Annotated in this window: 106 protein-coding genes, 2 pseudogenes and 1 riboswitch (2 of these 109 running past the window's edge); of the genes and pseudogenes, 66 read left to right on the top strand and 42 right to left on the bottom strand. The window is 71.6% G+C overall.

The window, feature by feature from the left end; genetic code table 11:
* The 5 genes and pseudogenes from AQJ54_RS25070 to AQJ54_RS25085 form a co-directional block, all read left to right on the top strand.
* On the top strand, positions 1–2,531 hold the 3' portion of the coding sequence (locus AQJ54_RS25070) for an FG-GAP-like repeat-containing protein (protein WP_062241100.1). 679 nt of this gene lie to the left of the window's left edge; the window shows 2,531 of its 3,210 coding nt (coding positions 680–3,210); the start codon falls outside the window, past its left edge; it ends in the stop codon at positions 2,529–2,531.
* 174 nt (positions 2,532–2,705) lie between these two features.
* Positions 2,706–3,252: pseudogene (locus AQJ54_RS43795) on the top strand (IS5 family transposase); the annotation flags it as partial.
* 1,299 nt (positions 3,253–4,551) lie between these two features.
* On the top strand, positions 4,552–5,187 hold the full coding sequence (locus tag AQJ54_RS25075) for an ATP-dependent Clp protease proteolytic subunit (protein ID WP_062241102.1): 636 nt from the start codon (positions 4,552–4,554) through the stop codon (positions 5,185–5,187).
* Positions 5,188–5,194: 7 nt separating this feature from the next.
* Entirely contained in the window at positions 5,195–5,500 is a 306-nt protein-coding gene (locus AQJ54_RS25080) for a hypothetical protein (protein ID WP_030316406.1), read from the top strand.
* Between the two features lie 332 nt (positions 5,501–5,832).
* Positions 5,833–6,012, top strand: a riboswitch (cyclic di-AMP (ydaO/yuaA leader).
* 3 nt (positions 6,013–6,015) lie between these two features.
* Positions 6,016–6,489 carry a C40 family peptidase gene (locus AQJ54_RS25085; protein WP_030316404.1) on the top strand — a complete coding sequence of 158 codons (474 nt, stop codon included), beginning with the start codon at positions 6,016–6,018 and terminating at the stop codon, positions 6,487–6,489.
* Between the two features lie 220 nt (positions 6,490–6,709).
* Here AQJ54_RS25085 and AQJ54_RS25090 read toward each other — a convergent pair whose 3' ends face one another.
* A complete protein-coding gene (locus AQJ54_RS25090) occupies positions 6,710–8,647 on the bottom strand; it encodes an alpha-L-fucosidase (RefSeq protein WP_062241104.1) in 1,938 nt (645 codons plus the stop codon).
* 540 nt (positions 8,648–9,187) lie between these two features.
* On the opposite strand from AQJ54_RS25090, the gene AQJ54_RS25095 reads away from it, so the two are divergent.
* The 12 genes from AQJ54_RS25095 to AQJ54_RS25150 all read left to right on the top strand — a co-directional run bounded on the left by AQJ54_RS25095 (position 9,188) and on the right by AQJ54_RS25150 (position 20,923).
* Complete coding sequence (locus AQJ54_RS25095) at positions 9,188–10,252, top strand: sugar ABC transporter substrate-binding protein (RefSeq protein ID WP_062026228.1); 1,065 nt, start codon at positions 9,188–9,190, stop codon at positions 10,250–10,252.
* A 47-nt stretch (positions 10,253–10,299) separates the two neighbouring features.
* Positions 10,300–11,862: a sugar ABC transporter ATP-binding protein gene (locus tag AQJ54_RS25100; protein WP_062241106.1), complete on the top strand. Its 1,563-nt coding sequence runs from the start codon at positions 10,300–10,302 to the stop codon at positions 11,860–11,862.
* Positions 11,855–12,895: an ABC transporter permease gene (locus AQJ54_RS25105; RefSeq protein ID WP_062026226.1), complete on the top strand. Its 1,041-nt coding sequence runs from the start codon at positions 11,855–11,857 to the stop codon at positions 12,893–12,895. The genes AQJ54_RS25100 and AQJ54_RS25105 overlap by 8 nt, the downstream gene beginning before the upstream one ends.
* A gap of 93 nt (positions 12,896–12,988) precedes the next feature.
* Positions 12,989–14,314 carry an L-fuconate dehydratase gene (locus AQJ54_RS25110; protein ID WP_062241107.1) on the top strand — a complete coding sequence of 442 codons (1,326 nt, stop codon included), beginning with the start codon at positions 12,989–12,991 and terminating at the stop codon, positions 14,312–14,314.
* A complete protein-coding gene (locus tag AQJ54_RS25115; RefSeq protein WP_062241110.1) occupies positions 14,307–15,200 on the top strand; it encodes an amidohydrolase family protein in 894 nt (297 codons plus the stop codon). The genes AQJ54_RS25110 and AQJ54_RS25115 overlap by 8 nt, the downstream gene beginning before the upstream one ends.
* The gene (locus AQJ54_RS25120; protein ID WP_062241112.1) at positions 15,200–15,637 is read left to right on the top strand and encodes an RbsD/FucU domain-containing protein; all 438 of its coding nucleotides are present in this window, start codon (positions 15,200–15,202) and stop codon (positions 15,635–15,637) included. The genes AQJ54_RS25115 and AQJ54_RS25120 overlap by 1 nt, the downstream gene beginning before the upstream one ends.
* Entirely contained in the window at positions 15,634–16,677 is a 1,044-nt protein-coding gene (locus AQJ54_RS25125; RefSeq protein WP_062241114.1) for a zinc-dependent alcohol dehydrogenase, read from the top strand. The genes AQJ54_RS25120 and AQJ54_RS25125 overlap by 4 nt, the downstream gene beginning before the upstream one ends.
* Complete coding sequence (locus AQJ54_RS25130) at positions 16,674–17,435, top strand: SDR family oxidoreductase (RefSeq protein WP_062241115.1); 762 nt, start codon at positions 16,674–16,676, stop codon at positions 17,433–17,435. Before AQJ54_RS25125 ends, AQJ54_RS25130 begins: the two co-directional genes overlap by 4 nt.
* A complete protein-coding gene (locus tag AQJ54_RS25135; RefSeq protein ID WP_062241117.1) occupies positions 17,432–18,064 on the top strand; it encodes a bifunctional 4-hydroxy-2-oxoglutarate aldolase/2-dehydro-3-deoxy-phosphogluconate aldolase in 633 nt (210 codons plus the stop codon). The genes AQJ54_RS25130 and AQJ54_RS25135 overlap by 4 nt, the downstream gene beginning before the upstream one ends.
* The gene (locus AQJ54_RS25140) at positions 18,061–19,155 is read left to right on the top strand and encodes a sugar kinase (protein ID WP_062241120.1); all 1,095 of its coding nucleotides are present in this window, start codon (positions 18,061–18,063) and stop codon (positions 19,153–19,155) included. Before AQJ54_RS25135 ends, AQJ54_RS25140 begins: the two co-directional genes overlap by 4 nt.
* Positions 19,156–19,211: 56 nt before the next feature.
* Positions 19,212–20,225, top strand: a complete 1,014-nt coding sequence (locus tag AQJ54_RS25145; RefSeq protein WP_107121139.1) for an aldo/keto reductase — start codon at positions 19,212–19,214, stop codon at positions 20,223–20,225.
* Positions 20,216–20,923: a FadR/GntR family transcriptional regulator gene (locus AQJ54_RS25150; RefSeq protein WP_062026217.1), complete on the top strand. Its 708-nt coding sequence runs from the start codon at positions 20,216–20,218 to the stop codon at positions 20,921–20,923. Before AQJ54_RS25145 ends, AQJ54_RS25150 begins: the two co-directional genes overlap by 10 nt.
* A 223-nt stretch (positions 20,924–21,146) precedes the next feature.
* Here AQJ54_RS25150 and AQJ54_RS25155 read toward each other — a convergent pair whose 3' ends face one another.
* The gene (locus AQJ54_RS25155) at positions 21,147–23,495 is read right to left on the bottom strand and encodes an alpha-L-fucosidase (protein WP_062241125.1); all 2,349 of its coding nucleotides are present in this window, start codon (positions 23,493–23,495) and stop codon (positions 21,147–21,149) included.
* Positions 23,496–23,951: 456 nt separating this feature from the next.
* On the opposite strand from AQJ54_RS25155, the gene AQJ54_RS25160 reads away from it, so the two are divergent.
* Positions 23,952–25,388: an RICIN domain-containing protein gene (locus AQJ54_RS25160; RefSeq protein WP_062241127.1), complete on the top strand. Its 1,437-nt coding sequence runs from the start codon at positions 23,952–23,954 to the stop codon at positions 25,386–25,388.
* Between the two features lie 138 nt (positions 25,389–25,526).
* On the opposite strand, the gene AQJ54_RS25165 is transcribed toward AQJ54_RS25160, so the two are convergent.
* A complete protein-coding gene (locus AQJ54_RS25165) occupies positions 25,527–25,985 on the bottom strand; it encodes an ATP-binding protein (protein ID WP_020140464.1) in 459 nt (152 codons plus the stop codon).
* Positions 25,986–26,198: 213 nt separating this feature from the next.
* Here AQJ54_RS25165 and AQJ54_RS25170 point away from each other — a divergent pair, with 213 nt between their 5' ends.
* Positions 26,199–27,062, top strand: coding sequence for a helix-turn-helix domain-containing protein (locus AQJ54_RS25170; protein WP_062026214.1), 864 nt, complete (start codon positions 26,199–26,201; stop codon positions 27,060–27,062).
* 9 nt (positions 27,063–27,071) lie between these two features.
* The gene (locus AQJ54_RS25175) at positions 27,072–27,293 is read left to right on the top strand and encodes a DUF397 domain-containing protein (RefSeq protein ID WP_062241129.1); all 222 of its coding nucleotides are present in this window, start codon (positions 27,072–27,074) and stop codon (positions 27,291–27,293) included.
* A gap of 38 nt (positions 27,294–27,331) precedes the next feature.
* Here AQJ54_RS25175 and AQJ54_RS25180 read toward each other — a convergent pair whose 3' ends face one another.
* The gene (locus tag AQJ54_RS25180) at positions 27,332–28,459 is read right to left on the bottom strand and encodes an 8-amino-7-oxononanoate synthase (protein WP_062241130.1); all 1,128 of its coding nucleotides are present in this window, start codon (positions 28,457–28,459) and stop codon (positions 27,332–27,334) included.
* Between the two features lie 147 nt (positions 28,460–28,606).
* On the opposite strand from AQJ54_RS25180, the gene bioB reads away from it, so the two are divergent.
* From bioB to bioD, 3 genes are read left to right on the top strand one after another with little or no spacing between them, the layout of a single operon-like run.
* Positions 28,607–29,845: a biotin synthase BioB gene (gene bioB / locus AQJ54_RS25185; RefSeq protein WP_062241132.1), complete on the top strand. Its 1,239-nt coding sequence runs from the start codon at positions 28,607–28,609 to the stop codon at positions 29,843–29,845.
* The gene (locus AQJ54_RS25190; RefSeq protein WP_062241134.1) at positions 29,838–31,121 is read left to right on the top strand and encodes an adenosylmethionine--8-amino-7-oxononanoate transaminase; all 1,284 of its coding nucleotides are present in this window, start codon (positions 29,838–29,840) and stop codon (positions 31,119–31,121) included. Before bioB ends, AQJ54_RS25190 begins: the two co-directional genes overlap by 8 nt.
* Position 31,122: 1 nt before the next feature.
* Positions 31,123–31,839 (top strand): dethiobiotin synthase, encoded by a 717-nt coding sequence (gene bioD, locus AQJ54_RS25195; protein ID WP_062241136.1) that lies wholly within the window; start codon positions 31,123–31,125, stop codon positions 31,837–31,839.
* A gap of 251 nt (positions 31,840–32,090) precedes the next feature.
* Here bioD and AQJ54_RS46800 read toward each other — a convergent pair whose 3' ends face one another.
* Entirely contained in the window at positions 32,091–34,556 is a 2,466-nt protein-coding gene (locus AQJ54_RS46800; protein WP_062241138.1) for a helix-turn-helix domain-containing protein, read from the bottom strand.
* A 169-nt stretch (positions 34,557–34,725) separates the two neighbouring features.
* On the opposite strand from AQJ54_RS46800, the gene AQJ54_RS25205 reads away from it, so the two are divergent.
* Together AQJ54_RS25205 and AQJ54_RS25210 are read left to right on the top strand one after the other, a co-directional pair.
* Complete coding sequence (locus AQJ54_RS25205; RefSeq protein ID WP_062026209.1) at positions 34,726–35,412, top strand: esterase/lipase family protein; 687 nt, start codon at positions 34,726–34,728, stop codon at positions 35,410–35,412.
* 74 nt (positions 35,413–35,486) lie between these two features.
* Positions 35,487–36,176 (top strand): class I SAM-dependent methyltransferase, encoded by a 690-nt coding sequence (locus AQJ54_RS25210; RefSeq protein WP_062241140.1) that lies wholly within the window; start codon positions 35,487–35,489, stop codon positions 36,174–36,176.
* A gap of 113 nt (positions 36,177–36,289) precedes the next feature.
* Here the strand turns inward: AQJ54_RS25210 and AQJ54_RS25215 are convergent, their stop codons facing one another.
* Positions 36,290–36,664, bottom strand: coding sequence for a hypothetical protein (locus AQJ54_RS25215; RefSeq protein ID WP_020140474.1), 375 nt, complete (start codon positions 36,662–36,664; stop codon positions 36,290–36,292).
* A complete protein-coding gene (locus AQJ54_RS25220) occupies positions 36,661–36,894 on the bottom strand; it encodes a hypothetical protein (protein ID WP_030316380.1) in 234 nt (77 codons plus the stop codon). The genes AQJ54_RS25215 and AQJ54_RS25220 overlap by 4 nt, the downstream gene beginning before the upstream one ends.
* 177 nt (positions 36,895–37,071) lie before the next feature.
* Here AQJ54_RS25220 and AQJ54_RS25225 point away from each other — a divergent pair, with 177 nt between their 5' ends.
* Complete coding sequence (locus tag AQJ54_RS25225; protein ID WP_062241142.1) at positions 37,072–37,938, top strand: ABC transporter ATP-binding protein; 867 nt, start codon at positions 37,072–37,074, stop codon at positions 37,936–37,938.
* A gap of 21 nt (positions 37,939–37,959) precedes the next feature.
* Positions 37,960–40,527, top strand: coding sequence for an ABC transporter permease (locus AQJ54_RS25230; protein ID WP_062241144.1), 2,568 nt, complete (start codon positions 37,960–37,962; stop codon positions 40,525–40,527).
* 89 nt (positions 40,528–40,616) lie between these two features.
* On the opposite strand, the gene AQJ54_RS45745 is transcribed toward AQJ54_RS25230, so the two are convergent.
* Positions 40,617–40,781, bottom strand: a complete 165-nt coding sequence (locus tag AQJ54_RS45745) for a hypothetical protein (RefSeq protein WP_159055555.1) — start codon at positions 40,779–40,781, stop codon at positions 40,617–40,619.
* Between the two features lie 108 nt (positions 40,782–40,889).
* Here AQJ54_RS45745 and AQJ54_RS25235 point away from each other — a divergent pair, with 108 nt between their 5' ends.
* The 7 genes from AQJ54_RS25235 to mug all read left to right on the top strand — a co-directional run bounded on the left by AQJ54_RS25235 (position 40,890) and on the right by mug (position 47,124).
* The gene (locus AQJ54_RS25235) at positions 40,890–41,330 is read left to right on the top strand and encodes a GNAT family N-acetyltransferase (protein WP_062241145.1); all 441 of its coding nucleotides are present in this window, start codon (positions 40,890–40,892) and stop codon (positions 41,328–41,330) included.
* A 163-nt stretch (positions 41,331–41,493) separates the two neighbouring features.
* Complete coding sequence (locus AQJ54_RS25240) at positions 41,494–42,879, top strand: hemolysin family protein (protein ID WP_062241148.1); 1,386 nt, start codon at positions 41,494–41,496, stop codon at positions 42,877–42,879.
* On the top strand, positions 42,876–43,889 hold the full coding sequence (locus AQJ54_RS25245) for a hemolysin family protein (RefSeq protein ID WP_062241150.1): 1,014 nt from the start codon (positions 42,876–42,878) through the stop codon (positions 43,887–43,889). Before AQJ54_RS25240 ends, AQJ54_RS25245 begins: the two co-directional genes overlap by 4 nt.
* Before the next feature lie 69 nt (positions 43,890–43,958).
* Positions 43,959–44,732 carry an SGNH/GDSL hydrolase family protein gene (locus tag AQJ54_RS25250; protein ID WP_062241153.1) on the top strand — a complete coding sequence of 258 codons (774 nt, stop codon included), beginning with the start codon at positions 43,959–43,961 and terminating at the stop codon, positions 44,730–44,732.
* 6 nt (positions 44,733–44,738) lie between these two features.
* Positions 44,739–45,080, top strand: a complete 342-nt coding sequence (locus AQJ54_RS25255; protein ID WP_062026201.1) for a DUF4326 domain-containing protein — start codon at positions 44,739–44,741, stop codon at positions 45,078–45,080.
* A 59-nt stretch (positions 45,081–45,139) separates the two neighbouring features.
* Positions 45,140–46,579 (top strand): adenylosuccinate lyase, encoded by a 1,440-nt coding sequence (gene purB / locus AQJ54_RS25260; RefSeq protein ID WP_030316361.1) that lies wholly within the window; start codon positions 45,140–45,142, stop codon positions 46,577–46,579.
* A complete protein-coding gene (mug, locus tag AQJ54_RS25265) occupies positions 46,576–47,124 on the top strand; it encodes a G/U mismatch-specific DNA glycosylase (protein WP_079070007.1) in 549 nt (182 codons plus the stop codon). The genes purB and mug overlap by 4 nt, the downstream gene beginning before the upstream one ends.
* Positions 47,125–47,162: 38 nt before the next feature.
* Here the strand turns inward: mug and AQJ54_RS25270 are convergent, their stop codons facing one another.
* Genes AQJ54_RS25270 through AQJ54_RS25280 form a run of 3 tightly spaced genes read right to left on the bottom strand, consistent with a single transcriptional unit; the run spans position 47,163 to position 49,315 of the window.
* Complete coding sequence (locus AQJ54_RS25270; protein ID WP_062241155.1) at positions 47,163–47,609, bottom strand: hypothetical protein; 447 nt, start codon at positions 47,607–47,609, stop codon at positions 47,163–47,165.
* Positions 47,610–47,667: 58 nt separating this feature from the next.
* Positions 47,668–48,393 (bottom strand): ABC transporter permease, encoded by a 726-nt coding sequence (locus AQJ54_RS25275; protein WP_062241157.1) that lies wholly within the window; start codon positions 48,391–48,393, stop codon positions 47,668–47,670.
* 1 nt (position 48,394) lies between these two features.
* On the bottom strand, positions 48,395–49,315 hold the full coding sequence (locus AQJ54_RS25280; RefSeq protein WP_062241159.1) for an ABC transporter ATP-binding protein: 921 nt from the start codon (positions 49,313–49,315) through the stop codon (positions 48,395–48,397).
* Positions 49,316–49,423: 108 nt separating this feature from the next.
* On the opposite strand from AQJ54_RS25280, the gene AQJ54_RS25285 reads away from it, so the two are divergent.
* From AQJ54_RS25285 to AQJ54_RS25295, 3 genes are all read left to right on the top strand, one after another.
* A complete protein-coding gene (locus AQJ54_RS25285) occupies positions 49,424–50,593 on the top strand; it encodes a sensor histidine kinase (RefSeq protein ID WP_062241161.1) in 1,170 nt (389 codons plus the stop codon).
* 14 nt (positions 50,594–50,607) lie between these two features.
* On the top strand, positions 50,608–51,276 hold the full coding sequence (locus AQJ54_RS25290; RefSeq protein WP_062241163.1) for a response regulator transcription factor: 669 nt from the start codon (positions 50,608–50,610) through the stop codon (positions 51,274–51,276).
* A 169-nt stretch (positions 51,277–51,445) separates the two neighbouring features.
* On the top strand, positions 51,446–52,603 hold the full coding sequence (locus tag AQJ54_RS25295; protein ID WP_062026194.1) for an ROK family transcriptional regulator: 1,158 nt from the start codon (positions 51,446–51,448) through the stop codon (positions 52,601–52,603).
* A gap of 82 nt (positions 52,604–52,685) precedes the next feature.
* On the opposite strand, the gene AQJ54_RS25300 is transcribed toward AQJ54_RS25295, so the two are convergent.
* Positions 52,686–53,447 carry a GntR family transcriptional regulator gene (locus AQJ54_RS25300; RefSeq protein WP_062241165.1) on the bottom strand — a complete coding sequence of 254 codons (762 nt, stop codon included), beginning with the start codon at positions 53,445–53,447 and terminating at the stop codon, positions 52,686–52,688.
* Positions 53,448–53,686: 239 nt separating this feature from the next.
* Positions 53,687–54,571 carry an RNA polymerase sigma-70 factor gene (locus tag AQJ54_RS25305; protein ID WP_062026192.1) on the bottom strand — a complete coding sequence of 295 codons (885 nt, stop codon included), beginning with the start codon at positions 54,569–54,571 and terminating at the stop codon, positions 53,687–53,689.
* A 177-nt stretch (positions 54,572–54,748) separates the two neighbouring features.
* Between AQJ54_RS25305 and AQJ54_RS25310 the strand changes: the two genes are divergently transcribed.
* From AQJ54_RS25310 to AQJ54_RS25330, 5 genes are all read left to right on the top strand, one after another.
* A complete protein-coding gene (locus AQJ54_RS25310; RefSeq protein WP_062026191.1) occupies positions 54,749–55,579 on the top strand; it encodes an alpha/beta fold hydrolase in 831 nt (276 codons plus the stop codon).
* 154 nt (positions 55,580–55,733) lie between these two features.
* A complete protein-coding gene (locus AQJ54_RS25315; RefSeq protein WP_062241167.1) occupies positions 55,734–57,320 on the top strand; it encodes an alkaline phosphatase D family protein in 1,587 nt (528 codons plus the stop codon).
* A 129-nt stretch (positions 57,321–57,449) separates the two neighbouring features.
* Positions 57,450–58,916 (top strand): SWIM zinc finger family protein, encoded by a 1,467-nt coding sequence (locus AQJ54_RS25320; RefSeq protein ID WP_079070008.1) that lies wholly within the window; start codon positions 57,450–57,452, stop codon positions 58,914–58,916.
* Positions 58,913–61,594 carry a DUF7824 domain-containing protein gene (locus tag AQJ54_RS25325; protein ID WP_062241171.1) on the top strand — a complete coding sequence of 894 codons (2,682 nt, stop codon included), beginning with the start codon at positions 58,913–58,915 and terminating at the stop codon, positions 61,592–61,594. The genes AQJ54_RS25320 and AQJ54_RS25325 overlap by 4 nt, the downstream gene beginning before the upstream one ends.
* A 209-nt stretch (positions 61,595–61,803) precedes the next feature.
* Complete coding sequence (locus tag AQJ54_RS25330) at positions 61,804–63,192, top strand: GNAT family N-acetyltransferase (RefSeq protein ID WP_062241173.1); 1,389 nt, start codon at positions 61,804–61,806, stop codon at positions 63,190–63,192.
* Here AQJ54_RS25330 and AQJ54_RS25335 read toward each other — a convergent pair.
* Positions 63,170–64,348 carry a trans-sulfuration enzyme family protein gene (locus AQJ54_RS25335; protein WP_062241360.1) on the bottom strand — a complete coding sequence of 393 codons (1,179 nt, stop codon included), beginning with the start codon at positions 64,346–64,348 and terminating at the stop codon, positions 63,170–63,172. The two genes, AQJ54_RS25330 and AQJ54_RS25335, sit on opposite strands and share 23 nt — an antisense overlap.
* 60 nt (positions 64,349–64,408) lie before the next feature.
* On the opposite strand from AQJ54_RS25335, the gene AQJ54_RS25340 reads away from it, so the two are divergent.
* Together AQJ54_RS25340 and AQJ54_RS25345 are read left to right on the top strand one after the other, a co-directional pair.
* Positions 64,409–64,903, top strand: a complete 495-nt coding sequence (locus tag AQJ54_RS25340) for an Lrp/AsnC family transcriptional regulator (RefSeq protein ID WP_028810110.1) — start codon at positions 64,409–64,411, stop codon at positions 64,901–64,903.
* 33 nt (positions 64,904–64,936) lie between these two features.
* A complete protein-coding gene (locus AQJ54_RS25345; protein WP_062026587.1) occupies positions 64,937–66,628 on the top strand; it encodes a DUF885 domain-containing protein in 1,692 nt (563 codons plus the stop codon).
* A gap of 93 nt (positions 66,629–66,721) precedes the next feature.
* Here AQJ54_RS25345 and AQJ54_RS25350 read toward each other — a convergent pair whose 3' ends face one another.
* Entirely contained in the window at positions 66,722–67,237 is a 516-nt protein-coding gene (locus AQJ54_RS25350) for an immunity 21 family protein (RefSeq protein ID WP_062241175.1), read from the bottom strand.
* Positions 67,238–67,371: 134 nt separating this feature from the next.
* Complete coding sequence (locus AQJ54_RS25355; RefSeq protein ID WP_062026187.1) at positions 67,372–67,857, bottom strand: rhodanese-like domain-containing protein; 486 nt, start codon at positions 67,855–67,857, stop codon at positions 67,372–67,374.
* A gap of 94 nt (positions 67,858–67,951) precedes the next feature.
* Between AQJ54_RS25355 and AQJ54_RS25360 the strand changes: the two genes are divergently transcribed.
* On the top strand, positions 67,952–68,398 hold the full coding sequence (locus AQJ54_RS25360; RefSeq protein WP_062241177.1) for an Lrp/AsnC family transcriptional regulator: 447 nt from the start codon (positions 67,952–67,954) through the stop codon (positions 68,396–68,398).
* Between the two features lie 23 nt (positions 68,399–68,421).
* Here AQJ54_RS25360 and AQJ54_RS25365 read toward each other — a convergent pair whose 3' ends face one another.
* The 5 genes from AQJ54_RS25365 to AQJ54_RS25385 all read right to left on the bottom strand — a co-directional run bounded on the left by AQJ54_RS25365 (position 68,422) and on the right by AQJ54_RS25385 (position 74,633).
* Positions 68,422–71,415, bottom strand: coding sequence for an AAA family ATPase (locus tag AQJ54_RS25365; protein WP_062241178.1), 2,994 nt, complete (start codon positions 71,413–71,415; stop codon positions 68,422–68,424).
* Complete coding sequence (locus AQJ54_RS25370) at positions 71,412–72,575, bottom strand: exonuclease SbcCD subunit D (protein WP_062026184.1); 1,164 nt, start codon at positions 72,573–72,575, stop codon at positions 71,412–71,414. The genes AQJ54_RS25365 and AQJ54_RS25370 overlap by 4 nt, the downstream gene beginning before the upstream one ends.
* 103 nt (positions 72,576–72,678) lie before the next feature.
* Positions 72,679–73,305, bottom strand: a complete 627-nt coding sequence (locus AQJ54_RS25375; RefSeq protein ID WP_062026183.1) for a YigZ family protein — start codon at positions 73,303–73,305, stop codon at positions 72,679–72,681.
* A gap of 75 nt (positions 73,306–73,380) precedes the next feature.
* Positions 73,381–73,920, bottom strand: a complete 540-nt coding sequence (locus AQJ54_RS25380; protein WP_062241362.1) for a SixA phosphatase family protein — start codon at positions 73,918–73,920, stop codon at positions 73,381–73,383.
* Complete coding sequence (locus AQJ54_RS25385) at positions 73,917–74,633, bottom strand: hypothetical protein (protein WP_062241179.1); 717 nt, start codon at positions 74,631–74,633, stop codon at positions 73,917–73,919. The genes AQJ54_RS25380 and AQJ54_RS25385 overlap by 4 nt, the downstream gene beginning before the upstream one ends.
* Before the next feature lie 204 nt (positions 74,634–74,837).
* Between AQJ54_RS25385 and AQJ54_RS25390 the strand changes: the two genes are divergently transcribed.
* From AQJ54_RS25390 to AQJ54_RS25400, 3 genes are all read left to right on the top strand, one after another.
* Positions 74,838–75,245 carry a CoA-binding protein gene (locus AQJ54_RS25390; RefSeq protein ID WP_062241180.1) on the top strand — a complete coding sequence of 136 codons (408 nt, stop codon included), beginning with the start codon at positions 74,838–74,840 and terminating at the stop codon, positions 75,243–75,245.
* Positions 75,246–75,412: 167 nt separating this feature from the next.
* Positions 75,413–77,050: an APC family permease gene (locus AQJ54_RS25395; protein ID WP_062241181.1), complete on the top strand. Its 1,638-nt coding sequence runs from the start codon at positions 75,413–75,415 to the stop codon at positions 77,048–77,050.
* 126 nt (positions 77,051–77,176) lie between these two features.
* Entirely contained in the window at positions 77,177–78,388 is a 1,212-nt protein-coding gene (locus AQJ54_RS25400; protein WP_062241182.1) for a 4-hydroxybenzoate 3-monooxygenase, read from the top strand.
* Between the two features lie 22 nt (positions 78,389–78,410).
* Here the strand turns inward: AQJ54_RS25400 and AQJ54_RS25405 are convergent, their stop codons facing one another.
* Entirely contained in the window at positions 78,411–78,794 is a 384-nt protein-coding gene (locus tag AQJ54_RS25405) for an ArsR/SmtB family transcription factor (RefSeq protein WP_062026585.1), read from the bottom strand.
* Positions 78,795–78,803: 9 nt separating this feature from the next.
* On the opposite strand from AQJ54_RS25405, the gene AQJ54_RS25410 reads away from it, so the two are divergent.
* The gene (locus AQJ54_RS25410; RefSeq protein WP_062241183.1) at positions 78,804–79,973 is read left to right on the top strand and encodes a cation diffusion facilitator family transporter; all 1,170 of its coding nucleotides are present in this window, start codon (positions 78,804–78,806) and stop codon (positions 79,971–79,973) included.
* A 285-nt stretch (positions 79,974–80,258) separates the two neighbouring features.
* Here the strand turns inward: AQJ54_RS25410 and AQJ54_RS25415 are convergent, their stop codons facing one another.
* A complete protein-coding gene (locus AQJ54_RS25415; protein ID WP_062026177.1) occupies positions 80,259–80,816 on the bottom strand; it encodes a YbaK/EbsC family protein in 558 nt (185 codons plus the stop codon).
* Positions 80,817–80,836: 20 nt separating this feature from the next.
* Entirely contained in the window at positions 80,837–81,409 is a 573-nt protein-coding gene (locus AQJ54_RS25420; RefSeq protein WP_062026176.1) for a helix-turn-helix domain-containing protein, read from the bottom strand.
* 102 nt (positions 81,410–81,511) lie between these two features.
* On the opposite strand from AQJ54_RS25420, the gene AQJ54_RS25425 reads away from it, so the two are divergent.
* Positions 81,512–82,369, top strand: coding sequence for an EamA family transporter (locus AQJ54_RS25425; RefSeq protein ID WP_062241184.1), 858 nt, complete (start codon positions 81,512–81,514; stop codon positions 82,367–82,369).
* 146 nt (positions 82,370–82,515) lie between these two features.
* Here the strand turns inward: AQJ54_RS25425 and AQJ54_RS25430 are convergent, their stop codons facing one another.
* A complete protein-coding gene (locus AQJ54_RS25430) occupies positions 82,516–83,271 on the bottom strand; it encodes an acyltransferase (RefSeq protein ID WP_062241186.1) in 756 nt (251 codons plus the stop codon).
* A gap of 105 nt (positions 83,272–83,376) precedes the next feature.
* Here AQJ54_RS25430 and AQJ54_RS25435 point away from each other — a divergent pair, with 105 nt between their 5' ends.
* On the top strand, positions 83,377–83,910 hold the full coding sequence (locus tag AQJ54_RS25435) for a gamma carbonic anhydrase family protein (protein ID WP_062026174.1): 534 nt from the start codon (positions 83,377–83,379) through the stop codon (positions 83,908–83,910).
* A 32-nt stretch (positions 83,911–83,942) separates the two neighbouring features.
* On the opposite strand, the gene AQJ54_RS25440 is transcribed toward AQJ54_RS25435, so the two are convergent.
* The gene (locus tag AQJ54_RS25440) at positions 83,943–84,605 is read right to left on the bottom strand and encodes a DedA family protein (protein ID WP_062026173.1); all 663 of its coding nucleotides are present in this window, start codon (positions 84,603–84,605) and stop codon (positions 83,943–83,945) included.
* A gap of 175 nt (positions 84,606–84,780) precedes the next feature.
* The gene (locus AQJ54_RS25445; protein ID WP_248845437.1) at positions 84,781–86,487 is read right to left on the bottom strand and encodes an RICIN domain-containing protein; all 1,707 of its coding nucleotides are present in this window, start codon (positions 86,485–86,487) and stop codon (positions 84,781–84,783) included.
* Between the two features lie 586 nt (positions 86,488–87,073).
* On the opposite strand from AQJ54_RS25445, the gene galU reads away from it, so the two are divergent.
* A complete protein-coding gene (gene galU, locus AQJ54_RS25450) occupies positions 87,074–88,039 on the top strand; it encodes a UTP--glucose-1-phosphate uridylyltransferase GalU (RefSeq protein ID WP_062241189.1) in 966 nt (321 codons plus the stop codon).
* Between the two features lie 105 nt (positions 88,040–88,144).
* On the opposite strand, the gene AQJ54_RS25455 is transcribed toward galU, so the two are convergent.
* The gene (locus tag AQJ54_RS25455) at positions 88,145–88,582 is read right to left on the bottom strand and encodes a DUF4442 domain-containing protein (RefSeq protein WP_062026171.1); all 438 of its coding nucleotides are present in this window, start codon (positions 88,580–88,582) and stop codon (positions 88,145–88,147) included.
* A gap of 157 nt (positions 88,583–88,739) precedes the next feature.
* Here AQJ54_RS25455 and AQJ54_RS25460 point away from each other — a divergent pair, with 157 nt between their 5' ends.
* Positions 88,740–90,038, top strand: a complete 1,299-nt coding sequence (locus AQJ54_RS25460) for an MFS transporter (RefSeq protein ID WP_062241191.1) — start codon at positions 88,740–88,742, stop codon at positions 90,036–90,038.
* On the opposite strand, the gene AQJ54_RS25465 is transcribed toward AQJ54_RS25460, so the two are convergent.
* Positions 90,000–90,845, bottom strand: a complete 846-nt coding sequence (locus tag AQJ54_RS25465) for a spermidine synthase (protein WP_062241192.1) — start codon at positions 90,843–90,845, stop codon at positions 90,000–90,002. The two genes, AQJ54_RS25460 and AQJ54_RS25465, sit on opposite strands and share 39 nt — an antisense overlap.
* 86 nt (positions 90,846–90,931) lie before the next feature.
* Positions 90,932–92,101, bottom strand: a complete 1,170-nt coding sequence (gene tuf / locus AQJ54_RS25470) for an elongation factor Tu (protein WP_062241194.1) — start codon at positions 92,099–92,101, stop codon at positions 90,932–90,934.
* Between the two features lie 328 nt (positions 92,102–92,429).
* Between tuf and AQJ54_RS25475 the strand changes: the two genes are divergently transcribed.
* On the top strand, positions 92,430–93,197 hold the full coding sequence (locus AQJ54_RS25475) for a TVP38/TMEM64 family protein (protein ID WP_062241196.1): 768 nt from the start codon (positions 92,430–92,432) through the stop codon (positions 93,195–93,197).
* Positions 93,198–93,265: 68 nt separating this feature from the next.
* Here the strand turns inward: AQJ54_RS25475 and AQJ54_RS25480 are convergent, their stop codons facing one another.
* Positions 93,266–94,435 carry a thiolase family protein gene (locus tag AQJ54_RS25480; RefSeq protein WP_062241364.1) on the bottom strand — a complete coding sequence of 390 codons (1,170 nt, stop codon included), beginning with the start codon at positions 94,433–94,435 and terminating at the stop codon, positions 93,266–93,268.
* A 94-nt stretch (positions 94,436–94,529) separates the two neighbouring features.
* Here AQJ54_RS25480 and AQJ54_RS25485 point away from each other — a divergent pair, with 94 nt between their 5' ends.
* The 7 genes from AQJ54_RS25485 (at position 94,530) to lnt (ending at position 100,592) form a co-directional block, all read left to right on the top strand.
* Positions 94,530–95,003, top strand: a complete 474-nt coding sequence (locus AQJ54_RS25485; RefSeq protein WP_062241198.1) for a winged helix-turn-helix transcriptional regulator — start codon at positions 94,530–94,532, stop codon at positions 95,001–95,003.
* Between the two features lie 123 nt (positions 95,004–95,126).
* A complete protein-coding gene (locus AQJ54_RS25490) occupies positions 95,127–96,002 on the top strand; it encodes an undecaprenyl-diphosphate phosphatase (protein ID WP_062026165.1) in 876 nt (291 codons plus the stop codon).
* A 7-nt stretch (positions 96,003–96,009) separates the two neighbouring features.
* Positions 96,010–96,507 carry a DUF1877 family protein gene (locus tag AQJ54_RS25495; protein WP_062241201.1) on the top strand — a complete coding sequence of 166 codons (498 nt, stop codon included), beginning with the start codon at positions 96,010–96,012 and terminating at the stop codon, positions 96,505–96,507.
* Positions 96,508–96,616: 109 nt separating this feature from the next.
* Positions 96,617–96,796, top strand: coding sequence for a hypothetical protein (locus AQJ54_RS25500; RefSeq protein WP_030316269.1), 180 nt, complete (start codon positions 96,617–96,619; stop codon positions 96,794–96,796).
* Positions 96,797–96,900: 104 nt separating this feature from the next.
* A complete protein-coding gene (locus tag AQJ54_RS25505; RefSeq protein ID WP_062241203.1) occupies positions 96,901–98,073 on the top strand; it encodes an FAD-dependent monooxygenase in 1,173 nt (390 codons plus the stop codon).
* Between the two features lie 408 nt (positions 98,074–98,481).
* A complete protein-coding gene (locus tag AQJ54_RS25510) occupies positions 98,482–98,961 on the top strand; it encodes a nuclear transport factor 2 family protein (RefSeq protein ID WP_062026161.1) in 480 nt (159 codons plus the stop codon).
* Positions 98,962–99,026: 65 nt separating this feature from the next.
* Positions 99,027–100,592 carry an apolipoprotein N-acyltransferase gene (gene lnt / locus AQJ54_RS25515; RefSeq protein ID WP_062241205.1) on the top strand — a complete coding sequence of 522 codons (1,566 nt, stop codon included), beginning with the start codon at positions 99,027–99,029 and terminating at the stop codon, positions 100,590–100,592.
* On the opposite strand, the gene AQJ54_RS25520 is transcribed toward lnt, so the two are convergent.
* A complete protein-coding gene (locus tag AQJ54_RS25520; protein WP_062241207.1) occupies positions 100,516–101,421 on the bottom strand; it encodes a Gfo/Idh/MocA family protein in 906 nt (301 codons plus the stop codon). The two genes, lnt and AQJ54_RS25520, sit on opposite strands and share 77 nt — an antisense overlap.
* Before the next feature lie 99 nt (positions 101,422–101,520).
* Between AQJ54_RS25520 and AQJ54_RS25525 the strand changes: the two genes are divergently transcribed.
* Entirely contained in the window at positions 101,521–102,033 is a 513-nt protein-coding gene (locus AQJ54_RS25525; protein WP_062026158.1) for a DinB family protein, read from the top strand.
* A gap of 231 nt (positions 102,034–102,264) precedes the next feature.
* Positions 102,265–102,756: a hypothetical protein gene (locus tag AQJ54_RS25530; RefSeq protein WP_062241209.1), complete on the top strand. Its 492-nt coding sequence runs from the start codon at positions 102,265–102,267 to the stop codon at positions 102,754–102,756.
* A 170-nt stretch (positions 102,757–102,926) separates the two neighbouring features.
* Here the strand turns inward: AQJ54_RS25530 and AQJ54_RS25535 are convergent, their stop codons facing one another.
* Positions 102,927–103,445 carry a hypothetical protein gene (locus AQJ54_RS25535; protein ID WP_062026157.1) on the bottom strand — a complete coding sequence of 173 codons (519 nt, stop codon included), beginning with the start codon at positions 103,443–103,445 and terminating at the stop codon, positions 102,927–102,929.
* 114 nt (positions 103,446–103,559) lie between these two features.
* On the opposite strand from AQJ54_RS25535, the pseudogene AQJ54_RS43820 reads away from it, so the two are divergent.
* A pseudogene (locus tag AQJ54_RS43820) lies at positions 103,560–103,682 on the top strand (pseudouridine-5'-phosphate glycosidase); the annotation flags it as partial.
* 169 nt (positions 103,683–103,851) lie between these two features.
* On the opposite strand, the gene AQJ54_RS25540 reads toward AQJ54_RS43820, so the two are convergent.
* The 6 genes from AQJ54_RS25540 to AQJ54_RS25565 form a co-directional block, all read right to left on the bottom strand.
* Positions 103,852–104,535: a uracil-DNA glycosylase gene (locus AQJ54_RS25540; protein ID WP_030316258.1), complete on the bottom strand. Its 684-nt coding sequence runs from the start codon at positions 104,533–104,535 to the stop codon at positions 103,852–103,854.
* 146 nt (positions 104,536–104,681) lie between these two features.
* Positions 104,682–106,262 carry an ABC transporter substrate-binding protein gene (locus AQJ54_RS25545; RefSeq protein WP_062241211.1) on the bottom strand — a complete coding sequence of 527 codons (1,581 nt, stop codon included), beginning with the start codon at positions 106,260–106,262 and terminating at the stop codon, positions 104,682–104,684.
* Between the two features lie 191 nt (positions 106,263–106,453).
* Positions 106,454–107,218 carry an SDR family oxidoreductase gene (locus AQJ54_RS25550; RefSeq protein ID WP_030316255.1) on the bottom strand — a complete coding sequence of 255 codons (765 nt, stop codon included), beginning with the start codon at positions 107,216–107,218 and terminating at the stop codon, positions 106,454–106,456.
* 12 nt (positions 107,219–107,230) lie between these two features.
* Positions 107,231–107,992, bottom strand: a complete 762-nt coding sequence (gene fabG / locus AQJ54_RS25555) for a 3-oxoacyl-ACP reductase FabG (protein WP_020140547.1) — start codon at positions 107,990–107,992, stop codon at positions 107,231–107,233.
* A gap of 132 nt (positions 107,993–108,124) precedes the next feature.
* Positions 108,125–108,574 carry a DUF3037 domain-containing protein gene (locus AQJ54_RS25560; protein ID WP_062241213.1) on the bottom strand — a complete coding sequence of 150 codons (450 nt, stop codon included), beginning with the start codon at positions 108,572–108,574 and terminating at the stop codon, positions 108,125–108,127.
* Positions 108,571–109,335: a HipA family kinase gene (locus tag AQJ54_RS25565; protein WP_062241215.1), complete on the bottom strand. Its 765-nt coding sequence runs from the start codon at positions 109,333–109,335 to the stop codon at positions 108,571–108,573. The genes AQJ54_RS25560 and AQJ54_RS25565 overlap by 4 nt, the downstream gene beginning before the upstream one ends.
* 155 nt (positions 109,336–109,490) lie before the next feature.
* On the opposite strand from AQJ54_RS25565, the gene AQJ54_RS25570 reads away from it, so the two are divergent.
* A complete protein-coding gene (locus AQJ54_RS25570; RefSeq protein WP_062241217.1) occupies positions 109,491–109,979 on the top strand; it encodes a Rieske (2Fe-2S) protein in 489 nt (162 codons plus the stop codon).
* On the opposite strand, the gene AQJ54_RS25575 is transcribed toward AQJ54_RS25570, so the two are convergent.
* The gene (locus AQJ54_RS25575) at positions 109,966–110,622 is read right to left on the bottom strand and encodes a cysteine hydrolase family protein (RefSeq protein WP_062026152.1); all 657 of its coding nucleotides are present in this window, start codon (positions 110,620–110,622) and stop codon (positions 109,966–109,968) included. The genes AQJ54_RS25570 and AQJ54_RS25575 overlap by 14 nt on opposite strands.
* A 137-nt stretch (positions 110,623–110,759) precedes the next feature.
* Here AQJ54_RS25575 and AQJ54_RS25580 point away from each other — a divergent pair, with 137 nt between their 5' ends.
* Positions 110,760–111,227, top strand: a complete 468-nt coding sequence (locus AQJ54_RS25580; protein ID WP_030316245.1) for a pyridoxamine 5'-phosphate oxidase family protein — start codon at positions 110,760–110,762, stop codon at positions 111,225–111,227.
* A 1-nt stretch (position 111,228) separates the two neighbouring features.
* Here AQJ54_RS25580 and AQJ54_RS25585 read toward each other — a convergent pair whose 3' ends face one another.
* Positions 111,229–112,131 (bottom strand): LysR family transcriptional regulator, encoded by a 903-nt coding sequence (locus AQJ54_RS25585; protein WP_062026151.1) that lies wholly within the window; start codon positions 112,129–112,131, stop codon positions 111,229–111,231.
* Between the two features lie 117 nt (positions 112,132–112,248).
* Positions 112,249–112,857, bottom strand: partial view of an aminotransferase class I/II-fold pyridoxal phosphate-dependent enzyme gene (locus AQJ54_RS25590; RefSeq protein ID WP_062241219.1) — the final stretch only. The gene runs 741 nt beyond the window's last position; only the last 609 of its 1,350 coding nucleotides appear in the window; its start codon lies beyond the right edge, outside the window; the stop codon is at positions 112,249–112,251.

A 112,857-nucleotide genomic window follows, 5' to 3' on the forward strand; every position in this document is an offset into this window, starting at 1 on the left:
CGGACACCACGACCGGCGCGGAAGTCTTCCACGCGCCAGCCCCGCTGATGTGGGACTCGTCGCCGGGCACCGGCACGACATCCGCAACCGACTCAGCGACCGCCACCGCGACCAAGACCGTCAAGAGCGCCGCCTTCACAACCGACGCCCAGACATCAGGCATTCGAGCCACCGCCGCCGACGCGAGCCCGAAGACCGACGACCTCAGTAACGGCCCGGCTCCCGGCTCCCGGCAGGCCCAGGTCGCCGTAGCGGTCGACGGGGACGGTCAAGTGCAGCTCACTCCCGACCAGTCCCTGCTCACCAGCGCCAACCCGGCCCACTTCCCCGTCTACATCGACCCGACTTGGGTATCGGTGACCAAGGACTCGGCCGCGTACACCTACGTACAGTCCGCCTATCCGGACACCAGCCGCTACAACGCCGCCGGCACCGACCCCGGCGCCGGTGACCAGGACTGGACCTCGCCCACCGGGAAGGAACGCACGTACTACCAGTTCAGCATCGGCACCACGATGGGCGACAAGCACATCCACCAGGCACTGCTCAACGTCACCCAGACCTACTCAGCCGACTGGAGTTGCACCAAGTACACGGTCACCGAACTCAACGTCGCCCACATCGGCACCTCCACCACCTGGAACAACCAGCCCGGCACATACACCCAGACGGACAGCCGGGCCTTCACCGGTTCCAACAACGACGGCTGCGCCGGAGACACCAAGCAGGCCTTCGACGTGACTGGATCCGTCGCGGCGGACGGCGACGGCACCGTCACATACCGCCTAACTGGCAGCGAGACCAACCGCGACGCCTTCAAGCGCTTCGCAAAGGAGGCCACCCTCACGATCGACTACAACACCGCGCCGAACACGCCGACTGCCACCACCTCCAGCCCCATGCCACTGAACTCCGACGGCACCACGAACTACGGCTGCACCTCCAGCACCTACGGCTGGATCGGCAAGAACAACGGCGTCACCCTGTCCGGGCACGTGTCCGACCCGGACGGCGACAAGCAGAACATCCGCGGGCAGTTCGCCTTCTGGGACAAGGGCGGCGACGGCACCGCCACCGCCAGCAATCTGATCTCCACCGGCGACTCCGACGGCGACTCCGCCTCGGTCTCCGGATCAGGCGGCACCGTCCACATCACCGTCAGCCCCACGACCCATCCCCTCAAGGACGGCCATCTGTACGGCTGGCACGTCCGCGCCGACGACACGATCGACCAGTCCGCCGAGACCGACAACTGCTACTTCTGGTACGACGCGACCGCTCCCACCGGACCGACCATCACCAGCGAAGACTTCCCGGCCGACGGCAGCGGCACCGCCCACGCGGGCGACGCCGGCACCTTCCTGTTCTCGTCCACCGACCCCGTCCCCACAGGCGCCAAGGCGAGCGGCCTGGACCACTACGACTGGTCAACGTCCTCAGCTGCGGACCTCGCAGACGACGGGGGAACCCACGCGACCGGATGGATCGGCATCGTCCACTACACACCCACCGCCTGGGGCACCAACACCCTCTGGGTCGCCGCGGTCGACAAAGCGGGCAACGAGTCCCAGCCCGTCGCCTACCACTTCTACGTGCCGGAGAACCCGACCGGCAGCGTCCACCCCGGCGACGTGGACAACGACGGGCGGCCCGATCTGCTGGCCGGCGACTCCGCTTCCGGCAACCTCGCCCTGATACACACCGACCAGGAAACGCACGCCGCCCCGGCTACTGCCGCCGACGCCGCTGCCGCCCCCACGGCCGCCGACGGCACCAGCACCTGGGCCGACACCCTGATCGCGCACCGGTCCAGCAGCACTCACAGCACCACCGGAGCCTGGGTCGACGACCTGTGGGCGTACAAGAACGGCCATCTGTGGCTGTACAGCAACAACATCAACAACGATGGCGGACTGGCCGGCAACGGGAACCGCTATTACACGAAGAACAACCGCATCGCCATCACCCGGCCGGCCTGCGTGACAGGCGACTGCACCGGCTACACCTCCGACTGGAGTGCCGTCACCCAACTGATCGCGCCCGGCGACGTGGACGGCGACGGAGACCCCGACCTGCTCACCGTCGAGAACTCCAAGCTGTGGCTCTTCCTGGGCTCGAACGCGGGGAAGGTGACCGAGGCCCGCAAGCTGGGGGACTCTGGCTGGAGCGGTTACACGGTCCTCGCGCCCGGCGACATCAACGCCGACGGACACGCTGACCTGTGGACCCGCAAGAACGACACCGGCGAGATCTACCAGTACCCCATCAGTGTCGGCACCACGATCGCTCTGGGTGCGCGTACCCAGATCACCACCGGGGCATTCACACAGACGAGCCGCCCCCTGGCAGCCAGCCCGGGCGACCAGAACGGCGACGGCCTGCCCGACCTGTACACCGTCATCGTGTCCGGATCAGACCGCAGTCTGTGGGCCAACATGGGCCAGTCCCCCGACTCCAACGGGTACACCCTCGGCGCCCACAATGTCGTCAGCACCAACACCTTCTGGAACACCGTCACCGACATCGCCTGAAAAGGAACTGGCCCGCCGCCCGGGGGAGAGCGGCGGGCCAGCATCTTCCTCCCAGTGCCACGTCCACACAGACGCCGCCCTCGGCGTTACCGACGGCGCCACGATCCCGGGTCCGTCGAACCGCATACTGACTAAGCACGTGCCCTCTGTGGTGAGGCGGTCGCTGGCCTCAACATGGGGCAAGGACACTGGAGTTGGATCGCTCCGGACGGGGTGTGGGAGATCGCGAAGCCGTTGGTCGCTCCGTCCAGGGTGCGGTTGCAGGGCGGCGGAACGCACGACACGCCCGAGGAGACGTTGTTTGCGGCGATCGTCTACGTCCTGGTGAGGGGATGCGCCTGGCGCGACTTGCCGCCGTGCTTCGGGATATCGAAGTCGACGGCTCACCGACTGTTCCTGATCTGGTCCACAGCCGGTGTCTGGAGCCGGCTGCACGAGGCTGTCCTGCACCGACTGGACGACGCCGGCCTCGTCGATGTCACCGCCTCGTCCTGGACACCGTGCACGTCCGCGCTAAAAAGGGGGCGAACACACAGGTCCAAGCCCCGCGAACCGGGGCAAGCCGGGTTCCAAGATGCACATCTTGTCGGACGCAAACAGCCTGCCCCTCGTTGTCGGTGTCTCGGCCGGCAACGTCCACGACAGCGAAGGGCTGAAGCCCATGGTCGAGGGCCACCAAACGCAACACGACCCCTGTCGCGGCCGGCACTTCAAGCCGCAGATGCACCAAAACGGTTGCATAGTCGCAAGATGGCGCGCGTCACCATTACGGCCGTGGGCCGAAGCCGGTGGCCCTGCCCCTTCCCTGGCCCGCGAATTGCCCCTCGCACGGCTCGTTCTTTCGCCGCCCACGGACGCGCGCCTGCCATCACCGAGCACCCGCTTCATGACGTCCGCTCGTCCGTGGGCGGAACTACAGCTCGACAAGCACGATGACATCGGCATGTTCAGCCACCTCCGGCGCCACATCGCCGGGCAGGCAGAGCTCGACCTATTCGGGTAGACGGTTACGCAGCCCACGGAGGAGGCGTGGGAAGTAGGGGGTGCCGAAGTGCCCCCTGACCTTCGGGTACGAGGAGGAAGCGGTGGCGGGAGACGGCTCGGCGACGGCGGGGAGCCTCTGCATCTCATAGTGGCCACCAGCGATTGGCTGCAGCCACTGAACGCCTTCCTAGCCACCATGGCAGGGCGGTCACCGGAAGCATCACCTACGCGATCCCGAGCCCCTCGCCGACGAGGACTGGGGACCGCACGACACTCCGATGCACGCGCGTGGCACCCTACTCAACGCCACGGCTTCGGCATGGTCACCGGTACCGTAAACCTGCGGGCCGGAGCCATCTCCTTCCAGGGGGTCCGGCTTCTTTGCCCGCACTCGATTGCGCCGGCTTCACCCGTGCGTCCCCCCACGAGTAATGGTCCCCTACAGCGTCAGGTACTGATCTGCGGAAAGGGCCTGAGCCGGGTGTTCGAGCAGGAAGCCATCCAGGATCCTCAATGAGTTCGGGAAATGCGCCCCCTCCGGTCTGCCCCTTGTCCGTCGGGATCGCGAGGTCGAACCTGTTCCGCCCGGTGATCACGTGGGTCTTCGAACCACACTATGCCCCGGTCGAGGATTCAGTCAGTCAGTCCCCCCTCTCAGAGCCTGCATGCTCACCGAGTCGGTCGCACAGCAGGGCCGCGGCGACATACGTCCGTCGCAGCGAACGGTCGGTCATGTTCCCGCAGTTCCCGGCACGCCGCCTCCTACCAATACGGATGAGGTTTTCGGCAGGGGCACCGTCGTCCAAGGTGCTGACCTCGGCGATACGGCAGCGAGTCGCAACATGATGGTGGACCAGGCTGACCATGGACGCCCCCGTCAAGCGGTGACAGGAATGTAAGAAAAGAGCCTTAACAATGAGGAAAAAGCCCGTCTGGCCTGCGCACTTAGCTTGATCATTAGAATCCGCCCCCATCATAACGTCACGTACGTCCTGTACATTTTTTACAGACAGCCTGCCGTGAGGAGGGGTACGCCATGACCCGACCGACCGCCCGTCACGTCCTGCCCGAGTTCCACGAGCGCACGAGCGCCGGCCGCAAGACGATGGATCCGTACTCGAAGCTCCTGGAGGAGCGGATCGTCTTCCTCGGGACGCCGATCGACGACATCTCGGCGAACGACGTGATGGCGCAGTTCATGTACCTCGAACACCAGGCCCCGGACCGCGACATCGCGCTGTACATCAACTCCCCCGGCGGCTCGTTCAGCGCGATGTCGGCGATCTACGACACGATGCAATACGTCGGTTGCGACGTGGCGACGACCTGCCTCGGCCAGGCCGGCTCCTCCGCGGCGGTGCTGCTGGCGGCCGGCACCCCGGGCAAGCGCTCCGTCCTCCCCGGCGCCCGGGTGGTGATCCACCAGCCCGCCCTGACCGAGCCGGTGCGGGGGCAGGCGAGCGACCTGGCCATCCAGGCGGACGAGTTGCTCCGGGTGCGGGCCCGTCTGGAGGAGCTGCTGGTGCGGCACACCGGGCGCACTGCCGAACAGGTGAGCGCGGACATCGAGCGGGACACGGTCCTGGACGCGCAGGGCGCCCTGGACCACGGCCTGGTGGACGCGATCGTCCCGAACCGCAGGTCCTCGCTCACCACGCCGGGCGCGAGGTGAGCCGCGGATGGTCCCCGACCTGCCACCGCTGCCCGCGCTCACGCGCGCGGAGGGCGAGCTGATCGACCGTTATCTCGACGTGGTCGACCTCCTGGGCCGGATCAACCCGGCGCGGCACGAGGACACCTACGGCGGACTGCGCGCGGCGCAGGCCCTGGTGAGCAGGGCGGCCGAGCTGCGCGACGCGCTGGTCCTGATGCACGCGCGCGGTGAGCGCGAGCTGCACGCCGCGACGCTGGCCCGGGCGCTGCGGGTCCTGGACGGCGAGCGGCGTACGGCTCGGGTCACCGTGCCGCCCGCCGCCGACAGTTGACGAGGCGTCCGGAGCTGAGTCGAAACGGACCAAACGACGTACCCCCTGTTGGAGGAGGCGCGGCTCCTTTTTCACGCCCGTCAGAGGTGCGCAACACGCCTGACACGGGAGTGGAATGAGAGGTTTCTGTGCAGGTCGGGGGCTCCTCTGGCCCTCGACACGCCTGCGTTCGAAGGGGTGTTCACCCAAACGAGTGAGTGGTGAGTAACAACACAAATCCACGGTTGCGTTGGGTTTTTCGCACTTCCGTACGCCAAGATCCCTGTCTGACGACAAGACCCCGCCGCAGCGGCGGGGCGATCCGGGCGGACGCCGAGTCCTGCCGCCGCGCGGATGACAGGTCGACAGAAGTGGATCGGCAGGAGTGGAGGACCCAAGCACGACGGGTCGCCGGGACGGTCACGCCATGACCGGGCCGAGCAGCCCTTGGGGTGAAGCCGCGTCAGCGGCCGGGCAACTTCGCCAGCCCGAATCCGACAGGTCATCCTTCACAGGCGGCTGACGAAGGGTTGCGCATGACTGCGCTCAATCGTGTCCCGTCGCTGATGGTCCGGGCCGGTACGGTCTCGGCCTTCGCCATGGCCGCCGTGGGCGGCTCCGTCGTGGTTCCGGGTGTCGCAGCCGACGCCGCCGCCGCGACGCCGGCGACGAAGGCACTCAAGGTCGCGGCCTCCAAGAAGGGCTCGCCGTACAAGTACGGCGCCACGGGACCCCGCCGCTTCGACTGCTCAGGGCTGACGCAGTACTCGTTCAAGAAGGTGGGCAAGAAGCTCCCGCGCACGGCGGCCCAGCAGTACAACAAGACCCGCCACATCAAGGCCGGCAGCCGCAAGGCCGGTGACCTGGTGTTCTTCCACTCGGGCTCGAACGTCTACCACGTCGGCATCTACGCCGGGAAGGGAAAGATCTGGCACGCCCCCAAGACCGGGGACGTGGTGCGACTGCAGAAGATCTGGACGAAGAGTGTCTGGTACGGCCGGGTCAAGTGACGCCCCGGGGGGCCGGCGGCGCCCTGACCTGCCGCCGGTCCCCCGGGACTCCCGGAACCTCTGTCGCCTGCACGCCCAGGGGCTCCCGGAACCCACCGAGTGCGCGGCATTCCTGCCGTGGCGCCGGGCGGCCGTCGGCCTGTGGCACAACCGGGCCCCGCGGCCGGAAAAGAGCCTGCACCCGGCGCCTGTGCGCACCGGGTGCAGGCTCTTGCTCTGGTCAGGAGGGGACGATCTGCCACTGCTGCTGGGCGAGGCTGGTGTAGCTCCACTGGTTGACGGCGGCTCCGTCGGCGGTGGAGCCGCTGTCGACGTTGAGGGACAGGCCGCTGAACCGGTTGGTGAGCAGGTAGTAACCGTCGCCGGTGGGAGTGATGGCCCAGTGCTGCTGCGGGGCGGTGGCGTCGCTCCAGATGTCGGCTGTGCCGCCGTTCGCACGGGAGAGCCCGCCGATTTCCATGAGCGTGCCGCTGTTGACGTTGCGGATCTTGTAGTAGCCGTTGTCGGCCGCGACGATGGTCCACTTCTGGTTGGAGTGGTTCTGCCAGGGCCACTGGATGACGGGGGTGTTGTTGGCGGTCTTGCCTCCGGAGACGTCGGCGGCCTTGCCGCTGTGCCGGGCGACGAGACGGTACACGGTGCCGTCGCCGGGGAAGAGGGGGGAGACCTGGGCGGGCGTGGCGGTGCGGCCGCCGATGCGCAGGTTGCCGATGTTGGCGTAGCCGCCGGTCGCGGCGGTGACCTGGATGCGGACGAAGGCGGCGTTGCGGGCCGGCCACTCGACGATCTTGGTGGTGCGGTCGCCGGTCCAGGAGGCGGTGGCGGCCTGGGTGAAGGTGACACCGTCGGTGCTGGTGGAGATGGTGCAGGCGGTGATGTCGCCGTCGGTGCTGTTGCTGCGGTTCCACTGCTTGGGCAGGTACTCCAGGCTGGAGATGTTGCTCCACACGCCGCCGAGGTCGATGGTGATGCTCTGCGGCAGTGACAGGCTCCAGGTGGACCAGCAGGTCTCGACGCCCTTGTCACTGAAGCCGTCGATGGCGTTCATGGGGCCTTCACCGGTGTGGAACGCGGTCGCGTAGGCGGCCACGGGGGTGACCGGGTGTTCGACGCGCAGCATCTGGGTGGGCAGGGGCGCCCGGCCGGAGTTGGGGCCGCCCCAGGCGTTGCCGACGTCGGTGAGCCGCTGGACGATGTTGTTGTCCAGCACACCGTTGCGGTTGGGCGGGCAGTTCAGGATGAACGAGGTGTACTTGGGCTCCAGGTCCCCCAGGTGGGACAGGATGCTCTGCTGGCTCAGCAGCGACTCGGTGGGGGTCGACGGGTGCCAGAACCACCCGTTGCTGATCGTCTGGCCCTGCAGCGAGGCATAGGTGTTGCCCGTCGGTGAGGTGATGCCGAGGGGCTCCTCGAAGTAGATGGCGTCCCCGAGGAAGGGGACCGACAGCCCACCGTGGTCGATCATCACGATGTCGGGCTGCAGGGACTTCACGTGTTCCCTGATGCGCTGGTAGGGGACGGCCTGCTGGCCCATCTGCCAGGCGTAGCCGTCCGTGATGAACATGTCGATGGTGCCGTAGTTGCTGAGCAGTTCGGTGATCTGGCCGAGGATGTAGGTGAGGTCACCGGGCTGGATGGCCTGGGTGGTGTCGGTGACGTGGCCGCCGTAGGCCTGTACGGGACGGGTGCGGTCCCAGATGGAGAAGTACAGGCCGACCTTCAGGTTCCGGGCCCGGAAGGCGTCCACGTACTGCTTGACGATGTCCTGCTTGTAGGAGCTGTAGGCGACGTTGTACTTGTTGTAGGCGGTGGGCCACAGGCAGAACCCGTCGTGGTGCTTCGTGGTCAGCACCCCGTACTTCATCTGCGCGGCGACCGCGGCGGCCGCCCACTGGTCGCAGTTGACCGCCGTGGGCGCGAAGCGGGTGGGGTCCTGGTTCGGGCTGGCCCACTCCTCGTTGGTGAACGTGCCCATGTTGAAGTGGTTGAACATGCCGAAGCGCATGTTCACCAGGTTGCTCAGATTGGTCTGCATGTCCGCGGCGGCCGCCTGGGGCAGGAGGCGGGAGGCGCCGGGGAGCACGGGCAGCGCGCTCGCGGCAACGGCGGCGCCCGCGGCGCCCAGCAGGGTACGGCGGGAAATTCTTCCTGACGGCATGGGGGTACTCCCGGCTTCGGGTGGCTCTGAGACGTCGGAGGCGAGGCGGTCGGGGCGGACGTTCGAAAGTGCCGCCCCTTGCGCTCCTGGCGCGGCCTTCGCAGGGGCTGAGGGCGCCGAATGTTACGCACGAAGTTCGGTGACGTGACCGCCGTATGTCAACAGGCGAGCGGATGAATGTACTCAAGGACCGGACAGGATGCGGCTTTTGTCCCGATTGAGAAGGATTAATTTCCGCGCAGACATGCCATGTCTTCACAGATGCAGGGCGCAGCACCGCTCACCAGCACTCAAAAGGTGGGATCGCAAGGGGCTGCGCATCACGGATATGCATCAGCCATGGGATGGATAGATCGCCAAGCGGGGCCCGAAGAGCACCCTCTCCACCGTTACGTCTCCTTTGTTCAGCGAACTTTCCGCTGCCATCTAGACAGCGCCGCCCATCGGTGTCTATAAACATCCCATCTCTCCGGGGGCGACATGCAGAAGTTGCACCGGCGAAACGTCTCCCGCTACGGGACCAGCGCGAGGAATACACCGATGAGACTCAGAACCGCTCTCAGCACCACCGCCTCCGTCGTCTGCGCACTGACGCTGCTCAGCGCCTGCAGCGGCAGCTCGGGCACCACCGCCTCGTCGAGCGGCAAGCCGCTCGTGGGCGTCGACTACCCGCGCTCCGACACCGACTTCTGGAACTCGTACATCAAGTACACGCCCCAGTACGCCAAGGAGCTGGGCCTGGACCTGAAGACGACCAACTCGCAGAACGACGTGGCGAAGCTGACCGCGAACGCCCAGACGTTCATCAGCCAGGGCGTCAAGGGCCTCGCGATGGCCCCGCAGGACACCGCGGCCATCGCGCCCACGCTGGCCCAGCTGGCGGCGAAGAAGATCCCCGTCGTCACCGTGGACACCCGCCCCGACAGCGGCAACGTCTACATGGTGGTGCGGGCCGACAACCGCGCCTACGGCGAGAAGGCCTGCCAGTTCCTCGGCACCAAGCTCGGCGGCAAGGGCAAGGTCGTCATGCTGGAGGGCGGCCTCGACTCCATCAACGGCCGTGACCGCACCGAGGCGTTCAACGACTGCATGAAGAAGAACTACCCCGGCATCAAGGTGTTCGGCGAGGCCACCAACTGGGACGGCGCGGTCGCCGCGCAGAAGCTCCAGACCGACCTGACGGCCAACCCGGACATCAAGGGCGTCTACATGGAGTCCAGCTTCGCCCTCGCCGGCACGCTCCAGGTGCTCAAGCAGAAGGGTCTGCTGGTCGACCCGAAGGACAAGAAGCACGTCTTCATCGTGTCCAACGACGGCATCCCCGAGGAGCTCAAGGACATCGCCGCCGGCAAGATCGACGCCACGGTCTCCCAGCCCGCGGACCTCTACGCCAAGTACGCCCTCTACTACCTGAAGGCCGCGATCGACGGCAAGACGTTCAAGCCGGGCAAGACCGACCACGACAGCACCATCATCCAGGTCCGCGACGGCGTCCTCGAGGACCAGCTGTCCGCCCCGCTGGTCACCGCCGACGGCGGCACCTACGGCGGCGTGCCCAGCGTGAAGAGCGACGACAAGTCGCTGTGGGGCAACAACCTCGGCTGACCCGTCCCCTCAGGCACCCAACGGCTCACAAGAACAAGGCGGTTGAGATGAGCGACGGGGAGCGAGCAGTCACCCCCGCGCCCGCTCCGGCGAACGACGGGCGGGCCCCCGCAGCCCCGCCCGTCGTCGAGGCGGCGGGCATAGTCAAACGATTCGGTCCGACGGTGGCCCTGAACGGCGCCAGGATCACCATCAGGCCCGGCGAGACCCACGCGCTCGTCGGCCGCAACGGGGCCGGCAAGTCGACCCTGGTCTCCGTCCTGACGGGCCTGCACGCCCCGGACGAGGGCACGGTCACCTTCGGCGGCGAACCCGCACCCCGGCTCAGCGAACGTGACGCATGGCGACAGCGCGTGGCCTGCGTCTACCAGAAGTCGACGATCATTCCCACGCTGACCGTCGCCGAGAACCTCTTCCTGAACCGGCACCACCACGGCCGGGGCCGGCTGATCAGCTGGCCTGGGGTGCGCCGCCGGGCGCAGGAGTTGCTCACGACCTGGTCGGTGGACGTCGATCCGCAGGCCCCGGCCGGTGATCTGAGCGTCGAACAGCGGCAGTTCGTGGAAATCGCCCGGGCGCTCTCCTTCGGAGCCCGGTTCATCATCCTCGACGAGCCGACCGCACAGCTCGACGCGGCGGCGATCAACCGGCTCTTCGACCGCATCCGTGACCTGCAACGGCAGGGCGTGACCTTCCTGTTCATCAGTCACCACCTGCAGGAGGTCTACGAGATCTGCGACATGGTGACGGTGTTCCGCGACGCCCGCCACATCGTGACCGCCCCGGTCGCGGAGCTGCCCCGCACCGAACTGGTCGCCGCCATGACCGGTGAGGCGGCGGCGGACCGGCTCGAGGAACGCGCGAGCACCCTCGACGCCAAGGCCACGGCGGCTCTCGCCGTGACGGGCCTGAACAGCGAGGCCTTCGAGGACGTCACCTTCCGGATCGGCGCCGGTGAGATCGTGGGTCTGGCCGGAGCCGCGGGCAGCGGCCGTACCGAGGTCGCCGAGACCGTCGTGGGTCTGCGGGCCGCGGACGGCGGTGGGGTGGAGATCGCCGGGAGGCGGCCGAGGCCGGGCAGTGTGCCCGCCGCGCTGGCCGCCGGCGCCGGGTTCGTGCCGCAGGACCGGCACCATCAGGGGTTCGTCCCCGACATGTCGATCGCCGACAACGCGACCCTGTCCGTGCCGAAGCGACTCGGGAAGAACGGCTTCCTCAACCGCGGGCGGCGCGACCGGCTCGCCGAGGGCATGATCGAGCACCTGGCGATCAAGACGCCGGGCCCCGACCTGCCCGTCTCCGCGCTCTCCGGCGGCAACCAGCAGAAGGTCGTCATGGCCCGCGCCCTGGCCGACGACCCCCGGCTGCTGGTCCTGATCAACCCGACCGCCGGTGTCGACGTGCGGTCCAAGGAGTTCCTCCTCGGCAAGGTCGAGGAGACCGCGCAGACCGGCACCGGAGTGCTCATCGCCTCCGACGAGCTCGACGACCTGCGCATGTGCGACCGGGTCCTGGTGATGTTCCAGGGCCGAGTGACGACAGAGATAGCCCGCGGCTGGCACGACCACGACCTCGTGGCCGCGATGGAAGGAGTGGACCTCAATGCCTGAAACCGTCCTCGCGGACACCGCCGCCCAGGCCGTGGAACCCAAGCTCAAGCGGACCGCGCTGCTCGGCGGCCGGATTCCCCTGGCCCGGCTGCGCGACCTCGCCCTGGTCCCCGCGATCGTCGTCATCGCGGTGGTCGGACAGATCGTCAACCCGGTCTTCCTCCAGGCGGACAACCTCATCAACGTCCTGCAGACGATGTCCGAGATGGCGCTGCTGGTCCTCGCCCAGACGATGATCCTGATCGTCAAGAAGATGGACCTGTCCCTGGAGTCCACCATGGGCCTCGCCCCGGGTGTCGCCGCCTGGCTGGTGGTGCCGACCGGCGCGGGCCACGGACTCGGCCTGCTGCCCGGCGGCTGGGCGATCCCGGTCACCCTGGCCGTGGGCGTGCTGGTCGGCGTGATCAACTCCCTGCTGATCATTCGCTTCGGCCTCAACGGCTTCATCGTCACGCTCGGCATGCTGATCGTGCTGCGCGGCATCCTCACCGGCATCTCCGGAGGCCAGACCTTCTTCCAGCTGCCGCAGTCGATGCTCTACCCCGGCACCGCCGAGTGGTTCGGCATGCCCGCCTCCATCTGGATCTGCCTGATCCTGTTCGCCGCCGCGATCGTGGTGCTCGGCTGGACCAGCTTCGGCCGCTCCCTGTACGCCATCGGCGGCAACGTCGACGCCGCGAAGGCGGCCGGCATCCGCACCGACCGGGTGCTGTGGATCGTCATCGTCACCGGCAGCGTGCTCGCCGCCCTCGCCGGACTGCTGCTCTCCGGGCGCCTGGCCTCGGTCGCCTCCGCCCAGGGCAACGGCTACATCTTCACCGTCTTCGCCGCCGCCGTCATCGGAGGCATCAGCCTCAACGGCGGCAAGGGCACCATGTTCGGCGCGTTCTGCGGCATCCTCCTGCTGTTCATGATCCAGAACGTGCTGACTCTGGCAGGTGTGCCGGCCCAGTGGATCGGCGCCCTCAACGGCCTGATCATCCTGGTCGCCCTGGCCATCTCCCGCATCACCGGCGGCAAGGTCCAGGAATGACCCGGGCGGCCCGCATGCCGCCCGACCTCCGCCGCGTTCACGTCTCGTAGCAAGGGGGCCCGATCCCCCCTTGCCCTCACAGGAGTTGCCGCCATGTCCTCCACTCTGCCCGCCTCCGCCCGCATCACCGCCCTGGACGTCCTGGACGTGCGGTTCCCCACCTCCGAACACCTCGACGGGTCGGACGCGATGAACCCCGAGCCGGACTATTCCGCCGCCTACGTCGTCCTGCGCACCGACGCGGGTGATGGGCTGGAGGGACACGCCCTCGCCTTCACCACCGGCCGCGGGAACGACGCCCAGGCCGCCGCCATCGCCACCCTCGCCCCGCACGTGGTCGGCCTCTCCGTCGACGAGGTCTGCGCCGACCTCGGCGCGTTCTCCCGCTCCCTGGTCCACGACCCCCAACTGCGCTGGCTCGGACCGGAGAAGGGCGCCATCCACATGGCCACCGGAGCGGTCGTCAACGCCGCCTGGGACCTTGCCGCCAAGCGCGCGGGCAAGCCCGTGTGGCGCTTCCTCGGCGAGATGTCGCCCGAGGAGCTGGTCGCCCAGGTCGACTTCCGCTGGCTCTCCGACGCCCTGACCCCCGAGGAGGCCCTTCAGATCCTGCGCCGGGCCGAGCCCGGTCGCGAGGAGCGCGTCAACCACCTGCTGGAGCGCGGCTACCCGGCGTACACCACCACCCCCGGCTGGCTGGGCTACTCCGACGAGAAGCTCGCCCGCCTGTCCCGCGAGGCCGTCGCGGACGGCTTCACCCAGATCAAGCTGAAGGTCGGCGCCGATCTCCAGGACGACATCCGGCGCCTGCGCGTCGCCCGCGAGACCGTCGGTCCGGACATCCGCATCGCGGTGGACGCCAACCAGAGATGGGACGTCCAGCCCGCCATCGACTGGATGCGCGCCCTGGCCCCCTACGACCCGTACTGGATCGAGGAGCCCACCTCCCCCGACGACATCCTCGGCCACGCCGCCGTACGCAGGGGCGTCAGCCCCATCAAGGTCGCCACCGGCGAACACATCGCCAACCGGGTCGTCTTCAAGCAGCTCCTCCAGGCCGGCGCGGTGGACATCGTGCAGATCGACTCCGCCCGTGTCGGCGGTGTCAACGAGAACATCGCCATCCTGCTGCTCGCCGCCAAGTTCGGGGTGCCGGTCTGCCCGCACGCGGGCGGTGTCGGACTGTGCGAGATGGTGCAGCACCTGTCGATGTTCGACTACATCGCCGTCTCCGGCACCACCGAGGACCGGGTCATCGAGTACGTCGACCACCTCCACGAGCACTTCGTCGACCCGGTCCGTATCGCCGAGGGGCACTACCTCGCCCCCACGCTCCCCGGCCTCAGCGCCCAGATGCACCCCGAGTCCCTCAAGGAGTACACCTACCCCGACGGCCCCGTGTGGACGGCCCGTGCCTGACGCCCAGGTCCTCATCGACGCCCACCACCATGTGTGGGACCTCGACACCCGGCCGCAGTCCTGGCTCGACGAACCCGGTCACGAACCGATCCGCCGCAGCCACGGCGTCGACGACCTGCGCACCGCCGCGACCAGGCCGATCGCGGGACGGCGGCTGGAGCGCACCGTGCTCGTCCAGTGCGTGGCCTCGGTCGACGAGACGCGCGAGTTCCTCGCCCTCGCCGACGACACCCCGCTCGTCGGCGCGGTCGTCGGCTGGGTGGACCTCACCTCCCCGGCGGTCGGCGACGTACTGGACGCGCTGCGCGCCGGGCCCGGCGGTGGGTATCTGCGGGCCGTACGTCATCTCGTCCAGGGCGAGTCCGACGCCGCCTGGCTCCAACGGCCCTCGGTGGAGCGGGGACTGCGGGCGGTGGCCGAACGGGGCCTCGGGTACGACCTGTTGATCCGCGACCACCAGTTCCCCCAGGCGATCCGTCTGGCCGAACGTCTCCCCGGCCTTCCCCTGGTCCTCGACCACGCCGGAAAGCCTCCCGTCGCCGGACGTGACCTGGAGGACTGGGAGCGGAGCGTGCGACGGCTGGCCGCGCACCCCCACGTGCGGTGCAAGGTGTCGGGCCTGATCACCGAGGCCGACCCCGCGAAGTGGACCGTCGACGACATCCGGCCGGTGTGGGAGACCCTGCTGGCCGCCTTCGGACCCGAGCGCCTGATGTTCGGCTCGGACTGGCCGGTCTGCGTCCTCGCCGGCGGCTGGAACCGCTGGGCCGCCGCCGTGGAGGAACTCCTCGACGGCTGCTCCGCCGCCGAGACCGGGGCGGTCCTCACCGAAACCGCCACCGCGTTCTACGGCCTCGATCCCGCGCGAAGGAAGGAGCGCACCTGATGCTGCTGACCGAACTCCTGCACCCGGGCATCCTCGAAGCCCTGGCGGGTGCCGGACACGGCGCCCGTGTCCTGCTCGCCGACGGCCACTACCCCGCGAGCACCGCCACCGGTGAACGGGCCAGAACCGTCCACCTCAATCTCGCGCCGGGCACCCTGGACGTCACCACCGTCCTGGACGTGCTGCTGCGGGCCCTTCCCGTGGAGTCGGCGCAGGTGATGGTGCCGCCCGAGGGCGAGCCCGAGCCGGCGGCCATCGCCGAGTACCGCTCGATGCTGGCGCCCGTCCCCCTCGACACCCTCGGCCGCTTCGAGTTCTACGACGCCGCCCGCTCCCCCGACCTGGCCCTCGTCGTCGTCACCGCCGACATCCGCACCTACGCCAACCTGCTGCTGACCATCGGCGTCCGCGCTGAAGGGACCCTGACCCCACGATGACACTCGCCGTCCGCTACACCTCCGCCCGCACCCTGGACACCGCACCCGCCCAGACGGCGCCGCCCGGCCCCGGTGAGGTGGAGATCGCCCCCGCCTTCGTCGGGATCTGCGGTACTGACCTGCACATCTTCCACGGCGACATGGACGCCCGGGTCAGCGCGCCCGCCGTCCTCGGGCACGAGATGTCCGGACGCGTCGTACGCGTCGGCCCGGACGTCGAGGGCTGGGCACCCGGTGACGCAGTCACCGTCATGCCGCTGCGCTGGGACGACACCTGCCCCGCCTGCCGCAACGGCCACCAGCACATCTGCCAACACCTCGACTTCATCGGCATCGACTCCCCCGGCGCCATGCAACAGCGCTGGACCGTCCCCGCCTCCACCCTCATACGACTGCCCGACTCCCTCCCGCTGGACCAGGCAGCGCTCGTCGAGCCCACCGCGGTCGCCGTGCACGACGTCGGCCGCGCCCAGGTGCGCGAGGGCGAGCGGGTCGTCGTGGTCGGCGGCGGCCCCGTCGGCGTCCTGATCGCCCTGGCCGCCAGGGCCGCCGGCGGAGACGTGCGGGTGGTGGAACTCAACGCCCACCGCAGGTCGCTCGCCGAGGAGTTGGGACTGAGCACCTGGGACCCCGCCGCCACCGACGTGAGCGCGCTGGTCTCGGAGTGGACCGCCGACGCGGGGGCTGACGTGGCCTTCGAGGTGTCCGGCGCGCAAGGGGGCGTGGAGACGGCCGTCGACGTGCTCGGCGTGCGCGGCCGGCTGTGCCTGGTCGCCATCCACTCCCGGCCCCGCGAGGTGAACCTGCACCGCTTCTTCTGGCGCGAACTCACCCTCGTCGGTGCCCGGTTGTACGACCGCTCCGACTTCGAACGAGCCGTGTCCCTGGTCGCGGAGGGTGCCGTCCCCGCAGACCGGCTGATCACCAAGATCGTGCCCTTGACCGACGCACCGGCTGCCTTCGAGGCGCTGGAGGGCGGCGGAAACGTGATGAAGATCCTGGTGGACTGCACCGACGAGGCCCAGGGAGCCGTCCAGTGAACGCCTTTGATCTGACAGGCAAGCTCGCCGTCGTCACCGGCGCCCGGCGCGGCATCGGCCGCGCCATGGCCCGGGCTCTCGCGGAGGCCGGCGCGGACGTCATCGGGGTGAGCGCCTCGCTGGAGGAGTCCGGCAGCGCGGTGGAGAAGGACGTCACCGCCGCCGGCCGGACCTTCGAGGCGATCCGCACCGACTTCGCCGACCCCGAGGCGGTGCGGGCCCTGGGCGAGGACCTCGCGGGCCGACAGCGTCCGGTGGACATCCTGGTCAACAACGCCGGCACCATCCGCCGCACCCCGGCCGCCCAGCACAGCGACGCCGACTGGGACCTGGTCCTCCAGGTCAACCTGAGCGCCCAGTTCGCCCTCACCCGCGCCGTCGGCGCCACCATGGTCGCCCGCGGCCAGGGCAAGATCGTCTTCACCGCGTCCCTGCTCAGCTTCCAGGGCGGCATCACCGTCCCCGGCTACACCGCCGCCAAGCACGGCATCGCAGGCCTGACCAAGGCGCTCGCCAACGAGTGGGCCCCGCACGGCGTCAACGTCAACGCCATCGCGCCCGGTTACATCGCCACCGACAACACCCAGGCCCTCCAGGACGACCCCGCCCGCAGCAAGGCCATCCTGGAGCGCATCCCGGCCGCCCGCTGGGGCAACGCCGACGACCTCGCCGGCGCCACCGTCTTCCTCGCCTCCTCCGCCGCCGACTACATCCACGGCACCGTCCTCCCCGTCGACGGCGGATGGCTCGGCCGATGACCGGCAACACCCTGGCCTCCGTACTGGCCGGTGCCCGTCTCATGCCGGTACTGACGGTGCCCTCCGCCGCGAGCGCCGGTCCGCTGGCGGACGCGCTCGCGGCGGGCGGCGCCCGGTGCGCCGAGGTCACCTTCCGCACCCCGGACGCCGAGCAGGCGCTCAAGGCGATGGCGGCCCACGGTGGCCTGGCGGTCGGCGCCGGCACCGTGCTCACCCCCGAGCAGGCCGAGCGGGCCGTGGCTGCCGGGGCCCGGTTCGTCGTCTCTCCCGGTTTCGACGAGGATGTCGTCGCCAAGTGCCGGGAGTTGGCGGTGCCCGTCGTGCCCGGCGTCGCCTCCGCCACCGAGCTGATGCGCGCCCTGCGGGCCGGCCTCGACACCGTCAAGCTGTTCCCCGCCGAACCCCTCGGCGGCCTCCCGATGCTGCGCGCCCTCGCGGCGCCCTTCCCGCAGGCTCGGTTCGTGCCGACAGGCGGCATCGACGCATCGCGCCTGCCCGCCTACCTGGCCCACCCGGCGGTCCTCGCCGTCGGCGGCAGCTGGATGGCCACCGCCGTCCATCTGGAGCGGGGCGAGTACGGGGAGATTCGCCGGCTGACCGCCGAGGCCGTGCACGGGAGCGCGCCGTGACCGACGTGATCGCCCTCGGCGAGGTGATGCTCCGCTTCGATCCCGGTGAGGGCCGCATCCGTACCTCCCGCACCTTCCAGGTGTGGGAGGGCGGTGGCGAGTACAACGTCGTGCGCGGACTGCGCCGCTGCTTCGGCCTGCGCACCGCCGTCGTCACCGCCTTGGCCGACAACGCGGTCGGACGCCTCGTCGAGGACCTGATGCTCCAGGGCGGGGTCGACACGTCACTGATCCGCTGGGTGCCCGCCGACGGCATCGGCCGCACCGCCCGCAACGGCCTGAACTTCGTCGAGCGCGGCTTCGGCATCCGGGGCGCGCTCGGCGTCAGCGACCGCGCGGGCACAGCCGTCTCGCAGCTGCGCAAGGGAGACGTGGACTGGGACGCCGTGTTCTCGGCCGGGGTGCGCTGGTTCCACACCGGCGGCATCTTCGCCGGCCTGTCCGACACCACCGTGGACGTCGCCGACGAGGCCATGACGGCCGCTCGGCGGCACGGTGTGACGGTGTCCTACGACCCCAACTACCGCCCCAGTCTCTGGGACGGGCGGGGCGGCGCGGAGCGGGCACGCGAGGTCGACCTGCGGCTCGCCCGGCACGCCGACGTCGTCGTGGGCGCCCTGGGCCTGGCGGGACCGTGGCCGGGGGCACTGCGGGTCCTGGCGGACGAGGTGCAGGACGCGCTCGTCGCCGTGGCCGAACTCCTGCCGCAGGCGGAGGTGCTCGCGACGACCCTGCGGGACGTGCCCTCGGCCGGGGTCAACGACTGGTCCTCGGCCGCCTGGTCGGCCCGGACCGGGTTCGTCCGCGGCCCGCGGATGCCCGGCCTGCACGTCCTGGACCGCATCGGCTCGGGTGACGCGTTCGCGGCCGGACTGATCTACGGCCTGTTGACGGGCGACGGCGACGAGGGCGGCTCGTCGGCCGGCGTCAGGCCCACGGGCCCTCTGGATGCCGCCCGCCTGCACCGCGCTCTGGGCTACGGCACCGTCCACGGCGCACTGGCCATGACCACGCCCGGTGACGTCTCCATGGCCTCACTCGCGGAGGTCGAGGCGCTCATGGCGGGTGGCTCGGCCGCCGTCAGACGATGACCGGCCCTCGGCCACCGCACCACACCGCAACGGGAGCACAGATGACGCATCGGACCATGAGGCAGCGGAAGATCACGAACACCCCCGTCGGGCTGACGGAACTCGGCTTCGGGGCCTCCGTGATCGGCAATCTCTACCGAGTCACCCCCGCGGACGACGCCCGGTCCGCGGTCGAGGCGGCCTGGGACGCCGGTATCCGCTACTTCGACACTGCGCCGCACTACGGGCTCGGCCTCTCCGAGCGCCGCCTGGGAGCGGCCCTGCGGGGGCGTCCACGCCACGAGTACGTCGTCTCCTCCAAGGTCGGCCGTCTGCTCGTCCCCAACGAGCGGCCCCGCGGCGTCGACAGCGAAGGCTTCATGGTGCCGGACGACGTGCGCAGGCAGTGGGACTTCAGCCGCGACGGCGTGCTTCGCTCCCTTGAGGAGACACTGGAGCGCACCGGCCTGGACCGCATCGACGTCGTCTACCTGCACGACCCCGACGACCACTGGCTGCAGGCCGCCGACGAGGCCATGCCCGCGCTCGCCGAACTCCGCGACCAGGGCGTGATCGGGGCGATCGGCGCCGGCATGAACCAGTCCGCCATGCTCGCCCGCTTCCTGCGCGAGACCGCCGCCGACGTGGTCATGCTGGCCGGCCGCTACACCCTCCTCGACCAGTCCGCCCTCGACGACGTCCTGCCCGCCGCGCAGGAACTCGGCAAGAGCGTCGTCGCCGTCGGCGTGTTCAACTCCGGCCTCCTCTCCCAGGACCGGCCCGCCGAGGGCATGAAGTACGACTACCAGGACGCCCCGCCCGAGTTGGTCGAGCGTGCCCTGGCCATCGCCGACGTCTGTGCCGCGCACGGCACGACCCTGCCGGCCGCGGCGATCGCCTTCCCCCTCACGCACCCGTCCGTCGTCAACGTCACGCTCGGGATGCGGAACCCGGAACAGGTCGCACGGAACGCGGAACTGCACCGCCTGCCCGTCCCCGACGGCCTCTGGGACGATCTCCGGGCCCAGGGACTGGTCCGCTCGGACGCGCCCGCGGTGAGCGTCCCGGAAGGGAGCCCTCGGTGTCGTTGACGGACAAGGCCATAGACCAGCTGCGTGAGTTGATCCGCACCGGTGCGCTGCCGCCGAACTCGAAGCTGCCACCGGAGCAGGACCTGGCCGCGCAGCTGGGACTGTCGCGCAACCTGGCCCGGGAGGCGGTCAAGGCACTGGCCGTCGCCAGGGTCCTGGAGGTCCGGCGCGGCGACGGGACGTATGTCACCAGCCTGCAGCCGAGTCTGCTGCTGGAGGGCCTGGGAGGAGCGGTGGAACTCCTGCAGGGCGACTCGACCGCCCTGCAGGACCTCATGGAGGTGCGGCGACTGCTCGAACCGGCCGCGACCGCCCTCGCCGCCACCCGCATCTCCGACGGACAACTGGCCGAGATCAAGGGGCACCTCGACGCGATGCGCGAGGCACGCGACGACATCGAACGGCTCACCGCCCATGATGCCGCCTTCCACCGGGAGGTGATCTCGGCCACCGGCAACGAAACCCTGCTCACCCTGCTGGAAGGCATCTCCGGCCGCACCCTGCGCGCCCGCATCTGGCGTGGCCTGGTCGACACCCAGGCATCGGGGCGCACCCTCGCCGAACACGAGGCGATCTTCAACGCCCTGTCCATCCGCGACCCCGCCCTGAGCCAGGCCGCCGCGCTGCTGCACGTGAGCACCACCGAACAGTCGCTCAGGGAGCATCTGCGCTCCGGCGAGGCTCCTCCCCTCAGATAGACGCCGATGACGCGCGGGCCGGCACTTCCACCATGTGTTCCTGGTTGCTGCCGGTGGTGGGCGGCCAGTTGAAGAGGACCTTCTCCAGCGTCGGCGCAGGAGCGTGACCTGGGGCGGAGAGGGAGGGGACGGAGCGGGGACGCGGTGGGCGCTGGAAGCGACGCAGGTGGTGTGGGCCGTGGTGCCGGGGCGCCCGCGGGGCCCGGCACCACGGCCCGTGCGTTCAGAGGGCGACGAGCTGCCAGTCCTGGTTGGAGCCGTCGGTGGTGGGCCACTGGATCACGTAGGCGCTGTCGGCGGTCGAGGCGTCCTTGACGTCGGCGCACCAGCCGGTGTGGACGTTGACGAGGCGGTAGTAGCCGCTGGTCTTGGAGGGGACCAGGTTCCACCACTGGTTGTCGCCGCCGTCGTCGGTCGACTGGTCGAGGATCGCGCCCTGGGTGGAGCCGTCGGGGCTTTCGAGTGCCTTGCCGCTCTTGACGCTGACCAGCCGGTAGGAACCGTCTGCGTTCGGCAGCAGCTTCCACTGCTGGTTGGTGCTGCCGGCGCCGCCCCAGGGGTACTGGATGATGTTGGCGCCGTCGAGGGTCGAGGCGTCCTTGACGTCCAGCACCTTGCCGCTCTTGCGGTTGACCAGCTTGAAGGTGCCCAGGTCCGCGCCGAAGGGCCGGTCGTAGACCTCCAGGTTGCGGATGGAGGCCCACACGCCGGTCGGCAGCCCGGTGACGGTGACGCGCACATAGCGCGCCTGCGCCCGGAACTGGGCGACCTGCACCTGGCTGGTGCTCGCCGTCGCGGTGAGGTCGGCGAGCACGGTCCAGGTCGTGTTGTCGGTCGAACCCTCGATCCTGTACTGGTAGTTGGTCTTGTCGAGCTCCCAGGCGATGCGGGTGCCGGTGAGGGAGCGGGTGGAGCCGAGGTCGACCTTCAGCCAGTGGCCGGTGTTGCCGTTGTTCGCGCACCAGCGGGTGGCGGTGGACCCGTCGACGGCCTTGCCCGCGGTGTTGCCCTTGGAGGTCTCCTCGCTGTCGGCGGTGGCGGTCTTGCCGGGGGCGATGTCCGCGGGCTGCACGGACCGGTCCAGGGTGACGCCGACGACGCTGTCCTGCGGATGGGTCGTGCGGTCGATGCCGCTGACGGCGACCCGGCCGTCGCTTCCGACCGTGTAGGACAGGGTGGTGCCGAAGCGCACGTCGAAGACGCGGGTGACCTGGGCGTCCCCGATCGACGGGGTGGTGAAGGAGGTGCCGGTGTAGCCGGGCAGCAGGTGGACGTAGAAGGTGTTGTCCTTGTACGTGAAGCCGTACTGGCCGTCGGCCGGGTTCCACGGCCCGCCACGGGTGCCGTAGACGGACTGACCGCAGGCGGTCATGAAGCTGCCGATCTGGCGCAGCAGGCTCGCCTGGCCCGAGGAGACGGTGCCGTGCCGGTCCGGGCCGACGTTGACCATCGCGGTCATGTTCCGCACCCAGCAGTTGACCAGGATGTTCATCGCGGTGCCGTAACTCATGACCTTGTTGTCGGAGTTGTAGCCCCAGGAACTGCCGACCGTGAAGACCTTCTCGACGAGGTTGCCGGTGCGGATCGCCCCGGTGGGAACCCCCGGGCCCTCGTCGTTGATGTAGTCGCCCGTCCAGCCGGACCGCAGGTTGGCGACGATGTCGGGCTGGTGCTTGCGCACCATGCCCATCAGACCCAGCGGCTTGCCACTGGCGTCGTTCTCGCCGTAGGCGGCGTCCACCGGCCACTGGTTGGTGGTGTCCCGGTACTGGCCGGGCTCCCAGAAGAACGCCGCGTCGGCGTCGCTGCCCTTCTCCGCCAGCCAGCCGCCGTCCCACCACAGGTCGTCGATGACGCCGTACTGGGTGACCAGCTCCTTGACCGACTCGTACACCTCGTTCTTCATGATCCGCGCGTTCTCCTTGTGCGCCGGATCGGTGGTGTAACCCCAGGGATTCGTCGCGCAGTTGGTGCCGGTGACGTCGTAGTAGCCGGGGTAGCGCCAGTTGATCGGCGAGTAGTACAGACCCACCTTCAGTCCGGCCGCTCGTACGGCGGCCACGTAGTCCTTGACGAAGTCCCGGCTGAGCGGGGCCTGTCCGCTGTTCCAGCTGTTGGGGTGGTTCAGCGGCCACAGCGCGAACCCGTCGTGGTGACGCGTCGTCAGCGTCACGTACTTCGCCCCGAAGTCCTTGGCCAACTGCGCCCACGCCGTGGGGTCGTAGGCGTCCGCGGTGAACTGCTCGCTCGTGGCGTCGGTGACGTACTTCTGGTAGTCGGACGGCGTGACGGGGGCGTTGTGCATCCACCACTCGCCCTTGGCCGGGCCCGAGTAGACACCCCAGTGGATGAACATGCCGAGCTTGGCGTCCTGCAGCCACTGGATCTTGGCGTCGGGCTGCTGCTCCAGCCCCAGGTCGGTCTTGGGGATGCGCAGAGGCGGCAGGGGCAGGGGATCGGTGGCCGTTGCGGCGTAGGCGGGTGTGGTCATCGCGAGGGAGCCGACCGAGGCGGCCACCGTCATGGCCGCCATGCCGGCGAGCACCGATCTGCGTGAGATGGATTCCGGCAACGTGGTTCCTCCTGTTTGATCGTCATGGAGACGCCCGGGGTGGCGGCCTTGGGTCAGGCGGCGGCACGGCTCGGCCGGGGCCCCCGCGGGGGCGATGAGAGTCCCCCTCTCCCTCCGACTCCACCCGAAGACATTGGATGGATTAAGGAATACGCACGGCGCTTCTGTCCAGAGTGATGACACAAGTTTCCGTGTGGAGCCTGAGAAGACGCCGATGACGCCTTGCTGATCAAGCAATACATAGGATGTCTACAGGAGCGACTCAGGGGCGAGGGGGTCGACATCGGATTCGTTCGAAGCGTTGACGAGGCCCTTGCCGAGCCCTACGGTGCTCCAGCAGAAACGCACACCTTCCGACATTTATCCAAGTCCCCGGGTGGATGAGCCGCCACCCGGGAGGAGCCGAACCCGGCGCCGGCGCCTGCCTTCTCGCCGGCTTTCGAAGAGGGAACCGCCATGCTCCGTCGTGTCTGCTTGCTGCTGTCCGCCGTACTCGTCTGCGTGTCCGGGCTGCTGGCCATCGGCGCGCCCGCGCAGGCCGCCTCCGTGACCGTGACCAACGCGACCCAGTTCACCGACACCACCGGAGCCGTGGTCCACGCCCACGGCGGCGGCGTCCTCAAGGTCGGCACGTACTACTACTGGTTCGGCGAGAACCGCAATCCCGACAACTCCTTCAAGTACGTGTCGGTCTACCGCTCGACGGACCTGAAGACCTGGGAGTTCCGCAACAACGTCCTCACGCAGAGCAGCGCGGCCGAGCTCGCCACCGCCAACATCGAGCGGCCCAAGGTCATCTACAACAGCACCACCGGCAAGTACGTCATGTGGATGCACAAGGAGCTGGCCACCGACTACACCCAGGCCCGCGTCGCGGTCGCGGTGTCGGACACGGTCGACGGCACCTACACCTACCTGGGCAGCTTCCGGCCGCTCGGCATCACCTCGCGCGACATGACCCTGTACAAGGACACGGACGGTTCGGCCTATCTGGTCTCCTCCGCCAACGAGAACGCCGACCTCGACATCTTCAAGCTCACCGCCGACTACACCGGGGTCGCAAGCCTGGTCGCCAACCCGTGGCCCGGCACCTACCGCGAGGCTCCGGCACTGTTCAAGCGGGGCAGTGTCTACTTCATGCTCACCTCGGGCAACAGTGGCTGGAAGCCCAACCAGCAGCGGTACGCCACGGCCACCAGCCTGGCCGGTCCCTGGACCGCGATGACCGACGTCGGCAACGACACGGCCTACGGCTCCCAGACGGCCTTCGTCCTGCCCGTCCAGGGCACCGCCGGCACCTCGTACCTGTACATGGGTGACCGCTGGGGCAACTCCATCGGCGGCACGGTCGAGGACTCCCAGTACGTCTGGCTGCCGCTGACCTTCCCCACCAACACCACCATGGACCTGCCGTGGTACCCGCAGATCGCCGTCGACACGGCGGCCGGAACCGTCACTGGCGTGGGCGGCGGCCCGTACTACAACCTCGTCACCCGGCACAGCGGCAGGTGCGTCGACGTCTCGGACAACTCCGCCGCCGACAGCGCGGTCGTCCTGCAGTACGACTGCAACAGCGGCCTCAACCAGCAGTGGCGGCTCACCGACGCCGGCAGCGGCTATGTCCAGGTCGTCGCCGAGCACAGCGGCAAGTGCCTGGACGTGGCCAACGCCTCCACCGCGGACGGCGCCTACGTCAACCAGTACAAGTGCACCACCGGCACCAACCAGCAGTGGCTCCTGCAGGACCAGGGCAACGGCTACTACCACCTCGTCGCCCGGCACAGCGGCAAGTGCCTGGACGTGAAGGACGCCTCCACCGCCAACGGCGCCCGCCTCATCCAGTGGACCTGCGGCACCGGCACCAACCAGCAGTTCCAGCAGCGCACCGCCTGACGGCCGCGGCCGCGAACCCCTGCCGGACGGCAGGGGTTCGTCGCGTCCCGAGGAGCACCCTCTCTGGCGGATCACGCTCTGTGGCGGCGCACCCTCTGTGGCGGCTCAGCCGAGTCGACCGCCCGCACCGGTGCCGACCTACGGCTCCTGCTGTCCCGCGGCGCTGACCGGCTGCGCCGGTACCGTCCACGGAAGTTCGATGGAGACGGTCTTGCCGCCCTCCCGCGTGGGCCTGACTCTCAGTTTGCCGCCGCACTCGGCGGCGAGCCAGCGCACGATCACCATCCCGCGCCCGTTGTCCTGCTGCACCGCGGCCGGAAGGCGCTTGGGGAAGCGGGGATGGCTGTCGGTGACCCCGATGCGCAGATGTTCGTCACGGTCCAGCTCGATGTCCACCGTAAAGGTGGGCGACTGCCCGAAGGTGTGCTGTACGGCGTTGGTGGCGAGTTCGGAGACGATGAGGCGGACTGTCTCGGCGGTGTCGGTGGCCGAGGGCAGTCCCCACTCCGCGAGGGTGCTCAGGACGTAGGTGCGGGCCGCGGACACCGAGGCGGGTTCGCTCGGCAGAGTGACGGATGCTTCCAGGTGATCTGCCATGGCGACGTCGTCCCTTTCCCACGGGACCGGAGTCCGACACGGTGCGGATGGTTCGAGTACGGTCCCGGACTGGTGGTTCTTCGTCAGAGTGCCATTACCGGGGCGGTGACGGGTGCCGATCCACCAAGATATGCATATATCTGTCGCTCGAAGCGGTGAACTCTGCGACGCGAGACCGTATTTGGGCGGCTCGTAAGGAGTAAGGAGTAGCGCATGCAGCACGGTCCCGCGGTACGCCGTAGAAAGCTGGGTGCCGAACTGCGTGCGCTGCGCGCGAGTGCGGGGCTCACCAGCGGTGAGGCCGCCCGGCTCGTGGGCTGGCACCAGTCGAAGGTGAGCCGGATCGAGACCGGCGCCAGCGGGGTGAAACCGGCCGATGTGCGGTTACTCCTGGACGCATTCGGTGTGACGGACGCGGATCTGCGGGAGCTGTTGCTGGTATTGGCGGGTTCCGACGGGAGCGGCGGTGGCCGGCACCACTGGTGGCACGCCTACCGGGGCGTACTGCCGCCGACCTACCGGGACTTCATCAGTCTGGAGTCCCAGGCGAGCGAGATGCGCACTCTGGAGACCTCGGTGGTGCCCGGGCTGCTCCAGACCCCCGAGTACGCCCGCGCGGTGACCAGGGCCGCGGTGGACGGGCTCGACGACGAGCGGCTGGACGCGCTGGTCGAGGTGCGGCTGGCCCGTCAGGACGTGCTGCGCGCCGAGCGGCCGCTGGAGCTGAGCGCCGTCCTGGACGAGGCGGTGCTGCGGCGGGAGGTCGGCGGGCCGGAGGTGATGACCCGGCAGCTGCACCGGCTCCTGGAGGCGGCCCGGCTGCCACAAGTGTGCCTACAGGTACTGCCGTTCACGGCCGGGGCGCATGTGGGCATCACCGGGCCTTTCGTAATCTTCTCATTTTCGAGCACTTCTGATCTGGACGTGGTTGTTCTCGACCACTTGACGAGTAGCCTCTACCTCGAACGGAAAGAAGACCTGGAGGCCTACACCGAGGCCTTCAACACCCTTCAGGGCCACGCCCTTTCGCCCGAGGAATCGTTGGATTACATCGCCGGGATAGGTGACGGCGCGTAAGGAGGCACCATGTCTGCACTGCCTCGGCACGTTCCTTCCAGTACCGATCTGCGTGAAGTGCGGTGGCTGCGCAGCAGTCACAGCACCGGAGCGAACAACTGCGTCGAGACGGCGAGGCCGTCGGCCGGGCCCTGGGCCGGGCTGCTCGCCGTCCGCGACTCCAAGAACCCGGACGGACCCGCGCTGCTCTTCTCCCCCGAGAGCTGGGCGGGCTTCACAGCCGCGTTCTGACCGTCAGTCCATCCGGCGCACGGCCGTGTCACGCCGACTCATGGTCGTGTCCCGCCGATCACCTGTACAGCGCGTTCGATCTGCTCCTCGGTCAGGTCTGCGCGGGCGGTCAGCCTGAGCCGTGAGATCCCGTCGGGCACGGACGGGGGCCGGAAACAGCCCACGAACAGCCCGGCCGCACGGCAGTCGGCCGCCCATTGCACGGCCTCCTCCGGGGAGGGTGCCCGCACCGAGACCACCGCGGCGTCCGGACGTACCGCTTCCAGACCCGCGGCGGTCAGGCGTGCGTGCAGTCCGGTCGCCACCTCACGCGCGCGTGCGGCCCGTTCGGGTTCACGGCCGAGCAGCCGCAGGGCCGCGAGGGCGGCTCCCGCCGCCGCGGGGGCCAGACCGGTGTCGAAGATGAACGTCCGTGCCGCGTTGACCAGGTGCTCGACGACCCGTGCGGGGCCGAGCACGACACCGCCCTGGCTGCCGAGCGACTTGGACAGCGTGACCGTGACGACCACGTCGTCGGCGCCCGCGAGTCCCGCCGCGTGCGGGGCCCCGCGGCCGCCGGCGCCGAGCACGCCCAGGCCATGGGCGTCGTCGACGACCAGGCCCGCTCCGTGCTCCCGGCATGCCTCGGCGAGGCCCGCCAGGGGCGCGGCGTCGCCGTCGACGGAGAAGACGGTGTCGGAGACGGCGAGGGCGGGACCGTCGTGCGTACCGAGCGCCTTGCGGACGGCGTCCGGGTCGGCGTGCCCGACAACCTGGGTCGTGCCGCGGGCCAGCCGGCAGCCGTCGATGAGAGAGGCGTGGTTGCCCGCGTCGGAGACGATCAGCGAGCCGTGCGGGGCGAGCGCGGTGACGGCGGCGAGGTTGGCCGCGTAGCCGGAGGAGAAGACGAGCGCGGCCTCGAACCCGCAGAACGCGGCCAGCTCGTGTTCGAGTGCGGTGTGCAGCTCGGTGGTGCCGGTGACGAGCCGGGACCCGGTCGCACCGCCGCCCCAGGTCCGGGCGGCCTCCTGAGCCCCCGCCACGACCTCGGGGTGACGGGCCAGCCCCAGGTAGTCGTTGCTCGCGAGATCGAGCAGCGGCGAGTCGGCCGGGCGGGGCCGCAGGCTCCGTACGAGTCCGGCCCGGCGGCGCGCCGCCGCCTGCTCGTCGATCCAGCCGAACGCCATGGGTCCTCCGGGCTTTTGTAGACAACGAACAGACCCTAGCGGCAGCAAACGCTACCCACGGTGTGGCAATACCCACACGTCAAAGCGGGTGAGTTGTTCAATCCCTACCTTGGCCCGGGGCGGGTCCGTAGGACAGGATCGGCTCTCATGGACCTGCTGAACACGCTGGTGGACAAGGGGCTTCGGCGCGAGCTGCCGACCCGCGAGGAGGCGCTGGCCGTACTGGCCACGTCCGACGACGAGCTGCTCGATGTGGTGACGGCGGCCGGGAAGGTACGCCGGCACTGGTTCGGGCGGCGGGTGAAACTCAACTATCTCGTCAACCTGAAGTCCGGGCTGTGCCCCGAGGACTGCTCCTACTGCTCCCAGCGGCTCGGGTCCTCGACCGGCATCCTGAAGTACACCTGGCTCAAGCCCGAGCAGGCCTCCGAGGCCGCCGCGGCCGGGCTGGCCGGCGGCGCCAAGCGGGTCTGCCTGGTGGCGTCCGGACGCGGCCCGACCGACCGGGACGTGGACCGGGTCGCCGGCACCATCAAGGCGATCAAGGAGCAGAACGAGGGCGTCGAGGTGTGCGCCTGTCTCGGTCTGCTCTCCGACGGCCAGGCCGAGCGGCTGCGCGAGGCGGGCGCGGACGCCTACAACCACAACCTGAACACGTCCGAGTCGACCTACGGCGACATCACGACCACCCACACCTACGCCGACCGGGTCGACACGGTGAACAAGGCGCACGCGGCCGGTCTGTCCGCCTGCTCCGGCCTGATCGCCGGCATGGGCGAGTCCGACGAGGACCTGGTGGACGTCGTCTACTCGCTGCGCGAGCTGGACCCCGACTCGGTCCCGGTCAACTTCCTGATCCCGGTCGAGGGCACCCCCCTGGCCAAGGAGTGGAACCTCACCCCGCAGCGCTGTCTGCGGATCCTCGCGATGGTCCGCTTCGTCTGCCCGGACGTGGAGGTCCGCATCGCCGGCGGCCGCGAGGTCCACCTGCGCACCATGCAGCCCCTCGCCCTGCACCTCGCCAACTCGATCTTCCTCGGCGACTACCTCACCACCGAGGGCCAGGCCGGCAAGGCCGACCTGGAGATGATCGCCGACGCCGGGTTCGAGGTGGAGGGCGCGGACGAGGTGACGCTGCCCCAGCACCGGGCGCACGCGGCGGCCACGGGTGGCTGCGGCTCGCACCAGGACGGCGGCTGCGGGGCGGGGGCGGACGCGGACGCCGGGTGCGGGGCGGGGGCGGATGCGGACGCCGGGTGCGGGTCGCACGCGGGCGGTGGCGTCTGCGGTACGGCCGCCTCGGCGCCGGCGGTGAGCGAGCCCAGGACGGACCTGGTCGCCGTACGCCGCCGTGGTGCCGGTACCGATCTCGCGCCCAATGCCTGATCTGCCCGGCCTGCCGGTGCCGGAACTGCTCGCGCTCGACCGGCGGCACGTGTGGCATCCGTACGGTCCGATGCCCGGCCGGGTCGACCCGCTCGTCGTGGAGTCGGCGAGCGGGGTGCGGCTGCGCACCTCCTCCGGTGACCTCGTGGACGGCATGTCCTCCTGGTGGTCGGCCATCCACGGCTACAACCACCCGGTCCTGAACGAGGCCGCCCGGGAGCAGCTCGGGCGGATGAGCCATGTGATGTTCGGCGGGCTCACCCACGAGCCCGCCGTCCGGCTGGCGAAGCTCCTTGTCGACATGTCCCCAAAGGGTCTTGAGCATGTCTTCCTGGCCGATTCGGGGTCGGTGTCGGTCGAGGTCGCGGTGAAGATGTGCCTCCAGTACTGGCGCTCGCTGGGCCGCGGCGGCAAGCAGCGCCTGCTGACGTGGCGCGGCGGCTACCACGGGGACACCTGGCAGCCGATGTCGGTGTGCGACCCCGAGGGCGGGATGCACGAGCTGTGGTCCGGGGTGCTGCCCCGCCAGGTGTTCGTGGACGCGCCCCCGGCCGGATACGAGGAGGCGTACGCCGAGCAGCTGCGGGCGGCGATCCAGCGGCACGCGGACGAGCTGGCCGCGGTGATCGTGGAGCCGGTGGTGCAGGGCGCGGGCGGGATGCGGTTCCACTCCCCCGCGTATCTGCGGGTGCTGCGCGAGGCGTGCGACGCGCACGACGTGCTGCTGGTGTTCGACGAGATCGCGACCGGGTTCGGGCGCACGGGCGCGCTGTTCGCGGCGGAGCACGCGGCGGTGACGCCGGACGTGATGTGCGTGGGCAAGGCGCTGACCGGCGGCTACCTGACGATGGCGGCGACGCTCTGCACCCCCCGGGTGGCCGAGGGGATCTCGCGGGGCGAGGTTCCGGTGCTGGCCCACGGCCCGACCTTCATGGGCAACCCGCTGGCCGCGTCGGTCGCCTGCGCCTCGATCGGGCTGCTGCTCGGGCAGGACTGGCTCGCGGAGGTCAAGCGGATCGAGGCGGGGCTCCGGGAGGGGCTGGCCCCGGCCCGCGAGCTCCCGGGCGTGCAGGACGTACGGGTTCTGGGCGCCATCGGGGTCGTACAGCTGGACCACGAGGTCGACATGAGGGCCGCCACGGAGGCCGCCGTACGCGAGGGCGTGTGGCTGCGGCCGTTCCGCGACCTCGTCTACACCATGCCGCCGTACGTCACCGGCGACGAGGACGTGGCACGGATCGCGCGCGCGGTGTGCGCCGCGGCGAAGGAGGGATGACATGCCGGTCCTGGTGATCACGGGCACGGGCACGGAGGTCGGCAAGACGGTCACCACGGCCGCCGTCGCCGCGGCGGCGCTCGCGGCCGGGCGGACGGTCGCCGTCCTGAAGGCCGCGCAGACCGGCGTACGGCCGGACGAGGCCGGGGACGTCGAGGAGGTGGCCCGGCTCGCGGGTGCCGTGACGAAGGCCGAACTGGCCCGTTTCCCCGAGCCGTTGGCCCCCGCGACGGCCGCGCGCCGGGCCGCTCTGGAACCGGTCCACCCCGCCGGGATCGCCGAGGCCGCCGCCAAGCTGGCCACCGAGCACGACCTGGTGCTGGTGGAGGGGGCGGGCGGGCTGCTCGTCCGCTTCGACGAGGCGGGCGGGACCCTGGCCGACGCGGCGGAGCTGCTGGGGGCTCCGGTCCTGGTGGTGGCGTCGGCGGGCCTGGGCACGCTCAACACCACGGAACTGACGGCACGTGAACTGCGCCGTCGCCGACTGGAGTTGGCGGGTGTGGTGATCGGCAGCTGGCCGGACTCCCCCGACCTCGCCTCGCGCTGCAATGTCGCGGACCTCCCGGAGGTGTCCGGGGCCCCGCTGCTCGGCGCCCTGCCGGCCGGGGCGGGGCGGCTCGCACCCGTCGACTTCCGTGCGGCGGCCCCGAGTTGGCTGGCACCGCGGCTGGACGGGACGTGGGACGCGGAGGCGTTCGGGGTGCGCGAGGCGGGCTGATCCGCTGAGGGGCTTCGCCCTGGGTGCAGGCCGTCGGGAGGGGACCTGCGGCCTCGCCCTGAGCGCGGGCCGTCGGAGGACCTGCGGCTTCGCCCGGGGCGCGGGCCGTGAAGGGAGCTGCGGCTTCGCCCGGAGCGCGGGCCTTCAGAGGACCTCGGCCTCGCCCCGAGCGCAGGCCGAGAGGACCGCGGCCTCGCACCCCGAGCGCAGGCCGTCAGAGGACCGCGGCCTCGCACCCTGAGCGCAGGCCGTCAGGGGACCTCGCTTCCGGCGATGAGCCGTACCAGGTCGATGCGGGAGCGGATGCCCAACCGGGTGAACACGCCCCGCAGATGGTGGTCGATCGTGCGGGGGCTGAGGGCCAGGCGGGCGGCGATCTCGCGGTTGGTGGCGCCCTCGGCGACCATGCGGGCGACCAGCAACTGCTGGGCGGTGAGACGCGTGGCCGGATCGGCGGAGTGGGTCGGAGCGGCGGGGGCGCCCAGGGCACGGAGTTCGGCTCTCGCCCGGGCGGCGCAGTGCGGTGCGCCGAAGTGGTCGAAGGCTTCGAGCGCACTGTGGAGCCGGTCCCGGGCCTCCGTGCGATGCCGCAGACGGCGCAGGGCGCTGCCGAACAGGAGCTCGGTGCGGGCGCGTTCGAAGTCCCGGGTGCCGCGGGCGTGCAGGGCGAGGGCCGTGCGGTAGTGCTCGACGGCTTCCTCCCCCGGCGCCAGCAGGGCCCGGCAGCGGGCGCTCAGGGCGAGGTCGTCGGGGCTGCGGACGACCGTCGCCCAGCGGTGGTAGTCGGCGTGGGCGGCGCGCGCGATCCGGGTGTCGCCGGTGCGGACGGCGGCCTCGACGTAGTGCGGGGTGGCCAGGTGCCGGATGGCCCGGTGCCCGTGGCCGGGGCCGAACCCGGCGAGGGCCCGCAGCCGGGCCGCCGCACCGGCGAAGCGGCCGTCGGTGAGGTCGAGGAAGGCGAGCGCCCACTGGGCGAGGGCGGCAGGCAGGCCGAGGCCCCGGGCCAGGGCGTACGACCGCGCGGCGGCGGCCCGTTCACGGCAGACGTCGGCGTCGCCGGTGATCGCCGCGAACATGGCGAGGGCGGCCTGGAGGTGACAGGCCCCGTTGTCCTGACCGGTGGCGTACGCCTGGTGCAGGGCCTCCGTCGCGGCGGCCCTGCCGGCTTGCGGGCGGCCCGTCCAGAAGTCGGCGTAGGCACGGAACTCCATGGCCTGCGCCTGGACGCCGGTCGCGCCTCGGGCACGGGCGGAGGCGGCCGCGCGCAGGGTCGCGGTGGCGGCGCGGGTGTGGTCGCCGAGCATCAGCGCGGCGATGCCGGCGTGGACGAGGAGGGTGGGGTCCCCGCCCGGCCCACAGCGCCCGGCGGCCGCCTGGAGAAGGTCGCGGGCGTCCTCGTACCGCCCCTCGAAGGCTGCGACGAGTCCCCCGAGGGTGCCGGGCGACGCGACCCCGAGCCGCTCGGCCACCCGGGCCGCCTCCCGGCAGCGCCGCAGGTCGCCCGTGTAGACGGCGGCCTCGGTGGCGCGGGCGAGGAGGTGGGCGGCGGGGCCGAAGGACGCCCCCCGATCTCCTGACGTCACGCCCCCGTCCGACGAATCGCCTGGCGCCCCGCCCGAGGAATCGCTCGGCGCCCTCTCCTCGTCCGAAGAATCGCTCGGCGCCCTCTCCGCGTCCGAAGAATCGCTCGGCGTCCCCTCCCCGTCCGAAGAATCGCTCCGCCTCCCCTCCCCGTCCCGGGAATCGCTCCGCCTCCCCTCCCCGCCCGACGAATCGCCCGGCGCCCCCTCCGCGTCCCGACAATCGCCAGGCGCCCCCTCCCCGTCCGGAGAATCGCTCGGCGTCCCCTCCCCCTCCGGAGAATCGCCCGGCGCCCCCTCCCCCTCCGGAGAATCGTTCCGTCCCCCGGTTCTCGCGCGGTGCGCCACCGCGCCCAGCAGCGCGTCGAACGCCTCCGTGGCGTTGCCCGAGCGGAGCGCGAGCAGGCCCGAGAGGGCGTCGTCCGCCGTGCCGTCGGCCACCAGGCGGCGGGCCCGGTCGCCGTCGCCGGCCTGCCAGGCGTCGGCGGCGGCACGTGTCACCAGACGCGAGCGCTCCGCAGGATCCGGACAGAGCGTGGCGGCCCGCTCCAACAGTGCCCGGGCAAGGGCGGGTTGACCGGTGCGGCGAGCCTTGTCGGCCGCACCCCGCAGCTCCGCCACCAGCCGTGCGCTCGGGCCCAGCGCGCCCGCGCCGCGGTGCCAGGAACGCCGGGGTGACTCGCCGTGCCCGTGCAGCACCCTGGCCAGCAGGCGGTGGACGTCACGACGGTCGGCCGGGGACCCGGACTCGTACGCGGCGATCCTCGTCCAGGTGTCCCGGAAGACCACACCCCCGGTACCGAAGTGCGCCACGCCCGCGGTCTCCGCTCGTTCCAGCGGGCGGGTGTCGAGGCGGGCGGCGGTGACGGCCCGGGAGAAGGCGTGGGTGGCGACCGGGTACTGGTCGGCCGCCGCGAGGAGCAGCAGCAGGCGGGTGTCGTCGGGCAGGGACCGGATCTCCGCGCGTAGTGCGCGCAGCAACTGCGGTGCCAGCGAGGCGGGTTCGGTGGGGAGCGGGTCGAGTCCGGCCGACTGGCGGTCGCTCAGCAGCGCCACGAGCTCGGCGGCGGCACGCGGATCGCCGTAAACGGAATGCAGCAGCCGTACCCTCACGCCCTCGGGAAGCGCCTGGATCACGCGTCTCGGTGGCGAAGTGCGGCTCGGATGCGGAGGGTTCACCGGAGTCACCACGCAACTCACGTTACTGGCGAGTTAATTGACCCGTAAAGACCGGCGATTTCGCCGATGCCACGCGCGTGGACCCGGCCCGACACTCCTGGCAACCCCACCCGTTTCAGGAGGCATCATGCAGCGCTTCGGGCGTCGCATCGCCGCGGCCGGCACGGCCGTGGTCTCTTCGCTCCTTCTGGCACTCTCCCTCGCCGCGGTCCCCGCGCAGGCGGCGAGCCACAACCCGATCGTGTTCGTGCACGGGCTCAGCAGCGATGCGAGCAGCTGGGACGACTGGATCGCCGACTTCAAGGCGGACGGCTACAGCGCCTCCGAGCTGGACGCCTGGTCGTACAGCTGGTCCCAGTCGAACGTGACCACCGCCCAGCAGCTGGCCACCGAGGTCCAGCGGGTCCTGAAGGCGACCGGCGCCTCCAAGGTCGACCTGGTCACCCACTCCATGGGTGCGCTGAGCGCCCGCTACTACCTGAAGAACCTGGGCGGCACGGCGTACGTGGACGACTTCGTGTCGGCGGCCGGCGTCAACCACGGGACGACCACGGCCTCCTGGTGCGCGTGGCTGTACACCTCGTGCGCGGAGATGAACACCGGCAGCTCCTTCCTCACCGCCCTCAATTCCGGTGACGAGACGCCGGGCAGCGTCTCCTACGCCAGTTACTGGTCCAACTGCGACGACGCCCTCACCCCGGACACCACGGCGATCCTGAACGGCGCGACGAACGTCGAGGTGGGATGCATCTCGCACACCGACATGAACAACGACTACGGCGTCTACCGACAGGTGCGCGCCTTCGTGCAGTAGCCGCCCGAGGGGGTGCGACGGGGTCCCACGGGGGACAATCGCGGTAGGACCCGTCCTCGGTGAGGGAGGCTGTCATGCCGCTACGGTCCGCCGGCACCGGCAGGGTGTCCCGGGATCCCGTCCACCATCCGCTCTTCGCCCGGTATTACGAGCGGGCCAGCGTCACCGCCGAGACAAGGCTGGGCATGGCCGACGTGCGCCGGCGGCTGCTCGCCGGGCTGTCGGGGCGGGTGATCGAGATCGGCGCGGGCAACGGTCTGAACTTCGCGCACTACCCGGGTACGGTCTCCGAGGTCGTGGCGATCGAACCGGAGCGCCGGCTGCGGCAGTCGGCCGTGGAGTCCGCCCTGCGCTCCGAGGTACCGGTCGATGTGGTGCCGGGCACCGCGGAGGCGCTGCCGGTCAAGAGCGAGGCCTTCGACGCCGTGGTCGTCTCGCTGGTCCTGTGCAGTGTGCGCGATGTGCCCCGCGCGCTGAGCGAGGCACGGCGAGTGCTGCGGCCGGGCGGGACCGTGCGGTTCTTCGAGCACGGCAGGGGCGGCGGGCCCGGGATGCGTTTCACCCAGCGCGCCCTCGACCGGACGGTGTGGCCGCTGCTGAGCGGCGGCTGCCATCTGGCCCGCGACCCGGTCGGGGCGTTGCGCGAGGCCGGGTTCGAACTCGGCCCCTACCGGCGGATGTTGCTGCCGGAGAACGGTCCGAAGCTGCCCCCGTCCTTCTGCGTGCTGGGTACCGCGTGGCGGCCCTCACCGACGGACGGCTGATCACAGGGCCGTCCCTGCGGACGGCTGATCACAGGGCCGTCCCTGCGGACGGCTGATCACAGGGCCGTCCCTGCGGACGGCTGATCACGGGGCCCACTCGCGCAGCACGCTGATCACAACGTCCACTTCCGCAGCTCGCGCGCGATGTCGTGCACCGAGGCGTCGCCCTTCTTGGCCACCTTGGCGAGATCACGGACGAGCACCGGCGAGGTGACGACCCTGAGGCCGCTGGCGACGAGGTAGGCGTAGGCGACCGCACAGGCGAAGAGGGCGTTCGTGCGCTCCAACGCCGGGACGTGGATGAGGAGTTGCAGCAGCGCGGCGGCGCGCAGATGCGGGTTGTCGTAGACGGGGATGTCGAAGATCTCTGCCTCGTGCCGCGCCACGGCGGCGACCAGGGCACCCCAGTCGGTGACCTGGGGGTCGCCCGGGGTCTTCTGCTCGGCGAGCATGAGCAGCCAGGCGAGATCGATGTGCAGATCGCTCAACGACCCTCGTCTTCCTTGCCGTCCTTGCCGAACTCCTCCACGAAGACGGACTCGTACTGCTTCATGAAGTCGGCGGCGGCCTCGACGAAGGCCTGCCCCGCCTCTCCGGTGTCCTTCATGACCAGCTCCTCGATGTAGCGGTTGACGCTCACGCCACGGGCGAGGGCACGTTCACGGGCGGCGCGGGCGGTGCCCTCGTCCACCCGCACGTTCAACTGAGTCTTCGCCATACCTAGAAGCTAGCGCCGATCCGCTAGCACCGGCAAGGGGTGCCCGGGACAGGGCGAAAGGATGGCGCTTGCACGGGGTGTCCCTTACACCGGTGTCAGGGGCCCGACCTGGGAGGGAGGGCGCCTCGGCCGCAAGGGGGATATCGGGTGTGGGGCGGATCACATTACCCTCGGCCCATGGCCACTGCTGCGGAGGACGCCCCCGAGACCGCTCCGACCGACGGGATCGCGGCCCGCGCCCGCGGTCTGACCAAGGCGTACGGCGGCGGCGAGACGGCCGTGGTCGCGCTGGACGCCGTGGACGTCGACATCGCGCGCGGCCGTTTCACCGCCGTGATGGGGCCCTCGGGCTCCGGGAAGTCCACGTTGATGCACTGCCTTGCGGGGCTCGACACCGTCTCGGGCGGGCAGGTGTGGCTCGGCGACACCGAGATCACCGGCCTGAAGGAGCGCGAGCTGACCCGGCTGCGCCGGGACCGGATCGGGTTCATGTTCCAGTCGTTCAATCTGATCCCGACACTGAACGCGGCAGAGAACATCACCCTGCCCATGGACATCGCGGGCAAGAAACCCGACGAGAAGTGGCTGGACCAGGTCATCGACACCCTGGGACTGCGGGACCGCCTCAAGCACCGGCCCGCGCAGCTGTCCGGTGGTCAGCAGCAGCGGGTCGCGTGCGCCCGGGCGCTGGCCTCCCGGCCCGAGCTGATCTTCGCGGACGAACCGACCGGCAACCTCGACTCGCGGGCGGGCCTAGAGGTGCTCGGCTTTCTGCGCGAGGCGGTCGACCAGCTGGGCCAGACCGTCGTCATGGTCACCCACGACCCGGGCGCCGCCGCCCACTCCGACCTGGTGCTCTTCCTCGGCGACGGACGGATCGTGGACAGCATGGAGCGGCCCACTGCCGAGGCGGTGCTGGAGCGCATGAAGCGGTTCGACGTGATCCGGGGCCAGTCCTCCCCCGGAGGCGGCGGCTCCTCCCCCGGGGACGAGGGCTCTCCCCCGGGAGGGGCGGCACGGACGACGCCACCCCCGACGACGTGACCCTCGACAAGGACTGACCCCGTGCTGAAGGCGACACTGCGCAGTTTCCTCGCCCACAAGGGGCGGCTGGTTCTCTCCGCTCTGGCCGTCGTCCTGTCCGTGGCCTTCGTCTCGGGCAGCCTGATCTTCTCCGACACACTGAGCCGTACCTTCGACCGGCTCTTCGCCTCGTCCGCGCCCGACCTCACGGTCAGCCCGAAGGAGGACCTCAAGGAGGCCGTCCCCTCCGGGACCACGGCCACCCTGCCGGCCGCGCTCGCCGACCGGGTGGCCCGGGTCGACGGCGTCGGGGCGGCCCGCTTCGACGCAGAGGCCGACGGGATCACCGTCGTCGACTCCCGGAACAAGTCGGTGGGCTCGACCACCGGCGCCCCCACCATCGGCACCGACTGGAACCCGACCTCGCGCAGCCCGGTGAAGCTCACCTCGGGGCACGCCCCGCACGGCGCCGACGAGGCGTTGGTCGACTCGGAGACCGCGGACCGCAAGAACCTGCGGATCGGCGACTCGCTGACCGTGATCGCGGCTCCCGGCTCGTTCACGGTGCGGATCGTCGGCATCGTCACCTTCACCACCACCAACCCAGGTGCCTCGCTGGTCTATCTGGACCCGCCGACCGCGCAGACGAAGCTGCTCGGCTCCGCCTCCGCCGCCACCAGCATCTCCGTCGACGCCGCCGACGGCGTGAGCAACGACCAGCTCAAGCAGCGGGTGGCCGCGGCGCTCGGCACGGGAACCTACGAGTACCGGACCGCTGCGGAACAGGCGAAGTCGGACATCGACCAACTGGGCGGATTCCTCGACGTCATCAAGTACGTGATGCTCGGATTCGCTGGGATCGCCGTCCTGGTCGGAGTCTTCCTCATCGTCAACACCTTCTCGATGCTGATCGCCCAACGCACCCGTGAACTGGGCCTGTTGCGCGCCCTCGGAGCCGACCGGCGGCAGGTCCGGCGCTCGGTGCTCACCGAGGCGACCCTGCTCGGGCTGGTCGCCTCGACGGTCGGGCTGGGCGCGGGCATCGGGCTGGCGGTCGGGCTCATCGCCCTGATGAACGCCTTCGGCATGAACATCGACACCGGGGAGATGGTCGTCGGCTGGGGGACGCCCGTGGCGGCGTACGTCGTCGGCGTGGGCGTCACCTTCGTCGCGGCCTACCTCCCGGCCCGGCGGGCGGCCGGTGTCTCCCCCATGGCGGCCCTCGCGGACGCCGAGATCGCCGGAATCGGACGGCCGTTGAAGGTCCGCGGGATCGTGGGCGGCCTGGTGGGCGCGGCGGGCGCCGCCGCGCTCGTGGGGTGCGTGCTCGCGTCGAGGACGGCGACGGCGGCCTCGCTGCTCGGCCTCGGTGTGGTCCTGACGCTCCTCGCGACCGTGATCGCGGGACCGCTGCTGGTGCGGCCGGTGATCCGGGTGCTGGGCGGCGCCTTCCCGGCCCTCTTCGGCCCGGTCGGGCGGATGAGCCAGCGCAACGCCCTGCGCAACCCCCGCCGCACCGGCGCCACCGCGGCCGCCCTCATGGTCGGACTCGCCCTGGTCGGCGGGATGTCGGTGGCCAGCGCCTCGATGTCCAAGTCGTTCGACGACCAGATCGACAAGACCCTGGGCGCCGACTTCGTCGTGCAGAACGGCAACTTCCTGCCCTTCCCGCAGGAGGTCACGGACGCGGTGCGGAGGACCGAGGGCGCCGGGCTCGTCGTACGGTCGAGGTTCGCGCCCGTCGCCGTGACGCTGCCGGACGGCAAGCGCGTCGAGACGACCGCTGCGGGCTACGACCCTCAGCTCGACGAGGTCGCCCACATCACCTACGCGCGGGGCGACACCGCGGCCGCGCTCGCACCCGGGCACCTGGCCATGGACCTTGACTTCGCGCGCGACCACGACGTGAAGGTCGGCAGCGGGATCCCCGTCGAGTTTCAGGGCGGGCGCCGTACCGAGCTGACCGTCGGCGCCCTCACCGACCAGGACTCCGCGGACGGGTTCGGGACGCAGGGCGGGATCTACTTCGGCCTGGGCACGCTGGAGCGGTTCGCGCCGGGCGGCCAGGAGTCCGCGCTCTACGTCAACGCCGCCTCCGGTACGAGCGCGGACCGGCTGCGCACGGCACTGGAGCGGACGCTGGACCGGTATCCGCAGGTCCAGGTGCGCGACCTGGCCGACTACAAGGACCTGGTGCACGACCAGATCGCGGTCCTGCTCTATCTCGTGTACGCGCTGCTCGGGCTGGCGATCGTCATCGCGGTGCTCGGGGTGGTCAACACCCTCGCCCTGTCGGTCGTGGAGCGCACCCGGGAGATCGGGCTGCTGCGTGCCATCGGGCTGGCCCGGCGTCAGCTGCGCCGGATGATCCGTCTGGAGTCGGTGGTCATCGCCGTGTTCGGCGCGGTGCTGGGGCTGGCACTGGGACTGGTGTGGGGGGTGTGCACCCAGCAGGTGCTGGCGCTCCAGGGCATGAACGCGCTGGCGATCCCCTGGGGCACGCTCGTGGCGGTCGTCGTGGGCTCGGCGGTGGTGGGCGTCGTGGCGGCGCTGCTGCCTGCCCTGCGCGCCTCGCGCATGAACGTACTGGCGGCCATCGCGCACGAATGACGGCGTCGCGGGGCACCTCAAGTCGCTTACCGCCGAGGAGAGTCCATGCCCCGCACCGATCAGCCTCGCCTTGATGAGCCACGCCCCGATCAGCCCCACCCCTCGGGCCGGCGGGCGAGCGGGTGGACCATCTCCGGCACACGGTGGAGGAGATGGACCGGCTGCTGTCCGCCGGGGACCATGACGGCCTTCACCGGGGTGCTGGCACAGCGCGAGCGGTACGGCTTCACGTATCTGACGGGTGCTGGAGGCATCCATGGAGGCGTTCGCACCGCGGGCCGGTACCGGCGGAGCCGCCGGCGGCGGGTGTCCGGATGGTGGAATTCCGGGTGCCGTGCCGTCTCGCGTGATGGGATCGCCGTATGACCGACCTGCGGATACGGGCCGCCGGGCCCGACGACCTGGACACCGTGCTGGCCTTCTGGAAGCAGGCCGCCGAAGGCACGAGCATCAGCGACGACCGGGACGGCGTGGAGCGCCTGGTGTCCCGCGACCCCGAGGCGCTGATCCTCGCGGAGCTCGACGGTGAGCTGGTGGGGACGGTGATCGCGGGCTTCGACGGCTGGCGGTGCCATCTGTACCGGCTCGCGGTGCACCCCGAGCGCAGGCGGCGGGGCATCGGGGCCGCGCTGCTCACGGCCGCCGAGGAGCGTTTCGTACGGCTGGGCGGGCGGCGCGGGGACGCGATGGTGCTGGTGCGCAACGAAACCGCACAGCACGCATGGCGCGCCGCTGGGTATGCGCCCGAGGAGAAGTGGCGGCGCTGGGTGAAGCCATTCACCGGGCAGGACGGGCGATCCTGAAGCCCTTCACCGGGCAGGACAGGCGATCCTGAAGCCCTTCACCGGGCAGGACAGGCGATCCTGAGGCGCCTCGCCGGCCGGAACCGGCGATCCTGACGCTCTTCGCCGGGCTAGGACGGGCGATCCTGGGGACCCTGTCCGATCATGGGACGGAGGTGACCCGATGACCGAAGTGCTCCTCCTGCTGGTCGCGATCCTGCTGTCGCTGGCCTGCGGTGCCTTCGTGGCCGCGGAGTTCTCGCTGACGACGGTCGAGCGCGGACAGCTGGAGCGTGCGGTGGAGCGCGGCGAGCGGGGCGCGTCCGGCGCCCTGAAAGCCGTACGGAATCTGACGTTCCAGCTGTCCGGGGCGCAGCTCGGGATCACCGTCACCAACCTGGTCGTCGGCATGCTCGCCGAACCGTCGATCGCGGCGCTGATCGCCGGGCCCCTGGAGTCGCTCGGGATCCCGGCGTCCACGTCGAGGTCGCTGGCGCTGGTGCTCGGCACCGCGCTGTCCACCGTGTTCCTGATGGTGGTGGGCGAGCTGGTGCCGAAGAACTGGGCGATCTCCTCGCCGCTGGCGGTGGCCAAGCGGGTGGGCACCGCGCAGAGCTGGTTCAGTGCGGCCTTCCGCCCCTTCATCACACATCTCAACAGCACCGCCAACCGGGTCGTACGGCTCTTCGGCGTGGAGCCCGCGGAGGAGCTGGCCTCGGCGCGCGGGCCGCAGGAGCTGGCCGCGCTCGCCCGGCACTCCGCGCGCGAGGGCGCGCTGGAGGCGGACACCGCCGAACTGTTCGTGCGCACCCTCAACCTCGCCGACCTGACGGCGGAGAACGTGATGACCCCGCGCGTCCAGGTGGTCGCCCTCGACGTCCAGGCGACCTGCGAGGACGTGGCGAACGTGACACGCGCGACCGGGCTGTCCCGGTTCCCCGTCTACCGCGGCAGCCTCGACTCGGTGGTGGGCATCGCGCACATCAAGGACGTGCTCGCGGTGCCGGCCGATCGGCGGCCCCGGGCCTCCGTGGCCGAGCTGCTGCGGGAGCCGCTGCTGGTGCCGGAGTCCCTCACCGTGGACCGGCTGCTGGACCGGCTGTCCGGCAAGCGGACGATGGCGGTCGTCATCGACGAGTACGGCGGGACCGCGGGCGTGGCCACGCTGGAGGACATCGTCGAGGAGGTGGTCGGCGAGGTGCGGGACGAGCACGACCCGCACGAGACCCCCGACCTCGCCCCCGCCGGCACCGACGACGAGGGCAGGGAGTTGTTCCACGCCGACGGTTCGGCCCGGATGGACCAGCTCGCCCGGGTGGGTCTGCGGCCGCCCGAGGGGCCGTACGAGACGCTGGCCGGACTGGTGGCGACCGAGCTCGGGCGGATCCCGGCGGTCGGCGACTCGGTGGAGGTCGCCGGCTGGCGGCTGGACGTGGTGGACGCCCAGGGGCGCCGGGCCGCGCGGGTGCTGCTGCACGCGCCGCCGACCGACTGCTCCGGGGAGTCCGAAGGAACTTTCGGGGAGTCCGCGGGGCAGGGAGTCCGGGAGCGCGGGGAGGGGGCCGAATGACCGTCGTCCAGTTGCTGATCGGTCTGGCGACCCTCGTCGTCAACGCGTTCTTCGTGGGCGCCGAGTTCGCGCTGATCTCGGTGCGGCGCAGCCAGGTCGAGACGTACGCCGAGCAGGGCGACCGGCGGGCGAAGAGCGTGCTGTGGGGTCTGGAGCACGTCTCCGCGCTGATGGCGGCGGCGCAGCTCGGGATCACGCTGTGCACGCTGGTCCTGGGTGTGGTCGCGGAGCCGGCCATCGCGCATCTGCTGGAGCCGGTGTTCCACGCGGTGGGCGTGCCGGAGGGCGCGGGGCACGCGGTGTCCTTCGTCATCGCGCTGGCCCTGGCGACCTATCTGCACATGCTGCTCGGCGAGATGGTCCCGAAGAACATCGCGCTCGCGGAACCGGTGCGCAGCGCACTGATGCTGGGACCGCCGCTGGTCACCCTGGCGCGCGGGCTGCGCCCGGTGATCTTCGCGATCAACGCCTTCGCCAACGCCCTGCTGAAACTCCTGCGGGTGGAGACGAAGGACGAGGTAACGGCCACCTTCTCGGACGCCGAGCTGGCCCGGATCGTCCGGGACTCCGGCGAGGCGGGCCTGATCGACGAGCGGGCCCGGGAGCGGCTGCACGACGCGCTGGAACTGGGACGCCGGCCGGTGCGGGACGTGGTGATGCCCCTGGAACGGGTCGTGTACGCGCGCGTGGGCGTCACCCCGGAGCAGTTGGAGGCGCTGTCGGCCGAGTCCGGGTTCTCGCGCTTCCCGGTGGTGGACGAGGGGCGGCGGATCGTCGGCTATCTGCACGTCAAGGACGCGCTGGACGCCTCGCCGCGGGACCTGCCGTTCCCGGTGCGCGACATGCAGCCGATCGCCCGGATCCGGGAGAGCACGCCCCTGGACGACGTCCTGACCGCGATGCGGCGCAGCCGGACCCATCTGGCGGCGGTCCTGGGCGCGGACGGGCGGCTGGCGGGCCTGGTGACGATGGAGGACGTGCTGCGGGAGCTGTTCGGCCGGCAGGTGTGAGCGGCGGCCCTGAGTGACCCCGGGTCGACCGACCGTCGGGTATGTGCACGGGATACCATTTCTTCCGCCATGCAGACGAATCCCACTTACTCCAGCCTGGTCGCGGTCGGCGACTCCTTCACCGAGGGCATGTCGGACCAGCTCCCGGACGGCACCTACCGGGGCTGGGCCGACCTCCTCGCCGGCCGGATGGCCGCCGTCACGCCCGGTTTCCGCTACGCGAACCTCGCGGTGCGCGGCAAGCTGATCCAGCAGATCGTCGACGAGCAGGTCGACGTGGCCGCGGCGATGCAGGCGGACGTGATCACGCTGGTGGGCGGCCTCAACGACACCTTGCGGCCCAAGGTCGACATGGTGCGAGTGCGCGACCTGCTGACGGAGGCCGTGGAGCGACTCGCCCCGTCCTGCAAACAGCTGGTGCTGATGCGCAGCCCCGGCCGCGAGGGGCCGGTCCAGGCGCGTTTCCGGCCGCGTATGGAGGAGCTGTTCACGGTCGTCGACGAGCTCGCCGCCCGGCACGGCGCGGTGGTCGTCGACCTGTACGGCGCGCCCTCGCTCTCCGACCAGCGCATGTGGGACGTGGACCGGCTGCACCTGACGGCGGAAGGCCACCGCCGCGTCGCCGAAGCCGTGTGGCAGACCCTCGGCTACGACCCCGAGGACACGGAGTGGCGTACACCGCTGCCGGCCACCGTACCGCCGAAGTGGCTGGCCCGCCGGATCGCGGACGTCCGCTTCACCCGGCAGCACCTGCTGCCCTGGATAGGCCGACGCCTGACGGGCCGCTCCTCCGGCGACGGCCTGCCGCCCAAGCGCCCCGACCTGCTGCCCTACGACCGGTAGGACACCGTGCACACGCGCGTGGTCAACGTCCGGGGCCGGCTCCACGAGTACGGCCCCCGGCTGGAACACGCGCCCGCCGACCTCGTCTACGTCGGCCGCCGCTGGACGATGGGCGGCTGGGACCTGCCGCGACACCCGCTCTACAACCCCTTCGCCTACGACACCCCCACGCGCCGCCGGGACGGCACGCGGGCCGAGGTGATGGCGAAGTACCGGGCGTATCTGCTGGAGCGGCCGGATCTGCTCGCCCTGGTGCCCGAACTGCGGGGCAGGGCGCTGGCCTGCTGGTGCGCACCCGAGCCGTGCCACGCCGGTGTCCTGGCGGAGCTCGCGGAAACGCTCTCGTAGGTTCCGACGAACGGGGCCCCGGCGCTGGCCTGCACGAATCGCCAGTAGAATCCGTACACGTGACTGCTCCCGCCAAGCCCCGCATCCCCAACGTCCTCGCCGGCCGCTACGCCTCCGCCGAGCTCGCCACGCTCTGGTCGCCCGAGCAGAAGGTGAAGCTGGAGCGTCAGCTCTGGCTCGCCGTGCTGCGGGCGCAGAAGGACCTCGGGATCGAGGTGCCGGAGCAGGCGCTCGCCGACTACGAGCGGGTCCTGGACACCGTCGACCTGGCCTCGATCGCCGAGCGCGAGAAGGTCACGCGGCACGACGTGAAGGCGCGGATCGAGGAGTTCAACGACCTCGCCGGGCACGAGCAGGTCCACAAGGGCATGACCTCCCGCGACCTCACGGAGAACGTCGAGCAGCTCCAGATCCGGCTCTCCCTGGAGCTGATCCGCGACCGCGCGGTGGCCGTCCTGGCCCGTCTGGGCAAGCTCGCGGGCGAGTACGGCGAGCTTGTCATGGCCGGCCGCTCGCACAACGTGGCCGCGCAGGCCACCACCCTCGGCAAGCGTTTCGCGACCGCGGCCGACGAGCTGCTCGTGGCCTACGCGCGCGTGGAGGAGCTGCTCGGCCGCTATCCGCTGCGCGGCATCAAGGGCCCGGTCGGCACCGCGCAGGACATGCTGGACCTGCTGGGCGGGGACGCCGCGAAGCTGGCCGAGCTGGAGGACCGGATCGCCGGTCACCTGGGCTTCTCGCAGGCCTTCACCTCGGTCGGCCAGGTGTACCCGCGCTCGCTGGACTACGAGGTCGTCACCGCGCTGGTGCAGCTGGCGGCGGCCCCCTCCTCGCTCGCCAAGACGATCCGGCTGATGGCCGGGCACGAGCTGGTCACCGAGGGCTTCAAGCCGGGCCAGGTCGGCTCCTCCGCGATGCCGCACAAGATGAACACGCGGTCCTGCGAGCGCGTCAACGGCCTCATGGTCATCCTGCGCGGCTACGCCTCGATGACCGGCGAGCTGGCGGGCGACCAGTGGAACGAGGGCGACGTGTCCTGCTCGGTGGTGCGCCGGGTCGCGCTGCCGGACGCGTTCTTCGCGCTCGACGGCCTGCTGGAGACCTTCCTGACCGTGCTCGACGAGTTCGGCGCCTTCCCGGCCGTCGTGGCCCGTGAGCTGGACCGCTACCTGCCGTTCCTCGCCACCACCAAGGTACTGATGGGCGCGGTGCGCGCGGGCGTCGGGCGTGAGGTCGCGCACGAGGCGATCAAGGAGAACGCCGTCGCCTCCGCGCTCGCGATGCGCGAGCAGGGTGCCGAGCGCAACGAACTCCTCGACAAGCTGGCCGCCGACGAGCGCATCCCGCTCGACCGCGCCCAGCTCGACGAGCTGATGGCCGACAAGCTGTCCTTCACGGGTGCCGCGGCCGACCAGGTCGCCGTCGTGGTCGGCCGGATCGAGGAGATCGTCAAGCAGCACCCGGCCGCCGCGGGCTACACGCCGGGGGCGATCCTCTGACCCGGTTGACCCCCGCGGACCTGGAGGCCGCCCGCGACCGGCTCGTGCCGGATGTCGTCGCGGACGGCCTCCGTGTTCTGTTCTGCGGCATCAATCCCGGGCTGATGACGGCGGCCACGGGCCATCACTTCGCCCGGCCCGGAAACCGGTTCTGGCCGGTACTGCATCTGTCCGGGTTCACCCCGAGGCTCCTGAAGCCTTCGGAGCAGGGCGAGTTGCTGTCGTACGGGCTCGGCATCACCAATGTCGTGGCCCGGGCGTCGGCGCGGGCGGACGAGCTGACCGCCGAGGAGTACCGCGAGGGCGGGCGGCTGCTGGCGGAGAAGGTGGCCCGGTTGAAGCCGCGGTGGCTGGCCGTGGTGGGGGTGACCGCCTATCGCGCCGCTTTCGACGACCGCAAGGCACAGGTCGGGCCGCAGGAACGGACCATCGGCGACACACGCCTGTGGGTGCTGCCCAACCCGAGCGGCCTCAACGCGCACTGGACGGCGGCGACGATGGCGGAGGAGTTCGCCCGGCTGCGGGTGGCGGCGGAGCAGGGCTGAGGGCCTGTTCTTGTAGCGCGATGGGGCCCTCGCGCAGGTCACACCGGGTCGATGTCCGAGGCCACGGCGAGGACATGGACCTCGTCGGCCTCGTCCCGGTAGCCCACGCCGAGGGCGATCCAGCGGTCCGAGCCGGGCGGCTGCCAGAGGTCGAGGTCGTCCGTCACGATGCTCGTCGTGAACCAGGGCTCGGGTATCTCCTCGCCCCGGTCGAGCCGCACCTTGAGCGTGGCCATGCCCCAGGGCAGCTGTTGTCTTCCCCAGCGGTCGTCCAACTCCTGGCCTATGCGGCTCTTGAGGGCGTAGAAGTCCTCCACGATCGCCATGCGTGGCCCCGCGTCGCCGTCCCGCGTCCCGTGGCTCACCTCTAACGACTCGATGCGGTAACCGGGCCCCGACAGGTACACGCCCGACCCGCCGTCCGCCGCGGTCAGGTCGCGGGCGCACAGCGAGTCGATGGCGGCGAGGTACTTCGCGCTGTCCATGTGATCCAGTAAACCGGCCGCCACTGACATTTGGCGGGGCGTCAGGCGATCCGCGGGGTCAGGCGTCCCGGTGCCGCACGCTCCAGGCCCCCGCGGCCAGGGCGGCGGCCGCCCAGGCAGCCGTCACGGCGAGTCCGGTCCACGGTCCCAGAGGTCCGTCGTACGACTCGTACAGAACGATCTGGCCCGCCCGGTCCGGCATGAAGTCGGTGGCGCCGCCGGCCACGTCCCCGATCACGAACGAGACGATCAGGACGAACGGGATCAGGAGCGAGAGCGCCCCCACCCCACTGCGCAGCAGCGCCGCGAGACCGGCCGCCAGGAGCGCCATCAGGGTGAGGTAGATCCCGCAGCCGACGACACCGCGCACCTGTTCAGCGAGGCTGAGCCCACTCGCCGCGTCGCCGAGACCGGCACGTGCCACGACGAGCGCGGCGACGGCGGTGACCAGGCCGACCACGAGCGTGGGTACGGCGATGGCCGTGACCTTCGCCGCGAACCAGCGCCCGCGCCGCGGTACCGCGGCCAGGGACGTCCGGAGCCCACCCCCGTGGAACTCCGAGGACACCGCCATGGCGCCGAAGCACATGGCCGCGATCTGGCCCGGCGCGACCCCGGAGAGTGCCATGAACAGCGGGTCGGACTCGGGGTCGGAGGTCTCTGAGACACCGGCGAGCGCGGAGAACGCGGTGGTCGCGGCGAACAGGGCGAGCAGGGCGCCGAGGAGCGAGCGGAGGGTACGGATCTTCAGCCACTCGGAGTGGAGGACGGGGGCGAAGGGCATGTCAGGCCTCCTGGGGGTGTGCGGTGAACTCGGTCTCGGTGGAGGTCAGGTCGAGATAGGCCTGCTCCAGGGTGGCTTCCTCCGCGGCCAGTTCGAGGAGGGGGACGCCCGCGGCGGAGACGATGGAGCCGATCTCGTCCACGCGTGCGTGCCGCACCGTCCAGTGCCCGTCCTCGTGCTCCACGGCGTCATGACCGTGCGGGGCGAGGGCGCTCTTGAGCGCGGTGGGGTCGGTGGTGCGGATGCGGACGCCGGGCTGCACGCGTGCGTGGATGAACTCCCGCATGGGTGTGTCGGCGAGCAGGCGTCCCCGGCCCAGGACGACGAGATGGTCGGCGAAGGACGCGGTCTCGTTCATGAGGTGGCTGGAGACCAGGACCGTGCGTCCCTCGCCGGCGAGTCGGCGCAGCAGCCCACGGATCCAGATGATGCCTTCGGGGTCGAGTCCGTTCGAGGGCTCGTCGAGCAGGACCACCGGGGGGTCGCCGAGCAGGGCGGCCGCGATGCCGAGCCGCTGCCGCATGCCCAGGGAGTACGTCCGCACCCGGCGCCGGGCCACCGATGCCAGCCCCGTCGCCTCCAGCACCTCGTCGACCCGGCGGCCGGGGATGCGGTTGCTCGCGGCCAGCGTGCGCAGATGGTCGCGGCCGGTGCGGGAGCCGTGCGCGGCCTGCGCGTCGAGCAACGCACCCACATGGCGCAGGGGTTCGGCGAGAGCGGTGTAGGGACGTCCGCCGATCGTCGCCGTGCCGGAGGTGGGCCGGTCGAGGCCGAGGACGAGCCGCATGGTGGTGGACTTTCCGGCGCCGTTGGGGCCGAGGAAGCCGGTGACACGACCCGGCAGAACCCGGAAGGTGAGGTCGTCCACGGCGCGTCGGGTGCCGAACTCCTTGGTGAGGGACTGGACTTCGATGCTGGTCATGGCCACAGCCTCGCCGGTGGCGCGGGGCCGGGGCCTCCCCCGCGCGTGGAGATCGTCTCCCCCGTGCGGGGGAGGGCCGCTGTCGGTGGCGGCTGGCACGATGACGGCATGGTCCGCTTGCTGCGCCCGTTCGGCCGGGCGGTGACGTACACACGGTGGCTGCATCTGTTCATCGCCACCGTGTGGCCGGCCATGTGGATGTTCGTCGAGGAGGCGTGGTGGACCTGGCTGGTGGCGGCGGCGACACTGGCCCCGGCCGCCCTGGTGCCCGCGATGCGCACGGCGGAGGGATTGCAGGCCAGGCTGCTGCTGACGGGACATCGGCACGACAGCGAGAGCAGTGCCGTCGTCGTCGCGCCGTCCGCGTCCTGGGGCGACCGGGGCCGGCTCGCGCTGTGGCTGGAGGCGCGGCTGCTGCTCGGCTTCTCGACGGCGTGGCTCTCCGTCCAGTTGCTGATCACCACGGTGGACCTGGTGGCGTCGGCGTTCGGGCGGGACGTGGACGAAGGCGTGCTCGTCCTGCTCGACGGCCACCGGTGGTGGCACATCCTGCTCGCGCCGCTCTCCCTGGCCGCGCTGGCGGCGACCGTGGTCGGCGCGGGCCGTCTCGTCACCGCGCTCGCGCTGCGGCTGCTCGGCCCCTCGCCCGCCGACCGTTTCGCCGCTCTGGAGGAGCGCACCGAGCAACTCCTGGAGCGCACCCGCATCGCCCGCGAGCTGCACGACTCCATCGGGCACGCGCTGACCGTCGCCGTGGTCCAGGCGGGGGCGGCCCGTGCGGCGGGCGACCCCGACTTCACCGAGCGCGCCCTGAACGCCATCGAGGAGACCGGGCGGGCCGCGCTGGAGGACCTGGAGCGGGTGCTGGGCGTCCTGCGCGAGTCCGGGGGCCCGGTGAGCGGCCGTCCGACGCTGGCCGAGTCGGACCGGCTCCTGGAGTCCGCCCGCGCGTCGGGGGCGAAGGTGGACGCCGAGTTCAGCGGGCCGCTGGACACCGTGCCGGGCCCGGTCTCGCGCGAGGGCTACCGCATCCTCCAGGAGTCGCTGACCAACGTGCTGCGGCACGCGGGGGCCGTCCCGGTCCGGGTCCGCGTCGAGGTCTCGCGGGAGACACTCGCCCTCGAAGTCCGCAATCCCGCCCCGGGGGGCGTTCCCGGCCCGGGCCGGGGCAGCGGCCTGCGGGGCATACGCGAGCGCGCGGCCCTGCTCGGTGGCCGCGCGCACACCGGCCCCGACCAGGGCGACTGGCAGGTGCACGCCGAGCTGCCGTTGCGCTGATCTAGGCTGACCCGATGCCGGTCACCGTTCTCCTCGTCGACGACGAACCCCTCGTACGCGCCGGTCTGCGGGCCGTGCTGGAGGCCCAGCCCGACATCGAGGTGGTCGGTGAGGCGGCGGACGGGGCGGCGGTGATCCCCCTCGTACGGCGACTGCGGCCCGACGTGGTCGCCATGGACGTACGGATGCCGCTGCTGGACGGGATCGAGGCCACGCGCGCGGTGCTGCGGACGGTGGATCGGCCGCCGAAGATCCTCGTGGTGACGACGTTCGAGAACGACGAGTACGTGTACGAGGCGCTGCGGGCCGGTGCCGACGGGTTCCTGCTGAAGCGGGCCCGGCCGGCCGAGATCGTGCACGCGGTGCGGCTGATCGCCGAGGGCGAGTCCCTGCTGTTCCCGGCGTCCGTACGGCAGCTCGCCGCCCGGTACGGCGAGGGCGAGGGCGAGGGCAATCTGGCGGCCCGCGCGGCGATGGAGCGGGCCCGGCTGACCGACCGGGAGGCGGAGGTGCTGAGGCTGATGGCGCGCGGACTGTCGAACGCGGAGATCGCCGAGCGGCTGGTCGTCGGCACGGAGACCGTGAAGTCGCATGTGAGCGGGGTGCTGGCGAAGCTGGGGGCGCGGGATCGCACGCAGGCCGTGATCGCGGCGTACGAATCGGGGTTCGTCGCGCCGGGGTGACCACGGGTCGGGAGGGGGCTCCGCCGGGGATCGAGAGCGGGCTCCGCCGGGGTGTGCGACCCGGCCACGGACCGCGTCGCGGACGAGAAACGGCCGAGCGCCCGGCGCAACCTCGCACAGCGACCTGTACGATCCGCCCCAACACGCGCACGAGCTGGGAGGACGGACGTTGGGACGGCTGACCGGCGGGGATCCCTCGCTGCTGCGGAGGATCAACTCCGCGGTGGTGCTGCACGCGCTGCGTGCCACGGACTGTGCCACGCTCACCGAGATCACCCGGGTGACGGGCCTGTCCCGGCCGACGGTCGAGGGGGTCGTCGAAGGGCTCATCGAGGGCGGTCTGGTGGTCGAGAAGGCCGCCGACGAGAGCGTCGCCCGGCGCCAGGGGCGGCCCGCGCGACGGTTCCGGTTCCGGGCCGAGGCGGGCCATCTGCTGGGCCTGGACATCGGACCGCACCGGGTGGCCGCGCTCCTGTCCGACCTGGACGGCCGGGTGCTGGGCGCCGTGGCCAAGGACGTCGACGAGACGGCGTCCGCCGACGAACGCCTGGAGCGGCTGCGCACCGCGGTCGCCGAGCTGCTGCGCAGGGCCGGGGTCGCGCGGGACTCGCTGTGGGCCGTGGGGGTCGCCTCCCCGGGCATCGTGGAGGCGGACGGCACGATACGGCTGTGCGCCGCGCTGCCGGAGTGGACGGGCCTGCGCCTCGGCGAGCGGCTCAGCCGCTCCTTCAAGTGCCCGGTGCTGGTGGAGAACGACGCCAACGCGGCCGCGGTCGCCGAGCACTGGAAGGGCGCCGCCACCGAGTCCGACGACGTGGTGTTCGTGCTGGCCGGGCTGAGCCCGGGCGCGGGCTCGCTGATCGGCGGCCGGCTGCACCGGGGGTACGGCGGGGCGGCCGGCGAGATCGGCGCGCTGCACCTGCTGGGCCGTGAGGTCACCCCCGAGACCCTGCTGTCCACCACGGACGAACCCCTGCACCCGCTCGACGAGCAGGCGGTCGCCGAGGTCTTCGCACAGGCCCGTGAGGGCGACCAGCGGGCCCGGGCGGCCGTGGACCGGTTCATCCAGCGACTCGTCCACGACGTGGCCGCGCTCGTCCTGGCGGTCGATCCGGAACTGGTCGTGGTCGGCGGCTGGGCGACCGGGCTCGACGACGTACTGGAGCCGCTGCGGGGCGAGTTGGCCCGCTACTGTCTGCGCCCGCCGAAGGTGACCCTGTCGCTCCTCGGCGAGGCCGCCGTGGCGACCGGGGCGCTGCGCCTCGCCCTCGACCATGTGGAGGCGCAACTGTTCGCGGTGGAGGGCACGGTGACGGCCCGGCGCTGACCGGTCCGACAGGGGCGACGCATGACAGACGGCGGTGCCCCGAACCCGGTTTCGGTCCGGGTCCAGGACACCGCCGTGGCGTTCAGGAGGCCTGGCGTTCCGGTCCCTCGTGGATCTCCACCGCGCCGGAGTCGCCGAAGGTCAGCCGGCAGGTGTCCGCGCGGTAGGTGGCCACCGAGAGGGCGGCGGTGCGGCCCCCGGCCAGATAGCGCGTGGTGACGACGAGGACCGGGGCGCCGGGCAGGCGGTCGAGTTCCTTGGCGTCGTCCGCGCGAGCCGAGCCGAGTTCGACGGCGTTCTCCCGGCTGTCCAGCTCCAGGCGCTGGAGTTCGCGCAGCACGGCACGCGCGCGTGCGGCGCCCGAGGGCGTGCCGATGGCGGAGAGCTCCGGCACCGAGGTCTCGGGGACGTAGAGCAGTTCGGCGGCGACGGGCTGACCGTGGGTCACCCGGGAGCGGCGGACGATGTGCACCGGCTGCTCGCGGCCGGTCTCCAGGGCGTCGGCGACGGCGGCGGGCGGCACCGCCACGGCGCAGTCGACGGTCTGCCAGTCGTCACCGGCCGACCCGGGCCACGCCTGCTGCTCGGTGCCGACGGCCACGCCCACGCGGGGCGGCGCGACGGTCGTACCGACACCTCGGCGGCGCTGGAGCCTGCCCTCCAGCTCCAGTTGCTCCAGGGCCTGTCGGAGCGTGGCGCGGGCGACGCCGAAGCGGGCGGCGAGGTCGCGCTCGTTGGGCAGGATCTCGCCCACGGAGAATTCGGAGTCCAGTGCCTCACTGAGCACGGTCTTGAGGTGCCAGTACTTCGGTTCCGGCACCGTTTCGAGCTGCGTGGTCCCCACCCTTGCCTCCGCAATCGCCGTGGTCCGGCGGCGTTTTAGCGCCCTTGTTTATTAAAGGTTGTTGCACTTCTCTGCGACCATAGGGCGGCCCCCACCCTTGGTCAAGACCAATCCTCGATCCTCGGAGCAACTCCCGGGCACGTTGCCGTGAACGTTCACGCGGCGTTCGTGCTCGACCGTGCGCGCAACACGACGGCAAGGCCCCCGTCATGAACGGGGGCCCGGTCGCATGCGGAATGTCAGAGGTTCAGCAGGGAGCGCAGCTTGTCGGGGTTGCGCATGATGTAAACGGACTGGATGCGACCGTCGACGATGTCGAGCTGGAACACCGAGTCGGGCTTGCCGCCGGACAGGGCGAGTGCGGCCGGTCCTCCGTTGAGCTCCAGGAAGCGCCAGGTGAGGTCCTGGGCGCCCTTCTCGGCGACGCCGACGATGAAGCGGCCCACGTGGTCCGCGGACTCCAGCACCCGCAGGGGCGCCTTGGTCTTGCCGCCGCTGTCCCCGACGAGCCGCACGTCCGGCGCCAGCAGCGACATCAGGGCCTCCAGGTCGCCGCCGCCCGCCGCGACGAGGAAACGCTCCGTCAGATCCCGGCGCCGGGCCGGGTCGACCTCGTAGCGCGGCCGTCGCTCGTCGACGTGCTTGCGGGCCCGCCCGGCGAGCTGGCGCACGGCCGGTTCGCCGCGGTCGAGCATGGCGGCGATCTCGGCGTAGGGGTAGCCGAAGGCCTCGCGCAGGACGAACACCGCCCGCTCCAGCGGTGAGAGCGACTCCAGCACGACCATGACGGCGAGGGAGACCGAGTCCGCGAGGACGGCCTGCTCGGCGGTGTCGGGCACGGTGTCCCCGAAGTCGGTGACGTACGGCTCGGGCAGCCACGGGCCGACGTACGTCTCCCCCCGCGCCTTGACCTGCCGCAGCCGGTCGATCGCGAGGCGCGTGGTGACGCGGACCAGATAGGCGCGCGGTTCGCGCACCTCGCTGCGGTCCGCGGCCGACCAGCGCAGCCAGGCGTCCTGCACCACGTCCTCGGCGTCGCTGACGCGTCCGAGCATGCGGTAGGCGACGCCCTGGAGCACGGGACGGTGTTCTTCGAATACGTCGGTCTCGGTGTCGGTGGCCACCGGTTCATCCCAACCCACGCGCCGGTTCGTGTCCAGGCGATATCGAAGCGGCGCCCCGACGGGTCTACCCGCGAGTAGCAATTGCTGACAAGCTGTCTACGGCCTGACCGCCATGCGGGTCGGCCCAGCCCGTGATGCGTATCCGCCTCGCCCGTGAGTCACCGTCAAGGAGCCTTCATGTCCGCCACCGTCTCCTTCAAGGTCCCCTCCCCCGAGGGGCCGCAGCCCGTGACCGTCTCGTACGCGCGCGTGGGCCGCGGTGAGCCGCTGCTCCTGCTGCACGGCATCGGTCACCACCGGCAGGCCTGGGACCCGGTGGTGGACATCCTGGCCACCGAGCGGGACGTGATCGCCGTGGACCTGCCCGGCTTCGGCGCCTCACCGGGGCTGCCCGAGGGGCTCGCCTACGACCTGGCCACGACCACCTCCGTGTTCGGGGCATTCTGCGAGGCTCTGGAACTGAACCGGCCGCATGTGGCGGGCAACTCCCTGGGCGGGCTGCTGGCCCTGGAACTGGGTCGCGAGAAGCTCGTACGGTCCGTCACCGCGCTGTCCCCCGCGGGGTTCTGGTCGCAGGCCGAGCGGCGGTACGCGTTCGGCGTCCTGCTCACGATGCGGCAGATCGCCCGCCGGATGCCGCTGCCGCTGGTCGAGCGGCTGTCGCGCAGCGCGGCCGGTCGCACGATGCTGACGAGCACGATCTACGCACGCCCGGGCCTGCGCGCCCCCGAGGCGGTGGTCGCCGAGACACTCGCCCTCGTGCGGGCCACGGGCTTCGACGAGACGCTCAGGTCCGGTACCGCGGTCCAGTTCACCGACGACGTGCCCGGACTGCCGGTGACCGTGGCCTGGGGCACCAGGGACATGCTGCTCGTGCGCCGCCAGGGCGTGCGGGCCAAGCGGATCATCCCCAAGGCCCGGCTCGTCCGGCTGCCCGGCTGCGGCCACTGCCCGATGAACGACGACCCGGCCCTGGTCGCGCGCGTCATCCTGGACGGCAGCCGCTGAGCTCACCGGGACACCGGGCATGACAGCGGCATCTCGCACCAGGGTTCACCTGTTCCCGCGGTCAGCTGTTCACCCGTGGTTTCCGTATGCGCTGCGGCGCCCCAGTAGTTGTGGCAGCGCACACTGGCCGGATCCCGTCCCTGGAGGCGCCTCCATGTCACACCGTCCGCTCCCCGGACGCCGCAGCGTTCTGCGCGGCTCCCTCGCCGCGTCGGCGGCCCTCACCCTGCCCGCTGCGGCCGGAGCCGCCCCGGCCTTCGCGCTCTCCGGTCGCCCCGGAGCGGGCTGGGGCGTGCAGACCGGAGACGTGACCTCCGACTCCGGTCTGGTGTGGGTGCGTTCCGACCGCCCGGCCCGGATGATCGTGGAGACGTCCGCGACCGAGTCGTTCCGCAATCCGCGCCGGTGGCACGGCCCGCTCCTCGGCGCGGACACCGACTTCACCGGTACGACCCGGCTGCACGGGCTGCCGTCGGGCGAGCAGATCCACTACCGGGTGCTGCTGGCCGACCCGGACGACCCCCGCCGCACCGGAGAGCCGGTCGCGGGCACCTTCCGCACGGTGTCCGGCAAGCGCAGGGACGGGGTGCGCTTCCTCTGGTCCGGTGACCTCGCGGGACAGGGCTGGGGCATCAACCCCGACTTCGGCGGCTACACCATCTACCGGGCCATGGCGAAGCTCGACCCCGACTTCTTCCTGTGCAGCGGCGACAACATCTACGCCGACGGCCCGATCTCGGCGACCGCCGCCCTGCCGGACGGCAGCACCTGGCGGAACATCACCACCGAGGAGAAGTCCAAGGTCGCCGAGACCCTGGCGGAGTTCCGCGGAAACTTCCGCTACAACCTGCTGGACACCCATCTCCGGTCCTTCAACGCCCAGGTGCCGTCCATCATCCAGTGGGACGACCACGAGGTCCGCAACAACTGGTACCCGGGCGAGACGATCCTGGACTCCGACACCCGCTACACCGAGAAGCGGGTCGACGTACTGGCGGGCCGGGCCCGGCGCGCGTTCAGCGAGTACTTCCCGGTCTCCACGCTCCGCCCGGGCGCGCGGGAGGGCCGGGTCCACCGGGTGCTGCACCAGGGCCCGCTGCTGGACGTGTTCGTGCTGGACATGCGGACGTACCGCAACGCCAACTCGCCCGACGACCAGACCGTGGACCCGCAGGGCATCCTCGGCCGGGAGCAGCTGGAGTGGCTCAAGCGTGAGCTGTCGTGCTCGCGGGCGGTGTGGAAGGTGATCGCCGCCGACATGCCGCTCGGCCTGGTCGTGCCCGACACCACGGAGGGCAAGCCGAACATCGAGGCGGTGGCGCAGGGCGACCCGGGTGCGCCGCTCGGGCGCGAGCTCCAGATCGCGGAGCTGCTGCGGTACATCAAGCACCGCCGGATCACCGGCACGGTGTGGCTGACCGCGGACGTGCACCACACCTCGGCCCAGCACTACCAGCCCTCGCGGGCCGCGTTCACGGACTTCGAGCCGTTCTGGGAGTTCGTCTCGGGCCCGCTGAACGCGGGCGCCTTCCCGGCCAGCGCGCTCGACGGCACCTTCGGCCCGGAGCGGGTGTTCGTGAAGGCGCCGACCGCCTCCAACGTCTCCCCCGCCGGCGGCTACCAGTTCTTCGGCGAGGTCGACATCGACGGCCACAGCGGCGAACTGACGGTACGGCTGCGCGAGGCGGACGGCACGGTGCTGTTCACGCAGGTGCTCCAGCCGGGCCGGGTGGGCCAGTAACTCCCGTACCCTCGAAGCCGGGCCGCGCACCGGCGTCATCCCCCGGCGCGCGGCCCGCGAACTCCCGGGCGGACACGGTGTCTTCGCAGCTCAGGGCCGATTGTCAGTGGTCGCCTCTACGGTTTTTCCATGACGCGATCTTTGCAGGCCGTGGCCTACCGCCGACCCTCCGCACTGGAGTCCGCGGCAGGCGGACAGCGCCTCGGGCTGGAGACCTCCCGGGGCGCGACGCCCGTCGGCCCGATGGACCATCCACGTTTCTTCGCGGGCTTCCTGACGTCTCCTCAGGCGGCCTCGGCGGCACTGCTCGCGGTCGCGGACGTGGCGGCGGCCCGGTACTACCAGAGGCAGCTGTCCGCCTCCCTGGACCCGGTGGTGACGGGCAACGGCGACCGGCTGCGCTTCGAGTCCTTCTCCGGCTGCGGCGGGGTCCACGCCCGGCTGGACGTGCTGACGCCGGGCCTGGACGGCGGCGAGGTGGGACACGGCACGACCAACGTGGACGTCAACAACCCGCTGCGTGAGGCACTGTCCAGGATCGGCGCCGGCGATCCGCTGCATCTGCGAGTCGGACCCGAGGAGTTGGCGGTGACCACGCTGGACGGCCCGGTCGTGGAGAAGAAGGTGCCGCTCCCGGACCGCTGGCTGCGCGGCTTCGCGGAGGCCCAGGTGATCGCGGCCGGCTTCGACCTGCGCGCCGAACTGTCCGCGGCGGAGGCGGTCCGGTTCCTGCGCGCTCTGCCGCGCGGTGGGGAGCGGGGATCAGTGGGTGGCCCGCGGTGGGTGGTGCCCGTCGGACGCGGTCTCAGGCCCACGACCAGGGCGGTGCCCGGGGCGGTGTGCCTGCCCGGTCCGGAGCGGCTGGTCGCGCTCCGGCGGGTGCTGCGGCATGCGACCTCGCTCCGGGTGTACGGCCCCGCTGTCGCGTCGGCCGCGGGGGCACCGGTGGCGAGCGCCTGGGAGATCGTGCTGCCCGGCATGCGGCTGACGCTCACCCTGTCGCCCGACGCCTCACGCGGTTTCTCGGGCGAGGGCGGTGTCCTCGACGCCCTCGCCACCGAGGAGGCCGCCGGGGACGCAGAGTTGATCTCGGTGCTCCTCGCCTGGGAACCTCGCATCGACGTGACCGACCTCGCCGCGGCCGCCGGCCTCACCCCCGAGCGGGTCCGGGCCGCCCTGATCCACCTGGGTACCTCGGGGCGCGTCGGGTACGACACCGCGGAGGCGGCTTACTTCCACCGCGAACTGCCGTACGACGCCGGGCGCGTCGAGCGCCACAACCCCCGGTTGCGCTCGGCTCGGACGCTGCTCCTCGCGGGAGCGGTGACTCTGGACGGCTCCGTGGCGACGGTGACCGCGGAGGACGGACATGTGCACCGGGTCCGCGAGGCGGCGGGCGCGCTCAGTTGCAGCTGCCTGTGGTGGGCGAAGTACCGGGGCGGACGGGGACCGTGCAAGCACGCGCTGGCGGTGCGAATGGCTCGCCGGAGTGGGTCGGTGGAGCCGGGCACCGTAGGACAGGCCTCGGTGGAGCCGGTAGCGGGATCGGCCCCGGCCGGGCGGGACGTGGCAGTGGTCGACGGGGGTGTGCGATGAGTGCCCTGACGGACGCGGTACGGGCGGGGCGGACCTCAGAGGTCGTGGGGCTGCTCGACGGGATGACGGCTGCCGAACGACGCGCGGAACTGCCCGAGTTGAAGGCGCTCCGCAAGGAGCTCCGGGCCGACCGGTGGAGTTCCGAGGCCACTCGCGCCCACCCGGCCCTCCACGCCGCGGGCGCCGTCTGTCAGACCGGTGCGGCGGCAGTGGCGAGTTGGCTCGCGGGCACCGACATGCGCTGGTCCCAGTCGTCCCCGGAACTGCTCCTCCATCTGCTGGGCGATCGCGACCCGGACTGGCTTGCGGACGTGGCACACCGTCTCGCCGAGCGCCCGACCGGCACCAACGTCCCCTACGAGCTGATGGCCGGCCTGGTCCGGCTCTCCGGCTGCCCGGTGCCGACCACAGAGGCGTACGTCCAGGGCTGGGTGTGGCACTTGGGCGGCACCTGGCGGGAGGGGGACACTCTGGTCGAGCGGCTCCGCAAGGAGCCCCATCTGGCCGCGCTCGTGCCCGCGATGTTCGAGACGAACGAGGTCGGCAGCTCCCTGTGGTGGCTCGGCTCGGAGGGGCCCGACAGCTGGCCTGGGGCGCTCTCGCAGCTCGCCGAGGAGAGGGTTCTGGAGCGGAAGACACTGATCGACGTGTGTGTGGCCCGGCTCCTGCGTGGCGGGCAGACCAACGGCCTGCGGGTGTGCCTGCGTCTGCTCAAGGCCCTGGCACTCACCCGGGAGGAGCAGCGGGAGCGCACGGCCGATTGGCTGGCCCTGGCCTCCGACTCGCTGTCGTTGGTGGCCTCGCACGCGCAGTCGGTACTGGCTGCACTGGTCCTGGACGGCGACCTGCTTCCCCGGCAGCTTGCCGAGATGTCCGAGGCGGTGCTGTTCCGCACCGAGAAGAAGCTCGTCCGAGCGCAACTGACACTCCTCGGCAAGGTATTGGCGCGCGAGCCGTCCGCTGCTGATCTTCTGCTGCCCGCCGCCGCACAGGCCTTCGGGCACCGGGACCCGGATGTACAGGAGCGCGCGCTCAAGCTGGTGGAGCGCCATGCCGGGAAGGTCGCCGCCCCGGAGGCACGGGATGAACTGGTGGCGTCGGCTGAACAGCTGATCCCGTCGCTGCGCTCCCGTGCGGCAGAGGCGCTCGGCGCGACGGCACCGGCTCCTGAGCCGCTCGTGCATGAGGAGGTGCTGCCGCCGGCCCCGGAACCGATCCGCCTCCCCCTCGCCCCCGAGTCGGCCACCGAACTCGCCGAGGAGATCAGCGCCCTGCTGGAGTCGGCCGACGACGTGGCCGCCTTCGAAGGTGCGCTGGACGGGATCGTCCGTCAGGCCCACGTGAACCGGGAAGCACTGCTGGAGGCCCTGGACCCCGTGGCCGGGCGCTGCTGGTGGGACCAGCGGCCGAAGCCCGGTGACCTGTCTCAGGCCGACCAGCACTTCAGCACGCACCACGGTCTGGCCGACCCGTCCGATGCCCTCGCCCTGATCCTGGCCACGTTCCGGGGCAGGGTGGGCACAGCCACGCTCCAGGCATCCTTGCAGCGGTGGACGGTGAGTACCGGCTGTGTGCACGGCCCACTGGCGTGCGCCTTCGAAGCCCGGGTCTGGGAGATCGCGCACCGTCTGCGCACCGACCCCTTGCCGTTCCTGCTCTCCACGCCCACCTGGAGCACCGGTCTGCTGGACCCGGACGAACTGGTCGAGCGCCTCGACGCATACAAGAGTTCGGGCGTCCGGGTAGCCGAGTGCGACTTCGCACAGGCGTTGCTCCGGGTAGGGCGCGAGGACCGGCCGGCCGCCGAAGCCGCCGCTGGGCGGGCGAGGGCACTCGGTACCGCGGAAGGCACCCGGCTGGCCCAGTGGCTCACTGCGGGAGACCCCGCCCTGCCGCTGGACCGGCAGCGGACCTCGGACACACGCGTCCTGCTCGAGTTCGGAGAGGTCGAGGAGCTTCAGGCGGACTTCCCGCAGGAGTTCCGGCATCTGGGCCGTCGTGTGGCGGCACCTCGAAAGGGCTGGTGCTACCGGCACTGGAACATCGGACTGCGTCGCCACTGGCTGGCCGTGCTCCCCGAGCGCCGCGAGCTGGTGGCCGTACGGATACTGCGCGACCTCTCCGCCGTCGCCCTGGACGACGAGAAAGGTGCCGCCGAGATACTCCCCCCTCTTGCGGAGTCCGGCGGCGAGGCGGGCGAGGCCGTCCACCTGTGTCTTGCCTACGGGCTCGGGGCGCGACACGAACAAGACCGGCTAGGGGCGGTGGATGCCCTTCTGGTGCTCGCGGCACGCGGACAGCTCGACGCGGACAGGCTGGGCGCCGACCTCGGACAACTGGTGCGGCGCGGGGCCGTGAAACCGACGCGGCTCGCCGAATCCGCCCGGACAGCGGCCGCGACGGGGGCCGAAGTCACGGTCTGGCGGGTGCTGCGACACGCCCTTCCCATCCTGCTGGCCGACCTCGCGGGCGCCGCCGCACCGGGTTCCAGCGGATCCACGGCCGTCGCCCGCGGGCTGGGAGAACTGCTGGGCGTGGCCGCGGAGTGCGTGGAGCGGTCGGGGGCACGCGGTGAACTCCCGCACCTGGCGCGGGCGGCCGACCGGCGCGGCGCCTCCCGGCTGGTGTCCCAGGCCCGTCGACTGCGCGACGCGCTGAACAGGGAGGCGGCTGCATGACGTAGTAGGGGGTGCCGGAGCGCCTCCCGATGTCATCGGTTTCCGGCGGCCCCCATCACTACTGAACAGTTGAAAAGGGAATAAAAGGTGCGGAACCACACTTAACCGATCAGTCACAATGCGTTCGTGATCACGCAACACCGCTCCTTCACAGTGGCTGCATGACTCGAGACATGTCTGGTGTGACCCGTGCGCAACACGGTCGCCCCGTGCACCACTGGCGGCGCGACCTGATCGAACTCGCCGCCCTGTTCACGGCCGTCGCGGTGGCGGACACCGTGGCGAACCTGATCGGGCACGGCCCCGACGGTACGGCGTTGCTGGTGATCTCGGCGATCGCCCTGGCGGCCACGGCGGGCTTCCACACCTGGTGGGCACGCCGCCACGGCCACGCGCCGCCGACGAGCGATACCGGCGCCCGGCCACTGGAAGGGGAGCCCGCCGGGCCGTCCGACCAGTCGGCGCCGGGCGCGGACCCCGTGGCCGGAGAGAGCACGCTGTGGCGGATGCGGACCACGGTGAAGGACGAGCCGGGCTCACTGGCCGCCCTCTGCGCGGCCCTCGCCGGGCACCGGGTGGACATCCTGAGCCTCCAGACCCATCCGCTGGCGCAGGGCACCGTCGACGAGTTCCTGCTGCGAGCCCCCGGGGCACTGGAGGGCTCCGAGCTCACGCGGGCCGTCTCGGAAGCCGGCGGTGCCGACACCTGGATCGAGCGGGCCGACGCCCACGACCTGGTGGACGCGCCGACCCGGGTGCTGGGCCTGGCCACCCGTACCGCGCTGGACGCGGCGGAACTGCCCCTGGCGCTGCGGCAGTTGCTCGGCCGGTGCACGATCCGATCGCTGCCGGCCATGCCGGTGGGCGGTGGCCGCGGGCCGGAGGGCGTGCCCGTCGAGGGAGTACTCGAGGAGACGGTGATGCGGTTGCGGGCCCCCGAAGGCGGAGTGATCACCGTGGAACGGCCGTATCTGCCGTTCACACCGACGGAGTTCGCCCGGGCCCGCGCCCTGGTCGAGCTGGATGCCCGGCTCGGACCGCGGATCCCGCCCGGCCAGGACCTGCTGACGCTGCCCGAGGGCCACGACATCACCGTGCGGCGGGCCGACACCGGTGATCTGGAGGCCGCGCGGGAGATGCACGAGCGGTGCTCCCCGCGGACGTTGAGCACGCGGTACCACGGGCCCGTCGGTGACGCCGACCGCTATCTCAACCACCTTCTCAGTCCCCGCTACGGCCGTACCCTCGCCGTACAGACCGCGTCGGGGCGGATCGTGGGGCTCGGGCACCTGCTGTGGGACGGGGACGAGACGGAGGTCGCGCTGCTCGTCGAGGACGCGTGGCAACGGCGGGGCATCGGGGGCGAGTTGCTGGAGCGGCTGGTCGCCATGGCGGCGGAGGCCGGGTGCGAGAGCGTGTACGCGGTGACGCAGTCGTCCAACACCGGGATGGTCGCGGCCATGCGCGGGCTGGGGCTCCCCCTCGACTACCAGATCGAGGAGGGCACCCTGGTGATCACCGCCCGACTCGACGCGCCGGTGGACGCCGAGCCCGCCCCCACGGCGGAACCGCAGGTCAATACAGCTCCGCGCCCCTGACGGAGCAGTCCAGCGCCGCATCCAGATCGCTCCAGAGATCCTCGGCGTCCTCCAGGCCCACCGACAGGCGCAGCAGCCGGTCGCCGACCCCGGCGTTCCTCCGGTCGTCCGCGTCCACGATGCGGTGGCTGATGGACGCCGGGTGCTGGATGAGGGTGTCGACGCTGCCGAGGCTCACCGCCGGGGTGATCAGCCGGACGCCCGCGATCACCTCGTGCGGGTCCCCGGCCACCTCGAAGCCGATCATGGCCCCGCCGATGCGCGGGTAGTGGACCCGGGTGACGCGGGGGTCGGCCGCGAGGCGCCGGACCAGTGCGGCCGCGTTCTCGGAGGCCGCCCGCACCCGGACGGGGAGGGTGGCGAGGCCGCGCAGCAGGAGGTAGCCGGCCAGCGGGTGCAGCACCCCGCCTGTGGCGAAGCGGATCTGCCGGAGCCGGCCCGCGAACTCCTCGTCGCAGGCCACTACGCCCGCCATCACGTCCCCGTGTCCTCCGAGGTACTTGGTGGCGCTGTGCAGGACCAGGCGGGCGCCGAGTTCCGCAGGGCGCTGGAGCACCGGAGTGGCGAAGGTGTTGTCGGCGAGGAGGGGCACGGAGCCGCAGGAGTGCGCCAGGGCCCGCAGGTCGATCTCCGCGAGGGTCGGGTTGGCGGGGGACTCCACCAGGACCAGTCCGGTGTCCGGGCGCAGCGCGTCGGCGACCCCCGCCGGGTCGGTCCAGGTGACCTCCGTGCCGAGGAGTCCGGTGTCGAGGAGATGGTCGCTGCACCCGTAGAGGGGGCGTACGGCGACGACGTGGCGCAGGCCCAGGGAGGCCCGTACGAGAAGGACCGCCGTGAGTGCGGCCATGCCGCTGGCGAAGGCGACCGCGGCCTCGGTGCCCTCCAGGCGGGCCAGCGCGGTCTCGAAGCGGGCGACGGTCGGGTTGCCGAGGCGGCCGTACACGGGCGGCCCGTCCGGTTCGGCTCCGGTGGTGGCGAAGGCGTCGATGCGGGCGGCCTCGTCGCGGCTGTCGTAGGACGGGTAGGTCGTCGACAGGTCGATGGGCGGGGCGTGCAGTCCCTGCCGGGCGAGGTCGTCGCGGCCGGCGTGGACAGCCTCGGTGGCCAGTGCTCTGAGCGGGGTACGGGACGCGGTGGGTGTGCGCGCTGAGTCCATGCCCGCCAGGGTGAACACCCACCGGCCCAGAGAGGCAGAACTCCGTGCTACGTTCGGCCGATGGCCGAATCAGTCGTACTGGATCCGGTGGACCTGCATCTGCTGCGGTTGCTTCAGAACGACGCACGGACCACCTATCGCGATCTCGCCGCCCAGGTCGGCGTCGCCCCGTCGACCTGTCTGGACCGGGTGGCCCGGCTGCGCCGCTGCGGGGTGATCCTGGGCCATCAGCTGCGGCTGGACCCGGCGAAGCTCGGCCGGGGGCTCGAGGCACTGCTGTCGGTGCAGGTCAGACCGCATCGGCGGGAGCTGGTGGGGCCGTTCGTGGAGCGGATCCGGGCGCTGCCGGAATCGCGGACCGTCTTCCATCTGACCGGCCCCGACGACTACCTCGTCCATGTGGCGGTCGCGGACATGACGGATCTCCAGCGGCTGGTCCTCGACGAGTTCACGGCCCATCGTGAAGTGGCCCGGGTGGAGACGCGGTTGATCTTCCAGCAGTGGGACTGCGGGCCGCTGCTGCCGCCTGCCACGCCGACAGCGGAATCGGGGTGACTCCCGCGCGGTCCACGTATGAGGATGGACCGCATGTCTGAGACCCAGATCCCGCTGCCCCGTCAGGTCGCCGACGCCTATGTCGACGAGCTCATCGCCCTCGATCCGGTCACCGGTACCTATCTCGGAGTGAAGGAGAGTTCGAGCAAGCTGCCCGACACCTCGCCGGCGGGCCAGGAGGCCCTCGCCCAGCTGCTGCGGGCCACCCTCGCCAAGCTCGACGAGGCCGAGCGGCAGCCCGGCGCGGACAGCGACATCGAACGCCGTTGCGGCCGGCTGCTGAGGGAACGGCTGACCGCCGAACTCGCCGTGCACGAGGCCGACGAGGGCCTGCGCGCGGTCGGCAACATGGCCACACCGCCGCACTCGGTCCGCGAGGTCTTCACGATCACCCCGAACCAGACCGACGAGGACTGGGCCGCGATCGCCGAGCGGCTGCGGGCCGTGCCGGCCGCGTTCGCCGGCTACCGCGAGTCCCTCGCGCTCGGTCTGGAGCGCAAGCTCTACGCGGCGCCACGCCCGACCGCCACCTTCCTCGCGCAGCTGACCGAGTGGGCGGACACCGACGGCAACGGCCGGGGCTGGTTCGAGGACTTCGCCGCGGCCGGACCCGAGTCGCTGCGCGCGGAGTTGGACGAGGCCGCCCGCGTCGCGACCGGCGCGGTGGTGGAGCTGCGCGACTGGATGCGGGACGTGTACGCGCCGACGATCGAGGGCGCCCCGAACACCGTGGGCCGGGAGCGGTACGCCCGCTGGGCACGCTACTTCAACGGCACCGACCTCGACCTCGACGAGGCGTACGCGTACGGCTGGTCCGAGTACCACCGGCTGCTCGCCGAGATGAAGCAGGAGGCCGAGAAGATCCTGCCCGGCGCCGAGACGCCCTGGGTGGCGCTCGCCCACCTCGACGAGCACGGCAAGCACATCGACGGCGTCGACGAGGTCCGCGACTGGCTCCAGGGTCTGATGGACCAGGCGATCGACTCGCTGGACGGCACCCACTTCGAACTCGCCGAGCGGGTGCGGAAGGTGGAGTCGTGCATCGCCCCGCCCGGTGGCGCGGCGGCTCCGTACTACACGGCCCCGTCGCCGGACTTCTCCCGCCCCGGCCGCACCTGGCTGCCGACGATGGGGCAGACCCGGTTCCCGGTCTACGACCTGGTCTCGACCTGGTACCACGAGGGCGTGCCGGGCCACCACCTCCAGCTCGCGCAGTGGGCGCACGTCGCCGACAACCTCTCCCGCTACCAGGCCTCGGTGGGCGGGGTGAGCGCCAACGCCGAGGGGTGGGCGCTGTACGCGGAGCGGCTGATGGACGAGCTGGGCTTCCTGACCGACCCCGAGCAGCGGCTGGGGTATCTCGACGCGCAGATGATGCGGGCAGCCCGGGTCATCGTCGACATCGGCATGCACCTGGAGCTGGAGATCCCGGCGGACTCCCCCTTCCACCCCGGCGAGCGCTGGACGCCCGAGCTGGCGCAGGAGTTCTTCGGCGCGCACAGCAGCCGTCCGGCGGACTTCGTGGAGAGCGAACTGACCCGCTACCTCACGATCCCCGGCCAGGCGATCGGCTACAAGCTCGGCGAGCGGGCCTGGCTGCTCGGCCGGGAGAAGGCGCGCGAGCGGCACGGCGACGCGTTCGACCTCAAGGCCTGGCACATGGCGGCGCTGTCGCAGGGCTCCCTCGGCCTGGACGACCTGGTGGACGAGCTGGCCCGGCTCTGACGCACCTGGCGAGGCGCATCCCGAGCAGTGGGGGTGCGCCTCGCGCGTGAACGATCGTCAGTGGGGCAGTGAGTCGATCAGTCGGTCGGGCAGTCAGTCGGGCAGTCGCCGCAACTGGACGAGCCCGAGCCAGGTCTCGGGACCGGGGCGCACGTTGGCCGCGCGGACCGTGTAGCGGCCGGGGGCGAGCGAGATCTTGAGGTGGTCGGTGGTGACCGAGTCGTTGCCGGGCCAGGCCGCGTCGAACAGGACGACCGGGCCAGGTACCGTCCAGCTCACCTCCTCCTCCCAGACGGCCGTGGCCAGGGCGGCGGGGACCTCGGCGAGGAGTTCGTCCTCGGAGTCGGCGGCGCACCACCGTACGAACGTGTCGTGGTCGGGGAGGTAGGAGGTCGAGGCGGGTTCGTCGCCGAGGACCAGGGCGGCGGCGTCCCCCACCGGCAACAGGCCGACACAGCCGTCGACTTCACAGGCCCGGTCGTAGTCGGAGGCGGTCTCGTCGCCGTCGGCGCCCGCCCAGAACGGCAGCACCGTCTCCGGCACCGCTATGAGCGGACCGCCGCCCGACTCCACCCACTCCACCGCGCCCGGCTCCGCGTATCGCACCATGGGCCAGAACCTACACGCAGCGGAATCCCAGGGTTGCACCTGCACAGGAACCCCACTGAATTCCGCGGGGCTCAGCAGCCGCGGCGCACGGTTCAGCAACTGCGGCGCACCGTTCAGCAGCCGCAGCGCACCGTTCAGCAGCCGCAGTCACCGCCGTCGGAGGGCGCGGTCAACGGGTCGGCGGGGCGCCGCTCGCGGCCCTCCCAGGTCTCGAACTCGAAGCCCTCGCGCACCCAGTACTCGAAGCCGCCGAGCATCTCCTTGACCTGGTAGCCGAGTTCGGCGAGGGCGAGGGCCGCGCGGGTGGCGCCGTTGCAGCCGGGGCCCCAGCAGTACGTCACCACCGGCACCGCCTTGTCGAGGAGTTGGCCGGCCTGCTCGGGGATGAGGGCGGTGGGCAGGTGGACAGCGCCGGGGACGTGGCCCTGGTCCCAGGCGGCGGTGGAGCGGGAGTCGAGGACGACGAAGCCCGGGTCCCCGCCGGCCCCGAGCGCGGCGGCGACGTCGGAGACGTCGGCGTGGAAGGCGAGGCTCGCGCGGAAGTGGGCCGCGGCCTCGGCCGGGGCGGCGGGGGCGACGCGCAGGACGGGGTTCACGGTGAGGGTGTCGGTTGTCGTCATGGCAGGAAATCTACGGTCCATGATCGCGGCCGGGAAGTGGGATTCCCCGGCGTGAACCTTGCTCCGCCGGGGAATCCCCTGCTATCTCTCGGGCATGACCGCGTATTCCCCGGACGCCACCGACTGGCGGATCCTCGATGTCCTCCAGCGGGAGGGCCGGGCCAGTTTCGCCGAGCTCGCCCGGGCCGTCTCGATGTCCGCGAGCGCGGTCACCGAGCGGGTGCGGCGGCTGGAGGAGGCGGGCGTCATCCAGGGGTACGCCGCCGTCGTGGACCCCGAACGGCTCGGCCTGCCGATCCTGGCGTTCGTCCGGCTGCGCTACCCGACCGGCAACTACAAGCCCTTCCACGACCTGGTCGCCGTGACGCCCGAGATCCTGGAGGCGCATCACGTCACCGGCGACGACTGTTTCGTCATCAAGGTCGCCGCCCGCTCGATGCGCCATCTGGAGGAGGTGTCGGGCCGGCTCGGCACGCTGGGCTCGGTGACCACGAGCGTGGTGTACTCCTCGCCGCTTCCGCGACGGCCGCTGGGCCGCTGAACCCCGACCCGCAGGCGCCGGCCTCAGCCCCCGCCCCGCTGTCTCAGCACCGACCCCGACCGCCCCTTGACGACCTCCAGCTGCGCGTGGATGCGCCGCCGCAGATCCGCCACGTGGCTCACGATGCCGACACTGCGGTCGCGTTCCCGCAGTGCGTCCAGGACGTCGAGGACCTCGTCCAGCGTCTGGTCGTCGAGGCTGCCGAAGCCCTCGTCGATGAAGAGGGTGTCGAGCCGGACCCCGCCCGCCTCGTCGGTGACGACGTCCGCGAGGCCGAGGGCGAGGGCGAGCGAGGCGAAGAAGGTCTCGCCGCCCGACAGCGTGGACGTGTCCCGCTCCCGCCCGGTCCAGGCGTCGACCACGTGCAGCCCCAGACCGCTGCGCCCGCGCCCGCTGCGGTCGTCGGAGTGGACGAGGGTGTAGCGGCCGGACGACATGCGCTGGAGGCGGACGGTCGCGGCGGCCGCCACCTGCTCCAGGCGGGCCGCGAGCACATAGGACTCCAGACGCATCTTGCGTTCGTTGTCCGCGGAGGTGCCGGCGGCGAGCGCGGAGAGCCGGGCCACCCGGTCGTACTCCTCACGCAGGGGAGCCAGCCGCCTGAGGCCGCCGGCTGCGCGGGCGGAGAGCCGGTCGAGCTCGGCGCAGCGCCGGGCGGCGGCGTCCCGCGCGGAGGCGGCCTCCCGGACCCGGCCGGCCGCGTCGGCCGCGGCCCGCTCGGCCCCGGTCACGTCGGCGTCCGGCTGCCGGGCCGCCTCGGCGGTGTCGGTCTCGGCGAGTACGGCCCGGACGGCGGCCTCCTCGGCCTGCCAGGCGTCCAGCCGGTGCTGGAGGTCGCGGTGGGCCGCGTCGTCGAGGAGGGCGGCGGCCGCGGCCGCCGGGGTGTCGAAACCGGCCCGGAAGGCGGCGTCGGCCAGCCGGGCGTCGGCGTCCTTGAGCCGCTGGGCGGTGTCCTCGGCGACGCGCGCGGTGTCGGCGGCGTCGGTGAGCAGCGCGGCCTGCCGCTCCAGCTGCGCGGCGCGCACGGCCACGCTGCCGGCCTCGCCGCGCGCCTCGGCCAACTCCGCTTCCAGAGCGGTCCGTTCCCGGTCCAGCGCGTCCCGGCGGGCGCCGCGCGAGGCGGTGCGTACGGCGGCCTCGCGCTGCGCGGTCAGGCGTCGCTCGCGTTCCCGCTCGGCCTGGCGCAGCTGTTCCGTCGCGGTGTGCAGCGCCGAGGCGAGGCCGCGCGCCTGGGTGTACTCGCGCTCCAACTCCTCGACCTGGACGGCGAGTTCCTCGGTGGAGGTGTCACCGGCCTCGCCCTGGGCGGCGGCCAGAGCCCGCTGCACGAAGGCGAGGCGCCGCTCGGCCTCGGCGCGCTGTTCGTCGGCGCGCTGGGAGGCGGCCAGGGCGCGCTCCTCGGTCTCCCGGTCGACGTGCCCTGCGTCCTTGCGGGCGGGCGCCGGATGCTCGGTGGCCCCGCAGACCGCGCACGGTGCACCCTCGGTGAGCTGTGCGGCCAGTTCGGCGGCGATGCCGTTCAGCCGCTGTTCCTTCACCTCCAGCCACTCGGCGCGGGCCTTCAGGGCGCGCTCGGTGGCCTCGATCACCTGCCGCTGGGCGCCGTCGGTGTCCCGGGCGAACTCGTCGCGCTGCCGGGCGGCGGCGAGCCGCTTGCGGGCGGGTTCCCGCTGCACGGCGAGCTGTTCGGCGCGGGTGGCCGCCTCCTGGGCCGACTCCACGTCCTGCTGGAGTCCGGCGCGGGACTCCTCCCAGCCGGCGAGCCAGGTCTCGGCCTCCTGAAGGACGTCCTCGTCGGACCGCTCCTCGTGCTCCAGATCGGCCCGCTCCGCGACCAGTTGACCGAGCCGCTGCTCGGCGCGCCGGGCGGCGTCCAGCCCGCCCAGCTCCTCGGCGGACCGGCGTGCGGCGCTCGCGAGTCCGGCGGCACCGGCTTCCGCGAAGGTCTCCGGCAGCAGCCCCCGCGCGCGTGCCTCGGCCGCGGCGGCCCGCCGGTGCTCGGCCTCGGCTGCCTCCCGCAGCTCCAGCGCGGGCGCCACCGCCTCCGCCTTGCGCGCCCGCTCCATCCGGGCCTGCGCCTGGTGGTAGCCGTCGGCGCGCTCCTCCAGCAGGGCGGCACGCTCGCGTGCCTGGGCGAACCGCCCCTGCAACCGGTCGAGTTCGCGTACATCGGCCAGGTCGCGCTCGGCGGCGGCCTGACGCGACTCGGCGGCGGCGAGCCGGCAGTGGGCGATCGTCAGCTGTTCACGGGCGGTGGCGCGGGCGACGGCGGCAGCGCTCAGGACGGCCTCGGCCAGCCCCGGCTCTCCGGGGGCGAGCTCGGGCAGCTCCATGGCGTCACCGGCGGCCTGCTGCATGCGGTGCGCGTCGGCCAGCAGGGCGGCGTCCCCCTCCCGCACCTGCGCCTCGGCCGTGCGGCGCCGCTCCGCCAGCCGCTTCTCGACCTCGGCGAAGCGATGGGTGTCGAAGAGCCGGCCCAGCAGCTTGCCGCGCGCTTCGGCGTCGGCCCGCAGGAAGCGTGCGAAGTCGCCCTGGGGCAACAGCACGACCTGGCAGAACTGCTCACGGCTCATGCCGAGCAGCTGGGTGATCTCCTCGCCGATCTCCTGGTGGGACCGGCTCAGGTCCTTCCAGCTCCCGGCCGTGCCGTCGTACTCGCGCAGCCAGCTCTGCGCCTTGTCGAGCGTCGAGCCTGAGCCGCGCTTCTTGGGGCGCTCCCAGGGCGGCTGCCGGGTGATCTCCAACCGCCGTCCGGCCACGGTGAGTTCCAGCGTCACCGACGTGCGGGTGGCCGCGGCGGCGTGGTCGCTGCGCAGGGTCAGTCCCTGACCGCTCTGCCGGGCGCCCGGTACCGCGCCGTAGAGCGCGTAGCAGACCCCGTCGAGCACGGAGGTCTTGCCGGCGCCCGTCGGTCCGTGCAGCAGGAACAGCCCGGCGGCCGAGAGTTCGTCGAAGTCGACCGTCTGGGAGCCGCCGAAGGGTCCGAAGGCGGTGAGGTCGAGCCGGTGCAGCCTCACCGCGCCACCTCCCGGACGGACTCGTCGGCGCGCACGGTGTCGAACGCGTCACGCAGCACGGCCTGTTCCCGCTCGTCGGGTCCGGCGCCGCGCACATGGGCCACGAAGTCCTCCGCGATCTCCTGGTCGCTGCGGCCGGCCAGCCGCCGCGCGTACGACACGTCGGGGTCGTCGGGCGCGCGCTCGGGGGCGAAGACGAGGCTGAGGGTGTGCGGGAACCGCTCGGTGAGGCGGGCCATCGGTTCGGCCGGGCGGACCGGGTCCGTGAGGGTGGCCTCGACCCAGGCCTCCTCCTGGTGCACGAGCCGGGGATCGGCGAGCAGCTCCTCCAGCGTCCCGCGGATGCGGGCCAGCGCGCGCGGTACGGGGCAGTCGACGCGCTCGGCGCTGATCGCGCCCTCGGCGTCCAGGTCGATCAGCCACATGCTCTTGCGGTGGTCGGCCTCCGAGAAGGAGTACGGCAGCGGGGAGCCGGAGTAGCGCACGCGCTCGGTGATGGTCTGGCTGCCGTGCAGGTGACCGAGGGCGGTGTAGTCGACCCCGTCGAAGACGCCCGCGGGGACGGCGGCCACTCCCCCGACGGTGATGTCCCGCTCGCTGTCGCTGGCCTCGCCGCCAGTGACGAAGGCGTGGGCCAGGACGACGGACCGGGTGCCCGGCGCGCGGGTGGCGAGGTCGGCACGGACGCGGTCCATGGCGGCGGCGAGCACGCTCTCGTGCCCGGTCTTCGCCACGCCGAACTCGTCCTTCACCAGGGCGGGTTCGAGATAGGGAAGTCCGTAGAACGCCACGTCACCGTAGGCATCGCCGAGCACCACCGGTGTGCCGCACGCGGCGGGCTCGGTCCGCAGATGGATACCGGCGCGCCCGATCAGTCCCGCGCCGACTCCCAGGCGGCGGGCCGAGTCGTGGTTCCCGGAGATCATCACGGTGGGCACGCCGAGGTCGGCGAGGCGGTGCAGCGCGTCGTCGAACAGCTCGACCGCGGCGAGCGGCGGCACCGCGCGGTCGTACACGTCTCCCGACACGACCACCGCGTCCACCGCGCGCTCCCGCACGGTCGTGACGAGGTGACCGATGAACTCGGCCTGGGCCCCGAGCAGGGAGACCCGGTGGAAGGCCCGGCCGAGATGCCAGTCGGAAGTGTGCAACAGCCTCATGATCCCCGACCCTAACGGCCGGGTCTGACATCACGTGCGGTTACTCCCGTATCGACCCGTCATGACCACACTGCGACAGGCCCGTTATGCCCGAAAAGCACAACTAGGCGTCCCCGTACGCCTCTCCCCCGAGTTCCAGCCCCGCCGTCCCCGCGGTCGCGTCCGCGAGCCACCCCCGGAACGCCTCCACGTCCGCGTCCGGCAGCCCGATCTCGATCGTGACCGCCTCGCCGTAGCGGACGTCGCGCACCTCGCGGCCGGTCGAGCGCAGGTCGTTCTCCACCTTGCCGGCGCGCTGGTGGTCGACGGTGACGGTGGCGAGGCGGAAGCGGCGGCGGGTGAGGGTGCCGAGGGTGTCCAGGGCCTCGCCGACCGCGCCGCCGTACGCCCTGATGAGGCCGCCCGCGCCGAGCTTGACGCCGCCGTAGTAGCGGGTGACGACGGCGACGACGTAGCGCATGTCGCGGCGGAGCAGCATCTGGAGCATGGGGACACCGGCGGTGCCGCCGGGTTCGCCGTCGTCGCTCGCCTTCTGGATCGCGGCGTCGGCGCCGATGACGTACGCGAAGCAGTGGTGACTGGCGTCGGCGTGCTCCTTGCGGACCCCGGCGATGAAGTCCTGCGCCTCCTGCTCGGTGGCGACGGGGGCGAGCGCGCACAGAAAACGCGACCGATTGACCTCGACCTCATGCACACCCACGCGGGCCACGGTGCGGTACTCGTCCTGCATCCGGCCAGCCTAGTCCGTGCCCGAAGACGGCCCCGCGCCCGTCGGGAGGTGGTGGCCGGCATCCTCAGGGCCGGGTCACTTCCTGCCCCGCGCCACCATCACGGACGTGAGCAGCGCCGCGCCCGGGTCCAGGGATCGCCAGGTCGCCCCGTGCCAGGCCAGTACCGCGATCGCCGCGGTCGGGAACTTCAGGCGCACCTCCTCCAGCGAGTCGTCGAGGCCGTCGCCGGCCAGGGTCAGGATCAGTTCCTCCAGGCCGGGGTTGTGTCCGACGAGCAGCAGCGTCACCACCTCGGGCGGTGTGCCGCGGACGGCTGCCAGCAGCTCGGGTACGTCGGCGCCGTACAGCTCCGGGTCGAAACGGACCGGCGGTGGGCTCCCCCACTGCGCGGACGCCAGTTCCCAGGTGTGCCGGGCGCGGACCGCCGTGGAGCACAGGGCGAGGTCGGGGAGCAGGTCGGACGCGGCGAGGACACGGCCCGCCTCCGGCGCGTCCCGGTGTCCGCGCGGCCCGAGCGGCCGCTCGTGGTCGGCGACCCCCTCGGGCCAGGCGGACTTGGCGTGTCTGAGGACGACCAGTCGGCGCAGCGGGCCCGCTCCGGCGCGTTCGATCATGACGGGCACCCCAGGTCACGGGCGAGTTCGAGGCCGAGCAGCCGGTCCGCGTAGACGTACGTCTCGAACCGGGCACCTTCCGGAAGCTCCGACTCCTCGACCCACGTCAGCACGCGCAGTACTTCGGGTACGTCCAAGTCGTCCTCCCAGGCGGTGCGGAGCCGTCCGCGCACCTCGTCGGGGACGGGCCGGGACGGCTGCCGCGCCCACGCGGCGACGGCCCGACGCCAGCGTACGAGGGTCTCCCGGGCCCGGCCCAGGGCGCTCTCGTCGAGCCGCACGGGTGTGTTCCGGGGCGGGGTGAGCAGGGCGAGCCGGAGCACGGTGGGGTCGGTGCCCGCCACATCGGCCAGGGTCTCGACGGGTGCGACGCCGACCCGTACGCCGTCCGGCGTCGCGCCGCCCTCCCCCACCACATGGATGACCTGCGACTCGCCCCACGCGGGGCCGACGTCCGCCGCGTCCTCGAAGGGCCGGACACCGAGGTCGGCGGCGCCGGCGTGCAGTTCGGCCCGGTCGCGGTCCGCCGTAAGCAGCGCCCACACGGGGGTGCCGCCGAGTTCCAGGGCCCGCAGGAGGACGTCGGCGACGAGCAGGACGCGGAGCCCGGAGGCGTCGTGGCCCGGTACATGGGCCTCGACTCGGGTCAGGCCCCTGCGGGCGGGGACGGCGTCGACGGGCTCGCCGTTTCGGGCGTCGATGATGCGCAGCACGGGGCGAGCGTAGGCGGACGGCGGGCTCGGCGCGGGCGACTGGCGCGGATTGCTTACTTGGAACGTCATTCGGCCGGGCCGGGATCGATCGAGGAGCCGGGCCAGGACCGACCGCGGAGCCAAGCCGGGAACGGCCGAGGAATCACCGCGCCCCGCGCACTGTTGTGCGCCACAGCGACCGCACCGACTTCAAGGAGACCCCGCGTGTACGGCGACCCGGCAACGATCCGCAAGATCCTCACCGAGCTCGGTGACACCTGGGCCGTCGTGGGCCTGTCCTCGAACCAGCGGCGCGCTGCGTACGGGGTGGCCGGTGTCCTCCAGCGCTACGGCAAGCGCATCGTGCCGGTGCACCCGAAGGCGGAGACGGTGCACGGCGAGCAGGGCTACCCCTCCCTGGCGGCGATCCCGTTCGACGTCGACGTGGTCGACGTGTTCGTCAACAGCGACCTCGCAGGACCGGTCGCCGACGAGGCGGTCGCCAAGGGCGCCAAGGCCGTGTGGTTCCAACTGGACGTCATGGACGAGTCCGCGTACGCCCGCACCCGCGCCGCCGGTCTGGAGATGGTCATGGACAGGTGCCCGGCCATCGAGATCCCCCGCCTGGGCTGATTCCGATTTCCCTCTCCTTCCTTCTCGAATTCCTGAAACGCTCGCAATAAAATTGCCGTAAGCAAGTCAAATATGCGACAACCTCCTTTAACCCAAAGGCTGTTGATTCGTAACCTGAGGCCCCTCACACAGCAAATGTGTGTATTTCGTGAGAGGCCCCCTAGATTATGGTAAGCGTCGATTCAGCACCTGGAATTAAGGGGACGCCGGGCAGCAGCCTGCGGCGGGACATAGGGCTGATCGGGCTCATGTGGGCCTCGGTCGGTTCCATCATCGGCTCGGGCTGGCTGTACGGCGCGCAGGAGGCGGTCGTCGTGGCCGGCCCCGCCGCCGTGATCTCGTGGGTCATCGGCGCGGTGGCCATCGTGCTGCTCGCCCTCGTCCACGCGGAACTCGGTGGAATGTTCCCGGTGGCGGGCGGCACCGCCCGATATCCCCATTACGCCTTCGGCGGTCTCGCCGGAATGTCGTTCGGCTGGTTCTCCTGGCTCCAGGCGGCGACCGTCGCGCCGATCGAGGTCGAGGCGATGATCGGTTATGCCGGTCACTGGTCGTGGGCTCAGGGATTCCAGCACGCCGACAAGACGCTCACCACGAGCGGATTCCTCGTCGCCATCGTCCTGATGGCCGTCTTCGTGGTCGTCAACTTCCTTGGCGTGAGGGTGCTCGCGCACACCAACAGCGCCGCCACCTGGTGGAAGATCGCGGTGCCCCTGGGGGCCATCTTCATCATCGCGGTCGGCAACTTCCACCCGGGCAACTTCCACTCCGAGGGCTTCGCGCCGTTCGGTGCCAAGGGTGTGCTGAGCGCGATCAGCACCAGCGGCATCATCTTCGCCCTGCTGGGCTTCGAGCAGGCGATCCAGCTGGCGGGCGAGAGCCGCAACCCGCAGCGTGACCTGCCGCGCGCGACCATCGGCTCGGTCGCCATCGGCGCGGTCATCTACGTGCTGCTCCAAATCGTGTTCATCGGCGCGCTGCCGCACAGCACCTTCGCGCACGGCTGGGCGAAGCTCGACTACGCCGGGATCAGCGGCCCCTGGGCAGGTCTCGCGACCCTGGTGGGACTCGGCTGGCTGAGCGTGGTGCTCTACCTGGACGCCGTGATCTCTCCGGGCGGCACCGGTCTCATCTACACGACCGCCACCTCCCGGGTCTCCTACGGCCTGTCCAAGAACGGTTACGCGCCCAAGCTGTTCGAGCGCACCGACGACCGGGGCGTGCCGTGGTTCGGCCTCGTCATCTCCTTCGTGACCGGCGTGGTCTGCTTCCTGCCCTTCCCGAGCTGGCAGCAGCTGGTCAGCTTCATCACCTCGGCGAGCGTCCTGATGTACGCGGGCGCCCCGCTGGCGTACGGCGTCTTCAGCGACCGGCTGCCCCGCTACGAGCGCCCCTACCGGCTGCCCGCGGGCTCGATCCTGTCCCCCGTGTCCTTCGTGGTCGCCAACCTCATCATCTACTGGGCGGGTTGGCACACCCTCTGGCGGCTCGGCATCGCGATCGTGCTGGGCTATGTGCTGCTCGGCGGCTACGCCTGGTACGCCGTCGCCAAGCGGCTGCCGGACGCGCCCCGCATGGACTGGAAGGCCGCCCAGTGGCTGCCGGTCTACCTGGTGGGCATGGGTCTGATCTCCTGGCAGGGCGGTTTCGGCGGCTCGGGCCGAATCGCCCTGTGGTGGGACATCCTGCTGATCGCGGCGTTCTCCCTGGCGATCTACTACTGGGCCCGCGCCACCGCGTCCCCGGCGGCGCAGATCGAGCGCAGCATCCAGGAGGTCGTCGTCACGGACGCCCCCGCGCACTGACAGCCGGGGGCAGGGGGGAGCGGGCCGGATGCCTCCGCGCGTGGAGGCATCCGGCCCGCACACCCGTGCCACCGGTGTGGCGGTCACTGCGTGGCCGGCCCACCGGGGCGTCGACATAATGGCCCGGTGACCTCCCATCCCAACTCCGTTGCCGCACAGCGTTTTCCGGTCGTCGTCGTCGGCGCCGGACCCGCCGGACTGACGGTCGGCAACATCCTGCGGGCCGCGGACGTGGACTGCCTCGTCCTGGAGGCGGAGACCCGGGCGTTCATCGAACAGCGGCCGCGGGCAGGGGTCATCGAGGAGTGGGCCGTCCGCGGTCTGGAGCGGCGCGGTCTCGCCAACACCCTGCTGGAGCGCGCCCAGTTGCACACCGAGTGCGAGTTCCGCTTCGCCGGCGACCGCTTCCGCTTCTCCTACGGTGAGCTGACGGGACAGCACCACTTCGTCTATCCGCAACCGCTGTTGGTGACGGACCTGGTGCGCGAGTACGCCGACGTGCGGGGCGGCGAGATCCGCTTCGGCGTCCAGGACATCGAGCTCCACGACCTGGAGTCGCCCCGGCCCTCCGTGTCGTACACCGATACGGAAACCGGTCAACGACACGTGGTGGAGTGCGAGTTCGTGGCGGGCTGCGACGGGGCGCGCGGGGTGACCCGTACGGTCCTGCCGCCGACCACGACCGTCTCGCGGCACGACTACGGCGTCGGCTGGCTGGCGTTGCTCGCCGAGGCGCCGCCGTCCTCCGACTGCGTCCTGTTCGGCATCCATCCGCACGGCTTCGCCGGGCACATGGCCCGCAGCCCCGAGGTCACGCGCTACTACCTGGAGTGCCCACCCGGCGACGACCCGGAGAACTGGTCCCACGAACGCGTGTGGAGCGAACTCCAGTCACGCCTGCGCGCGGACGGCACCGCGCCGCTCACCGAGGGACGGCTGATCGAGAAGCGCGTCCTCGACATGCACAACTACGTCGTGGAACCCATGACGTCGGGCCGGCTCTTCCTCGCCGGCGACGCCGCCCACCTGACCGCGCCGATCGCGGCGAAGGGCATGAACCTCGCCCTGCACGACGCCTTCCTGCTCGGCGACGCGCTCGTCGCCTACCTCGGCAAGGGCGACGGCAGCGGCCTCGACGGCTACTCGGAGACCTGTCTGCGGCGCGTGTGGGACTACCAGGAGTTCTCCCAGTGGCTCTCGGAGGTCTACCACGGCCCCTCCTCGGGCGACGAGTACCGCGCGGGCACCACCTTCGCCCGCCTCCGCCGCCTGTTCACCTCCCCCGCGGCGGCGGCCGCGTTCGCGGAGCAGTACCTCGGTACGGCGTCCGCGTACTGAACCGCCGGCCCCGGCCGGGCCGTCAGTCGTGCACCGGCCGGTCGTTGAGCCGGTGGTCGGCCACGTTCAGCGCCTCGTCCAGCAGTCGGCGCAGATGGCCGTCGCGCAGGGAGTAGATCACCCGGCGCCCCTCCTTCCGCGTGTTCACCAGTCCGGCGAGCCGGAGCCGCGCGAGGTGCTGACTGACGGCCGGCCGGGCCGCCCCGACCGCCTCCGTGAGCGTCGTGACATCGGCCTCCGACCTGGTCAGCGCGTGCAGCAGGATGAGACGGGTGCGGTCGCCCAGCAGGGCGAGGATCTCGGCGGCGAGGGCGAACTGCTCCTCGCCCGGGGTACGCGGATGCGCGGCGCCCGGCGTACGCGGATGCGCATCGTGCGCAGGTGATAGGTGCATGCGTGCGCTCATACGCACATAATGGCTTCGTGGGCTCGTCACGTCCACCGCCGCGCGCATCGGAAGGGGCATCACGTGAGCCATCACGACCACCGTCACGGGCATCCGCACGAGCACGGGCGCCCCGACGGCCATCACGGACATCCGCACGATCACGCGCGCCCCGGCGTCCCTCACAGACATCCGCACGAGCACACGCGCCCCGGCATCCGCCACCGGCTCGGCCACCTCCTCACCCCGCACTCCCACGAGACCGCCGACAAGCTCGACTCCGCGCTGGAGTCCTCGGCACGCGGCATGCGCGCCCTGTGGGTCTCGCTGGCGGTGCTGGGTGTGACGGCCCTGGCGCAGGCGGTCGTGGTGGTCGTGTCCGGGTCCGTCGCCCTCCTCGGCGACACCGTGCACAACGCGGCGGACGCGCTGACCGCCGTCCCGCTGGGCATCGCCTTCGTGCTGGGCCGGCGCGCGGCCACCCGGCGCTTCACCTACGGCTACGGCCGCGCCGAGGATCTCGCGGGCATCGCGATCGTGCTGACCATCGCGGCGAGCGCGGCCTTCGCGGGCTGGGCCGCGGTCGACCGGCTGCTGGACCCGCGTCCGGTCGCCCATGTCCCGGCGGTCGCGGTGGCCGCGCTGCTGGGCTTCGCGGGCAACGAGTGGGTGGCCCGCTACCGCATCCGGGTGGGCCGGGACATCGGCTCGGCGGCGCTGGTCGCGGACGGACTGCACGCCCGCACCGACGGGTTCACCTCCCTCGCCGTGCTCATCGGCGCGGGCGGCTCCGCCCTCGGCTGGCAACTCGCCGACCCGATCGTGGGGTTGGCGATCACGGCCGCGATCGCCCTCGTCCTGCGGGACGCGGCACGCGAGGTGTTCCGGCGGGTGATGGACGCCGTCGATCCGGCCCTGGTCGACCGCGCCGAGAGCGCGCTGCGGACGGTCGAAGGCGTGCGTGCAGTGGGCGAGTTGAGGCTGCGCTGGATCGGGCACCGGCTGCGCGCGGAGGTGGCGGTCGTGGTGGACGGCGAGATGACGGTACGTCAGTCGCACGCCGTCGCCGTCGAGGCCGAGCACGCCCTGCTGCACGCCGTGCCCCGCCTCACCGCCGCGTTGGTGCACGCGGATCCGGCCCCGGTCCCGGGCGAGACGGACCCGCACCACGCCCTGGCCCACCACGCTCCGGCCCGGTGACGGGCAGGCCGACGCTCCGGCCCGGCCCGGTGAACGGGGCGCAAGCGCCGGCCCGAAGGCGGGACAGGCCCACGCTCCCGCCCGGCCCGACGAGCGGGGGCCGCCCTCCGGGCCGATGACGGGGCAGCCCCACGCTCCGGCCCGGTGACGCACCAAGGCCGACCCTCCGACCCGGTGAACGGGAGGCAGGGTCGGCAGCGGGTCAGGCCCCGTGAGACGTCAGGCCGCACCCAAGGCCGGCGCAGGGCAGGCTCAAGGCCGGCGCAGACCAGGCCCCCTGAGGCGTCACGCCACGCCCAGCCCCTCCAGCACCACCGCGCCCGGCAGTTCGGCGAACGCCTTCCCCGGCACCAGCAGCTTCCCGCGCCGACGCCCGCTGCCGACGAGGACATAAGGCAGGTCCACGACGGCCGGATCGACCAACAGCGGCCAGTCGGCCGGGAGTCCGAGCGGGGTGATGCCGCCGTACTCCATGCCGGTCTCCCCGGTGGCCGTGTCCATCGAGGCGAACGAGGCCTTCCGGGCGCCCAGTTGGCGGCGGACGACGCCGTTGACGTCGACGCGGGCGGTGGAGAGCACCACGCACGCCGCGAGCGTGGTCTCGCCGCCGCGCCTGCCCGCGACGACCACACAGTTCGCCGACCGCTCCAGGAGCTCACGGCCGTAGTGCTCCACGAAGACGGCCGTGTCCGCCCAGCGGGGGTCGGTGTCGACGTACACGATCTGCTCGGCGGGGACGCTGCCGCTCCAGTGGCGTACGGCGTCGGCGACCGGGCGGGTCAGTTCGTCGAGGGCGTCGGGGGCGGGGGTGGCGTGGTCGAAGTGTCCGAGGGGCGCGTCCATGGCGGCACGCTAACAGGCGCTCAGGACACGGCCGGGACCGAGACCGCCAGCATCCAGCGGGCCGGGACGTCGCCCTGATTGGCGTACACGTGCTCGGCATTGGCCTCGAAGGTGACGCTCGCCCCGGCGGGCACCCGGTGCTCGACGCCGTCGACGGTCAGGGTCATCTCGCCCTCCGTGACGTGCAGGATCTCCACGGTGCCGACGGGGTGCGGATCCGACCGGCTGTTCTCGCCCGGCATCATCAGCCACTCCCACATCTCCAGCGGGCCGGGGGCCTCCGCGCCCGCGAGGAGCCGGCTCCAGCTGCCGGCCTCCGTGCTCCACAGCCGGACCACCTGCTCGGGCGGGACGACCCGCACCCTGGGTCCCTGCTCGTAGTCGAGCAGGGTGGTGATGCTGATGCCGAGCGCGTCGCCGATCTTCACGACAGTGCCGAGGCTGGGGTTGGTGCGGGCCTGCTCGATCTGGATCAGCATGCCGCGGCTGACTCCGGCCCGGGCGGCGAGCGTGTCCAGGGTGAAGCCGCGGTCGGTCCGCCAGCGCTTGACGTTGCGCGCGAGGGACTGGGTCAGCAGGTCGAGGTCCGACACGTCACGTCCAATATTCTGTATGACACGGTACAACTGAATGAACTACGGTGGAGTGCACCCGATGCACCCGATCGTTCACCGAACTGTACTGCGAGGCACCCCGTGACGGCATTCTTCGCCCTGGCCACCAGCCTGCTCTGGGGTCTGGCCGATTTCGGCGGCGGGGTGCTGACCCGACGGCTCCCGGCGCTCACGGTGGTGGTCGTCTCGCAGGCGGTCGCGGCAGTCGTGCTCGGCGCGATCGTGGTGGCCACGGGCGGCTGGAGCGAGGCCGGACCGCGCCTCTGGTTCGCCCTCGCCGCGGGCCTGGTGGGCCCCGTCGCCCTGATCTGCTTCTACAAGGCGCTCGCGCTGGGTCCGATGGGGGTCGTCTCCCCGCTGGGCACACTGGGCGTGGCGGTCCCGGTCGGCGTCGGCCTCTTCCTGGGCGAACGGCCCGGGCTGGTACAGGTCGCGGGGATCGCCGTAGCCGTCACCGGGGTCGTCCTGGCCGGCGGCCCCCAGTTGCGGGGCGCTCCGGTGCAGCGCCGGGCGATCGTCCTGTCCCTGGTCGCGGCTCTGGGCTTCGGCACGGTGTTCGCCCTGATCGCGGAGGCGTCCGCCACCGTCACCGGCCTGTTCCTGGCCCTGTTCGTCCAGCGCGTGGTCAATGTGGCGGTGGGCGGCGCCGCACTGTACGTCTCGGTCCGCCGGGGCACCCCCGCCCTCCCGGACACCGGCTTCCCCTGGCGGTCCCTCCCCGCACTGGCCTTCGTCGGCCTGGCGGACGTGGCGGCCAACGGCACGTACGCGGTCGCCGCCCAGCACGGCCCGGTGACCGTGGCCGCGGTACTGGCCTCCCTCTACCCGGTGGTGACGGCCCTGGCAGCCCGGGGCTTCCTCAGAGAACGACTGAGGACCCTCCAGGCGACGGGGGCGGGCCTGGCACTGGTGGGCACGCTGCTCCTGGCAACGGGGTAGAGCAGGGAAGCGATGTGGCCCTGGTGGGGCGCGCTGCTCTGCCCATCGGGCTGACACTGCACCCACCAGGGGCGCGGGGAACTGCGCGACAAGCCCCCACTCACCCGCAGCCGCCGGACACGCGAACCCGGCACCCCCATGGGCGCTCAGTCCAGCTCAGCCAACCTCGCCACAGCCGCCTCGTCCAACCCCGCCAACGCACTCAACCCCTCCGCCGTAGCCCCCGGAGGGATCGGTACCGGCGCCGGTGTCCGAAGCGGCGGCTGCCAGCCCTCCTCCGCCGTCCATCGCCGTACGACTCGGGCGGGCGCCCCCGCCACCACGGCATGGTCCGGCACCTCACCCCGGACCACCGCCCCTGCGGCGACCACGACGTTCCGTCCGATCCGTGCGCCGGGCAGGATCACCGCCCCGGTCCCGATCCAGCACCCCGGCCCGATCTCGACCGGCTCCATCCGCGGCCACTGCTTGCCGATGGGCTCGTGGGGATCGTCGTAGGAGTGATTCGTCGAGGTCACGTAGACGTAGGGCCCGAAGTAGCAGTCGCTGCCGATGGTCACCGTGGTGTCGGCGATGACATGGCTGCCGCGCCCCAGCACGACCCCGTCGCCGATGCGCAGGATCGGTGCCGGGCCGAGGTCGAGGTCGGGCATGAGGCCCGCGGTCAGGGTGACCTGCTCGCCGACGATGCAGTGGGAGCCGACATGGATCCACGGCTCACCGAAGACCGTGCCGAGCGGAAAGGCCAGCCGGCTGTGCGCCCCCAGCGCGCCGAAGCGGAGGCGTCCGGGGCGCTCGGCGGTGACGGAGCCGGCGCGCTGCACCCAGGCCCAGCCCGCGTGGACAGCGCGCTGTGCGAGGCGGCCCCGCCAGGATGAGAACGTGTTCTTGCTTTTCGGCACGAGGTCACCGTACTGAGCGCACGGCGCCCGGATGAGAGGCGGGGCTTGTGATCTTCGCCCCACCGGGTGGCGTACGGTTCGGGATATCCCGAACCAGGAGGCGACATGGCGCACAAGGCTTTGATCACGGGCATCGGCGGAAAGGAACCGGCCATCGACGAAGCGGCCTTCGTGGCGCCCACGGCGTCGGTGATCGGGGACGTGACGCTTCGGGCCGGGGCCAGCCTCTGGTACGGCGCGGTGGCCCGCGGCGACGTAGAACGCATCTCAGTCGGCGCCCAGAGCAACATCCAGGACAACTGCACGCTCCACGCCGACCCCGGCTTCCCCGTCACGATCGGCGAGCGCGTGTCCGTCGGCCACAACGCCGTCGTGCACGGCGCGACGGTCGAGGACGACTGCCTGATCGGCATGGGCGCCACCGTCCTCAACGGCGCGGTGATCGGCGCGGGTTCCCTGGTGGCGGCCCAGGCCCTGGTGCCGCAGGGCATGCGGGTGCCGCCGGGCTCACTGGTGGCGGGCGTGCCCGCGAAGGTCCGGCGGGAGCTGACGGAGGAGGAGCGTCAGGGGGTCACCCTGAACGGGACCCTGTACGCCGACCTGGCCAAGGCCCACGACGAGGTGCACGAGACGTCGTGAGGATCAGGCAGGCGCCGCGACGGCCCTGAGGATCAGTCCGCGGCCGGGACGGTCTCCGGCTCCGCCGCCTGCTTCTGGGCCTCCGCCGTCGCCGTGGCCTTGGCCGCCTTGCGCCTGAGCACCAGCATCGAGGTGAGCCCGATCAGGACGGCGAGCACCAGCCCCAGCCACGAGAACTTCTTCAGCCAGGACTCCGCGACGATCCCGACGTAGTAGATGACGGCCGTCGTGCCGCCCGCCCAGACGATTCCGCCGAGCACGTTGGCGATCAGGAACTTCCAGTACGGCATCCGCAGCACACCGGCGAGCGGGCCCGCGAAGATGCGCAGCAGGGCGACGAAGCGGCCGAAGAACACCGCCCACATGCCCCACTTCTCGAAGGACCGCTCCGCCGTGGCGACATGGCCCTCGCTGAAGTGCCTGGGGAACTTGTTGCCGAGCCAGGCGAGCAGCGGCCGTCCGCCCTTGCGGCCGATGGCGTAGCCGATGGAGTCGCCGACGACCGCCCCGACGCTGGCGCACGCGCCGAGCACCACCGGGTTGATCCCGGCGTGCTGTGAGGACAGCAGCGCGGCCGAGACCAGGATGATCTCGCCGGGCAGCGGAATGCCCAGGCTCTCCAGGCCGATGACCAGGCCCACCAGGGCGTAGACGGCGGCCGGGGGCACGGTGTCGAGCCATTCCTGGACGTGCAACGCCGGTTCCTCCTGAGTCGCGTTCGGGCCTCGCCAGGTACCGGCGTGCCCCGTGGCAGCCTACCGGCTCACGTGAACCACCGTCCGGGGCAACGGCCCACCGACCTCTACCCGACGTCCGTCCGTCCGCCCGTCCGTGCAAAGGCCCACCGGCCCCCACTCGGCCGCCCCTCCGCTACGGCAGCGCGCCCCGCACCGTCGAGGTGACGGTCGTCGCCGCGGACGAGAGGGGTGCCGTCACCGGCGTCAGGCTGTCCAGGGCCGCGCCCGCCGCGGCCCCGGCCGCCGCCCCCGCCTCGACGACCGGCGTCGTGAGCCCGGAGCCGCAGTCACTCCCGGCGCCCGAGCCGGAGTGGCTGTCGTCGACCGGCGCCACCCGGGTCTCGTACTGCCTCGACGGCGTTCCGTGCTGGTCCGACGGCGGCGCCTGGCCCGAGTCCTGGTCGGGGCGCCCGTCGGCCCCGGGTGGTGTGGCGAGGTGCGGGGCGAGCGGCTCCCCGTCCGGGGCCTCGGAGGGGTCGTCGGTCTGCGCGCCCTTCGGGGGCGGGGTGCCCTGCCCCGTCCGCGCGCTCCCGTCGGCGAACTCCAGGGACCACCGCTGCCGTTCCGAGCCGTCCCGTGCGGCGACGACCACGGTGTCGCCCTTGCCGGGCGCGACCAGCAGTCCCTTGCCGCGGCGCAGCAGCAGTTCGCCGCGCACGGTGAGGTCGTAGCGGACGTCACCCGCCGGCCCCTGGCAGTCCGCGACGAGCACCGAGCCCTTCCCGGCGTCCGAGTCGAGGCAGAGCCGCGGGTCTACGGCGCTGCGCAGCAGACCGTCCTCCTGGTACGACCACTGCTGGGACCCGGCGGTCGAGCACTCGGCGAGCACGGCCTCGGCTCCGGCGGCGGTCCGGCCGTCGGGGGTGTCGAGGCACAGTCCGGCGTCGAGGTTGCGGAGCCGGCCGTGGCCGACCTCGACGGGTTCTCCCACCGAGGCGGGCGACGGGGAGCCGTCGGAGCGCGAGGCCTCCACCGGGCTCGGCCGCACGGTGTTCCCGGCCGCCGCGCCCCAGGTGACGTCGGACGACGGCACGCCTTCGTCGGACCAGCCCTTGGTGACGAGCACCGTCGCCAGCAGGACGAGGGAGGTCACGCCGGCGCCGACGAGGAGGGTCCTGGCATGGCGCCGCGGCCGGCCGAACAGTCCCGCGTCGGCGGGGCGGTGGCGTCCGCCGGGCCGTGGACGTGCCGCCCCGTGCAGGTCGGGGGCCGGACGGCCGGCGGCGCGGGCGGGCCGGGAGTCGAGGTACCGGTGGGCGCCCCAGCCGAGCACCGTCTCGGCGAGCAGCACCTCCAGACCGCCCTCGAAATGACTGAGCTGTTCGGCGGCGTGCCGGCAGTAGCGGCACTCCGAGAGATGCTCACGGACATCGGGCAGCAGGTCCCCGCCCCGGCGAATCGGGACATCCAGGAGACGGTTGTAGAAACGGCATTCACTGCTGGGCGCGAGTTCCCGGTGGGCGCGGACACAGCCGGCCCGGAATTGCTCGCGCGCCTGCTCCAGAGCGGCCGCCGCACGGGCCGTGTCCACGCCCAGCAGACCGGACGGTACGGATATGGGTTCGGCCTCGACCTCGGCATGCCACAACAGGCATTGCGAGGCATGGGGAAGAGCCCGGAATGCACGTTCGGCGAGCTGTCGCCTTTCGGGGGTGACGGACCTCGCCGCGCGCAGACCACGGCCGCCGATCGTCTTGCGAAGTTCCGGCAGTGCACCGGAGATTTCGTCGTCCGCGGCCCACTCCTTGACGAACTCCCTTACCGCGACGAGAAGTTGAGGACGCAGCGCGCCTTCACCCGCCCGGCCGAGCACTCGGTCGAAAGCCGCTGCGGTCGCCATGGAGGCCGAAGGCGACCAGGTGGCAAGACAGATGACCGAGTATTCGTACGTCGCCTGCCAGTGTCGTGCCATCAAGAGCGCGATGGCATGACTGTCCGTCCGCCCCTCGCCCAGCCGGGCGAGAAGCGTGCGGTCGGACTCTCCCGGGTTCGATCCGGGGCGCGGGGGGTAAGGGGGACGGGGCGGGTGAGCGGATTGCACGGGACCTATTCCTTCCAATCCGCAGGACGGCATGGAATATGCCGGTCCCCGGAAAGCAGGTGCCTGATTGGTGCATACCTATGCCAGGTCAGAGGCGACCCGGCCTTCGGAGGGGCGATCACCTTCGCACGATTGATGTACAGCAAACAAGAAGTTCGAGTGACCTATGTTCAAAACGAGTCCGCTTCAGAAAAGTTACCGGCGGTATCCGCACCGGTTTTCGAAATTAAGCGGGGCGGCGGCCTCAAGTTGTGTGTGCCGCCGGATGCTTGGCACACGAAATCTCCAAGTGCCCACGAGGCACGAACGGGTCCGCGAACGGTCCACAGGGAGTTCCAAGGCGGCTCCCGGTGGGCTCTCATCCGGCTGCCGCAGCATGATCCGCATGATCGCCCCCCACCGGGCCGCCACGCCCGCCCCCATCACACCCGCCCTCACCCGCACGGTCCGCAAGGCGGTCGTCCCGGCCGCCGGACTCGGCACCCGGTTCCTGCCCGCGACGAAGGCGACACCGAAGGAGATGCTCCCGGTCGTCGACAAGCCGGCCATCCAGTACGTCGTGGAGGAGGCCGCGGCGGCCGGGCTCGACGACGTCCTGATGATCACCGGCCGCCACAAGCGGGCCATCGAGGACCACTTCGACCAGGCCTTCGAACTGGAGCAGGCCCTCGCGGCCAAGGGCGACGCGGTACGCCTGGACGCGGTGCGTGACCCGGCGCGGCTGGCCAACATCCACCACATCCGCCAGGGCGAACCGCTCGGCCTCGGACACGCGGTCCTCTGCGCCCGCCGGCACGTGGGCCACGAGCCCTTCGCCGTCCTGCTCGGCGACGACCTGATCGACCCGCGCGAGACGCTGCTCGGCTCGATGCTCGAGGTCCGGGAGCGGTACGCGGGGAGCGTGGTCGCGCTGATGGAGGTGCCGCGCGAGCAGATCCACCTCTACGGCTGCGCGGCGGTGGCGCCCACGGGAGAGGAGGGCGTGGTGCGGGTGACCGGCCTGGTGGAGAAGCCGTCCCCCGAGACCGCGCCCAGCGCCTACGCGGTCATCGGCCGCTACGTCCTGGACCCCGCGGTCTTCGACGCCCTGGACCGCACCCCACCGGGCCGCGGCGGCGAGATCCAGCTCACCGACGCCCTCCAGTCCCTCGCGGCCACCGGCACGGTCCACGGCGTCGTCTTCGACGGCCTGCGCTACGACACCGGCGACAAGGGGGACTACCTGCGCACCGTGGTCCGCCTGGCCTGCGCCCGGGACGACCTGGGCCCGGAGTTCACCACCTGGCTGAAGGGCTTCGTGGCGGGGCTGGAGCAAAAGGAAGAGGGCGAGCGGCGGCGGTCGGCTGCCTGAGGAAGGGGCTGCAAGGCGACGGGGGTTCGCGGCCTGCCGGGCCCTGGAGGGGTACCAGCCCCCAGGGCGACGACCCCGCTCAGGCCGCGACCCTCGCCGCCGGACTCAGCCGTTGGGCCGCAGCGTCCAGACCACCGTCATCTCGCCCGTGACCGCCCCGTCCGCGCGGCGGATCTCGATCGTGACCGGGAACTCGGGGCGCTGCCCGGCGTCCAGTTCGGCGATGACCTCGTGGGCCGGGCGGCCCAGGGTCGCCGTGGCGGTCACCGCGCCCATCGCGAGCTTGCGGTAGGCGATCTCGGCGTTGACGGCGAGCGGCACCGCGCGCGAGAGCTGGTCGCCGAACGCGGCCAGCACGACGGCCCCGCTGGCGGACTCGGCGAGCGTGAACATCGCTCCGGCGTGCGGTCCGCCGACGTGGTTGTGGAACTCGCCCTGGTCGGGCAGGGCCACCACGACCTTCTCCGGGCCGGTCTCGAGGAACTCGAGGTTCAGGGTCCGCACCATGGGCACGGTCGCGGCGAGCATCTCGCCGACGGACATCTGGTCTGCGCTCATGCCGCGATGTTACCCATGGGTAGCCAACCCGGACAGGGTCGGTCCCCGTGATCGCCGTCTCTTCTCGCCCGGCGGCCCGGCGCCCCGTACTCGGCCCGCAAATGGTTTGGCAAGCCGGGTCCCCGACGGCGATAGTCGGCCGGTGACCCCCTCCGCCACCTCCGCCCGCACCCGCGGTCCCGCCTGGGCGAGCCGCAACTACAGCCTGCTGACCGCCGCCGCGTTCGTGACCAACCTCGGCAGCAACGGCGCCCTCATCGCCGCCGCGTTCGCCGTGCTGGGGGCGGGCGGCGACAGCGGCGACGTGGGCCTGGTGGCCGCCGCCCGCACCCTGCCGCTGGTGGTGTTCCTGCTGATCGGCGGCGCGGTGGCCGACCGGCTGCCCCGGCACCGGGTGATGGTCGCGGCCAACACCCTCAACTTCCTCTCCCAGGGCGCGTTCGCCGTCCTGGTCCTGACCGGCGAGCCCCGGCTCTGGCAGATGATGCTGCTCACCGCGCTGGGCGGCACCGGGCAGGCGTTCTTCAGTCCGGCGGCCGAGGGCATGCTGCTGTCCTCGGTGCGCGGCGAACAGGCCGGCCGCGCCTTCGCGGTGTTCCGGATGGCGATGCAGGGCGCGACGCTCGGCGGTGCCGCACTCGGGGGCGCACTGGTCGCCGCGGTCGGCCCGGGCTGGGTCCTCGCGGCGGACGCCGTCGCGTTCGCGCTCGCCGGTTCCCTGCGGGCCTTCCTGGACGTCAGCCACATCCCGGCCCGCGAACCGGGCTCCGGAATCCTCGCCGACCTGCGGGACGGCTGGCGCGAGGTGTCGGGACGGCCGTGGCTGTGGGGCATCGTCGTGCAGTTCTCCCTGGCCAACGCAGTCGTGGGCGCCGCCGACGCGGTCTACGGCCCGCTCGTCGCCCGCGACCACCTGGGCGGCCCCGGCCCCTGGGGCGTGGCGCTCGCCTTCTTCGGCGCGGGCACGGTCGTCGGCGCCCTCCTGATGACCCGCTGGAAGCCGCAGCGCCTGCTCTTCGTGGGCATCCTGTGCGTGTTCCCGATGGCGTTGCCGTCCGCCGCGCTGGCCGTACCGGTCCCGGTGCCCCTGCTGTGCACGGCGATGTTCGTGGCCGGCGCGACCGTCGAGGTGTTCGGCGTCTCCTGGATGACCGCCCTGCACCAGGAGATACCGGAGGACAAGCTCTCCCGGGTCTCGGCCTACGACTGGTTCGGCTCGGTCGCCCTCATGCCGCTCGCGGCAGCGCTGGCGGGCCCCGCGGAGTCGGCGTTCGGACGCGGTACGGCCCTGTGGGGCTGCGCCGGCCTGGTCGCGGCCGTGACGGCGGCCGTCCTGTGCGTACCGGACGTGCGCAACCTGCGCCGGAGCACCAAGCTGGTCACCCAGGTCACTCCGCGGGAGTCAACCGATGCCGAACGCCCCGTCGGGGGGCTCGGGTGACGCCACGGCGTCCGCGTCCGACACCGGTCGCGCCCCGCCGGTGAACTTCCGCAGCCCGTCCCCGTGTTCGACCCGCGCGGGAAACGCGTCGGCCGCCGTACGCCGAGCCAGCGCCACCGTGTCGAACGGCTGGTGCGCCGCGACGAGCACCGCGTTCCCGAACCGCCGCCCCCGCAGCACCGCGGGTTCGGCGATCAGCACGAGCTCCTCGAAGACCTCGGCGAACGTGGCGAGTTGGGACCGCAGAAAGGCGAAGGGCGCGGAGTCGGCGAGGTTCGCGAGGTAGACCCCGTCACCGCGGAGCACCCGGGCGGCTTCCCTGGCGTACTCCAGGGACGTCAGATGCGCAGGAACCCGCGACCCGCCGAAGACGTCGGCGACGAGCACGTCGGCGGAGTCGGCGGGGGCCTTTTCCAGCCACGTCCGGGCATCGGCGGCGTGCACCGCGATTCCCGCCCCGTCCGGAAGCGGCAGATGCTCGACGACCAGGTCCAGGAGCCCCTGGTCGGCCTCGACGACGTCCTGCCGGGACCCCGGCCGACTGGCGACCAGATACCGCGGCAACGTCAGGGCACCCCCACCGAGATGTACGACGTCCAGCGCCCGCCCCGCCTCTCCGACGAGGTCCAGCACATGCCCGAGCCGCCGCGCGTACTCGAACTCCAGATGCAGCGGCTCGTCGAGATCGACGTAGGACTGCGGGGCATCGTCGACCGTGAGCAACCAGGCTCGCTCACGGTCGACGTCAGGCATGAGCTTGGCGAACCCGAAGTCGGTGGTGCGTCCGACGGGTATGGAGTCAGTCACCGGTCCAGTGTGCCAACTCCAGGGGCGCGGGGAACTGCGCGACCAGCCACAACGGCCCCGCAGTCCCCCACATACATCAGCCACCCCTAGGCAACGGCTGTCACGGTCCCCGCCCCCACGGTCCGCCCGCCCTCACGGATGGCGAACCCGAGCCCCGGCTCCAGCGGCACGTCCCGCCCCAGCTCGACGGTCATGACGACCTTCTCCCCAGGCCGGGCGACGGCGACCGAACCGAGGTCGACATCGCCCACCACATCCGCCGTACGGATGTAGAACTGCGGCCGGTACCCCGTGGAGACGGGCGTCGTACGCCCGCCCTCCCGCGCCGACAGCACATACACCTGCGCGGTGAAGCGACGGCTCGGCACCACACTGCCGGGCGCGGCCACGACATGGCCCCGCCGGACCGCGTCCCGCGGAACGCCCCGCAGCAGCAGCGCCACGTTGTCCCCCGCCTGCGCCTCCTCCATCGGCTTGCCGAAGGTCTCGACGCCGGTCACCACCGTCTCCACGGCGGCCCCGAGAACCTCGACGCGGTCGCCCACCCGCACGGTGCCGCGCTCGACCGCACCGGTCACCACGGTCCCCCGGCCGGTGATGGTCAGCACGTTCTCGACGGGCAGCAGGAAGGGCGCGTCCAGATACCGCTCGGGGATGGGCACATAGGTGTCCACCGCGTCGAGCAGCGCCTCGATCGACGCCGTCCAGCGCGGGTCCCCCTCCAGGGCCTTCAGCCCAGAGACCCGTACGACGGGCACGGCGTCGCCGCCGTAACCGTGTGCGGTGAGCAGTTCACGGACCTCCAGTTCGACGAGCTCGACCAGCTCCTCGTCGGCCGCGTCCGCCTTGTTGAGGGCGACCACCACGTGGTCGACGCCCACCTGGCGGGCGAGCAGCACGTGTTCGGCGGTCTGCGGCATGATCCCGTCGAGCGCGGAGACGACGAGGATCGCCCCGTCGAGCTGCGCGGCCCCGGTGACCATGTTCTTGACGTAGTCGGCGTGGCCCGGCATGTCCACGTGCGCGTAGTGCCGGGTGTCGGTCTCGTACTCGACGTGCGCGATGTTGATGGTGATCCCGCGCGCGGCTTCCTCCGGGGCCCTGTCGATGCGGTCGAACGGCACGAAGGTGCCGCTGCCGCGCTCGGCGAGGACCTTGGTGATGGCGGCGGTCAGGGTGGTCTTGCCGTGGTCGACGTGACCCATCGTGCCGATGTTCAGGTGCGGCTTGGTGCGCACGTAAGCGGTTTTGGACATGGCTGTACCTCGAAGCCTCTTCGTGTTCGTGGAAGAACGGGGACCCCGAGAACTCGCCGACCCTCCCCCTGCGGGGTCCGCCGGACGATCCGGGAAGGGTCAGCTTCGGGCGCCGTCTGCGGCGGCCGGGAAAAAGGGAACGGCAGCCTTCGGCGCATCCGCGACTGCGGATGCTGCGAGAGCGAAGGCGTACCGGAACATGACGCAGATCATGTCCCACCCGTCGTCCCACGTCGAACGGTTTTTTACGGCCGCCCGTCGCCGTTCCTCCGCACAACCGGCGGCATCCGTAGGGCGATCACCCGTCCGGGTCGGTTACCGTCACAGGATGCTCGATGCCACCACCCGCTCTGGGGGCACCGCCACGGCCACTCCCCCGGCCATCGCCACGGAGCTCGCTCTCCCCGTCCCGGCTCCGGTGGGTCTGACCACCCGCTGCACGAGAGTGCTGCTGTCGCCGTGGGCCCGGCTCTCCCTGCTGATCGCCCTGCTCGCGGGGGCCGCCACCGCGGTCCTGCTCTTCGAGCCGCAGAGACTGCTCTCGGACGGCTGGCCGCCCCAGCTCGGCGGGATCGCGGCCGCGATCGTGTTCGGGGTGGCGTACGGGTTGTGCACGGTGGCGTTCGTGCCCCGGCCGCTGCTGAACCTGGCGGCGGGCGCGCTCTTCGGCTCGCAGCTCGGGCTGGCTTCGGCGCTCGCCGGGACGGTGCTCGGGGCGGGGGTCGCCTTCGGTCTCGGCCGGGTGCTCGGGCAGGACGCGCTGCGGCCGCTGCTGCGGGGGCGGTGGCTGAAGGCCGCGGACGGGCAGCTCAGCCGGCACGGGTTCCGGTCGATGCTGGCGGCCCGGTTGTTCCCCGGGGTGCCGTTCTGGGCGGCGAACTACTGTGCCGCCGTCTCCCGGATGGGGTACGTGCCGTTCCTGGTCGCGACGGCGCTCGGGTCGATCCCGAACACCGCCGCGTACGTCGTCGCGGGCGCGCGCGCTTCGGCACCCACGTCACCCGCCTTCCTGATCGCCATGGCCGCGATCGCCCTGCCAGGGCTGGCCGGGGCCGTGGTGGCCTGGCGCAAGCGGCACCATCTGCGTGGGCGCTGAGCGCCCCTTCAGGGGCGCGGGGAACTGCGCAACCAGCCACGACGGCGCAGCAGACACACGATGTGCCTTCAGACCCGCTCCAGGATCATCGCGTTGGCCAAGCCGCCCGCTTCGCACATCGTCTGGAGCCCGTAGCGCGCCCCGCGCTCCCGCATGGCGTGCACCAGGGTCGTCGTGAGGCGGGTGCCACTCGCGCCCAGGGGGTGGCCCAGCGCTATCGCGCCGCCGTGCACGTTGACCTTGGCCAGGTCCGCGCCCGTCTCCTGCCGCCAGGCCAGGACCACACTGGAGAAGGCCTCGTTGACCTCGAAGAGGTCGATGTCGTCGAGGGTGAGCTTCGCCCGGCGCAGGACCTTCTCCGTGGCCGGCACGACTCCCGTGAGCATGAGGATCGGGTCGGAGCCGGTCACGGCGAACGAGTGCAGCCGGGCCAGGGGCCGCAGACCGAGCCGTTGGGCGGTCTCACCGGACATGATGAGCACCGCCGAGGCGCCGTCGTTGATCGGGCTGGCGTTGCCCGCGGTGACGTTCCACTCGATCTGGGGGAAGCGTTCGGCGAAGTGCGGGTCGTAGTAGGCGGGCTTGAGGCCGGCGAGGATCTCGGGGGTGCTGCCCGGGCGGACGCACTCGTCGCGCGAGACTCCCTCCAGGGGTGCCAGCTCGGCGTCGAAGAGGCCCTTCTCCCAGGCCGCGGCGGCCTTGTGGTGGGAGGAGACGGCGAACGCGTCCATCTGCTCGCGGGTGATCGACCACTTGGCGGCGATGAGCTCGGCGCTGATGCCCTGTGGCACCAGTCCCTCCTCGTAGCGGGCGGCGACGCCGGGGCCGAAGGGGTCCTTGCCCTCGGGGACGTTCGACCACATCGGCACGCGGCTCATCGACTCGACGCCGCAGGCCACGACGATGTCGTAGGCGCCCGCGATCACTCCTTGGGCGGCGAAGTGCACGGCCTGCTGGGAGGAGCCGCACTGGCGGTCCACGGTGGTGGCCGGGACGCTCTCCGGGAAGCCGGCGGACAGGGCCGCGTAGCGGGTGGTGTTCATGGCCTGCTCGCCGACCTGGTCGACGGTGCCGCCGATGACGTCGTCGATGAGCGCCGGGTCGACGCCGGAGCGCTCCACGAGGGTGCGCAGGGTGTGGGCGAGGAGTTCGACGGGATGCACATGGGCGAGGGCGCCGTTGGACTTGCCCTTGCCGATGGGAGTGCGTACGGCTTCGACGATCACTGCGTCACGCATGGTGCGGGCCTCCACGGGCTACCAGCGAGTAGGAAATCCAAACTCACCATAACTCCGTGAGTTGGAAAAGCAAACCCTCACCTAGACTGGGCGCATGGCCGCCACCAAGGACCCGCGCCCCTGCTCGATCGCCGACGCCCTGACGCTCGTCGGCGAGAAGTACTCCCTGCTCGTGCTGCGGGAGGTCTGCCTGGGCAACGGCCGCTTCGACCAGCTGGTGCGCAACATCGGGGCCCCGCGCGACATCCTGGCCACCCGGCTGCGCCGGCTCGTGGACGCCGGGATCCTGACCAAGCGGGTCTACAGCGAGCGGCCGCAGCGCTTCGAGTACCGGCCCACGCGGGCGGGTCTGGAGCTGGAGCCGGTGCTGCTGACGCTCATGGCGTGGGGCGACCGGCACCTGCGGGGGGACGACGACCGGCCCATGGTCGTCGAGCACAGCTGCGGCCACGAACTGCTGCCGGTGGTCTCCTGCTCGGTCTGCGGGAGCGCGGTGGCCCACGAGGACCTGACGGCCCACCCGCAGTCCCCCGGCTGGACGGTGAGCGGTCCCACGGCCGCCGCCTGACCGCCCCTGTGCCGGAGCTGTCACCCCGGGACGCTACGCTTCCCCCGTACCCCGATCACCGCTCCCGGTGATGCGGCGTGCCCGACTCCCTTCACTCGACCAGCACTTGGACGCCGTAACTTCATGTCTTGGTTTGAATCACTCATCCTCGGACTCGTCCAGGGGCTGACCGAGTTCCTTCCCGTCTCCTCCAGCGCGCATCTGCGTCTGACCGCGGCCTTCTCGGGCTGGAAGGATCCCGGGGCGGCCTTCACCGCGATCACCCAGATCGGCACCGAGGCCGCCGTGCTGATCTACTTCCGCAAGGACATCGGGCGGATCATCTCGACGTGGAGCCGTTCGCTGGTGAAGAAGGAGCTGCGCAGCGACCACGACGCCCAGATGGGCTGGCTGGTCATCGTCGGCTCGATCCCGATCGGTGTGCTGGGGCTGCTGTTCAAGGACCACATCGAGGGGCCGTTCCGCGATCTGCGCATCACCGCCACGATGTTGATCGTCGTGGGCATCGTCATCGGCATCGCCGACCGGCTCGCGGCACGCGACGAGACCGGGGGCAAGCACCGGGCGCCCAAGCAGCGCAAGGGACTTGAGGACCTCGGCGTCAAGGACGGCCTGATCTTCGGCTTCTGCCAGTCCATGGCCCTCGTCCCCGGCGTCTCCCGCTCCGGCGCGACCATCAGCGGTGGCCTCTTCATGGGCTACAAGCGCGAGTCGGCGGCCCGCTACTCCTTCCTCCTCGCGATCCCGGCCGTTCTCGCCTCGGGTCTCTTCGAGTTGAAGGACGCGATGGAGAGCGACCACGTCTCCTGGGGCCCCACGATCTTCGCCACGGTGATCGCCTTCGCGAGCGGATACGCGGTCATCGCGTGGTTCATGAAGTGGATCTCCAACAAGAGCTTCATGCCCTTCGTCTGGTACCGCATCGCCCTCGGCATCGTCATCATCGCCCTGGTCACGGCGGGAGTCCTGAGCCCCCACGCGGCGGAGTCGGCGGGCTGACGCGGCCGTGGCCCTCACCCAGCAGTTCGCGCGCGTCACGCCGGAGCACCGGGAACGGCTCCGCACCGGGACCGAGGAATGGGACCCGGGCGCCGAGAACCTCCTGGACACGGGCTGGGCAGTGTGGGGGCTCATCCGCTTCTGCCGTGCGTCGGGGGCTGACCCCGACACGGTGGCCCTGCTGGATCGCGCGGTCTCCGGCGATCCGGACGGCGATGTCGCCTTCCTTGACCACGACGGCGTGTACGACGGCTTCACGGACCCGCCGCGTCTGCTGGAGCCCACCGCCGTGGCCGACATCGCGCGCGCTCTCGACGCCCTCGACCCCGGCGCCCTGCTCGCCGAGCTGCCGGACTCCCCCGACGAGGCGTCAGCGGTCTGCGGTCTCGGTCCGCTGTCGGACGGTGACGTACGCGGTCACCTCGTCGAACACCTCACCGCGATGCGGGAGTTCTACGGCGAGGCCGCGATTCACGGGCAGTGCGTGGTCACTTGGATCGACTGAGCGCGGCTTCGAGGGCAGGGCGCCCGACCCGGTTCCCGTGACCTATCGCACGCGTTCTGCGTAGCCGTCCGGTAGCGGACTGTCAGTGCTTGCGCCTAGGCTGGTCCGCATGTCCCCCGATTCCGTGATCCCTGGTTCCGTGCGGTCTGCTGCCGAAGTGAACGAGCAGATCCGGGCGCTCTGGATGCGCGCCGGCGGCACCCTGTCGTCCGAGGAGCGCGCGGAGTACGAGCTGTTGGTGGTCGAATGGGCGGCCGCGATCCGCGCCGACATCATCGAAGCGGCCTGAGCCGAGCCCCCCCTCACAGGCCGAAATGCCGCGTACAGCACCGCAGTTCGCTCCGATAGCCTGACCGGACCCACCTCCGAGCCCCCTCGAAGCGAGGTTCCGTCATGCGAGCGATCGTCGTGGGCGCCGGCATCGGAGGACTGACCGCGGCCCTGAGCCTGCGTCGGGCCGGCCATGACGTGACCCTCGTCGAGCGGGCGCGGCGGCTCACCGAGATCGGCGCCGGGATCCAGCTCGCCCCCAACGCCACCCGCGTACTGCGCCGGTTGCACCTCCTAGACGCCGTGGCACGGCGGTCCACCCGTCCCACCCAGGTCAGCTTCCGCACCTGGTCCGACGGCTCCGAGATCTGCCGCTATGTCATCGGCCCGGAGGCGGAGGAGGAGTTCGGGGCGCCGTACCTCCAGGTCCACCGGGCCGATCTCCAACAAGCCCTGGTCGCCGCCCTACCGCCCGGAACCCTGCGTCTGGCCACCGCCGTCGTCGGGGTCGACCAGGACGACAAGTCGGCCCGGGTGACCACGGCGGACGGCGAACACCTGGAGGCCGACCTCGTCGTGGCCGCCGACGGCATCCGCTCCGCCGCCCGCCAGTGGCTCTTCGGCGCGGACGAGGCGCTGTTCTCGCACACCGCCGCGTACCGGGCCCTGCTCCCCGCCGCCGAGGTCGCCGACCTGGACCTGCCCGAGTACGCCGGCTGGCTCGGGCCGGGCGGCCATGTCGTCCACTACTGGCTGCGCCGCGGTGAACTCCTCAACGTCGTCGCCGTGTTCGGCACGCACCGGGCCGCCGAGGAGTCGTGGACCGCGCCGGCGGAACCCGGTGAGCAACTGCGCACGTTCGCCGGCTGGGACCCCCGCCTGCTGACCGTCCTCGAACGGGCGGGCCAGGTCTTCCGCTACGGCATCCACACCCGCGCCCCGCTCAGCCGCTGGAGCCTCGGCCGGGTCACCCTGCTCGGCGACAGCGCCCACGCGATGGTGCCGTTCCAGGCCCAGGGAGCCGCCCAGGCCGTGATGGACGCGGCCGTCCTCGGCGACAGTCTCACCGGCACGGCACCCGACGAGGTCCCCGACGCCCTCGACCGCTACGTCCGCAGGCGCCTGCCGGCCGCCACGGCCGTGCAGACCAGTTCCGCCCGCGCGGGCCACGACTACCACCTCCCCGACGGCCCCGAGGCCGACGCCCGCAACGCCCGCCTGGTCGCCCTCGCCGCCGAGAACAGATTCGGCCCGCACTCGGCCGCCTGGCCGGTAGACGTCCTGGCCGAGGACTGACCTCGGGCCACGGGCCCACCGGGCCACCGGGCCACCGGCCCACCGCGCCCCCGGGCTCCCGGGCCACCCGCAGAGCCTCGCCAGGCCCCTCGCGCCGAGCCCCACCCGGGCCACTCACGCCAAACCTCCACCCCAAAACCCACGCCGGCCCCCCGGCCCCGAGCCACCCACGCCAGACCCCCGGCCCCATGCCGGCCTCGGCAGACCCCGGCCCCAGAGCCGCCACGGCCGACCGCGGCCACCGCCCCGCCCGCAGCGGACCCCAGGCCACTGCCCCGCCCAGGGCCGACCCCAGGCCACCACCCCGCCCCAGCCAACCCCCTCCACCGCCCGCCCCCGCCCCGCGCCGCCACCGAATGTCCCCGCACGCCCCTAGCCCCCGCTCGCCCCATGCCCAACACTGAGCCGATGACGCAGCGTGTGGAGCTCGCGACCGTGATGGACCGGCTGGCCGTGGACGCACTCGTCACCGACTACGCCGCCGCCGTGGACGACGGTGACTGGGAGGCGTACCGAGGACTCTTCACCTCCGACGGACGGGCCGACTACCGCTCGGCGGGCGGGGTCGAGGGCGACGCGGACGGCGTCGCCGCCTGGCTCGCGGACAGCCTGGGGCTGTTCTCGATGCGACAGCACCTGATCGTCAACCGCCGGGTCCGCTTCGGCACCCTGGAGCAGGACACCGGCGACACGGCCCGCGTCCGCGCCGACTACCTCAACCCGATGCGCCTGGCCGGCACGGACGCCACCGCCCCGGACTTCGTCTGCGGGGGCCGCTACTCCTTCGACCTCCTGCGCACCGACGACGGCTGGCGGGTGCGCGAGGTCGTCGTCCAGGAGAAATGGCGGCGTCTGCCCGGCCCGCGTCCGGCACCCGTGATCAACTGAGCCGACGCCCGTCGGATCGTCAACCCCACGATCACCGATGACACTCACGGGGTAGGAGGCGCCGTATGAAGACGTTCGGCCCCTGGCTCGCCTCCCCGTGGCGGCGCACGACTGTCGCCGTGCTGGCGGGCGCCCTGCCCCTGCTCGCGTTCCCCGCCCCGTCCCTGTGGTGGTTCGCCTACGTCGCCCTCGTCCCGTGGATCGCGCTGATCCGCTCGGCTCCGACGGCGAAACGGGCGGCCTACGACGGCTGGGCCGGCGGCTTCGGCTTCATGGTGGGGATGCACCACTGGCTGCTGCCGAGCCTGAGCGTGTTCATCTTCGTCATCGGCGCCCTGCTGGGCGCGCTGTGGGCCCCCTGGGGCGCGCTGGTACGGCACTTCCTGGCCGGGACGCCCTCGCGTGGCCGGACGGCCGCGGCCGTCGTCGTACTGTCGTCCGGCTGGCTCGGCATCGAACTCGTCCGTTCCTGGCAGGGCCTCGGCGGCCCGTGGGGCGTGCTCGGCGCCAGCCAGTGGGAGGTCGAACCGGCGCTGCGGCTAGCCTCGGTCGGCGGGGTGTGGCTGCTCAGCTTCCTGATCGTGGCCCTCAACGTCTGTGTCGCCGTGCTGGTGACGATCCGCGCCTCCCGGGTCCCCGCGGTGGCGGGCCTCGTCGCCACGGCCGCCGTGACCTCGGCGGCCTGGGTGGGAGCGCCCCGCCCCGACAGCGGCGGCACGACACGGATCGCGGTCGTCCAGCCCGGTGTCATCAACGGCCCCGACCAGCGCTTCGCCCGCGAGGAGCAGCTCACCCGGGATCTCGCCGGGAAGGACGTCGACCTGATCGTCTGGGGCGAGAGCAGCGTCGGCTTCGACCTCGGGGACCGCCCCGACCTCGCGCAGCGGCTCGCCGGGCTCTCCCAGGAGACGGGCGCCGACATCCTGGTCAACGTCGACGCCCGCCGCTCCGACAAGCCCGGCATCTACAAGAGCTCGGTCCTCGTCGGCCCCGACGGGCTCACCGGCGACCGCTACGACAAGATGCGGCTCGTCCCCTTCGGCGAGTACATCCCGGCCCGCTCGCTGCTCGGCTGGGCCACCTCGGTCGGCAAGGCGGCCGGGGAGAACCGCAGGCACGGCTCCGAGCAGGTGGTCATGGACGTCGGCCACGGCCTGAAGGTCGGTCCGATGGTGTGCTTCGAGTCGGCGTTCCCCGACATGAGCCGGCATCTGGCCGAGGACGGCGCCCAGGTGCTGATCGCCCAGTCGGCGACCTCGTCCTTCCAGCAGAGCTGGGCCCCCGAGCAGCACGCCTCGCTCGCCGCCCTGCGCGCCGCCGAGACGGGCCGCCCGATGGTCCACTCGACGCTCACCGGGGTCTCCGCGGTCTACGACGCGAGCGGCCGGCGCGTCGGAGGGTGGGTCGGCACCGACGCCAGCACCTCGCGCGTGTACGACGTACCGCTGGCCGACGGCACGACGCCGTACGTCCGCTTCGGGGACTGGACCGTGCACCTGGCCCTGCTGGTCCTGCTGGCGTGGTGCGCGACCGACGGCCTGCGCACGCTCCGGCTCAGGCGGACCGCTCCTGAACCGCGAGTACCACCCGCTCGCACAGCTCATGGGTCGCCAGCGCGTCCCGGGCGCTGAGCACCTTTCCCGCCCGCACGGCGTCGAGGAAGGCGAACACGGCCTGCTCGATGCCGCGCTGCCTGGCCACCGGCACCCAGTCGCCGCGCCGCCGCACGGTCGGCTGGCCCTTGTGGTCGACGACCTCGGCGAGATTGAGCACCTGGCGCTTGGTGTCCTGACCGGACACCTCCAGGATCTCCTCGGCGGAGCCGCTGAGCCGGTTCATCACGCCGAGCGCGGTGAATCCGTCCCCGGCGAGCTGGAGCACGACGTGGTGGAGCAGTCCGTCCCGCACGCGCGCGCGTACCGTCACGTCGTCGACCGGGCCGGGCACCAGGAAGCGCAGGGTGTCGACGACGTGGATGAAGTCGTCGAGGATCATCGCGCGCGGCTCCTCGGGGAGCCCGATCCGGTTCTTCTGCATGAGGATCAGCTCGCGCGGGTGCTCGGCGCACTGTGTGTACCCGGGCGCGAACCGCCGGTTGAACCCGACCGCCAGTGAGACGTTCCGCTCCTCGGCGAGCGCCACCAGCCGGGCGGAGTCGGCGAGTTCGTAGGCGAGCGGCTTGTCGACGTAGGTCGGCACGCCCGCGTCGAGGAGCCGTTCGACGATGTCGGGGTGCGCGTCGGTCGGGGCGTGCACGAAGGCCGCGTCGAGGTCCTGGGCGATCAGCGCGTCGAGGTCGGCGTGCCGCCGGTCGTCCGGGAGGTGCAGGCCGTCGGCGACGCTGGTGAGGGTGGCGGGGGTGCGCGTCTGGAGGTGCAGTTCGACGTCGGGACGGCCGCCGAGCACCGGGAGGTACGCCTTCCGCGCGATGTCACCGAGTCCGATGCAGCCGACCTTCACGTGGACTCCTCCAACGGTTGTCTGCGGGGCCTTGCCGGAAGCATACGGGCGGCCGCGAAATCGTTGGTGGCCGGTGCTTCCCCGGGGGAGGATGCGGCCATGAGCACCGAGCGCAGCGAACCCGCGACGACCGCCGACGAACGCACCATGCTGGAAGGCTGGCTGGACTACCACCGGGGCACTCTCGCCTGGAAATGCGAAGGACTGACCGACGCCCAGCTCCGGACCGCCTCGGTGGAGCCGTCCACGCTGTCCCTGATGGGCCTGGTGCGGCACATGGCCGAGGTGGAGCGCAGCTGGTTCCGCCGGGTCCTGACCGACGAGGACGCGGGACCGATCTACTACAGCGAGGCCGACCCGGACGGCGAGTTCCGTCTCACCGAGGCCGACACCTGGCAGGAGGCGTACGGCACCTGGCAGGCCGAGATCGACAAGGCCCGCGAGAACGCCGCACGCTTCGGCCTGGACGACGTCACCGTGGGCAAGCACCGCAGGACCGGCGAGCGCTTCAACCTGCGCTGGCTCTACACCCACATGATCGAGGAGTACGCCCGTCACAACGGGCACGCCGACCTGATCCGCGAGCGCATCGACGGCTCGACCGGCGACTGAGGCCGGTGCCGGCGAGGCGGGCGCCGGGAGGCGAGTGCCGGGAGGCGAGTGCGGGGAGGCCGGTGCGATGAGGCGAGTGCCGTCAGCACCGGGAGGCATGAGCACGCCGTACGGGCACGGAGATCACCCGTGCGGGGCAACCTGCGCTTGTCCGCTGTCGCCCGGGTCGTCCGAACCAGCAGAGTGACGCGGGTGCATCGAACCACGACTACCGCAACGCTCCTGGTCACCGTGGCTGTCTCGGCCCTCACCGGCTGTGTGACGATCCAGCGTCCACCGGTGACCGGGCCGCCGCCCACCACGGCGCCCTCCCAGGCGCCGGGCCCGGAGGGCGCCCGGCCGGACGGTCAGGCGGAGCCGCAGATCGTGCAGGCTCCGGCCCAGGAGGCCCTGTCCATGATCGACCCGTCCCGGTCGGCGAAACCGGGCGGGGACGCGCCGCGCACCGCCCCGGGGACCGCGGCGGCTCCTGCACGACCGGAGCACCGACACCCGGAACACCCGCGTCCGGAGCACCCCGTGCACGCGGCGCCACCCGAGCGGCGGCACTCGGACGTACGCCGCCCCCGGCCGCCGCGCGTCGAGATCCCGGACGTGGCCACGTCGATCCCCAAGTCGGTCCCCAGGAGCCAGAAGGACGTCTGCGCGCTCGGCAGGAAGTACGGGCGCTGGCAAGAGGGCAGCGCGGAGTCGGTCATCTGCGACCAGACGTACACGCGCTGAGGAACTGGGCTGCGGCTGGGCGGTGCGTCGGCTGAGCGACGCTGCGGCTGGGCGAGGCATCGGCTGGACCCGGTCGCGGATGGCCTGGTCGCGGATGGCCTGGTCGCGCATGGGCCGGTCGCGGATGGTCCGGTCGCGGATGGGCGAACGGCCGTAGGGCCGCCGTCGGGTCAGGGCCGCTGCCGCGGCGGCCCCCACCCGTCGCTGCCCCCGCCACCTTCGCCGAGCCGCAGCTCCAGTCTGCTGATCGCGGCCCGTACCCCGTCGCTGTAGCTGTCCTCGCCGAGCTCGGCCGAGGCTCTGCGGGCGCGACGGAGATGGGAGCGGGCGGCGTCGGTGCGGCCGAGGCGCACGTAGTCCGCGGCCAGATTCAGGTGCAGCGAGGGGTACAGGGCGCGCACCGCGAGCGCGCCCTCGTGACGGATGAGCCGGTCGTCGGTGAGTTCCTCGGCGGCCGTCAGGGCTCTGAGGTCCCAGGCGAGTTCGTCGCAGGGGTCGTCCTGGGCGTCGGCCATGTAGTGCGCGAGGGTGCAGCGGTGCAGCGGGTCGCCGTCCTCACCGATCTCCGCCCAGAGGGCCAGGTAGCGGTGCCGGGCCTCCTCACGGTCCCCCGCGTGACACAGCATGACGACCTGCCCGATCCGCGTCATCACGGCATCCGGCACCGCCTGCTCCTGTCGCTCCGTCAAAGAGTCCTCCGGGGCTCGTACGACTGTGACGCTGTCCCCCTCGACGCTAGGGCCTGCGCCGCCCTTCATGTCGACGGCGCGTACTCCGATACGCCCATCTGCGACACCACCACGGTGGCCACCGGGGCGAGCGGAGCGACCACGGTGTCCGCGACGGCACAGCTGGCGGCGCTGGCCGGGGTGCGGGTGTTCGCGACGGTCGGGCTCGGCGGGGTGCACCGGCAGCGGACCGTCACTCACCGCTCGCCACAAGCCGGCCCCCGCCCCCCGCCGCGGCCACCACACGCTCGCCCGCGCATAGGCCCAACCGCCCCCGCGCCGAGCCACTCCACCGAAACGCAGGCCACCCCCACCGGCCAGAACGCCCCCGGTTCGACCCCTCACCCCACCGAACCGGCCACGAACCTCACCCCAGGTTCGGGATGGTCCAGTCGATCGGCTCGTGGCCTTGCGCGGCGACCGCCTCGTTGATCTGGGTGAAGGGGCGGGAGCCGAAGAACTTCTTCGCCGACAGCGGGGAGGGGTGCGCGCCCTTGACCACCACGTGCCGGCTCTCGTCGATCAGGGGGAGCTTCTTCTGCGCGTAGTTGCCCCACAGCACGAAGACCGCCGGGTCGGGCCGCTCGGCCACCGCCCGGATCACCGCGTCGGTGAACTTCTCCCAGCCCTTGCCCTTGTGGGAGTTGGCCTCCCCGGCACGGACCGTGAGCACCGCGTTGAGCAGCAGAACGCCCTGCTGGGCCCACGGCATGAGGTAGCCGTTGTCCGGGATCTCGGTGCCCAGCTCCTCCTTCATCTCCTTGTAGATGTTCCGGAGGGAGGGCGGGGTCTTCACACCGGGCCGGACCGAGAAGCACAGCCCGTGGCCCTGGCCCTCGCCGTGGTACGGGTCCTGGCCGAGGATCAGCACCTTCACCCGGTCGTACGGGGTGGCGTCCAGCGCGGCGAAGACCTCCTCGCGCGGCGGGTAGACGGGACCCTTCGCCCGCTCGTCCTCGACGAACTCCGTCAGCTCCTTGAAGTACGGCTGCTGGAGCTCGTCGCCCAGAACCCCGCGCCAGGACTCGGGCAGCATGGCGATGTCGGTCACGTCAATTCCTCACGATGTGCGGTCACTTACCGGCTCGAAAGCCTTCTTGCAGGCTTCAGAACCTACAACCGACCACTGACAATCGCCGCCGCCCGCCCCGGAATCCGCGATCACCCGGAATCCGCGACCGCCCCGGAATCCGGGAGCTACCAGCTGGTCTTCCAGTACAGCTCCCACATCGTCATCATGGTCGCCGGGTCGATGACCTTCTCGAGGCCGGCGATCTCCTCGCTCGCCGCCACGTACTGCTTGCCCTGCCACAGCGGGACCAGCCGCGCGTCGTTCACGAAGACCTGCTGGGCCTCCTCGATCTGCGGCCCCACGGCCCCGCGGTCGCTCTCGGCACGGGACTGCGGCAGCAGCTTGCCGGTGATCTCGGGGGCGTCGTACGGGGTGCCGAGGGCGTTCTGCTTGCCGACGAAGGGGGAGATGAAGTTGTCGGCGTCGTGGAAGTCGGGGAACCAGCCGCGCCCGAACACCGGGTACTCGCCGTTCTGGTAGCCCTGGACGTAGGTCTTCCACGGGCGGCTCTTGAGGGTGATCGTGAACAGGCCGGAGGACTCCAGCTGCTTCTTCAGCTCCTCGAAGGCGGGCTTGGTCGTGGAGCCGTAGCGGTCGCTGGTGTACCAGAGGGTCAGCGGCACGCGCTCGGTGATCCCCGCGTCCCTGAGGAGCTTTCTGGCCTTGGGCACGCTGGGGTCCCCGAAGTCGTCGAAGAAGCCCGTGGTGTGGCCGGTCAGTCCGGCCGGGACCATCGAGTACAGCGGTTCGACGGTGTCCTTGTAGACGTAGTGGACGAGGGCCGGGCGGTCGACGACCTGGGCGACGGCCTTGCGGACCGCGAGCTTCGCGGACCACGGGTCCTTCGGGTTGAACACCAGGTAGCTGATCTCGGTGGTGGGGTTCTCGACGAGCTGGAGCCCCTCCTTGCGCTGGTTGACCTCGATGTCCACGGTGTCGGAGGCGCCGAGGCCCCGGTAGACGACCGCGATCTCCTTGTCCTTGAGGGCCTTGACCATCTCGTCGGACCGCGAGAAGTAGCGGATGGTGACGGCGTTGTTCTGGAGGTCCGCTATGCCCTTGTAGTTGTCGTTGCGGACCAGTTCGGCCTTCTCGCCCTCCTGGTAGGAGTCGAGGCGGTACGGCCCGGAGCCGTTGATCCTGCCGTCCTTGCGGATCGCGGTCGCGGAGTACTCCTCCGGGTCCACGATCGACATGGCGGGCGTGGTGAGCACCAGGGGGAAGGTGGCGTCGGGCTGGCTGAGGTGGAAGACGATCTCGCGGTCGCCCTTGGTCTGGACCCGGGAGAGGGTGCCCAGCAGGCCCGCGGGGCCGCCGTTGACGTTGATCCTCTTGATGCGGTCGAAGGAGTACTTGACCGCCTGGGCGTCCAGCGGGTGACCGTCGGAGAACTTCAGCCCCTCGCGCAGCGTGCAGCTGTACACGGTGCTCGACGTGTCGGTGAACTCGCAGTGCTCGGCGGCGTCGGGCTCGGGGTCGGAGCCGTTGGGCGAGTAGTTGAGGAGCGTCTGGTAGACGTTGCGGAACAGCTCCCAGGAGTTGTCCCAGGAGGCCGCCGGGTCCAGCGTGGCCGGGGCACTGGTGGTCCCCACGACGATCGTCTTGGCGTCGTCGGAGGAGCCCGAGGAGAACACACCGCATCCGGCCACCGTGGAAAGGGACACGAGGGCCGCGAAAGGCGGCAGGTATCGGTTCCGCATGAACACGCGCTCGCTCCTCGAAATGCCGTGCCGAGAGTCGGCAAAACATACCGCAGGGCCGCGCACACTCAACCGGTTCGTCCACAGGCTGCTTGATCACCGTCCTGGTGATGACCCTGTGATGCCGTTGTGCGGCTTTTGTGCGTCGACACGGGCGCCGTCACTGTCAACGGACGCCCGTGCCGAGGCGAGGAGAATCAGCCCACGCCGGCGTTGAGGAAGATGCCGCCGTCGACGACGAGCGTCTGGCCGGTGACCCAGTCGGACTGCTCGGAGGTGAGGAAGGCCGCGGCGCCGCCGATGTCGGAGGGCACTCCGAGCCGGGCCAGCGGGTAGGACGCGGCGGCCTCGGCCTCGCGGCCCTCGTACAGGGCCTGCGCGAACTTGGTCTTCACGACGGCCGGGGCGATCGCGTTGACCCGTACCTTGGGCGCGAACTCGTGGGCGAGCTGCTGGGTGAGGTTGATCATCGCGGCCTTGCTGACGCCGTAGGCGGCGATGAAGGGCGAGGGCGCGATGCCCGCGACGGAGGCGATGTTGACGATCGCGCCGCCGTTGTCCTTCTGCCAGGCGTGCCAGGTCTTCTGGGCGAAGCCGAGCGCCGAGATCACGTTGGTCTCGAAGACCTTGCGGGCCACATTGAGGTCGAGGTCGGCGATCGGCCCGAACACCGGGTTGGTCCCGGCGTTGTTGACCAGGTAGTCGACGCGGCCGAAGGCCTCCATGGCGCGCTCGACGGCGACGGCCTGGTGGGCCTCGTCGTGCGCCTTGCCCGCGACGCCGACGGCCCGGTCGGAGCCGAGCTGCTCGACGGCCTCCTTGAGGGCGTCCTCGTTGCGGCCGGTGATGACGACCCGGTCGCCGCGGGCGACGAGCGCCTCGGCGACGCCGTAACCGATACCGCGGCTCGCGCCCGTGATGAGCGCGACCTTGCCCGAGAGCTCGGGGAGCTGCGAAGTCATGTTCCGTTTCCTCTAGTCGAGCGGTCCGCCGGCCACGTACAGCACCTGGCCGGAAACGAACCCGGCCGCCTCGCCGGTGAAGAAGGCGATGGCGTTGGCGATGTCGTCGGGCTCGCCCACGCGCGCGACCGGGATCTGGGTGGCGGCGGCGGCCTTGAACTCCTCGAAGCCCATGCCGACGCGCGCGGCGGTCGCGGCGGTCATGTCGGTGGCGATGAAGCCGGGGGCGACGGCGTTGGCGGTGATGCCGAACTTGCCGAGCTCGATGGCGAGGGTCTTGGTGAAGCCCTGGAGACCGGCCTTGGCGGCGGAGTAGTTGGCCTGGCCGCGGTTGCCGAGCGCCGAGGAGGAGGACAGGTTGACCACCCGGCCGAAGCCGGCGTCGACCATGTGCTTCTGGACGGCCTTGGTCATCAGGAAGGAGCCGCGCAGGTGGACGTTCAGGACGGTGTCCCAGTCCGAGACGCTCATCTTGAACAGCAGGTTGTCGCGGAGCACGCCCGCGTTGTTGACGAGGATCGTCGGGGCACCGAGCTCGGCGACGACCCGCGCGACGGCCGCCTCGACCTGGGCCTCGTCGGAGACGTCGGCGCCGACGGCGATCGCCTTGCCGCCGGCCGCGGTGATCTTCTCGACGGTGTCCTTGCAGGCGGCCTCGTCGAGGTCGATGACGGCGACCGCGCGGCCCTCGGCCGCCAGTCGGACGGCGGTGGCGGCGCCGATGCCGCGCGCGGCACCGGTGACGACGGCTACCCGCTGCTCAGTGGTGGACATTGCTGATTCTCCTCGCCGTTGAGAACGTTCGGCCCGACCAGGTCGGTGAGCGACCGCTTAGTACCTTCGACAGACGTGACGCTAGAAGCCCTGGCACGCGGTGTCAACGTCCCACGGGACCGGTGTGATCCATTACCTCACCAGCAGGTCGAGAAGGCGCTCCGCCTCGGCCGCCGGATCCAGGGTGAGTCCGGTGTGCACGGGGCCCGGCTGGACGACCGTGGAGCGGGGCGCGACCAGCCACCGGAAGCGGCGTCCGGCGTCGTCGCGCGCCGCCGGCCCGGCCGGATCGCCGCCCGCGCAGACCGCCTCGACGGCCTGGAGGGCGGCCCGGACGCCGGCCACGTCCGCGGCGGGGTCGAGCGCCCGCAGCCGGTCCTCGTCGAGGTGGGTGCGCACCCCGACGTACGCCTTCGCCCGGCAGTAGACGAGCACACCGGCGTTGATGCACTCCCCGCGCTCGACGCGGGGTACGACCTTCAGCACGGCGTACTCGAAGACGTCCCGTTCGCTGACCCGTCCGCCCTTGATGACGTGCCGCTCGACCACGCTGCCGGCCATGTGGATGTGCCGCTCGCTCACTTGTCCCCCTCGATTCCCGTGATGCGCTCGTGGACGGCGGCGGCCCGCTGGAGCAGGGGCCGGGCGTAGGCCCGCCGCAGCTCGTCCGGGGTGTCGAAGCCCGGCTCGTCCGCCAGCCAGGCGTCCGGGATCTCCGCGGTGACCTCGGCGAGCAGGTCCTCGGTGACCTGGGGGGCCAGGGCGGCGGCGGCCGCGGCGACGTCCGGGGCGAAGGGCCTCAGGACGTGGTCCGAGGCGTCGTAGGGGCGGGCGGCGGACTTCTCGGCGGCGGGCCAGTTGTGGTGCCAGATCATGGTCGCGCCGTGGTCGATGAGCCAGACCTCGCTGCGCCACCACAGCAGGTTGGGGTTGCGCCAGGAGCGGTCCACGTTGTTGACGAGCGCGTCGAACCAGACGATCCGGCCCGCCTCCTCGGGGTCGACCGAGAACGCGAGCGGGTCGAAGCCGAGGGCCCCGGAGAGGAAGTCCATGCCGAGGTTGGTGCCGCCGCTGGACCTGAGCAGTTCCTGCACCCGCTCGTCGGGTTCGCCGAGTCCCAGGTCGGGGTCGAGGTCGAGGGTCAGCAGGCGCGGCACCCGGAAGCCGAGCCGCCGCGCGAGCTCCCCGGCCACCACTTCGGCGACCAGCGTCTTGCGGCCCTGGCCCGCGCCGGTGAACTTGATGACGTACGTCCCGCGGTCGTCGGCCTCGACGAGTCCCGGCAGCGAGCCGCCCTCACGCAGGGGCGTGATGAAGCGGGTCGCGATGGCTTCCTTGAGCATCGCCCCAGGTTACTGGCCGACAGCGAAGCGACAGCTCCAGCTTACGGACGCCTGATCTCGAAGACGTTTAGATCTCGACATCGTCTGAACAGGGGGCGCCGAGCGGCCGTACCTCTGGACAGCTACACGATTTCCGCACTGGAAGGACGTTCAGCATGACCAGCGAACTGCCTCAATCCGTTCCGGCACCTGCCCGCCGTACCGTCGTGGCGGCGGTGGGCGCGGCGGGGCTCGCCGTGGCGCTGACCGCGTGCGGATCGGACGGCGACTCCTCGGGCTCGTCCACCAGCCAGGCCGACGCGAACGCGAGCGGCGGCGGGTCGAGTTCCGGCAGCGGCGCCTCGTCCGGCTCGGGCGGCACCGCGCTGGCGAAGACCAGCGACATCCCGGAGGGCGGTGGCACGATCTTCAAGGACAAGGGCGTGGTGGTCACCCAGCCCACGGCGGGCACCTTCAAGGCCTTCTCGTCCAAGTGCACCCACCAGGGCTGCGCGGTGGGCAGCGTGGCCAACGGCGTCATCGTGTGTCCGTGTCACAACAGCCAGTTCTCGGTCGAGGACGGCAGCGTCAAGAAGGGGCCCGCGACCCAGCCGCTGCCGGCCGCGCAGATCAGCGTGAGCGGGGACTCGATCACGCTGGCCTGACCCGCGTCCGCCGGGGTCGGCCGAGCGCGCCCAGCACCTCGTCGGTGGTCGCGATCGTGGCGACCAGCGCGAGGGTGTGGCGGATCATCACGGGGGTGTAGTCGGAGGGCACCCCCGCGACGGCGTCGCTCGGCACGACGACGGTGTACCCGCGGTTCACGGCGTCGAAGACGGCGTTCGGCACGGCCACGTTGGCGGAGACCCCGGTCACCACCAGGGTGCGGCAGCCGAGGTTGCGCAGCAGCGCGTCGACCTCGGTGCCCTGGATCGGCGAGAGCCCGTGCAGCCGCCGTACGACGAAGTCCTCCTCGCTCACCTCGATCGGGGCCGCCACCCGCACCGCGGCGGTCCCGGTCAGCTGCTGGACGGGCAGTCGTTCGGCGGCGTGGAACAGGCGGGCGTTGCGGTTCGCGCCGCGCCCGTCCGGACGGCGTTCGGCGATCGCGTGGATCACCTGCACCCCGCTCTCGTGGGCGGCGGCGACGAGCCGGGCGACGTTGGCGAGCGCGCCCGACTTCCGTGCCTCGCGGGCGAGTTCGGGCAGCGCGCTGTCCGGTCCGACGACACCCTGCTGGCACTCGACGGTGAGCAGCACGGTGGTCTCGGGAGCGAGGAGCTGGCTGAGTTGTCCGTACGACGGCACGGTTCCCCCTCGTCGCGGGTGGCCGGGGCCGGTGACAGTAGCGACCATTGCGTGCGGACGGAAGACGACCCATCCTTTTCTGACGTGATGTCAGAGGATCTCTCCTCTGACACGACGTGAGAGAAAGAGGGGGATGCATGACCGTCACTCAGCGCCGAGGCCGGAAGATCATGATGACGCCGGGCGAGCTGGACGAGTTCCTGACCAGCCAGCGCACCTGCCGGGTCGCCACGGTCTCGGGCGGCGGCGCCCCGCACGTGAGCACCCTGTGGTTCGCCTGGGACGGCACCTCGATGTGGCTGTACTCCGTGGTGCGCAGCAAGCGCTGGACCGATCTGCGCCGCGATCCACGGGTCGCGATCGTGGTCGACACGGGTGAGGAGTACGACGAACTGCGCGGCGTCGAGCTGTCCGGGACCGTGGACTTCGTGGGCGAGGCTCCGCGCACCGGTGAGCTGTGTGCCGAACTCGACGTCCCCGAGACCCTGTTCGCGCGCAAGAACTTCCGTCTGGAGGAGATGCCGCATGACGGCCGGCACGCGTGGATACGGCTGACGCCCGAGAAGATCGTGTCCTGGGACTTCCGCAAGCTGGGCTCCGCCTAGCTCAACCGGTCTGCCGTGCGGCCGACTTCAGCGCCTCGACCGCTGCCCGGATCGACGGGCGGCGGTCGGCGTCCGCGCGCCAGACCGCGTAGACGTGCCGGCTGACCGGTTGCCGCACCGGCACGGTCCGCACCCCGTCGGGGACCGGTCCGCGGCCGAGCCGGGGCGCCACGCACACGCCGAGTCCCGCCCCGACCAGGGCGAGTTGGGTCGCGTGCTCCTCCGCGCGGTGTGCGACGCGCGGCTCGATGCCCTTGGCGCGCAGAGTATGCATCAGCCACTCGTGGCAGAACTCGTTCTCGCCCCAGGTCACCCAGTCGTCGTCGGCGAAGTCCTCCAGGTCGACCTCGGCACGGTGCGCGTGGCGGTGGGTGACGGGCATCGCCACGTCGGCGGTGTCGTCGACGATCGACGCCTTCATCAGCCCGTCCGGCACGGGCAGCGGCTTGTTGTACCAGTCCAGGACGACCGCGAGGTCGTAGCCGCCGCGGAGCACCGTGCGCAGCGCGAGTTCCGGGTCCGTCTCGCACGAGGTGATCCGCAGCCCGGGGTGGGTGGAGCGCAGCGCGGCGAGCGCGGCCGGGAACAGGCCGCGGGCCGCCGTCGGGAACGCGGCGAGCCGCAACTCCCCGACCACCTGGCCGCGTTGGGCCTCCAGGTCGGACTGGGCGAGTTCGACGTGGGACAGGATGCGGGCCGCGTGCTCGGCCAGCAGGCGGCCGGCGTCGGTGAGCCGCACGCCCCGGCCGTTCCTGGCGAGGAGTTGCTGGCCGACCTCCCGCTCCAGTTTGGACAGTTGCTGCGAGACCGCCGACGTCGTGATGTGCAGCCCCTCGGCGGCACCGCTGACCGAGCCGTGCCGGGCCAGGGCGTCAAGGGTGCGCAGGCGCTCCAGGTTCAGCATGCCCGTCACCCTTCCACGCGCGGATGCGAGGTGCGCAGGCTCTCCAGGTTCAGCATGCGCGTCACCTTTCCACGCGGGGATGCGAGGTACGCAGGCGCTCCAGGTTCAGCATGCCCGTCACCTTTCCACGCGGGGGTGCGGGTGGGCATGGCCGGGCGCCGGGCCCGCGGCCTTGGCGACGGCGTCCGCCAAGGGGGTGACCTCTTCGGCCTTCAGGCTCGCGACGGTCACTCGGATTCCCTGGGGCGCGCCCATCCGGAACCGGGCTCCCGGTGCCACCGCCCAGCCCGCGTGCAGGAGCCGGGCCACCGCTCCGGTCTCGTCCTGGACGGGGATCCAGACGTTCAGTCCGCTGCGCCCGTGGGCCTCGACGCCCCGGACCGCGAGCGCCTCGATCAACCGGTCCCTGCGCTCGCGGTAGGCCGCGGCCACCTTCCCCGTGTCCAGCACGCCCTCCGCCCACAGGTTCACCACGGCCCGCTGGGTGATCCGGCTGACCCAGCCGGGGCCGAGGCGGTGCCGGCCGTGGACGCGGTCGACGGTGATGTCGTCGCCGGTGAGCACGGCGAGGCGCAGGTCGGGGCCGTAGGCCTTGGCCACCGAGCGGACGAAGGCCCAGTGGCGGGTGACACCGGCGAGGGGGTGCAGGGGGAGGTCGACGATGCCATGGCCGTGGTCGTCCTCGATCAGGAGGGTGTCCGGATGGTCCGCGAGGACCGCGCGCAG

Source organism: Streptomyces griseorubiginosus (assembly GCF_001514195.1).
In the GTDB taxonomy this organism is placed as follows: domain Bacteria; phylum Actinomycetota; class Actinomycetes; order Streptomycetales; family Streptomycetaceae; genus Streptomyces; species Streptomyces griseorubiginosus.

Excerpts from the sequence above, each read along its gene's own strand:
- AQJ54_RS25075 (WP_062241102.1), top strand. The coding sequence starts at position 4,552 with ATGACCCGACCGACCGCCCGTCACGTCCTGCCCGAGTTCCACGAGCGC.
- AQJ54_RS25080 (WP_030316406.1), top strand. The coding sequence starts at position 5,195 with ATGGTCCCCGACCTGCCACCGCTGCCCGCGCTCACGCGCGCGGAGGGC.
- AQJ54_RS25085 (WP_030316404.1), top strand. The coding sequence starts at position 6,016 with ATGACTGCGCTCAATCGTGTCCCGTCGCTGATGGTCCGGGCCGGTACG.
- AQJ54_RS25090 (WP_062241104.1), bottom strand. The coding sequence starts at position 8,647 with ATGCCGTCAGGAAGAATTTCCCGCCGTACCCTGCTGGGCGCCGCGGGC.
- AQJ54_RS25095 (WP_062026228.1), top strand. The coding sequence starts at position 9,188 with ATGAGACTCAGAACCGCTCTCAGCACCACCGCCTCCGTCGTCTGCGCA.
- AQJ54_RS25100 (WP_062241106.1), top strand. The coding sequence starts at position 10,300 with ATGAGCGACGGGGAGCGAGCAGTCACCCCCGCGCCCGCTCCGGCGAAC.
- AQJ54_RS25105 (WP_062026226.1), top strand. The coding sequence starts at position 11,855 with ATGCCTGAAACCGTCCTCGCGGACACCGCCGCCCAGGCCGTGGAACCC.
- AQJ54_RS25110 (WP_062241107.1), top strand. The coding sequence starts at position 12,989 with ATGTCCTCCACTCTGCCCGCCTCCGCCCGCATCACCGCCCTGGACGTC.
- AQJ54_RS25120 (WP_062241112.1), top strand. The coding sequence starts at position 15,200 with ATGCTGCTGACCGAACTCCTGCACCCGGGCATCCTCGAAGCCCTGGCG.
- AQJ54_RS25125 (WP_062241114.1), top strand. The coding sequence starts at position 15,634 with ATGACACTCGCCGTCCGCTACACCTCCGCCCGCACCCTGGACACCGCA.
- AQJ54_RS25135 (WP_062241117.1), top strand. The coding sequence starts at position 17,432 with ATGACCGGCAACACCCTGGCCTCCGTACTGGCCGGTGCCCGTCTCATG.
- AQJ54_RS25145 (WP_107121139.1), top strand. The coding sequence starts at position 19,212 with ATGAGGCAGCGGAAGATCACGAACACCCCCGTCGGGCTGACGGAACTC.
- AQJ54_RS25160 (WP_062241127.1), top strand. The coding sequence starts at position 23,952 with ATGCTCCGTCGTGTCTGCTTGCTGCTGTCCGCCGTACTCGTCTGCGTG.
- AQJ54_RS25165 (WP_020140464.1), bottom strand. The coding sequence starts at position 25,985 with ATGGCAGATCACCTGGAAGCATCCGTCACTCTGCCGAGCGAACCCGCC.
- AQJ54_RS25170 (WP_062026214.1), top strand. The coding sequence starts at position 26,199 with ATGCAGCACGGTCCCGCGGTACGCCGTAGAAAGCTGGGTGCCGAACTG.
- AQJ54_RS25175 (WP_062241129.1), top strand. The coding sequence starts at position 27,072 with ATGTCTGCACTGCCTCGGCACGTTCCTTCCAGTACCGATCTGCGTGAA.
- AQJ54_RS25180 (WP_062241130.1), bottom strand. The coding sequence starts at position 28,459 with ATGGCGTTCGGCTGGATCGACGAGCAGGCGGCGGCGCGCCGCCGGGCC.
- bioB (WP_062241132.1), top strand. The coding sequence starts at position 28,607 with ATGGACCTGCTGAACACGCTGGTGGACAAGGGGCTTCGGCGCGAGCTG.
- AQJ54_RS25190 (WP_062241134.1), top strand. The coding sequence starts at position 29,838 with ATGCCTGATCTGCCCGGCCTGCCGGTGCCGGAACTGCTCGCGCTCGAC.
- bioD (WP_062241136.1), top strand. The coding sequence starts at position 31,123 with ATGCCGGTCCTGGTGATCACGGGCACGGGCACGGAGGTCGGCAAGACG.
- AQJ54_RS25205 (WP_062026209.1), top strand. The coding sequence starts at position 34,726 with ATGCAGCGCTTCGGGCGTCGCATCGCCGCGGCCGGCACGGCCGTGGTC.
- AQJ54_RS25210 (WP_062241140.1), top strand. The coding sequence starts at position 35,487 with ATGCCGCTACGGTCCGCCGGCACCGGCAGGGTGTCCCGGGATCCCGTC.
- AQJ54_RS25220 (WP_030316380.1), bottom strand. The coding sequence starts at position 36,894 with ATGGCGAAGACTCAGTTGAACGTGCGGGTGGACGAGGGCACCGCCCGC.
- AQJ54_RS25225 (WP_062241142.1), top strand. The coding sequence starts at position 37,072 with ATGGCCACTGCTGCGGAGGACGCCCCCGAGACCGCTCCGACCGACGGG.
- AQJ54_RS45745 (WP_159055555.1), bottom strand. The coding sequence starts at position 40,781 with ATGCCTCCAGCACCCGTCAGATACGTGAAGCCGTACCGCTCGCGCTGT.
- AQJ54_RS25235 (WP_062241145.1), top strand. The coding sequence starts at position 40,890 with ATGACCGACCTGCGGATACGGGCCGCCGGGCCCGACGACCTGGACACC.
- AQJ54_RS25240 (WP_062241148.1), top strand. The coding sequence starts at position 41,494 with ATGACCGAAGTGCTCCTCCTGCTGGTCGCGATCCTGCTGTCGCTGGCC.
- AQJ54_RS25245 (WP_062241150.1), top strand. The coding sequence starts at position 42,876 with ATGACCGTCGTCCAGTTGCTGATCGGTCTGGCGACCCTCGTCGTCAAC.
- AQJ54_RS25250 (WP_062241153.1), top strand. The coding sequence starts at position 43,959 with ATGCAGACGAATCCCACTTACTCCAGCCTGGTCGCGGTCGGCGACTCC.
- AQJ54_RS25270 (WP_062241155.1), bottom strand. The coding sequence starts at position 47,609 with ATGGACAGCGCGAAGTACCTCGCCGCCATCGACTCGCTGTGCGCCCGC.
- AQJ54_RS25275 (WP_062241157.1), bottom strand. The coding sequence starts at position 48,393 with ATGCCCTTCGCCCCCGTCCTCCACTCCGAGTGGCTGAAGATCCGTACC.
- AQJ54_RS25280 (WP_062241159.1), bottom strand. The coding sequence starts at position 49,315 with ATGACCAGCATCGAAGTCCAGTCCCTCACCAAGGAGTTCGGCACCCGA.
- AQJ54_RS25285 (WP_062241161.1), top strand. The coding sequence starts at position 49,424 with ATGGTCCGCTTGCTGCGCCCGTTCGGCCGGGCGGTGACGTACACACGG.
- AQJ54_RS25290 (WP_062241163.1), top strand. The coding sequence starts at position 50,608 with ATGCCGGTCACCGTTCTCCTCGTCGACGACGAACCCCTCGTACGCGCC.
- AQJ54_RS25310 (WP_062026191.1), top strand. The coding sequence starts at position 54,749 with ATGTCCGCCACCGTCTCCTTCAAGGTCCCCTCCCCCGAGGGGCCGCAG.
- AQJ54_RS25315 (WP_062241167.1), top strand. The coding sequence starts at position 55,734 with ATGTCACACCGTCCGCTCCCCGGACGCCGCAGCGTTCTGCGCGGCTCC.
- AQJ54_RS25320 (WP_079070008.1), top strand. The coding sequence starts at position 57,450 with ATGACGCGATCTTTGCAGGCCGTGGCCTACCGCCGACCCTCCGCACTG.
- AQJ54_RS25325 (WP_062241171.1), top strand. The coding sequence starts at position 58,913 with ATGAGTGCCCTGACGGACGCGGTACGGGCGGGGCGGACCTCAGAGGTC.
- AQJ54_RS25335 (WP_062241360.1), bottom strand. The coding sequence starts at position 64,348 with ATGGACTCAGCGCGCACACCCACCGCGTCCCGTACCCCGCTCAGAGCA.
- AQJ54_RS25340 (WP_028810110.1), top strand. The coding sequence starts at position 64,409 with ATGGCCGAATCAGTCGTACTGGATCCGGTGGACCTGCATCTGCTGCGG.
- AQJ54_RS25345 (WP_062026587.1), top strand. The coding sequence starts at position 64,937 with ATGTCTGAGACCCAGATCCCGCTGCCCCGTCAGGTCGCCGACGCCTAT.
- AQJ54_RS25350 (WP_062241175.1), bottom strand. The coding sequence starts at position 67,237 with ATGGTGCGATACGCGGAGCCGGGCGCGGTGGAGTGGGTGGAGTCGGGC.
- AQJ54_RS25355 (WP_062026187.1), bottom strand. The coding sequence starts at position 67,857 with ATGACGACAACCGACACCCTCACCGTGAACCCCGTCCTGCGCGTCGCC.
- AQJ54_RS25360 (WP_062241177.1), top strand. The coding sequence starts at position 67,952 with ATGACCGCGTATTCCCCGGACGCCACCGACTGGCGGATCCTCGATGTC.
- AQJ54_RS25370 (WP_062026184.1), bottom strand. The coding sequence starts at position 72,575 with ATGAGGCTGTTGCACACTTCCGACTGGCATCTCGGCCGGGCCTTCCAC.
- AQJ54_RS25375 (WP_062026183.1), bottom strand. The coding sequence starts at position 73,305 with ATGCAGGACGAGTACCGCACCGTGGCCCGCGTGGGTGTGCATGAGGTC.
- AQJ54_RS25380 (WP_062241362.1), bottom strand. The coding sequence starts at position 73,920 with ATGATCGAACGCGCCGGAGCGGGCCCGCTGCGCCGACTGGTCGTCCTC.
- AQJ54_RS25395 (WP_062241181.1), top strand. The coding sequence starts at position 75,413 with ATGGTAAGCGTCGATTCAGCACCTGGAATTAAGGGGACGCCGGGCAGC.
- AQJ54_RS25405 (WP_062026585.1), bottom strand. The coding sequence starts at position 78,794 with ATGAGCGCACGCATGCACCTATCACCTGCGCACGATGCGCATCCGCGT.
- AQJ54_RS25410 (WP_062241183.1), top strand. The coding sequence starts at position 78,804 with ATGGCTTCGTGGGCTCGTCACGTCCACCGCCGCGCGCATCGGAAGGGG.
- AQJ54_RS25415 (WP_062026177.1), bottom strand. The coding sequence starts at position 80,816 with ATGGACGCGCCCCTCGGACACTTCGACCACGCCACCCCCGCCCCCGAC.
- AQJ54_RS25435 (WP_062026174.1), top strand. The coding sequence starts at position 83,377 with ATGGCGCACAAGGCTTTGATCACGGGCATCGGCGGAAAGGAACCGGCC.
- AQJ54_RS25445 (WP_248845437.1), bottom strand. The coding sequence starts at position 86,487 with ATGGCGACCGCAGCGGCTTTCGACCGAGTGCTCGGCCGGGCGGGTGAA.
- galU (WP_062241189.1), top strand. The coding sequence starts at position 87,074 with ATGATCGCCCCCCACCGGGCCGCCACGCCCGCCCCCATCACACCCGCC.
- AQJ54_RS25455 (WP_062026171.1), bottom strand. The coding sequence starts at position 88,582 with ATGTCCGTCGGCGAGATGCTCGCCGCGACCGTGCCCATGGTGCGGACC.
- tuf (WP_062241194.1), bottom strand. The coding sequence starts at position 92,101 with ATGTCCAAAACCGCTTACGTGCGCACCAAGCCGCACCTGAACATCGGC.
- AQJ54_RS25475 (WP_062241196.1), top strand. The coding sequence starts at position 92,430 with ATGCTCGATGCCACCACCCGCTCTGGGGGCACCGCCACGGCCACTCCC.
- AQJ54_RS25480 (WP_062241364.1), bottom strand. The coding sequence starts at position 94,435 with ATGCGTGACGCAGTGATCGTCGAAGCCGTACGCACTCCCATCGGCAAG.
- AQJ54_RS25485 (WP_062241198.1), top strand. The coding sequence starts at position 94,530 with ATGGCCGCCACCAAGGACCCGCGCCCCTGCTCGATCGCCGACGCCCTG.
- AQJ54_RS25490 (WP_062026165.1), top strand. The coding sequence starts at position 95,127 with ATGTCTTGGTTTGAATCACTCATCCTCGGACTCGTCCAGGGGCTGACC.
- AQJ54_RS25500 (WP_030316269.1), top strand. The coding sequence starts at position 96,617 with ATGTCCCCCGATTCCGTGATCCCTGGTTCCGTGCGGTCTGCTGCCGAA.
- AQJ54_RS25505 (WP_062241203.1), top strand. The coding sequence starts at position 96,901 with ATGCGAGCGATCGTCGTGGGCGCCGGCATCGGAGGACTGACCGCGGCC.
- AQJ54_RS25510 (WP_062026161.1), top strand. The coding sequence starts at position 98,482 with ATGACGCAGCGTGTGGAGCTCGCGACCGTGATGGACCGGCTGGCCGTG.
- lnt (WP_062241205.1), top strand. The coding sequence starts at position 99,027 with ATGAAGACGTTCGGCCCCTGGCTCGCCTCCCCGTGGCGGCGCACGACT.
- AQJ54_RS25525 (WP_062026158.1), top strand. The coding sequence starts at position 101,521 with ATGAGCACCGAGCGCAGCGAACCCGCGACGACCGCCGACGAACGCACC.
- AQJ54_RS25550 (WP_030316255.1), bottom strand. The coding sequence starts at position 107,218 with ATGACTTCGCAGCTCCCCGAGCTCTCGGGCAAGGTCGCGCTCATCACG.
- fabG (WP_020140547.1), bottom strand. The coding sequence starts at position 107,992 with ATGTCCACCACTGAGCAGCGGGTAGCCGTCGTCACCGGTGCCGCGCGC.
- AQJ54_RS25565 (WP_062241215.1), bottom strand. The coding sequence starts at position 109,335 with ATGCTCAAGGAAGCCATCGCGACCCGCTTCATCACGCCCCTGCGTGAG.
- AQJ54_RS25570 (WP_062241217.1), top strand. The coding sequence starts at position 109,491 with ATGACCAGCGAACTGCCTCAATCCGTTCCGGCACCTGCCCGCCGTACC.
- AQJ54_RS25580 (WP_030316245.1), top strand. The coding sequence starts at position 110,760 with ATGACCGTCACTCAGCGCCGAGGCCGGAAGATCATGATGACGCCGGGC.
- AQJ54_RS25585 (WP_062026151.1), bottom strand. The coding sequence starts at position 112,131 with ATGCTGAACCTGGAGCGCCTGCGCACCCTTGACGCCCTGGCCCGGCAC.